Origin of the sequence: Vibrio rhodolitus, assembly GCF_003350325.1 — a bacterium.
Lineage (GTDB): Bacteria > Pseudomonadota > Gammaproteobacteria > Enterobacterales > Vibrionaceae > Vibrio > Vibrio rhodolitus.
The window spans coordinates 1-115,343 of the sequence record NZ_QLYZ01000014.1 but is presented as its reverse complement, the minus strand read 5'-3'; the positions used below and the strand labels follow the sequence as shown (position 1 = coordinate 115,343).

Here is a 115,343-nt window from a genome sequence, read left to right as displayed (position 1 = left end):
GTTATCAATCGATTAAGCAAGACTTGCAAACCAGTAAGTCTCAATTAGCCACAGCTCAAGCTGACTATGCGCTGCAGCTAAACACACTAAATCGCTATAAAAAGCAAAATCAGGTCGTAAATAACACGATTACTGATAGTGATATGGAAAAGCAAAGTACCACAGTCGTCAAAGCCAAACACTCTATCAGTACGATTGAATCACAAATTGCCACCAAACAAGTTGAAGTTGAAAAAGCCAAGCTTGCCATAAACAAAGCACAACTAGCTATTGAGACTAAACAGACGGAACTTGGTAAAGCCGAGCAGAATGTCGCCAAAGCACAATGGGACTTGGACAGTACAAAAGTTTACGCACCAGCCGATGGCTTTGTAACTAACTTCATCTTACGCGAGGGTCAAAGGGTTTCGCTTGCGCCTAGGCTACAAATGTACACCGATGAAAAGTATGTGTTGATGCGTGTAAACCACCAAGCAATGAGGAATATTAAGCCAGGACAAGCGGCTGAGTTCTCCTCATCCATATATCCGGGTAAGATTTTCTCTGCGCAAGTAGAGGGCATCGTTGAGGCAACTGGTGAGTCGCAAGGTAATCTGTTAGGTATCGACCAATCGGTTCGTGCAACGACTGGCAAAAACCTACAGAACAAGCATCACTTCGTTCGCCTAAAAATTGATGAGCCAGAGGGTTACGATATTCCAGTAGGTTCCGTTGGACTTGCATGGGTAAGCGCCGAAAAGCCAATTGGCTTCCTTGCTTTCTTAGACGTGATTCGCGGCATCATCATTAGAATGAAGTCACAGCTCTACTTCTTCTATTCAATCTAACAACAAGGCTTAATTTATATTTTATCAATAGCAAATTAAATCAAATCGCAAAATGCAATTGCATAATGCAAAGACAAAGTGGAATTGAAGCCGAAAAAGAGAGATTATGCGCATTTTGGCGTATGAAAAACATGGCACATAAAATGCTATATAAACATTGACCCTTATTAAGCCGAGGGTCACCTAGCCAACTGACGTTGTTAGTGAACCTAATTTGTTCACACTAAAATACAGCCAATCACACCGTTGTGATTGGCTTTTCTTTTTAAGACGTTTGTTAAGCAGGGGTCAAAGTGTACTTCTGTAGATGTTGCTGAATGAACTCTCGGTCTGCGACATAAAAATCATCTTGGGGGATCGAGTCTGGAGTAAGCCAACTAAACTCTTGCTGACGCTCCGCATCAATCGCTTTTGGCTCTGCCCCTTCACCTGCGCGAAGCACTACAAAATAAGTTCGCCCACCGAGTTCATTTTCTTTCGTAAAGGTTGCGGTATGGGCTAAGCCACGTAAACCTGTTTCTTCAGCTAGTTCACGGATCGCGGCATCAGTACCATTTTCTTCTAGCTCTACTCTGCCACCAGGAAATTCCGTCACCATCCCTTTGTTAGCGCGGTAGCGTTTTTGAACCAACACCTTGCCTTGCTTCACGACTACTGCCATCGCCAAATGTTTCACTGCTTTCTCCTTAATTTGATTTCAGTTTGGTAACCAACACTCTCCGCGTTGGTCAAACTACTTAACATGCGTATGGTAAATAAATATTTAAGTAAAAACTTATACTCAGCCGACAAAATACTAATCCGCTAGCAACAAAAACCAGCAAATAATTAATTTAACCAGAAAAATAAAAGATTAAAATCAACGAGTTATTTCGCCACTAAAATATAGTTATCTCCAATTGCTAATATTTCACAGAATGTATTTAAAACGTAAAGTCAGTTAGTTTTTTTGATATTTCGATTAACCTTCAAAGCACAAAAACAAATCAGACTGTAACTGAGCAATTCAATGCCTTCTTCAGAAATGTTCTTAACTTCTCGTAAGTAATTAGGTCCCATAACTTCACGCCAAAAGTCACCCATACCGTAGATTCGAGAAAATACTAGCAAGAGAATGACGCTCGCGACTAAAGGTTTAAAGTACGGTATCTCGATGATATGTGCCATTTCATTGAGCACTTTCCACCGCCCTCTCACAGCAAATAATACCGCGCTGACACTCACCAGCAGCGCTGGGTATAACCAAAACCCATGGTAAATTTGATCAAACCAATGGTCTAATTCACGAATTGTTATCGCACAGAAAAAACCTGAAATTAATATCGCGCCATGTTGAATGTTCGGATCTTTTTTCGACAAAATAAAAAACACAGTCGTCGTAATAAACAACAAAATAATCTGACTAATTTCAGTAACGGAGTACTCTCCAATATGACTAGAGAAATACATCGTATCTACTCTAATACATAGATTGACAAATAGAGAAATAAAAACCATTGCTCCAATAAGCCAAAGACAATTAACTAAAACCTCTTTTGTCTTGCGAGATACCGTCTCGTCACTCTCTATTTCTCGCCCGCGATTAGTCAACATTCCACTGCAACCTCTTACTTCCCACGCTAGAAAGCGCCACTCCATCAGATAAGCTTAGGCAAGCATTAAATTTAGGTGACACTTTTGCTGCACAGAAAGTTCGCTATTTGCGCTTGATCAAGCGATGAATGGAATATAAATGAAACAGTTAACTAATGTTTGACGACTAAGTACTTGTAATCTAAGCATCTAGATAATTGCTTAGCGCGTAGAAAATAAACAAAGTGACAATACAACTGCCGAGTAATCACAGCCCGTAGCTAATCGTCTACCAGCAAGGCGGTATCGTACTGATTGCTCGCTGTAGGTTCACGTCATCCGCTTGTATTAATACTTGGCGCTAACACTTAACGCCAATGTTGAAGACTATGGTTTGATGCGCTTTTGCCATTGATTAAAACTGAATTAACAAAAGCGCTGGGGATAGAGGGGATTGTCGGTGGTTATTTAGCTGTCACCGACAATAATCAACTAGGCTTATCGCATCGTCCGATTCAAAGCCTATCAAGCCAAGTTTGATAAACGTCAATCAGGCGCGTCAACTCAGCAATTAACCCTTGTGTATCTGGCTCCACCTGCTGCTCGTGTAGCGATTCCCATGTTTTAGCAAGCTCAGTGAGGGTATGAAGTTCCAATAGCGCTGCCGAACCTTTTAAGCGATGGACAACTGACTTTAACTCCTCACCTTGTTGGATGAGCTTGAGCTCCTGGGTTAGCGATTGGGAAATAACGGTCATCATCTCCAACTGTTCACTTGGTTGATGCTCTTCTAGCCACTTAAAGTCTTCGTTTTCAGCACTAGATTCAGACGTCGATGGCGTAACCTCTAGGCTTAGATAATTCGATAGCGTCTCGCCCAACTCCTCCAAGCTATAGGGCTTATACAACACGCTACACATACCAGCACTTTCAGCTTTTTCTACCACAATTTTAGAATCTTCTGCGGTACAACCTACGACCGATAAATGAGTCGAGATTGGATCCTGCCTTATTTTCCTTGTTAGCTCATAGCCATCAAGGTTTGGCATATGACAGTCGGTTATGACTAAGTTGAGCTTATCAATGTGTTCTTGGATGTATTGATATGCTTCAACCCCGTCATTTTTTATCACAGGCTGAATACCTAACTTAGCAAACTGCTTACTAAATAGTAGGCGGTTAATCGGATCATCATCGACGACGAGGACATGCCCAACAAACTGGCGGACCACCGGATCAACAAGCTGCTGATTATTCGATTTTTGCAACGCGTCTAGAATGAGATCTGGGTAGATATTTTTCCATCCGCCACTTACTTGAATCGCTTCGGTTTGCTCTTTGCTCTCAACGCCCCAAACCTTTAACCAAGCTGACACCTGCAGATCATCTGAATACGCACACATCTCTTCGATTTCAAATACCGAGCTCTGTGAGACTGGCAACGTCACTGTCATCGACGTCCCAACCCCCTCCGAACTTGTTACCTCTAATGTGCCTGACATCATATCTACGATACTTTTTACTATCGTCATACCAAGCCCAGTACCGCCGTATTTGCGCGTAATCGACACATCACCTTGCGCAAATGGAGTGAACAGATTAGATAGTTGATCTGGATTCATGCCACAGCCTGTATCACTCACCACTACCACTAATTGCGAGTTGTTGAGTTCGACTTTCACCCGCACTTCGCCATGATGGGTAAATTTGACCGCGTTACTCAACAAGTTATTGATAATTTGTGTAACACGGAGCCAGTCGAGTTTGGCCTTGACGTAAACAGTCGGAGTCCAATCTAGAACGAAGTTCAGATGTTTGACATCAGCATTAGACTCATAGGTACGCAGCAGAGGAGCAAGCTCTGAATACACATTGCCATTACGCACATCCAAGTGAAATTGATTCGCCTTAATTTTAGAAATATCCAAAATATCATTGACTAACAATCTTAGCCTTGTCGCAGACAATTGCGCATTGGTGAGTAATTCAACATTTTCTTCGCTTTCTACTTTAGTGCTCATTAGCTCCATCAAACCAATCATCGCCGCAATAGGCGTGCGAAGTTCATGGCTTACCGTCGCTAAAAACAAGTCCCTCGAATGAATCGCTCTAAGCGCCTTTTCGTTCGATGCTTTGAGTTCATCTTTTTGCTTCTCTAACGCTGTATAGTCATCGTAAACCATCATTTTGTAGCGACCATCGTCATGCATGCCACTAATTTGGTTTTCAATCACGCGTAGATAGCGACGCGAGAACTTACACTTACAAACGAGATGTTCCATATTGTCTTGCTTGTAAGTTTTGTTTTTAAGTAGACAGTGCCCTTTTTTAAAGCTCTTACACTCCATGCCATGCTGATTGAACGCTTTGTTAGACATAACCAGCGCACCATCTTCATCATAAATGGCAATCATGCTTGGCAAGCGATCAAGTAAGTCTCGCAGCCACTGCAGTCGCTCAGAATTTTCTTTTACTTGCTTATCGGCATTAAGCAGAGATTGTGACAGGCGATTCGCTCGGCGTTGGATGACAATCACAACAATCAAAAACAAAGACAGAATCGACAACGCGATAACCGCAATATTTGATTTGTCATAACCATATTGCGCCACTACTTGATGGTGCTTAAGTTGCAGCATTTCAATTTCATTGCTGCTTACCTGCTTAAGCACATCATTCATGATGCGTTGCAGTAGTGAGCTTTGTGAGCTTAGGGTAAATCCCATATCCACACTCAAACTTTTTACGGTAGGGGAAAGCACGACATTAAACGCGTCGTCATTGCTCCCATAGGCGTGGAAATCGACAACGTAAGAAGGGATATAGGCATAATCTATTTTCCCTTGTTTAATATCGATAAGGAGTTTGTCTAAGTCCTGATAGATGATAGGTAAAGTATCGAAAACTTGCTCCGCTTTGCGCATGACAATTCGATCTGACCGATCAAGGATTGCAACTCGATCATTGCCCGACTTGTTATTCGACTCCACCAATTTCCAATAAACTTGCCCAAATGATTTGGTGAAGACAAGGCTCGAATCCGTGTCTTCAGCATAGCCTGGCAGTAAATCAATCTCACCATTTTTAAGCATTTCCAACGGCGTCGCATCGCTTGGTGCAACATACTCGAAAACCACGCCGCTTTTACGCGATAGCATCGACATCAAATCATGGATGTAACCTACTCGCTCACCAGAACTTTCATAAGAGAACGGGCGCATATTCTTCTCAAAGCTGTAGCGAATCGTACTATGCCCATATTCAAGCTTAAGCGCTTTTAGCATCATTTCCTGACCCAATACGTCCACCAGAGAGCGTTGATTACGATTAAGTGATGCTTGAATGCTCTCTACATAATCAACAAGATCTTGGTGTAATTGAGGTCTATCTTTCGAGGTTAGAATTGATGCCGGATAGCTGGGTAGCGTATTAACGTACTCAAGATCGCCAACCCACTCACCGGGAGTGCGCACAGAAAGATACTGCTCGGCGGTGATCACATCCGTGTAAATCGCATCTATTTCACCACTAGCGATGGCTTGCATCATTACCCTATGGCTGTTGAACGATGCAATATTGGTTAAACCTCGCTCCTTCATTACGTAACAATAGAAGCTGCCACGTACACAGCCCCAGCTTAGTGAATTTTCATCTTTATCTCTTAGCTCAGCACGGTGTAACCAAATAACGCTACGGACATTAAAAATCGGTTTGCTGTAGCTAAAATAACTGGTCGCATCTTTCGTCTGGGCATAGCCCATTGCAAGATCAACATCGCCCTCTACGAGGGCTTTTAATAGGTCATTTCGATCGTGATAGAAGTGAATTTTCACCTCTTTGCCTTGTTCTTCAGCAAAGCGTTGGGCGATATCAAGAAAGGTGCTGTTCTCCTCGCCACCACGTTTCGAGGTCCAAAAATAGTTAAGGTGATCGTACTGTCTGCCAATCACCAACTCTTCGCGCCCAGAAAGGAGATCGCCTTCTTTGGCTGCTAGAGCAAGAGTTGAGAAAGTGAAAGTAGAGAGAAGAGTGACGAAGACGAGAACTGCCTGCATGATATATATCCGTATAGTGTACGCATATATAGTAACGTGTCACATCTGCAGTTCTCTAGTATCGATTAGGAAATGATTTTTATCGATTCGATAAAAACAAACTCATCACATGCCGATAGTAGGCTTAATTCAACAAGCTATCCTGATAAATCATCTTCTTACTCATACCACCGTCGACGACCAAGTTATGACCATTGATAAAATCATTCGCTGGTGCGGTTAGAAATAGGCAAGCATTGACGATATCTTGCGCGTGCCCAACTCTGCCTGATGGATGCTGCTTGTGATCGAATTCAGTTAAACAGTGGTAATCCTCAACCTGTATCCAACCTGGGCTAATAGCATTAACGGTAATCGGGGTATCAGATAACGAGATTGCCATCGATTGCGTCAATGAAACTAAACCACCTTTGGAGGCACCGTAAGCGTCCCACCCTGCTTCATTTTGATTCCAACGTGTAGAAGCGATATTAACGATGCGACCATATTTTTGACCTTCATTAAGGGCAATAAAATACTTGGCACAGGCAAAAGCCCCCTTCAAGTTAACATCGATAACGCGAGAAAATTCCTCAATGGTCATCTGCTGAAGTGGTTTGTTGAAGTTAGCTATCGCACCATTATTAATCAGCACATCAAGTTTGCCGTACTTACGTTTTATGTCTGCAAACACCAATTCAATCTGCGCTTCTTCACCTAAATCCACCTGATAAAAGTCAACGCCAGTGTTTTCACTGTAAGCAACGTCCAACACCACCACAGACGCACCTGACTCAAGATAGCCGTTTGCTAAGTGCTGACCAATGCCTCGACTTCCCCCAGTGACCACAACCACTTTACCTTGGTACATAGAATTAACTCTTTTATGAAAATCTGCTTAATTTTAGTGGTAAATCTGGTTGATAGATAGCACAAAGCCCGCAGATAAAGCCTTACGAGAACCTAAATTGCTTCAACAATAATGTAATTACTTTGTTTGTTAATAAGCAAAGGATGGGAGGAATATCCGCTTTATTTTATTTTTGAAAACGAAATAAAACCAAACGAGATTTCTGATTTTACACCGACAAATATCAGTAGTATTTTTAGGGTAAATCAATAATAACCTTCGCTAGCCGACTGGAATTCCGAGCTTTTTGCTGACCTCGGAAACACAAAGAGCCGCAAATATGCGGCTCTTTCTATATCAACTTATCGCTGTTTACGCTGTTGCTTTGTTTGATTTTTTAGCCTTTGGTCTTGGCTCATCCATCAAACCTTTGATCAGAGAAACTGATGCGACTAGCAATACGATAGTAAATGGCAGACCAGTCGTCACCGCCATTGCTTGAGCAGCAGCAAGACCACCACCAAGTAGCAGTGCGATAGCAACTAGACCTTCAAACGTACACCAGAACACACGCTGCGGTGTTGGCGCGTCCACTTTACCACCAGCTGCGATAGTATCAATTACTAGTGAGCCTGAGTCAGCTGAAGTGATGAAGAACACAACCACAAGGATAATACCGATAATTGAGGTAATTTCCGCAAGCGGCATAACATCAAGCATCGCAAACAACTTCAGTGGTAGATCTGCATTAAATACAGCTTGGTAACCATCATTGACGTATTGGCTGATAGCTGTACCACCAAAAGCCGTCATCCAAAGTACACACACTGTCGATGGGATCAAGATTACACACACGATGAACTCACGAACTGAACGACCACGAGATACACGCGCGATAAACATACCAACAAATGGTGACCATGAAATCCACCAAGCCCAGTAGAACGCAGTCCAACCTTGTGAGTAGTTCACATCTTCACGACCAAATGGCATTGAAAGTGCTGGAATGTTCGCTAAGTAAGCGCCAATGTTCTCAAAGAAACCGGTAAAGATTGCCAGAGTTGGACCAACAACAATCACGAACAGCAACAACAGTGCCGCTAGACCCATGTTGATCTCAGATAGACGTTTAACGCCGCTATCTAGACCAGCCACAACCGAGACCAAAGCAAGAGCTGTGATGATCACGATCAGTACGATCTGTGTTGTGTCCGTCATTGGCACGCCAAACAGGAAGTTTAGACCTGTCGCCGCTTGCGAAGCACCGTAACCAAGAGATGTCGCCAGACCGAACACTGTCGCCACTACCGCTAGAATATCAATAACGTGACCAACCCAGCCCCATACTCGTTCACCAAATAGTGGGTAGAAGATTGAGCGCATTGTTAGTGGTAAGCCTTTATTGAACGAGAAAATCGCCAAACCAAGCGCTAACAGAGCATAGATTGACCATGGGTGCAGTGCCCAGTGGTAAATCGTAGCCGCCATACCAAGTGCAGAAGCCGCATCAGTATCACCCACTGCGCCACCTAGAGGTGACCAGTCAGTACGCACACCGTTTTCAACGCTAACACCGTTTAACGCTGCGCTAAAATGTGACATTGGCTCTGATACACCAAAGAACACCAGACCGATACCCATACCAGCAGCAAACAACATCGCTAACCAACCAGCGTAGCTGTAGTCAGGTGTTGCTTCTGTACCACCAATGCGCACGCGACCAAGGGGAGTAACAATCAGAATTAAACAGACTAGAACAAAAATGTTACCTGCAGAGAGGAAGAACCAGTCTAAATTAGAAGTTAGCCATCCACGTAGACCAGCGAAAAACGGTTCAACGTGTTGTCTAAATGCAAGAGTGAATACCACAAACAGTACGATTGCCATACCAGAGATAGCAAATACACGGTTGTGAATATCTAAGCCAAAAGGACCTACTTTTAAAGCAACGTTATCTTGTCCGATTTGGTAATCGGTATCGATCGCGTTAACTTTTCCATCGGGACGTTGGATCCCGCCATTATTATCAGTGCTCACGAATTATCTCCTTAAAAACGTGACCATCTATAAAGTTTTATTATTCTTGTTATTGAGGAAAATGGCTCTTATCTGATCCAATCACTCAGAATTAATGAAACTAGATGTATATTAGTCATTTATAAGACGCAAAGATAATAAGCCTAAGCGTCGTATAATGCACTTTCTTTTTACCAAAAAATAACGATTTTCACTGCAAAATTGACGATAATGCTGCATCTTTACTCAAATGGTGCTGAATCTGTGCTTGTAATAACTCTGCCGTTGCAAGGGCATCGGTCAAGGCATGATGAGGCTGATACGCTGGAAGTCCATATCTTTCACGGGAATGCCCTAGCCTAACTGACCCCGGCTTTTTACGTTTAAACCAGTTTACCCAGCCTTTGCATTGTTCTCTTTGCACTGCCCATTCAATATCTAGCGTGTCCACCACCGGAAATTCGATGCCTTCACCAATGCAATTTAGCAGCGCATGGTTAAAGAACTGTCGCTCGATATTTTTGTAGTGGACCACAACGACTTTACCCGCTAAGGCATTTAATACCGGCAGTAAGATCTCTTCAAGTTGGGGAGCATTCTTCACATCTGAATCGGTAATGCCATGAATCACGACCGACTCTTCGTTTAAATCACGATTGGGGTTTACCACCCAATGTGCCGAGCCATTGCAATAAATACGCTCAAGTTTAAACGGCACTAAACCTATGGTTAGAATTGCATCTTCTTCGGCGTTTAGTCCTGTGGTCTCAAAATCGAGCGCGACAAATTCGACATCCTGCAAAGGTGTATCGCCAGTAAATGCCCCCTGAGAATAGAAATGCTTCAAACGCTCATCTTTCGCCGTTTGAGCTAGCTGCTCAAAGCGCTTCGACCAGTCTGGTGTTGCTGAAGTATCAATATGCATATGAACTCCTTGTTACTCGCTTGCCTGCTTGGTCATTATTTGGTGCTACTTCTTTGGTAACGGAACTTAATAAAGCTCTGCGCATTACTCAAAATTTGGAACGCAGCCTTTAAGTTACGGCGCTCAAAATCGGACATATGCTCTGGCTCAATATTGTTATCAGGCTCATCACCATTTTCAATATCCAAAGCCTGATGACGTATACGCACCATGTAAATCAATTCCATGGCATCTTTTAAGTCCATGCCGCGACCTTTAGGTAAGATCCCAGCGTTGTTTATATCATCCAAGCGTTCAAATGAGTTTTGTGCTCGTGAGCCAATTGCCAGAGCATGCACACGGATCAAATCCGCCATCGGCGCGGTGCCGCGACGCTTAAGGTTGATTGAGTTACGATGACCACCATCTTTTTCCATCACGAAGTCTTTAAAGAATCCTAGTGGCGGTGTGCGGCGAATGGCATTGTATGCCATCGCAGCAAGGAAGCGGTTATTGCGCTTAGCTCGGCGCACAATAAAGCTGCTTAGTTGCTCAGCCCACTTCACTCGTCCATAGACACCTAACAGATCGAAGAAAATTGAGCTGTTAAGCAGTCGCTCTGGGTTTGGGTTATCAATCCAGCTGGCAAAGCACTCTTCCCATTCAGCACGAGTTTTACGCCACTCTGGGTTAGTTGCCATAATATCGCCCGTGCAGTAGGTGTAACCGCAGGCCGCTAAACCATCACAGACAAACTTGGCAAATTGCTCAAAATACTCACCATGGACCTTTTGATCATAGCTGTTATCTAAGATCAGCGCGTTATCTTGGTCTGTGACAATCAATTGCTCATCACGAGCCATCGAGCCCATCGCCACCAAGCAGTAAGGAATTGGAGCGGGACCAAATTCGATTTCAGCCAGCTCAGCAAGGCGCTGCTTAAAGCTGCTGCCGATCACTGACATCGCGCGCCCCACCATATGCGCATTGGCATCTTCACTGACCATACGCACGAAACAGTCTTTAACCTGCCCGGCAACTTGAGCAAGATCTTCAACCGTAGTTTGTTGGAAGATTGAACTTACCAAAAGCAGGCTACTTTGCGATTCATAACGCACAATATCTGTCATGCCAATCACGCCAACTGGCTTTTTGTCTTTGAGGATCGGCAAGTGGTGAATGTTGTAACGAAGCATAGTCAACATGGCTTCAAACACATACGCGTTGTAGTCTAGCGAGACCACATCAGTGCTCATCACCTCGTCAACGGTGATATTGGTTTCGATCCCTTGCGCTATCACTCGAATACACAAGTCTCGATCGGTCAATATACCAAGCAGCTGGTCATCATCTTCTTCGGTGATCTCTTCTGCTGGGCGAACTATTAGCAATGCGGTGACATTCTCTTCAGCCATCAGGTTTGCCGCTTCTTGAATGGTTGCGGTCGCCTCTAATGTCACAGGCTCACGGTTTAAGATCTTACGCGCTTTCGCCGTGGTGAAATCATTGTCATCTTTGGTATTGGAAATTGCAGTACGTAAGCGAGCGCTATCTTCCAACTCCATATAATCAGCAAAGTGTTCTGACTCATCACACAGCTCATTAAACAGTCGCTCTGGAATGCAATACACTAAGGTATCCGCTATCGCTTTTACCGGCATACGGACCCGGTTGTTCATTAACAACCCCATTTGCCCAAACACACCACCAGCATCGATGCGGTTATACAACTCACCTTTACGGCGAAACACCTCAACTACCCCACTGCGCACCATGTAAAGATCTCGAATCGTGTCGCCAAAGTGAAGAATGTCGCTACCTTCTCGGTAGTATGCCACTTCAACGTTTAGCGCGAGTTCTCGTAAACGCTCTTCAGGGAGTTCATCGAAAGGAGGGTGTTGACTTATGAAATTGAGTACTTCTAATTGCTCAGCTTCCATTCTTTATATTCCATGATTTACCGATATTTTAGTGATAAATATCATCATGCTGCAGGCTAAGCAACTAGATTTTCGCCCATTAATCTTCCTCTACAATTCAAACAGCACTCAGCGATAGCCCTCAGATACCTCAAGACAAAAATATGCAACATTGCACTCTCTTGATTTGGCATCTACGTTTTACTACAACGGAAGCAAAAATGATGGATCAATCAATGCTGGATTTTCACAATATCAAAGCGATGCTCGATGGTGACGATGATGTTATGGTCGCCCTACTAAGTACTTATTTGGAAGACTACACCGATAGCGAAAAGAAAATTAGCGCCTTGAACGCCGCACAAGATTGGCATGAGCTATTTTTGTTTAGTCATAGCCTTAAAGGCACTCTGAAAATTATCGGTGAGGATAGCGTAACTCATACGCTAGAAAGAATTGAACATGCGACAAGACAGGGCATGGCTCCAGAGCAACAAGATCTAGACCAAGCCAGCAGCGAGCTCGCCTCGATTCAATCACAAGTACAGCACTACCTAGTCAGTGAAGCCATCTAAACTGTAACAACTCAATTGAGTTATATGGTCTATTTCGAGAATCATGCACTAGGAAGTGTTAACTGCCTCAAAGTGATACTTTTTGATAATAGCCGCTCATATTGATTCACGTAACACTCTCCGCCTTATTGTAAATAGTTGCATACAAGGAGGAAGACATGTGCACACGAATCTTCAATAACTTAAAAGCCGACTCGCCGATGACGGCGCGAAATATGGATTGGCTTTGGCCTGTTAATGCCTATTTCTATACGTTTCCGGCAGGGGCCAATTGTCGTGGAATGGATTTAGACTACGCGCGAGAAATTGGTATTAGTGAATCGCAAATATTTAACTGGCGGTCAAAATACTCCAGCATTTCAAGCTTAATGGGAGATAAATCTCAAGGCTTTGCGGCAGTAGATGGTCTCAATGATCAAGGGCTGGTCGCTAATGGCTTGTATGATGAAAGTGGCACATATACTGAGCCGACCCGTGAAGGGCAATATCTAAGCGCTAATCGTTGGGTTCAATTCGCCTTAGATTCGTTTAAAAACGTTAACGAAGCTGCTGAGTACTTTAGTAGCCAAGCAGTGAACATTGTTCCTCAGCCTTTACCAGATCCTTCCAATATGCCTTCGCTGCTTCATTTGACACTCTCAGACAGCAGTGGTGATTCTGCCATTATAGAAATACAAGAAGGCAATTTTGTCGTCTATCACGACCGTGATTTTCGTGTAGCGACCAATGAACCTGACTACGCAACACAACAAACATTACTCGCGTATTGGCGCTACATCTGGGGTCTAAACTCCAATGCATCAACAGAAAACCCAATCAGTTCAGCCCCAGGTGGAAATAGCCCAACACAAAGGTTTGAACGCGCCAGTTATTATTTATCATTTGCCGACAAAGCAACGTCTCACCATGAAGCGTTAACTCAAGCGCGCTCACTGGTGGCAAGTTGTGCGGTACCCGTTGGTTTTAATCCGTACCACGAAAATGAAGCTTCATATACCATTTGGGCAAATACTGCCGATCATATCGGTGGCAAATATTTCCTCACTAATACCACCTCAATGAACACGGTTTGGCTAAGCTTTGAAGAACCCATCACTACCTGCCAACACGTCTTTCTCCAGCAAGAAAAATGCGCGACGCCTGTACCCGGTGTCACTGCTGGTGATGTTTCATCGCTATTAAGAGAGTGCTCTAACCCATTTAGCTAATGAGCGATAGTCTTAAAGAGATGCAGGGAGACAATTTTCCCTGCATCACAGCTAACTTCTGACATATCACACTAGCGTGCTCTTTCAGCATGATTCTTATTCTGCATCTCATATCGACACCTCAAATCAGATCAACGTCACTTCGCAAAACACAGCGTTTCAAATTACTAATAAGCAAATAATTTAAATAGAAATTATTTGATGGGTGTAGTTGGTATGCAACATGCTAAACAGCTTTTATGCAGCAACTCGCACATGGCTTGGACTATGAACACATTCCCACTCAGTCGCATTCTATTTGTTTTGATAGGGCTAAGCCCTTTTTTAGTTCCACTGGTTTTCGTGATGCCGATATCCAGCCCTTTTACACTCTACTACATGCTAGTTAGCGCGAGTTTTATCCTGCTCTCAATGAGTTTCACTGGTTGGTTAAGTGCACTACTCAAAATCTTACTCTCACTGTCTTGTCTTGCCAGTATCTTGTCTTTGGTCATCTCAGGTGGCTTTCTCGCGACAGGCGCAATGCACTCAATTTTGCTGACCAACCCGGATGAAGTCACCGGCTATTTTCAGCTGATCGATTGGAGAATCCTCCTGCCTACTATGATGTTGACGCTTGGTGGGCTTTACTGCTTCTGGCATACGCACATTCCCCTAACCAACCTTACAAAAGCCATGGCTTCACTATTTTTGCTCGTACTTCTATGTGCACTACCAGTGTTTAAATGGATGTTTGATGCCGAAGAAAAGCGGCTAATTCAACAAGATAAAATGCACTTAATCTACCTCTACCAAGATGTGCCAGCTTACAACCTTTATAGAGTAGCTTCACTCACCTTTTATGAGCGTTTCAAAAGTCACATTCAATATGGCAATGAGCTGCCAAAACATGTTCAAATCGACATAGCCGACACCGAAAACCTACCCCAAAATATCGTTATTGTGATTGGTGAGTCATCTCGCCGCGACGCATACTCAATGTACGGCAATCCGATCGATGCCTCCCCACAACTGATGCTCCGTCATACAAGCCAGCCCAATACATTTAGCGTAATCGATGGTGTGTTTGCTCCTGCTCCCAATACCAGAGAGTCCGTGCCACGCTCGTTCTCCTTTGTGTCTACCGATGAGCGACTCTATCAAGGGCTTACCTATACAAACATCATCAATCTTGCCCGAACTATGGGCTATCAGACCTCATGGATTACCACCCAAGCCTTGTATACCCGCTGGGACTCGTTCACGGCTAAAGTTGCGACCTCTGCAGAGCGAGTCTTTCACAAAAGCGAGCATGGACAACCATGGCATGACCGTGATGCCGCTAACAAGGTCAGTGATGTGTTGAAACACAACCAACAACCACAATTTATCGTTTTGCACCTCTCTGGCGAGCACGCAGACTATGCTATTCGCAACGGCGAAACCGTACCCTCTCACCATCGTCAGGCAATCGTCCAACAAATTCCTAACAACGCGTTGCTATCCCAAGCTGAACTGTCTTATTTCAGCTCCGTTCACTTAACCGATACTATTTTGGACGGCTTAATCAGAGAAGTGTTTGCCGACGAGCAAGACAGCTTGTTTGTTTACTTTTCCGATCACGGCGAAGTGATTGGCAAAGGACATGGTCTACAACCAATCCAAATTGAGGATGAGCTCGCCATTCCTTACTTCGCCATTGGTCGACTGGCAAAAAACATGACCCGAGCAATCGACTGTTATCGCGACAATAAACATCACCTGTTTAATAACGCCCACTTTCCTGAGGTGCTGCTTACTACTTTAGGAATGAAGGTTGAACCACCTGAGCAGGTCAAACATTTCACCTATTACTCTATAAAAGGCGAGACACGTTCATTGCCAGATGATTTCTCGTTTAACTTTCACTATCAAAAGGAGCGACAATGCGAACAATAAAGCTTCTAATTGGTCTACTCTCGTTAGCAATGCTTGTGACCATACTCATTAGTGACAAGATGCGCCCGATACGTGTATTTGCCAGCTACTATGGTTGTAAAATCGCTGAAAAAGTCTCGATCGCGACACACTGCACCAACCTACCGGTGATTGCCATTCTTGAGCAAGGTAAACCCAATGCAGACATTTACGGCATCGAAGATCCTATTGCCTTGTCGCTGTTTTTTGAGCGCTACACATTGCCTGATCATGTCTACGCGCACAGAACTAACAGCCCAGCCCGAGCCAAGCTGTATGCTAACTATTATCAGGCATTCGAATTTGATGCGATTTGGGATAGTAATTTGAATACACTCGATATTTTCCACTATCCAGAACACAGCTCTATGCAGTTCTATTTCGACCAGTTACTTGCTCTTGTCCCCGCAAACAGCCGGTTATGGTTGGACTTAAAAAACTTAACACCAGACAACAAGCAGGCAATCGTCGAATACTTAAACCACCTTTTTCCCAAAGATCAGAGAAAGCGGTTGGTTATTGAGTCAAAAAACGGTGGCGAGCTTTCGGTTTTCAAACGGGCTGGCTACAAAACGTCATATTATCTACCCAGTGCCAATAAACTACCTGGCTGCGATGAGCACAGCTTAGTGCAACAGGTAATAGCAAACGTTAATCAATGGGACAATGACTACATATCATTTCCTTACACCCAGCAAAGCTTTGTGGATAAATGCTTGTTACCAAAAGTACGGGAAATTGAGCAACTCTCTTGGGGTGGATTGCCATTTGCCATTCCTAACGGAGCTTTAAGCCGCTACAGCGGTTATATTGTTGATCACTCGATAAACCTAGTTGGCTTAGAGTGAGTGTCGATTATCCTATTCAAAAAACCAAGATTACTGACTGAAATCATGGCGGTTTCAGTCAGTTTTACCGACCAGCTTTTAGTATTCAAGCTTAGCGTTTAAGCAGCCCTTTTCCATTTAAGTACGGAAGAATATGCGGACGTGATTCACCGGAAAGCTTACCTGTCACCTCTCCCGACCAAGAACTTTGTTTTTGGTTGTTAGAACGACTAGCGTAATAGTCCCTCATTGTCTGGTCGTATTCATCAATAGCACTACGATCAAGCGCCTGATAGCTGTTTTCATGCAGCACCACTTTTTGCGGCAAACGGGGTTTAACTTCCGGATTTTGATCAGGGTGTCCCAAACACAACCCAAATAACACTGCGGTGTGAGCAGGTAAATCCAACAGCTCATCAACTTGCTGAGCGTTATTACGTAGCCCGCCAATGTACACGCCGCCTAACCCCATTGACTCAGCGGCAATGAAACAGTTCTGCGCCATAATCCCGGCATCTATCGCGCCAATTAAAGCGAGCTCCGTATAATCGCTCTGCACATCTGGGTTAATTTCTGTATGACGTTGGTAATCGATACAGAACACCAAAAACTCTGCCGCATTGCTGACATGAGCTTGATTGCCCGCAAGCTCTGCAAGCTTGTCACGCTTGGCTTGATCAGTAACACGAATGATTGATACCACTTGCAGCAAACTGGACGAAGATGCTGCCAAGCCTGCGTTAATAATTGTATCTAAGGTATTCTTTTCGATAGGTTCGGCGGTAAATTTTCTTATCGAGCGGTGCGAGAGTATTGTCTCAATAGTCGAGTTCATTTTGGTTCATCCTTGTTTAATGCATTGTGTTATCTGAGCACAATTACCGCGCAAATTTAAGTGATAGATTCACAATTTAGCAAAATGCCAATAAACAAGGATGGTTGTCGTTATTCTACTAACTCAGCATATAGATATATGCTTCAACTATACCGCCTTCATCTAGATGAACTTGAGTCGCAACACGCTTGTACTCACTGCCCTCAAACTCATCCAGTTTATGCCAGTTCTGCGCAAGGTTGTCTGAGGTAAAAACAAAGCCTCTTACCTGCTCGCCTGAATCATTAAGCTCAATACCTGGGTAACCCATCTCTGAGCCCCAGCCTTGGTTTTTAAGAAAACCAAGCACATAACCTTCACGCCACTCGCCGCCTATCGCAGTCATCACATGCTCATTTGGGCGTCCCGGACCAAGAGTGCCATAGACAAATAACTTATCTAACATCGTACTTCCTTTAGGTTCGATTTTGATTTCGTTATTACACAGAAAAGTGTTAGCGTCTATATTCTCAAACAACAAATAGCCTTGTCACAACAACATGATTGAACAACTTCCTTCGATTCTGCAGTTTTTGCGCGATGCTGAGCAGTTAAAAGATACCCTGCGCACCGCTTGGACTTCTTCTGGTCGACAAGAAAGCACTGCAGAACACACATGGCGGCTATGCTTATTAGCAATGATCGTTGCAAAACACTACCCTCACCTAAACAACGAGAAAATACTTAAACTCTGCATTGTGCATGATCTGGCGGAAGCGATCGGTGGTGACATCTCTGCGGTTAATCAACATGCCAATTTGAATAAAAGCGCCATTGAATTAAGAGATTTTAAACAGCTAATTTCACCCCTGAGTCAGGAGGTACAAACCGATCTTTTAGCTCTATGGCTGGAATATGACGGTGCATTGACCGAAGAGGCGAGACTGGTTAAAGCACTTGATAAGTTAGAGACTATTTTGCAGCACACGCAGGGTGATAATCCTCAAGACTTCAACTACACATTCAACCTAAGCTATGGAAAAAATCAGACTGATTATGATGAGTTAACTCAGCAATTTCGATTATTGCTGGATGCAGAAACAAAAGCGCGAATGGAAAAGTCTTAAACGGCCAATAAAACAAAATCCCTTTTACTACAGTTAGAGCAAAAGGGATTTACTTTAGCGGCTTAATTAAGCGTTATGCGCTTAATTAGCGTCTTAGAAGTGGTAGTTCATACCAACTGACATGATGTATTCGTTCTTGTCGTAGAAGTCGATATTTGAATCTGTGCTACCGAAACCTGCGAACGATACTAGAGACCAGTCTTGCCAATCCATAAAGTTCTCGTATTCGTAAGCTGCGAATAGACTCATTTCGTCATCTTCACGTGTTGTGTTACCGAATACTGGATTTCCAGCATCGTAATCACGTGAGTTAAAGCCCGCGGTTAGCGCGAACTGGTGGCGGTTAAGCATCTTGAAGTAGCTTAGCTCTACACCGTAACCAGTAAATGAGTTCGCTTCGCCGTCTGCATCTGCGCTGATGTAAGTTAGACGCGGCTTAAGCATGGTATTTTGATCAACCATGTATTTGTAATCGGTTCTGAAGTAGAAAGCATCGGTATCACGGCGAAGTTTGTTCTGATCTTCAACAGATAATTTAGAACCAGATTGCTCACTGTCAACCTCTTTGGTTGCGTACGCCATATCTACCGAGAACTTAGAACCCATGATGTTTTCAAGCTTTAGGCGGTAAGCGTTGCCATCTTCATCAGTAGTGGTACGTTTACCGTCTTTCTTCTCTAAGAAAGGGTCAGCCCATACTTCACCAGACATAATGGTTGGTAGAATCGATGCATCGATGATCATGCCAGACGCTAGTTGGTATTTGTAACCCATTTCAAACGCCAGCGTACCAGTTGCGATATCTTCACGTGAAGTACCCATGTAGAACTGTTGGTTTAAAGCATCACCAAATGTGTAAGCTAGGTTACCAAGAGGCAGTAGTAGACCACCAGTCACCGCATCATTGTTTTGATCGAGACCGTCAAGCTGCTCATTGTCATCATTGGTGTTTAGGTTTGACTCGATTGAGTAAAAACCCGTGCTTAGTGAAACTTCACCAGAAAAGCCTGCTGTCTCAGCAAGTTGTGCCCACGCAGAACCACTTAATAGTGCTAGTGCCACTAGCGATAATTTAGTTTTCATAATTTCTCTTAATAAAAATACCACTGGATAGTCGGCGAGTGTTACAGCAGACCAACATGGCGATTTTATTGTTTTTACGAAATAAGTAAACCCCCGAGTTTACATTTTGAAGCAATTATTACGATCTTGATTAAAGACATCCGAGAGACAGCGTTGCATATCGTTGAATTTGCTAATATCCGCGATTAATTTAAAGTGATGAACAGCAATGTTTAAAAACTCGATCTCCACGATTCCGCATGCACCAGCTTCCATGGTTTAATTAGTTAACAATGTAGTCACTTAGTCAGCCATCACGGATTTCTCATGGATGTTGTTTTATCACAACTGCAGTTTTCGCTGTCGATTACCGGACCTATCTGCCTGATGTTGATTTTAGGAGTGGTGTTTAAACGCATTGGTCTGATAAATGAAAACTTCACCGAGGTTGGATCAAGGCTCGTTTTTCAAGTCACCTTACCGGCAATGCTATTCATTAGCATTGTGACGACTGAACACAACTTTCTCGCCGCCAGCCACTTTATTAACTACGGAATATTATCTTCTCTCGCCTTTTTTATTTTTACTGTGGTCGTGGTGAAAGTGCTTTTTAACACCTCCCCTGACCAAGGCGTGATTATACAAAGCGGCTTTCGCTCAAATACTGGGATAATCGGAATTGCTTATGTTGCTAACGCCTATGGCTCAGAGGGTGTTGCACTCGCCGCTTTGTATGTCGCCGCGATTACTTTTCTCTATAACGTGCAAGCAGTGATATGCCTTTCGCCCAAAGGAAGTGTGTCGGGAGCAAAGGCAGCAAAAATTATGGCTAACACCATACGTAAAAATCCACTGATCATCTCGATCGTGCTGGGGATGTTGTGTTATTTGCTCGCAGTGCCTGTCCCCAATGTCGTGATTGACGCGGGCAACTACCTCTCCAGAATGACGCTACCTTTAGCGCTGCTGTGTACTGGAGCCTCACTTAATCTAAGTGCACTTAGAGAAGAAAAATACGCCACATGGTTTGCTAGCGCTTATAAATTGGTTATCGCGCCAGTTCTCATTACCCTCGGTGCCTATCTATTTGGCTTTCGTGGTATTGAGTTAGGGATTTTATTTTTTATGAACGCCTCACCTGTCGCCGCGGCCAGTTATGTTATGGCCCGCTCTATGGGCGGTAACGCTACCTTGGCGGCAAACATTATTGCCTCCACTACCGTACTTTCAACATTCACCTGTACATTAGGGGTGCTGATTTTACTTTCTCTGGGTTTGATTGGTGCGTAAAAATATAGGTAAATAAACCGGCATTACGACAAAATTTAAAACTCTTACTTCAAATCCATCTAAATTGAATACTCACCATTTTTCTAGATAAAAAAATGCCAGATATAGATCTGGCACTTCAAAACTAAAAAATCTAAACATTCATATTTAAGGGTTAGAGACACAGGTTGCTAAGCTCGGGTAGTTCTGACTCACGGAGCGGAAATCACCATTGGTGAGCATGATTCCGTAATGGCTGCTGCCATTACCACTAGGAGTCGCCGTCATAAAATATTGGTTAACCGCCCAACCTCGTTTAGCAAACATATCACCGAATGCACCGTACAACTCCACTTGTAACTCGTCTAATGTTGCTAAACGCCAATTAGTTCGTCCGCCAATACTAAGGGTGTTGTACTTAGCACACAGTGTATTTGCATAAGTCAAGTAGAAGGTGTAGTAATCACCAGCAAAGCCGTAATCTGAGTCTTCTCTTATACGAAGAAAAGATTCGAAATCACTACCTCCAATGCTGTCTAGGTAAGGCACTGATGGTGAACTGGTAAACAACTTACCGCTACCTGTATCGAATATATCAATCACAGGTCCAGCTAAAGAAGTTATCGTCACAGTGGCATCATCACTAACGATCCCACTTTTTGAAGCAGTAATTATAACTTCACCCTCTGTTTCCCCTTCAACCAGACCCGTAGAGGATACTTTAGAAGTCGCTGTATCATAGACGACCGTCCATTCGACAGAATCACTAATATCTAACTCTGTTCCATCATCATACTTACCCGTCGCTTTTAACTGTAGCGAACCATGTTTCATTAATACAAATCCATCGTTGGGTGTGACTTCAATGTCAAATAGCACACCTTCTGATGTATCAAACGCACTCTCTGAAGAATTAAACGCACCTTCAGAATTACAACCGGCTAATAGCAATAACGACGGAAAAGTAATTACGGCTAACCATTTTGGGAATTTTATTTTCATATTGAGCTTCGTTATTCTTGATATTCAAATTGAGATAAATTGACTTCAACTAGGCAGTTTGAACTCGGTAATTTTGTTCACCAATACCTGATCATATTTTTCAGACAAAGCTAGGTTGCATGCTCCTGAGCCTGCGTTATTCGTGTTCCCCACAATAACTGCTCGAGATTGAGTAAGATGCATAAATGAATAATGAAACAGGTAAAAATAGAATAGGAAGTATTCTAAACATTCCGCTCATAATGAACTCCAAAAAAAAACGAAATCCATTTCGCGTTGCATTTAAGGTTTGAGTAAATGATTTGTGAATAGGCTTGCTGCAAAAAACAGTAAGCGTAGGTCAAGCATTTGCATCGGAAATTATGATTTGGGGTTTACCTACAAGTGTTGTCATGTAAAGCACAAATTAGTCTCTTTGCTTAAGCACGGACTATACAGACGAAAGTTTCAGACGGGAAAACAAGTTTTGTAGGACTTTTTTCTTCGTATTGTGACGTGAACAAAACCGATTAAATGGAGCTCAATTGGCAACGAGAGTTGGGTATACCGAAAGAGTCTGTGTAGCCACCAAACCAAGTAGGTAATCATGTAGTTAGTAGCACCATGAAGTCTGAGGGCTCCGAGCGGGATCATTACCCCGCTTCAATCCATTTTTTGCTTCTAAGAAAAAGTGCCCGATGCAACTCTGGCACTTCATAAAACGTTAAACTCTAAGCGCTCAACTTTAAGGATTTGAGACGCAGGATGCGTAGGTCGCGATGTTCGGAGGGGCGTCGACTCCGCCACCACTATAGAGAGGAACTTGCCAATAGCCAGTAGAACCATTAGGTGTCACCGACCAATAGGTGTAGTAGCTCGGCCAATCGCGTGCGACAGACATATGACCAAATGCGATGTATAGCTCCGTCCCTAACTCGTCGCTTGTCGCTAAACGCCAGTTCGTCCGTCCGCCGAGACTATGAGCGTTGTAGGTATCACACAGTGCATTTGCGTTAGTCCAGTCGAATAGGTAAAAAACACCAGCGGGGCCGTAATTTCCTCCCCCTTCAGTAAAAGTACCGTTTATAGCACTACCTCCAATGCTGTCTAGATAAGCCTTTGAAGGTGAATTAGTAAATAGTTTTCCTGAGCCTGTATCGAAAATATCAATCACAGGCCCCGCTAAATCGCTTACCGTTACTGTGACTTCTTCACTAGGAATGCCGTCTTTAGTGGCTACGACTTTGACGTCATCCAATGTCGTTCCTGCGGTTACTAAGCCAGTTGATGACAGTGTGGCGATGGACGAGTCACCAACAACGATTTCCCACTCAGAGCTATTACTGATATCTCCCTCTGTACCATCATCATATTTCCCGATTGCTGTTAGCTGTTGGATGTTGCGGTGAGCCAATAAAACAGGTGATGGTGATATAGCAATCTCAACTAGAGTTGCGCCCTCGTCAGGATTACTAATGCCATTCGAGTTAAACGCACCTTCAGAATTACAACCTGTTAGCAGCGTTATTAACGATAATGTTATTATTGTAAAGACAGACTTTATTTTTTTATTCATCGTAATACCACTTATTCTTGATACTGAAATTGTGAAAGGGAAACTTCCACTCGGCGGTTTTTAGCTCGCCCCTCGGCAGCGCGGTTATCCGCTGCAGGGCTTAGCTCCCCCTCTCCACGCCAATCAACCTGTGTTGAAGGTGCGCCCAATTGGATGATGCGAATCGATACGGCTTGCGCTCGCTTTTCAGATATCGCTTGGTTGTAAGCTTTAGACCCAGTTGAATCCGCATGACCAACAATCACCACTTCTGACTGAGGGTAACGTTTAAGCACAGAGGCGAACTCTGATAATGACTTTGTGGCATCAGAGTTAACTTCTGTTGAATCGCTGCTAAAAGCAACGCTCATTTTTTTAGATGGAAAGGTTAATGTCTGAGGTTGAGGCTCAACCACCACCACTTCCTGAATCGGCTCAACCGTGGCTTCGCTTAAACTTGCTTGAACGTTATCACCAAAGGAATAAGTTAGCCCTAGCATGAGTGCGTGACTATCATATTTCCCAGTTTCAGCGTTACCGATACCGTCAATGTATTGATAGCCCGCAGATAAGCTCAGTTTTGGGGTGAAGTCATAATTCACCCCAACCTCACCAAGTGGAGAAAAACCAGTCTCATCAAGTTGAGTTGATGAGACCAGTGTTTTCTCCATATCCCAATAAGCAGCTCCAAGTCGTCCGTATAAACTGAAATTGTCTTGTAGGTACCAATCGTAACGTACAGCGCTTTCAATCAACCATGTGTTAACGTTAATAGACGTTGAATCTGCTTTTAATTCACCGTGGTGTTGATAACCGACAGCCCAACTGAAGGTTGGCGAAAGTTGTAGTCCACCATAAACACCAACAACAGAGCCGCGTGGTTCTGAATGATTGTAAGCATCATCACTTACCCACTGATAACCACCTTTCGCGCCAATAAAAACTTGCAAATCATCAGATGCATGAGTGAATAATGAAACAGGTAAAAATAGAATTGGAAACGTTCTAAACACTAAGCTCATAATGAACTCCAAAAAAACGAAATCCATTTCGCGTTATATTTAAGGTTTGAGTAAATAATTTATGAATGGGCTTGCTGCAAATAACAGTAAGCCACTGTCAAGCACTTGCATCGAAAATTACAATATGGGGTTCACTTACAAGTGTTGTCATAGAAAGCCAAATTAGGCTCTTTGCTTGAGTGCGGACTATACAGACGAACTTTTCAGGAGGGAAAACAAGTTTTGTAGGATTTTTTTCTATCTGTTTTGGAGGGATGGAAACCGATGTAGATGAGTTCAACTTATCGACTACAGAGCGCGACCGCCTTCGTTGAAGGCGGTTGCAGCACTAACATTAGAAACTAAAAAGAGTCTTCTTCCGTGAGAAACTTTTCAGCATCTTGGATGACCAAATTGATCTGTTTCACCAACTCATCAGCAAGGTCTTTATTGCCAACATCTTGCTCTAGCTTAAGGCAAGCCTCTGCAATCGAAGGAAGTGACAACGACCCTGCCGATCCCTTAAGACGATGCGCAATTGTTTTTATTTGAGCGTGTTCTGAACCCAATTCAAGCAAGGCCTGTTCTAAAGAAGCTATGATTGCGTGCGTCATCTCGACTCGGTTTTCTTTTTTAAGATGAGAAAGCCAATCTGAACTTACGCTTTGGGTCACCAACTCGCTATCTTCTTCAGTAACCCAAGCTTCACCTTGTTGCTGAGCAAAATATAACGTGAGTGCATTATAAAGTTCTACCAACTCATAGGGCTTAAATACGATCGAATCAATGCCTAATGATTTGGCAGTCTCAAACGTCGCGATCGAGTTATCTGCCGTACACAAAATAACCGGCAACTCAGGAACAAATGCCTTAATATTTTTCGCAAGCTCAAACCCATTCATATCAGGCATATGTAGATCAGATATTACAGCGCCAAACTCTAAATTCTGCTCAGAAATACGTTCTAATGCTAAAGAAGAATCTGCGACAATTTCAGCCTCCAATCCTAACGTTTTCAGTTGGAGTTGAACCAAAAACCGGTTCACTGGGTCGTCATCAATAACAAGCACCTTACCGCTTAGCATGCTCATCTCGCTGATACAATGACAAACCTCGGTTGTTTCAAACTGCTGCGCCAGCAATTCCACGACAACGCTTGGATAAAAGTTACTCTCTTCGCGCTGATGTTCTGGTTTACTCAAGCGATAGCCAATCTGGTTTACATCCAGCCATCTTGCGATGTTATGATCTTCTATCTCATACTTGGCAAGCGTGTCAGTTGCTACAAACTCCGTCGTCTTTACAGGGATCACTACTGTTACATTTGTTCCAATATACTTCTCTGAGCTGACGGATATAGTTCCTCCCATCATCTCAACTAAGTTCTTAACGATGGACATTCCTAAGCCTGTTCCACCAAATTTTCTCGCTATCGTATTCTGAGCTTGGACAAACGGAGCAAAAATATTTTGCAGTTCTGCGGCGTCCATTCCGATGCCCTGGTCTTCGACTCGAATCAGTAAACTGTTTTCTTCTAAACGAATAAAACAAGAAACCGCACCATTTTCAGTGAATTTGATTGCGTTCGACAAGATATTTGAAATAACTTGAGAAACACGGAGTATGTCTACTTCAGCCTCAAAAAAGCGACTTGGTTTCCAGTCAAGGTAGAAACGAAGACCTTTGCGCTCCGCGAGCACATCGAAAGAGCGAATGATTGGGCTGATTTCTTTTGGCAAGTTAACCAGCTCTGGTGTAACACTGAGCTGCTTAGCTTCTAGCTTTGAAAAATCAAGTATGTCATCAACCAACAACTTGAGTTTGCTGGTAGACATCGATGCATTATGCAATATTTCTCTATTAAATTTGTCTTCTAGCCTTTCACCTAATAATTCCATTAAACCTAGAATGCCGGAAATTGGCGTTCTGAGCTCGTGACTAACCACAGCTAAAAAGTGTTGCTTCTGTTGTGCTAAGGACTCTGCATTTTGACGGGCTTGTTGTAGATAATTCTCTCTTTCTTTTACTTCAGTGACATCTGATAAAATGGTCATAAAAAACTCTTTTTTATCAACATAGTCTGTAATGGATTTATTCTCTACATGAAAATATCGACCAAATAATGGATGAGAAGAGTCTGTTACCTCGATGTTTTCCGAAAAACCTCCAGCCATGTTAAGTCTGCTATTATCAAAGAATACCTTCATACATTCGTTTTTTTGGCAATCACATGCATGGTAAAAATCGGAAAACTCCTTATTTGAAAGAAGTATTTCACCCTTAACATCGCGAATACAAATATAACTTGGGATGTTGTCGATAATATCATGAAGAAACTTCCTTTGCGCTTCAGACAATTGGACCTCATGCGCATGCCCGATTAACTTTTTCCTGGTTTTTGTTAAATAGGAAAAAACAAAAATTGCCAAAGGCAATAAAACCAACAAAATAAAATAGATAAACTTCTTTATTTCTTCTTTATCATAACCAATGTGATAATTAACCTTGTCATAATCTTTCCATATACTGTTAATCTCTCCGTAAGATAACAAAGAAAACGCAGACTCTAACATTTCTTGAAGTTGGTCATCACCCCGGCGGAGAAGCATTGGCGCCTTAGTATCTAAGTTAACGCTACTTCCTGTTTTGTGTACTTTAAAGTCTAAGTCTTTATAATCTCGAATAATCAAATCAACTAAGTATTTATTTAGATAAGCATGATTAATCACTCCCGACTTAAAATCAGATAGAATACTATCTACATCATCGTAGATCGTGTAACCAACAGCTCGAGTATCATTTTTTAAATTGCTAAACCTGTCTAGAACGCCAAATTTATCCACTCCATCACTTGATGTTTTTTCTATTAATGTATACCTCACATCAATGATGTCTTGAGTAAAACTAAACAGCTTTGTACTATAACTTTCCTTTTTTACGATTGGCACCACGTCAATGACACCATGTAGCAACATATCTGTGATATCTTGCTCGCCAGGAGGCACGTACTCAAACTCTAAAGGTGTTATTGCCTCAACGCGGTCGAAAAAATCATGAATAAACCCGACATAATTCCCCGTTTTCTCGTCAATATAGGAATATGGGAATACATCTTCGTCAATCGAGTATCTTATTACTAGTTCACTACTATCATTATCATACCAATCAGCATAAATATCTCGATTATTACTATGTTTGAAATAAAAATTATCGAACACATCAGATTTAGAGTAATGCTTAACCTCAAAAATAAAGTTATCAATCATTTTTTTGAGATCATAATTCTCTTTATTCATTAGCACTCTGGAATAAATGCTACCAAACCTTTCATCAAAATACATTTTTTGTTCATCATTACTATTAACCTTAAACTGATAAAGAAATGATGAATAAAACCCAATTAACGCATCCACATCATTAGAGTTTAGCTGTTCATGAAGTTCAGCACTGGTTGCTACTTGCCGAATCGAGTCGACTCCAATTTGTTCAAGTACAGTACAATGACTTGAGCCTTTGATACACGCCCATTTAAGATTGTCAACATTTTGAGCTTTCGCTTTTGCGGCATCATCGATCCAACCTACAATTTCATCTTTATAAATAGGGTTTGAGAACAGGAACTGATCTTTATTGTCTGCGGTCTTTATGTAACCTATCGCTAAATCAATTTTACCTAAAGCTACTGCCTCCTTGATTTCAGCTAAAGTATTGAAAGCAACATATTGAATGTCGACTTTCATTTGTTTTTCCATTAATGAGGCAATATCGTGAATGATGCCTTTAGGTAGCTTAGTGCTCCCCCCCCAGTATGGGTAAAGTGGTGAGCTGGTCACCCCTACTTTCAAGATAGGCTCTTGCACACTACCAGAGGAAGAACTGCCTTTCGCAGATGCCAGACCACTGAAAATCAAACAAAGAAAAATCGCAAATATTTTCTTAAACACAACAAACTCCAGCTCCACAAAATTCCATTTCATTCAACTATTCATATAGTTAAGTAAAGAATACATCAGATAATTTCCAAGCTATAGCAAAATTTATAGCTTGGATTTATTCAGGCGTTTTTTATTCAATTACTAAGTAAAAGTTACAAAATAGCATGCATATAATTGTTGACCATATAGAGTCAGGATAGCTAGACTCATACATGTCAGCAATGCCATTAAAGGTTGAATGTAACTCGTTGTTATTGAGCAAAAGTTACACACCCCAGACATTAGTAACCGAATCTATGAAAACATTAATAATCGAAGACGACTATCCTCAAGCTCTTTACTTAAAAATGCTATTGCAAGATCTGGGCTACAACGATATTACTATCACGAGTAACCTTGAGAGCATTCATAATGCAACCGCTTCAACTCAGTATGATCTTATTTTTACTGATATCAGAATGCCTGAAGCCGACGGCATCACGCTACTTTCAAAAAAGCTGACGCCAAATACCACTAGAGGTGTCGTAATCGTAAGTGTTGTTGACGACACAATTAAAGAACTAACTAAAGGTATGTGCCATCAACTTGGATACGAATATACAAGTATCCTGTCAAAACCGTTCGACTCGGAAAAGTTAAGCCTAGAAATAGACCTGTTTCTCTCACATCTAGCAGAGAGTAAGCAGACACAAGACGAGTTTAAGCCAGAAGCCGATGACGTCTTAAGTGCATTTCGAAGCCATTCAGTATTACCACTTTATCAACCACAATTTAGCTTCAATAAAGCTGAATTAGTAGGTGTCGAAGCGCTAGCTCGTTTGAACCATCCAGAACATGGGATGCTGGTTCCAAGTCAGTTTTTATCTATTCTCTCTGAACATAATCTCTTATTAGACCTCTACTATTTTATGTTGGAGCGAAGTACTCTTGACCTTGGTACCATACTTTCTCCCCCTCAGCTATCGCTCAACATCGATACCAATTTTTTAAATACAGAATTTTGTGAAAAAACGGTAGAAATATGCCAACAAAATGGATTTCCTCTAGAAAAGCTTACCTTAGAAATCACTGAACATAAGGCATTTCAGCCAACTCCAACGGTATTAGAAAATTTAGCTCGCCTGAACCTTTATGGCGTCAGTTTTTCAATCGATGACTTTGGTACCGGATACGCATCTCTTAACCAATTGATTGACTTGCCGATATCGGAACTCAAGATTGATCGTCGCTTTGTTTCCAATGTTGTTACCAATTATAAGCACCAACAACTTACCCTTGCCGCCTTGAGGCTCGCTCAAGCATTGGGTCTATCTTGCGTTGCAGAAGGGATAGAAGATCAACAAACATGGGAGTATCTCAAAGAGCTCGGCGTTGATATTTGTCAAGGTTTCTATACCGGTGCACCGATGAGTTTCCTTGAGTTGGCATCTTTACATCGAGCCGTTTCTGGTGAAGCCACTTCTTGGAGTAAAGAAGAACAATACGATACCGTTATTTTGTTCGACCAACTCCAACTACGAGGCAAAGCAATACAAAAACTCGTAGCGAAAGAGTTAAGCTCAAACCCCATTATACTGGCATCAAATCCAAGTTTGTTTATAGAATTACTCAATGAGGCATCAAACAGTTTTGTCGTGGTTGATGCCAAGTCATTCCAGTCTTTACCAGATAACATCCGTTCAGACATAAGCAACACCGTTAGAAAACGAAATGCCGTGCTATTAGTTGAACAAGGAGATCCTTCTGTCTCTGAACTTGTGATTCCAACCGTCTCAAGCACAGAAGATATTACGAGTACTTCGATCAACCTGGCTAAGTTTATTGATAGCCAACACAATAATAAAAAGAAAAGAAACCAGCCAAAACTGTCGCAAAGCGAACAAAAAATTGCTCAGCTACTATTGGCGGGTTTTACCAATAAACACATTTGTTATGAGCTTGATCTCAGTCCTAAAACGGTAAGCACTTTCAAAACGCGCATATTGCAGAAAATGGGGGTCAAATCCATCGTCGAGCTCGCTAGAGTACTTAACTTGTAGCATATATTGAATAGTTAAGCTTTTAAGACTCACCGCGACTACTAACAAAGATTCGTTGTCTAGGTGAGTCCAAAACAGGTTAAATAACGTTATCAAATTTGCTATTTGTTCCCAAGCTACTCATGGCTATGCAGCAAACAACATAGCTCTAGTCGGGTAGACTCTTTTATCACCATTAGCGTTGCCTAGGTTAATATTGATAAACCTGCTTAATTGTTGACCATTAAACGGCTTAGACAACATCTGATATGATTGAACATTATGGTTAATGATCGCGTTTTTGTTTTCCAAAAAGGAAGGTTCACTTCCTAAAACAAACAAGCTAACACTTGATTTTCGGTCTAACGCATTCATTACATCAAAAATAGTTTTCCGTTTTATTTTAGATTTACTATTTATAAGACGAGGTTTCTCATCTAAATCAAAAAATAGTGATACATTACCAAACTCATTTATCAAACTATCAATTTTTTGGTTGGTTAATTCTTTTATATCGTTAACCACCATAGCATGACTAAAGCCAAAGTGCTGTTTAATGCCATTTCTAATGTAATGTCTGATAGGTTCAAAATCGCTTATAATAATAGAAAACACTTAATACTAGACCTTTTATAAATAAATATAAATTAGTAAGCAACGTTATGATTTCGAACAATTGCTTAAAAAACTCTAATATCCATATATTTTCAGAGACTGCTCTTAATGCTAATGGCAGTGCTATTGCCGCATAATCTCTATGGCGAACGCTATATCGTCTCTTTATGATTTTCCGAATACGGTACTTTCCATCCATCACCTCTGTTGTACAAAGCCAAGTAGGCTTCGCCGCTTAGTCATCATCTTGTTCATTAATTTAGAAACGATGACAACTAAGAGGTGCTAATTTACTCAAGATGAACTATCAAAGAAACTCTGTTTTTGTAGGACTTTTTTCTTTACCTAATTTGCAACATATCACTATATCAATAATAAAAAATACTGTGACAATCTCGCCTTGCCGTACTTGGTATCAAAAAGATCATACTCTCTTGCTATGGCTCGAAACGAATCGTTCTATGTCATCCAGATCTCTTAATTCGCGCGGTAAATACTGCTCAGCGTATTGCTGGTAAACACCACTAGTTAGCAGTAATTCAAATATGTCTCTATCGACATGACCACTCTCTACCATCTTCGATAAAATAGTGATTGACTCACTAAGTGGCTTAGCTTTCTTGTAAGGCCTATCCGATGCCGTTAATGCCTCAAAAATGTCTGCGACAACTAGGATCCGTTCAGGTATTGAGAGCTCATTATGGTTTAATCCCCTTGGGTAACCTGTTCCCAATAGTGTCTCGTGGTGGGTTGTTGCGTAGCGTGGAACACGAGCCAACTCAGGTGGAAATGGAATGCTTTCCAACATTTTTATTCCACTGATCATATGCTCATTAATTTTAAACCGTTCTTCATTAGAAAGTGTTCCACGTCTTACAGATAGATTATACAGCTCGCCATGATTATAGAGTTTGTCAGGCACTTCCATGTTAATACCAAATTGCGCCACATCGCCAAAAGGTTGTTCGCGCTCTATGATATGTTCGGGTTTATCAGATAACAGCTTTTCCGTTGCAGGAGTTTGCTGCGGTTGATAACGCGTTTCTTCTAACGGTGATAACCCTAAACCAGCATCAAAATAACGAGTCCATTCTTTCTCTGCTAATTGCTTCAATCGAGTAACATCATCGTCAGACATAAACTCTCCGCCGACGTTCGCATTAGCGATAAAAGCAAACTCTTCCCTTAATGCAGCTAGATCACTTCGCAAATCACTCTCTAGGTCCACTTCTTTTTCCAAGCGTGACAGGAGGTAATCAATTTGCGCATCTCGCCACAATACTTCAAACCGCATTCTGACCTCATGGATACGGTTATAGTTCGTTTCGAGTTTACTGCCTTTATCAACCACATACTCTGGCGTCGCGATCTTGCCACAGTCATGTAACCAAGCCGCTACTCGAAACTCTCGTCGTTCATCATCATTTTCAAATTTGAAGTTTTTAAATGGTTCACTGTCAGATATTTCAGCTGCTTCAGCTAACATCAAAGCGATTTCAGGTACTCGATTACAGTGCCCGGCAGTATAAGGCGACTTTTCGTCAATCGCGCGTGCGATCAACTGTATCATCGCCTCAAAGAATAGGTTCTGCTGTTTCTCGAAATTTTCTAACGAGTGGCTGCCTCGCATCACCGATAGACCGAGTTGGTGGATTTCCTCAATACGACTATGGATGCGAGTAACCTTTGAATAATGGCGTTGATTAATGAGTCGAACTTGCTCTCTCAACTGATTTATCGGCTTTGAGATAGGGCGTGCGACTTGCCAAGCTATCGGCAACAAAAGTAACAGAACCAACAATGACGCACCGATTGAGTAGAGAGCAACCTCATTCACCCCTGCCATGATATACGATTTAGGAATCACCACGGCAAGATATCGCGAATCTAGCTCTCTTAGTTTGGCAACATAAAGATAGGTTTCTACCCCATTAATAGTCGTTAGTTGCACGTTGCTGCCATTCGAACGCTTCTTTCCTATATCAAGAATTTCTGGGTAAGGGATGAAAGTAAACGTCGACTGAGTTGCACCTTGTGCAAACCACTTCTCGCGCAATTCGCTACGATGTTCTTCAGAGATCGAATTAATCGCTAAATCGATTATTTGGACAATCTCCTTGTATTCTTCACTCACAGAGTAATAGAACTCTCTTGGCAAGAGCTCAGATTCTATCGGTACTATCTTTAATTCTTTACGAAACTTCTGTTGGACTTTACTCAGTAGCACTTGCTTCATATCTAGCACCGCTGAAATATTCCCGGCTTCAAGATCATCAATCGCCGAATGCAGTGAAGAATAAGAAATCAACGTCAAATTGGGAAATGCATCCAATAAGTTATCCTGAATACTCCAGCCTCGAAGAATTCCTATCTTTTGATTACTGATCGCATCAAGGCTAGAAAAATCATTATTATCCTGCTTGGTAAGCAGCGCAAAGTTACCTCGATAGAGAGGAACTCCTAGAACACCACTTTTCGAAAAGTCGCTAGGGTCAGAAATTGACTGCAATATATCGAGATTACCTCGAGAGAAATCGTTTACTAGTTCATCCCAAGAGCGCCCATTAACAAACTTAAACTTTAGACCTGTCATTTCTGAAATCATTTTGAACAGATCGATAGCAAATCCATTTGGTCGACCACCTACAGTATAATCCAAAGGTCCCCAGTCATTTTGGTTGGAGACTTTGAGCTCGGGCAACTGACTAACCAACGATTGCTGCTCTTCAGTAAGTTTTATCGGTGCTACTAGAGGAATACGGTCCTCAATATCTATCATTTTGTTCGTTGCGATTAACCGCCCATCCTCTTGATAAATAAACGACTCTGCCTCAGGACGTTTACTATTTTCCACAAAACGATTGGTTAATTGGGATTCCAAAGAAGACAGTAGAATATCCACACCAACAACTGTCTCGGTTCCTTCTACTTTTATAGAAAAAGTTTCACCGTTTACTTTCACGGTATTAAATAGGTAAGGAGCTGTCTCATAAACAGTCTCAAAGTTAGCATTTTCATACCAACTACGCTGTGTAGGCAGAAAATTACTAAATTCGGAATGAGTATCCGTCGGTTGAAATTTTTTATTGTAATAGGTTGACGTTTTTTGGCGCTCTTTTCCCTGTCCTTGGTGTTGGACAAGCAACCACTTGTCATTATTTTTTGCACCAACCCGCTCTCTTATCTGTTGCGAAGATAAGTTAATAAGTTGGAAAAATTCATCATCGGCTTTTGCAACGAAAATACTGTGAAGGTTTGGATCTCGAGCAAGAAGTTTCGAAAGTGGAACAATTATTCGCTCATCAGCCGAATCAATTCCAATGATAGAAACAAGCTGCGCGCCACTACGAGCCGCGTTCTCCGCTAAACTTTGTAAGTTACCAAGATAATCAGCAACACCAGTAGCAATTGTGTTGTAACGGTTGAGTGTATGCTCTAACTCTTTCTTGCTAGAAAAATAGTACTGTAACGAAATAGCCACCGCCGCGGTTATAACTGTGCAACACACAAACATAACACCCAACACAACGCGCAAAGAGATCCTTCTCCGAACAACCTTTTTCACAGCGATATATCCTTTACTTTAATTCCTTAACTAAGTTAAAGCTTAAGTCATTTCAAAGTCAAACAATTGTTTTAATTGTATTTACTGGCAAAACCGAGTAATCATCAAAGTAAAAAAACCATGAATTTTCAAACAAAAAAGAGCCGCAAAAAGCGACTCAGTTGCAATCTATTGTCGTGTCAACTAATTATTCATAGGCAATATGTTTGTCAAAGGAACAGAACCTGTATGGTAAAACACCTTTTACCACTCAACACTCGACCAATAACACGTCAACGATGTTTTTTATTTCCATGCTACGGTAAACGCTAAAACACCATCATAAGCACCAGCATCACACCCTTGAGTGTTGATTATTCTTGCATTGATGCCATTACGAAATGAGTGTAAATCGACTATTTCACCGCTATTCACTTGACCATTCTCGTTAGACACTTGCACCATTGCATCACAACTCGAACCACCGTGATTAGCAGACAGTTTTTTTATACGCTCAAAAGAAATGTTCGCAGTACCCGGTACGATTTGCACAGGGTTATTGTTTGCAGATACTGAAACTGGAATCACCTGACTCTCAGACTCAGCGCCTACTAACACCTCCCCCATATCCACATGTGATGGCAGAGTGACAAGAAGCGGGTACTTTTGTAATGTTATCTCGTAGGATAAACTATGTTCATAAATGCCCGTATCGCAACAACCGTCACTTGTTTTTACGGGATCAGTCATATGTAGGCGCTGTGTCACTGTATTTTGCACTCGAGTTTTTTTTCCGAACATATCCGATTCAATAAGTTCTCGAGACAAATAGATAATGTGGGCGCTCGATTTTCGAGTCCAAGCATAAGAACTAGACCACAATTTCAACCATGTCACCCCATCTCCTTCTTGCTGTTCGATGTTTGCGAGAGATTGTTGAGGCAAAAGCGGTCCAAAAGATTGCTTCGAAGATGAGGAGGCTTCTAAAACTGAACCGCTCCAGTACGGCTCCACTGGCATAGGTTGTTCAAGATAATACCAATGTGAATATGGTTTTTCAGTTGGGCTTCCGTTGGATGAATGTCCAGATACAAAGCCACACCTCGAATATAGGTTACCTGAATACAATTGACTAGTGCCCACATTGCAAGTTGAGTTTTGTACAGGAACCACAGTCGTTTTTAACTCAATCCCCTCATGATAACTGGAAACCTTCTTGAACGATGGGTGAGATAAGGTCGCTGTGTAATACCAAACGGAATCATCAGTCGATGTCCAAGACAGCGTATAGGCATTTACGCCAAATGTCACAGAGCCAATGAACAACGCAGCCATTATTATTACAATACTTCTGACAGTAGCGAAAACACTGTTCATACTATGTACTCCTATTTCGATTAGTTTTTGCATTAACTAAACAAACTATAATCATTAGATTTCTTTATTATCACGGGATGACTTTTCAACGCACAACAAAACATCGGCACGTTGACCAAACGATATTGACTGATGTTTCGAATTATATTCACCGTTACCCTGGCTAAACAAACGCTTTGGTTCTATGCCATAATTAATGAAGTAAGCCCTCACAGCATCAGCTCTTTGCTGTGATAGTACTTCATTGTATCTTTTATTTCCCACTGGGCTAGCATAGCCATAAATACGAGCAACTAAAGTATCATCTTTTCTGAGCTGTTCTGCATAATTTCGTAAAGATTCAGTCTCATTTATTTTTATCGAATCAAAAGAAAATGAGATAGATAATGTAGGTATGTCCACCATAGAAGGCTCTAATACTTCAATTTTTTCTTTTGGTTCATCATAAGGCATTACTGAATTCTTGTTGCCTGCTGGCTTACTAGAGCCGAATCGATAGTTGATATCGAAGATAACACCACTGTGACCTGCATCATCATTCATTGCGATAGAATCAATATATTGATATGAGATACCAAGTTGTAATGCTGGTTCTATAGTGTATTGAATGCCACCACCGAATACTGGAGAGAAACCATCAACATCATAGCCATTTTCTTTACCAAACCATCTCGACACACCGAATTTTAAATATGGTTCTAATTCTTGTGTAATAGGGTAAATAACTTTACCCAACAGTGCAACTTGGTCAACATTTAAATGCACCGATTTATCTTGCGAATAAAATTCACCCTCACCTAAATGTTGATAATTTATTTCAGTCGCAAAATAATTTGAGTAGCGATAGCCTAAATTAATCCCTCCGATAAGATTTTCATCTTCTTTATTTAAAGAGCCATCTTTATCAAATTTAAATTGACCATAACCAAATTGAAAACCTAGGTATACTTCTTCTTTAGTTGTATCCGCAAGTACTACGTCAGTTGAAATACAAAAAAAACAAAGAAAAGATATAGAACCTTTAAGAATGTTCACTATTTTTACCTTTTAAAAGTAAACTAAAGAAAAAATTACTGGTATTGAAAACTCTCCGACAACTGTGTTGCCTGACTCAATTTGAGTGCGTACTTTCAATTCACAAGTCCGATTGTTAACATTCTGAATCGATGAACAAAATGTCGTAGTATCATCGAAGCTAACATCTAGATCTGCCCCTGTGTTTGAGTCAGTCAGAGACAACCATGCATGATCATTACCATTCATGAGTTGGAGCTTTTGCAAGTTTGATGTGACTGTATTTGCTGAACTGGATACCGTTAACGATGTTATTACATCAGTCGTGTTCTCACAGTCGATATCAACGAGTAAGTCTGCATGTGTCTTAGCAGGTCCTTTCGTTAACTCGCCCAAAGCGTATGCTGGTGCAACGTTAACATTACAGGTAGGTAAGACATAGTTGATCCTAGTCGTCACATCAATAGAGACTGGTGTATTACTATGCCCTACAGCTGCATAAGAGATAGATGATATTATCAGCGCACTGACGATGACAATGAAACATATTAATTTAAAATACTTCATGGCTTATATTTTTGCCTTACACCATTATCTATTAATGGTGCGATATTAATTATTAATTACAACAAAAGACACTATCTCAGCTAGAATTAATATCTGTAACCATTAGAGATGCTTGTATAAATTTAACTACCACACTGTGCTATTAAATACCCAAATAACGTCTATTCTTTGTTCATAAATATTATGGATATTTCACTGTAAAGTTCAGCGTTGAAGTTACTTCACCAGGAGATGCTTCCGGGTTGGTGTCCATATAAAGTTTACATGTCGTTAAGTCATGTATAGGAACTGCTAACGTATCGAGTTGAACTGGCGTAGTTGTAATTTTTGTTAACACCGAACCATTGTCACAACCCAAATAGAAAAACTGCTGCATATTTCCTACAGATTCTGCATCTTGTGCACCACTGGTAATATTTTGCGCAAAAATAACTACCGGAGATGGAGCATCATGGAAACTATCATATTGGTTACCTTCCGAAGAAAACGTTATGCCAAAGGGTCTATCAATACGCTCCCTTTGGCCAATAACCGTACTACCAAAATCCACTAACGTTGGCAGGGATACCTCAAACGCTGGTTTGATAAAAGTTACGCTAAACATTACATTTACTGTAGAACCAGTTATTGTTGAAGCCTGAACCATCGATGTGAAAGTACAAGAAAATACAAGCAGAAAGAGCTTATATACGTATGTCATCATTTTGTTTTCACATATTGACATTGGTTTTCCTGCTTCTTGAGGTCACAACGATATTCTCGAAGCCCACCAAAATCATCGATTGCGTTAAAACTAACTGTGTTCGATGTCATCCCTTTTATTTCGACCGAAACCTGACTAAATGGCGCCATTTGATTAAAAGACTCATTTGCCAACTTTTCATCACCATTTATAGAAACCACAGCAAAGTAGTAAGGTGTCGGATTGTTAAACGTTACCATGTCTCTAGTCTTGGAGATGCGCATACTTTGTTCAGCTTGATCTCGCCCATCATTTAATGACGCAGGACGGTAGAATAGCTTCACTAAAGTCCGAGATGCCATAACCAATACGTTTTTACCAAGCGTATCTTTTGCCTTCGGTGGAATTTCCTGCAGATTAACCGAGAACAAACTCTCTCTATCTTGCGGTAACGCTTTTGTCTCTTCTCCCAATTGCGCAACCTGTACAGTTTGCGTTCCCTTGTCTGCTTTTAGAGTAAACACACCAGGAGAGACGGAAAAAGGGATTAAGCCATCATCAGAAAAATCCTCTATCCAAACCTGTGCCCCATATACAGTGTCAGCATGGTTAGTGACTGTTATCGGTATAGCTTTAGCATCACTCGTGTATACATAACGAGTCGCAGATAGTGTGAGTGCACTTTGAGCAGTAAAACTGGTCATTAATGCGCCAATAAGTAAAGCCATTGTCAGTTTATTATTCACAAATTACCTCATTAATTTTGCCCTGGTTGGCTGAAACAGCAGACAAATCAATTTTACAACCCATATAGCCATTGTTGAGATCAACAATCTTTACTGGTAAATCAGCAGAAAATGTTATCATGCTATTAGGCGCAATCGCTCCTGCATAAACACCGTTGCTCAAATACACCTCACCACTTTTTAATCTTTCACCATAACGATTTTTAACTCGCAGTGTGTACTTGTAAATCCTACGAGTATCAATATTGTGATAAACAATAGCATTCTCTGTAGAACTTAATTTATGCGTAGATGTATCAACACTCACATCCGAAGGAATGGTGTTAACATCAATAGCAATATTACTTTCTTCATACGGCTGAAGACTAACAACCGCTAGGCCTTCATTATTAGTTTCAATTCCGTTTACTTTGACATCCCCCACTCCATTGAGGTCAATTACCGCTATTGTATTATTACGCGTTCTGGATGCAATTAAACCCGTTGGTTTTGTCCATAGAACCGAACCACTCGCACCAGCAGATAAGGTAGAACTCCCTTCTGCATATGTAATACCACCATTCAATTGGGCAATATCATTATCGTAATTTAAGTTAGTACTCAAACCATAATCACCGACAGAAATAGAGTAACCTACGTCATCATTCAACTTTCCGCCTGCATTCGTTGTCATCGCAAAATCTGAATTATTACCACCAGAAAAACGAGTCGTTACTGTATGATAATTATCGCGGTAATTAAGAGGCAAACTAAAACTCAATGTTGCGTTAACATCTTCATACCCTTGATTATCAGAATACCCCAAAGAAAAAGTAGAACTTAACCTATTTGCAATAGTGGTGCTCAATGACACCGTAGCTCCATTACTGATTAATCCGCTATCCCAATAGGTTTGTTGCCACCCGACAAAACTAGTATTAAAATCTTCAAACTGCGATGATAAAACAGCTTGTATTCTATGCTTTGGACTTTGTCTGTCGGCACTGTTTTCATCAGGAGTAAAAGAAGAATATGAGACATAGTCTTGATTCTTATACTCGTAAGCAATTAACTGAATGTCGGTGTCTTCAGTTAATTTATTATCGTATCTTACTCCTAAAGTGACGCCCGCAAGGTTCTTACCGTCGTCATAAGCCGCAAATGACATCCCGCCATTTAAAGCCAACGTACCAAACTGTGCTAGAAATAGCGTACTTCCAACCCCAAAAGCTTGATATTTTTCATCAATGACAGCAGCTCCACCAAGAGTTACTGACTGAAATCCGTATTGAGCATCAGCAAACATAAACGTACGGTCTGAATCAAAAAGCCCTTCAATACCAGAACCATTAAAGCGCTTTCCCGCCGCTAAGCTGTATTCAAAATACCCATGACGAAGTAATGAAGGCAATATAACAACCGGATAAGTTTTGGTTTCAATTTTGCCATTTGCGTCTTTTATTTCAACTTCAATGTCGCCTGAACCATACACGGAAAATCCATCTATTTTAAATGGTCCTGGAGTTACAGTTTCGGTATAAATTAAGCGACCATTTTGACGAACTGTAATCTGTGATTTAGACGCTGCTACACCCGAAATGTCAGGAATAAAACTCGCGGTTTCACCGGACATCAATCTGTTCGAAGTCAGTCCAATTCCACCAAACGAAAAGCCATCGAGAAACTCACTCGTGCTATAACCCTTACCGACAACAAAATCTGCACCAATCGCTGTAATTGGATACTCTGCATATAGGTTAGAAAGGTTAGCTTCAGTTCCAGAATGATTCGACCACGAGCTATTCATATCTGAGTGAACTATCCAATCTTGTACATTCAACTGAGAGTTAAATGAACCAAACATATTTTGATTATCATCACTATCGAGATTTCCGTTAAGATTGTAATTCAGTTTAAAGCCATTAATTCCGCGGTCATGCTCTTTCTTCGCTGGAGTGCTATCGAGATAATATTGAGGAATTGTAATAGTCAATTCAGGCTTAGTAATATCAAAATCTACACTCGCAAACTCTAACTTATCTAAATCAAAACACTGCTCAGAACTTTTTATTTTACTTTTAGCTTCTTCTTTTAAATAAATACCATTTTCCAGGAAGAAGTCATACGTAAAGCAAAGCTTATCGCTCACTTCCTCCTGCTTAGTGATATTAAATTCTATGCGTCCTTTCGATATGCTATTCACCGTTAATAGCGGTAAATATCTACCTTCAACAATTCCAGTCGTTGAAAGTAACGCTTTAGGAGTTTGGTTTATCCCTTGTAGAAATGAGGTATCAAACTCTAACTGTTCTGCTCTTAAAAAATGTGGAACAGTCGCCAGCAGGAAAATAACAACCTTGAACACGCACTTCATTAATATACGCCTAATAAAAAACAGTACTATTTGTAAGCAATGGAATAAGTTGCAACGCTGGTATAAGTTCCTGGGGTCGTATCACCTACAAGCGAAGCATCAAATGTCATTCCATGCGTACTAATGTCCTCCGATGGAAAACTTACGCTTGGCGAAGGTCCAGTAATCAATTGTGCTGTGCCGCCAGTTGGTTTTGCCAAAATCGTTGCATATGCCCCTGTGGCTGTACCTGACGCATTGGTGAGACCATTGCTATCGAAGTTGGCTGCGGTCCATAGCATCGTTGCACCATTTTGTGCTGAGACACATGGACCACCATTTACCGGGTCAATAGACTGAATTTTAAACGTTACAGGAGCTCCCGTTTCACCAAGACCAACCGTCCCTAGATTGATTTGACGGCTTGGAGTTGCCACGCCACCAGTTAGAATTTCAGTGTCGCACGTTACGTTGGTAACCGTTCCAGAAAACGTTACAGAGCTCGTATTTGCTTGTGCATTAAAAGCAAAAAAACATGAAGTAAAAGTTATAGCTAAAACACTTTTTTTCATCTAAGTTTCTCATTAAAACATTTATTAATATGAAATTTCCAAATCAAGCAAGTTATATGACTAAATCTAATTTCGCACATCATATTTATCCCGCAGTGATTTTAACAGATTAACTAGTTAAATTTCGTAAATTACATTTACTGACGTCTAGATATAATTAATGATCAACCTACACTCAGAAAATAATAAATTAGTTAACTGCCGAAGAATCAAATAGCCTTTCTCTGTTGCGCTGAAATTTACTGTGATTAACGTATTTCTCAAACTCATTTTTTGTAGGATTTTTTTCCGCACAAGCACGAAGAAGAAATTAGGCAATGTTTCTCTATGATAGGTATGACACTCCAGCCTCGTTGTAGACACTTCCAACAATTTTCAAACAAAGCCCGCTATGCTCACTCTGCCAGGAAAGGAGGTGTCATGGAGCACGAGATATCCACAATCTGGTGGTCGATTGTCAGACTCAATATGATTCAAACAAGCCTTGGTAAAATAAGTAAAGCTACCAATTAAGGTGTGGGATTGTTACATGTCCCAAAAATACTCAGCTGGGCTGACGCCTTTCAGACGTTATTGATATCTGGTATCGCCACTATGGGCGAACGCTCGTGAACGGCGATGTGATTTATCAGAAATTTACGCTGATGGTTGAAGCTATGAACAACCCCATAGCCTCTTTGTTCACTGCCAAAATGTATGGTGAGTTTCGCAGCTTACGAATGGCTGGTCAGATTAACTTTGTTGATCATCGGTGGCAAAAAGGCGCTCCTAGCATATCTACCTTAAACTCCGAGTTAGCTCGGTTTAAAGCCGTCTTTAGCAAACTCAAAGAACTTGGTGAATGGGATTTACCCCACCCGCTCGAAGAGTTAAAACCATTTCGAGAAAGCGAACGGGAGATGGCATTTATCCCTAAAGAAAAGCTGCCTGAGCTCATTGAACTAGTCGCCCAACACAAGCGACAAGATATACTCAAGATCGTAAAAATATGCCTAGCTACAGGCGCTCGATGGAACGAAGCTGCTCAGCTACGTGGTAGTCAACTCAGCAAATACAAAATCACTTATACCAACACAAAAACAAAGAAAAATCGCAGTGTACCAATCTCTAACGCGCTTTATGATGAAATCTATAAGCCAGGCTCAGGTAAGCTGTTTGAAGAGTACTATACGCCGTTCTGCTATATCCTGAAGGAAAAGTTAGGTATCTATTTACCCAAAGGGCAAGCATCGCATGTACTTCGTCATACGTTCGCCAGTCACTTCATGATGAATGGTGGCAATATATTGGTACTAAGAGATGTTCTTGGTCATGCAGATATTTCCATGACGATGCGGTACGCACATTTCGCCCCTGATCACTTATCTGAAACGATAGAAAAGAACCCTCTAGCACTTCTTTAAATTTGCATAAAACCGAATAGAAATGCAATTCTCAGCATTTCCACTAAATAAAAGTGCCTCAAGTGTAGACACTTTGTAGACACTTCCCAAATTTCAGGCAAAAAAAGAGCCGCTAAAAGCGGCTCTCAATTATTCGGTTTTTACGAAAAGTGATCGAATCACTCTTTACCGTAAACGTTGTTCTCTTGCTCTTGTACGCGGATGAATGTTGTACGCTTCGTTAGCTCTTTAAGCTTTGCTGCGCCTACGTATGTACATGTTGAACGTACACCGCCAAGGATGTCTGAGATAGTGTCGTGCACAGTGCCACGGAATGGCAATAATACGGTTTTACCTTCAGCTGCGCGGTATTTTGCAACGCCGCCAGAGTGCTTCGCCATCGCTGATTGTGAAGACATGCCGTAGAACTTCATGAACTTCTTACCGTCTTGCTCAATCACTTCGCCGCCTGACTCTTCGTGACCTGCTAGCATACCGCCAAGCATTACGAAGTCTGCACCACCACCAAACGCTTTAGAAACATCACCAGCACAAGTACAGCCACCGTCACCGATGATCATGCCGCCTAGACCGTGCGCTGCGTCACCACACTCGATGATTGCAGAAAGCTGTGGGTAACCAACGCCAGTTTTAACGCGAGTTGTACATACCGAACCAGGACCGATACCTACTTTAACGATATCCGCACCCGCTAGGATTAGCTCTTCACACATGTCGCCCGTTACTACGTTACCAGCAGAGATAACTTTGTCAGGGAATGCTGCGCGTACTTTTTCTACGTACTCTACTAGATGCTCTGAGTAACCATTTGCGATATCAATACAGATGAAGATTAGCTCATCAGAAAGCGCCATGATGTCTTTTGTCTTTTGGAAGTCTGCGTCAGACGTACCAGTAGAAACCATCACGTTGTTTAGCTCAGTAGTATTCGCACCTTTCACGAACTCAGCCCAATCAGCCACTGTGTAGTGTTTGTGAACGGCTGTCATTACACCATGCTCAGCAAGGGCTTTAGCCATTGCGAAGCTACCCACTGAATCCATATTCGCAGCGATTACAGGTACACCAGACCATTGACGACCGCTGTGCTTGAATGTAAACTCGCGGGTTAAATTTACTTGAGAACGGCTTTTTAGAGTTGAACGCTTAGGGCGAAACAGTACATCTTTGAAACCCAACTTAAGTTCTTGTTCGATACGCATTGTGTAATTCCTTGATTCATATAGCTATGTGTCACAGCAGAGTGCGTTAGTAACAACGTTGGCAGACGTTATTACTGTTTCTCGGACACAAAAAAACCGGAGCGTTGGCAGACGCTCCGGTTTTCAGCATTATAGGTCGCGATTTCTTTATCGCAAGACTGATAATTCTATTTTTTTTGTGATACAGTTGGGCGAAATTTGCATATCCAGCACAGCTAACCCTCCCCTTTTATCTAACAAAATCTTTATCTTTCATTAGCTTATATCATTTGTCACGCACACCTTTGCGCAATGGTTTGCGTCAATAATACTCACTACTTCACCGCTTAGTTACAAAATAGTGATCTAAATCACACCAAGATCCCCATTTCTTGTCGCGATGAATGCAAAAATTTTTGCGAATTTTTATCTCATTTCGCTCAAAAAAGCGGCATTATCGGATCATCATCACCAATTAATTCAGTTCCGTCACTGACGAACAGTGATCATTGGCTGTAACACTCAACGCTTTTCGCAAGGTATTGACCACATCCATAGCACTCAAACCGACAATACCCTGCTGTTTAACGTTGAGATCCGCAGCATAACTGTGCAGCATTACCCCCATTCTCGCCGCTTCGCTTTGAGTAAAACCTTGCGCCAATAGCGCAACGATGATCCCAGTTAGCGCATCTCCCATGCCGCCTGTCGCCATCCCAGCATTACCAGCCGCGCAAACATATCGATGTTGACCATCATCAATAACCGTTCCTGCCCCTTTGAGAATCGCTACCCCACCATATTTTTTGCTGAGATCGCGAGCTGCTTGATAACGATTGTTTTCTACATCAACAACTGAGCAATTAAGTAGCCTTGCTGCTTCACCAGGATGGGGAGTGATAATACGATTGGCATCAACACTTGGCTTGGTGGTTGTAAGTAGATTGAGCGCATCGGCATCAAACACTTTTGGAAGCGAGCTGTGGCTAACAAGTTCAAATAGTTCTTCAGCATGGGCGCTTTGACCTAACCCCGGACCTAGTGCAACGGCGCTGCTCCATTGTAAACGCTCAATCAACCTTTGCGTTGACCATGGCGCAAACATCACTTCCGGGCTTGCCACCAACCCTGATGAAATATTCCGCTCGTCAGTCAAACAGGCTGTTAACCCCGCACCTGCTTTTAAGCACGCGCGCGAAGCGATCAAGATGGCACCGCCCATGCCATAGTCACCACCAACAACCAAAGCTTTCCCCAATGATCCTTTGTGGACACATGCCTCACGCTGATTTAGCTTGGCAATGATTGAGGGAAAATCCCAGTTCGCACTCGCGGTTTCAGTCTGCTCAAATTCTTGCTGCACACCTAATCCAGTAAATACAAGCTCTCCAACATAGTTTCTTGCCTGCCCTGTTACCAAACCTTGCTTAATACCGATAAAGGTGACAGTGACATTCGCCTTAATACAACAACCCAGCACCCTGCCCGTATCGCTACAGAGCCCTGAGGGCACATCGACAGCGACCACCTTTGCCGCTCTAGCATTGACATGTTCAATGATCTCAGCGGCTTCTCCTGACACGTCTCCTCGCAAGCCAGTGCCAAGCATGGCATCAACAATCACATCAACATCCTCCGCATTGCTAATGTGAGATAAAACTTGCCCACCAGCATCAATAAACGCCTCGTAGGCTTTGAGAGCATCGCCAATAAGTTTGCTTGGATCTTTTACCGCAACGACGTTGACTGTCACCTGTTGCTGCAATGCCAGTTTTGCTACCACATAGCCATCACCACCATTGTTACCGCCACCACACAGCACCAACAACTTCACTTGTTGTCCATAGCGCGCAATGACTTGCTCAAACACCGCTTCACCGGCTGAAAGCATCAATTGGTACATCTCGATGCCGGCGAGTTGAGCTGCGATGCGCTCACCAGTACGCACTTGTTGGGCGGTAAATAACGGCTTTGCTTGTGACATAACAATCCTTGTTGCAGTGAGTTAGATAGTAAAAAGGCTAGCATAAGCTAGCCTTTATCGTTTTGCGCTGAATCTCGTTAACTCGCTTAATCAAAGACTAGAGCGATTTTGACGCCAACGCCTCGGCGGTTGCATCTTGAACCGAAAGGAACAACGAGCGCACTTCGCCAGTTGGTGTGCGCATCGGGTTCAAGGTGATGTTCTGATACATAAAGTCTGCTTGCTGGGTCACCGGGCGAACGTTACGACACTTAAACAAGTAAGGACGCTGTTGCCAAGTTATAAAGCTGCGGCAACCAAGATCATATACCGGTTTGGTTTTTAACTTAAACCACTCAGCAGGGATCTCAGGGAATACTTCAAATAGCGATTTACCAATCGCATCATGAGCTTGGATGCCACTGTGATGCGTCATAAAACCATTCCACACTTGAACGTTATGGTCACGATCGAGCACAACTAAGCCAAGATCGACGTTCTGCACCATATCGACCATCCAATGAAATTGCTCAAACTCTGCAGGTAGGTGCAACATTACATATCCTCCATCAAGTAAGACAATTTATTGTCGAGTAAGGGCAGTGAGTCGTCGACAAACATAAACAGCAAGTCACAGCTGATTGAGGTGCCATCGATCTTATAGCTCACTTCAAACGTCATGGTCTTTCTAAACGAGCCAGACGTAGAGTTAATAACCGAATCAATGGAGATATGTTGACCAAGCAATACTGGTGAGCTTTGGAAAAAACGCACTTCAACTTGCTGTCCAAGCCCTTGCAAGAATGAACCAACCAAAATATTGGACACATCCATCAACAGTTCAAGCTCTTCCAGCTCCTCACTATCGGCTGGCACTTTCATGAGTTTTTTCAGATCCGTGACACTTGAGTCACTAAGCAATACCAAGGCTTCTCCGGCAATACCTTCGCCACTAAAACCTTGGCACACACCCGAAACTTGGCTGTTACTTGAAAGATCACGCAATGCCATATGCAGTTCACTGACTTCGAAGATATTCACATTCGGCAACGGCAGATGAACAAACACATCGAAGTGGCGTGCTAGTGCATCAGCTGCGCGACCTATCGCTACGTTCGCCACTTCCATATAAATATCACGGCGACGCAAAGATGGCGCCATGACTGGTTTAGCGGGTACGTAAGCTGCGGTCGGTTTATCGGCTGGATCGATAAGATCAGCCAACACTTGTTTCAATACTTGCTGGTCAATCGGTTTTTGAATGAACGCTTTAGCACCCAGTGCCATCACACGCTCTTTCGCCTTTGGCTGAATATCACCAGAGACCACCACAACATTAATATTAATGCCGCGTGTTTGAATTTGTTCTAACGTACCAAAGCCATCAAGTTCTGGCATGGTAAGATCGAGAAACATGATTTTGAATTCTTGTTTCTCAAGCTGTTCTAGAGCGTCTAGCCCGTGAACGGCGAAAGTTATGTCTGCGTTGAGCGATGCAGGCAACGAACGAGCCATCTGCTTACGTGCTAATGCTGAATCGTCACAGATTAAGACGGGGAAAGACATCGTAATACCCACTGCTATTTTGATTTAGTTATAAGCAAATTGTAACAGATACTTATAGACTCAGATACGGTTTAATCGGACAAATTAGCAACATTACTATCACTTTGCTGCCAGTCTCAATTGCACATCAACCAAACATTGATATGTAAAAAAGCCAGCACAAGTGCTGGCTCTTCATTAAAGCGTTACTGGCAACTAGTTGGCCATTTTGATCAGTGATTTACCCATTAACCACTCAAGCTCTTTGGCACTCTCATTGCCAAATTTAACTTCTACCGCTTTGTACAATCTTTCAATGCCATGCGCTGCAAACTCATGTGCACGATCCGCTGTTACGATGTGATGAAACAACAGACGTAAAATCGCTAAAAACTCGGCGTTATCGAGTGCTTTGATCCAGCTGTCTGAGAACGCTTGCAAGTCTTGTTCAAACTCCAAGTGCTCAATAAACATTTTAAAAATACGACCGTCAAGTGCGGCAGTAAAATCAGTTTTCTTTGGGAAGTGGTGGCTAATACCAGTGCGTGAAACACCAGTCTGCTGGCTTAAAGTCGTGTATGACATTTTGTCGTAACCAAGGTGTAGTAGTTGATCAACTACCGCATCCATGATCTTCTGTATCGTAATTTCAGTGTCTTCTTTACTACGCTTCGGCATGTCTCGGCTCTTCTATTTGTAAATCCATTTGACTCAACTAGAGTCATAAAAAAAGGATTCGGTACAACAATGTGTCGACTGTTTGGTCACGATTTCTACGCATGACCATTAATTATTTTTACAAAACCTATTTCTACGCAGAATTACTTAACCTTACTCTAACCTAATGAAGTGCTTGAGCTTTATTAGAAAACTCTCCTCGACAAAAAGAATGAGAATACAACTCGTTTACAATCAGCATAGAATGAATTGCGCCTTGGATAGTGTTACAAAACTAGAACACTTACAACTAAACGCACAGCGTTCTGACCTGATTATGACAATTATTTTTCGATCTATATGACCGAAGTCACACAAAGTTTGTTAAATGCAATACAAATATGAAATAAATTTTCTACACAACTAATTGCAAACTTAGATTGAGAGAACTCATTAGACCCGCTATTTCTATGGATAATACTCAAATATACCTATAAAATACCCGTAATTATTTGAAGAGGATATGGCTATGAGTATCGAACAAGAGCCTCAAGTATGCGAAGCATGTGGCTGCGCTGGCGAAATGGGCTTCATCATCAAAGAAGGTGATGATGTTGCTGAAGTAACGATTTTCGCTCAAGGCAAAGCTCTGCTTGAAACAGAACTAGCAAAATACGTTGAAATGGCGAAGCAAGTTTCAGCTAACGTTGAATTTGAAGCGGCAGATATCGCTGAAGATGCAACTGAGCTAACTGCTCGCTTTAAGTTTGAAGTAAGCGCTGAAAAGCTTATTTTTGAACTAAAGACTCGCTCTCTAGCGCGTTAATCTTTAAAGCGGGTTATTACCCGCTTTTCAACCTAACTGGTTGACCTACCAAAGCAGCTTGTGAATACTGTGCCTACAGATTCCATCTTCTAACTTGCTTATGCTGCGACCTCTCTCCATTCTATTGCTACTTATATCAAGCGCGCTTGCTGCGCAGCCGCTCGACAGCTTTCGCATCCTTAACCACCTTGATAATTACGGTAATCTCGATTTGCGTGGCAAGCCCTATACTGAGCTTCCTCCGGGCGTTGTTATTAACGGCAATCTCAACATGGCCAAAACGCAAATCAAAAGTCTGCCAGCAGGTACAACCATTGAAGGCAGCCTAAATGCCTCGAACAGCGCATTAGCCAAGTTAGGCAAAGGGGTGACAATTAAGGGCTACGCCAACTTACTGGGCTCACAAATTAAGCGCTGGCCAAATGGTATCAAGGTTGGTGGCTATCTTAATTTTACCGACACGCCACTGGAAAAACTGCCAAATAGAATGAAAGTAAACGGCGACCTCAGTGTGGTAAGAACACCACTTGAAGCGCTACCGGAAAATATCATCATTAAAGGCGACCTTTATCTCGGCGGTTCTAAAATCACCCAATTTCCAAATACGATGACGGTAAACGGCAATATCTTCTTAGGTGGTAACCGAATCACCAAATGGCCAGAAAACCTGACATTAGGTGGCGCTGTCGCCCCATAGCAAGTATGTGCGGCAAATAGATACAACAAAGGGCAGCTCAAGCTGCCCTTTACCTTTTGTCTTCTGAACCGAAATTCTAGCGATTACGAACAGGGTTCGCGTAGCTATCAATCAGGTATTGATGTGCCCCTTGAGGAAGCTCTGCAAGCTTACTTTCTAGCTTGCTTTTAACCTGCGCGTCCACTGAGTCATCACCTGCTGCCAGCAGGTTAATTGGGAACAGTTTGTAGTTTGCATGGATCTGGCGATCGATCTCAGCCGCCAACGCATCCGGCGTTTCAAACGCCTCTTCAATCACATTACCGAAGGCTACATGCACACGACCTTTGTCGCCGACAATACCTTGAATGATGCTTTCAATATCTTCAAACTCCCCCTTCTCATATTGTCCATGCACTGCTTTTTCAAACAGCTCACGCGCTTTCGCTACATCACACGGATCGTTCTCATAAGAGATAGCAACGGGTACAATTTTCAAAGACTGAATATAGGTTGGGAAATCGACTTTCTGACGACGACCTTCAACGTGGAACATCTTCAAGATAGCCGGATCAGTAAAGTCATTACCATCTTTGGCGCGACCTTCTTTTTGCGCGATCCAAATCGAATTGCCCGTCTCAAGCGAGTGTTTGATATAGCCTGAAAGTGTGCCTAGAGCTTTCATCATCTCGCGCGGCGCTTTGGCTGAACGCTTAACAATAAAGCTCTTGTTCAGGCGCATCAGCTCTGTCGCACAAGGCTTCTTCAATAGGTTGTCACCAATCGCGATACGTACAGTCTTATGCTCGTTTTGGTGCAGACCAAAGTTAACCAGCGCCGGGTCCATCGCGATATCACGGTGGTTAGACACAAACAAGTAAGCAGTTTGCTTGTCTAAATTCTCTAGCCCGCTGAATGTGACACCTTGAGTCGTGCTTGCTAAGGTTTGCTGCAAATACTTCTTCACTTCAAGCTGAATAGACTCGGTAGTATTCAGCTTCGACCATTTATACTTAAGGTAAACTTTCACCAGAGGCGTCATCAAAGCTTTAAACCAAGGCGCATGATTAGCAAAGCGATGTTGTAGAATCGCTGCGATGAACTCATCGTCTTGAATTAGGCGGTCAATTGCCGCTGGAATTTCGTCATCGTTGTAAGGACGAATTTCAATGTAAGGATCAATATTTGTAGTCATTTTAATTAACATCAGAGACAAATCGCGGTCATTCTACGCATAGAATTGCTTCTTGGCAGCTAACATACGCACATAATCAGTAAGGTCAGACCAGAATACCAACCGGATTAGCCGCAGATTGCGTTACCAATATGGCTTTTTTAGCTCAGACACGCTACTCTTAGCGCCCCAAAAAAACCGAGTTTTTCCATGCACTACTCTATCTCTCTTCAGACAACAGAATTTCGCTTTTTATCAATTACTTCTCGTAAAAAGCTGCTTAAACATTGCTTATTGCGTGTCGAAGAAGGATTAGCCTTAGTGAGATTGGGCAAACACGAATTTGCCGTCGAAGCAGGCAAACTGCTGTGGCTACCTTTTGATTGTCTAACCTCTATAAGTTACCTGCCACAAACCAAGGTATCAATGCTGGAAGTCTCAAGTCGAGTACAAACTAAACTGCCGACGCAAGCAGGTTTTGTTGTTCTGAATGAATTAGCCACTGCGCTATTCAATCGTCTGGCTCAAAGCGATGCGCCTCATGAACAAAAACAAGATTTGTATCGTGTGCTGTTAGCTGAGCTACCAACACTAAACCCAGTACTACAACAATCTAAGTTGGGTAAACGTATTGCGCAATGGTCACCAGAGCAGCCAAGCGATCTGGAAAAAGAGCTTCAGCTTGTCTTGAGAGTGCGTGAAGCGCGTCGCCGAGTACTCTCTGGCGGCAAACTAGAAACCGTAATCAACGATCTGTTTGCTGGCGATCACGTTTCGTTTAGCGCCTTGACTGAAAGTGTGTACGGCAAAACCTCTCTTAAGTAACGAGCGCGTCTTATCTGTTCAAGCATCTTGCTATTTTTTCTTTCGTTAACTCATGATGTTGGCAAGCTTATCGCGCTTTAGCGTGAGAACTCGCCAACAAATCAGCCCATCTGACTTACACTTAGTACTTACTCTCGCCCAGCGATAACGCTTGGTTTAAGTATCGAATTGCTAGCTCGGAGGCTGATGTTGAAAACTATACGAATTGATATTGTTTCTGACATAGTCTGCCCATGGTGCGTAATTGGCTACAAGCGACTGTGTAAGGCTCTGGATCTCGTCCAACCAGACATCTCAGCCGATATCTATTGGCACCCATTTGAGCTAAACCCTGCCATGCCCATACAGGGGCAAAACTTACGTGAGCATTTAGCCGAAAAATACGGCACCACGCCAAAAGCCAGTGAAATGGCTCGTGCAACCTTGACTCAACTTGGCAAAGACGTCGGTTTTGACTTTCATTTCACTGATAGCATGCGGATCTACAACACGCGCCAAGCCCATCAACTGCTGCTGTGGGCACAAAGCCAAAACCAACAGCCTGCCCTGCAAGCGGCTTTGTTTGACGCTTACTTTACGCAAAATCAAAATATTGCGGAGCCTAATAACCTGCTCAATATCGCCGCCAATATTGGATTAGAGCGCTCAATCGCCGAGACCGTCATTCAAGACAAAGACTGGGCGCAAGCCGTAGCGAAAACCGAACAGCAGTGGCTTGAAGCCGGTATTACCGCAGTGCCCGCAATTATCTTCGCGCACAAACACCTTGTATCAGGTGCGCAAAATATTGAGGTCTATGTGCAAGTGCTGCGCGAGCTTGCCGCCTCAATTGACTAACCACACAGTAAATGTTTTTGCATCGCCATCTCTCAATCGCTATGCTGCTGGCACAACTAACGAATATAAAAAGTCACCATGAATACACAAGCAACTTACCCAATTGGCACTCCTGGTCAAAAATGGACCGAGCAAGACCGCCATGCATGGCGCGAAAGCACGCAAGTAAAACGCCTTTACAGCGAAGAAGTTTTGCCAAAAATCGAAGCGTTGAAAGCACGCTTTAATGTCGAGCATTACGGCGCACTCTCTTACGATGCTAAGCGTTTCCCACTATTCTCAATCAAGAGCAATAACTGGGATGAGAGCAAACCAACGGTACTGATCTCAGGTGGTGTACATGGTTACGAAACCAGTGGTGTGCAAGGGGCTCTGCTGTTTGCAGACCAACATTTAGAAACTTACAGCCAGCACTTCAACATTGTGATTGCACCATGTGTCAGCCCTTGGGGTTACGAAACGATTAACCGTTGGAACCCACTGGCAATTGACCCGAACCGCTCGTTTTATGCCGATAGCCCTGCAGAAGAATCGGCGGCGCTACAATCACTGGTCGCGAGTATTGGTGATGTTTTGGTGCACTTCGATCTACACGAAACCACTGATACTGATGAGACCGAGTTTCGCCCTGCTCTGGCAGCACGTGATGGCGTTGAGTACGAAGAAGATATCATTCCTGATGGTTTTTACACCGTAGGTGACACAGAGAACCCGCAAGCAGAATTCCAAGCCGCTGTCATTGCATCAGTTGCCAAAGTGACTCACATTGCGCCAGCAGATAGTAAAGGGCAAATAATTGGCTCTGATGTGGTTCAAGAAGGTGTGATCCTTTACCCTATGGTTAAGCTCGGTCTATGCGGTGGTGTAAGCAACTGCCAATACCACACGACGACCGAAGTTTACCCAGACAGCCCGAAAGTCACCAATGAAGAGTGCAATCAAGCCCAAGTAGCTGCAATCATTGGTGGTCTGGATTACGTTCTAAGCAAGAGCTAATTCAAACCAACACCAGCACGAGCGCATTTAAGCGCTTCATTTACGAAAGAGCATGCCAAGCCATGCTCTTTTTGTTTTTGCTTTTCTAGTCAGCGATAAACCCCGTCTATTTGCGTAGCACATCACACTCTAACAGCATGAAAATGTTATAATTAAGTTGTTAATTGGCATTGTGAACCACGAGGTGATTTATGCTGAAAGACCGACTAGAGAAATTAAACGCTCTAAGAAAGCAGGCGATGAAGTCTGATAAGTTCCTCCGCTCTGCGAAAGAGCACGCGCAAGCGATTCAACAAACCACAGCACAACCCAAACCCATTAAACGGCGCAAGAAAAAGAAAGCCAAAACCAAACTCTCGGAACGCTACCAAGGCGTTGATTTTACGACTCAACCTTATGCGACATAATCGATGTTTGTAAATTCACTATAGCCGTCGAAGAACCGAAAAATATCTACCTTCGACGGCATACCTCGCCTAGCCCGTGCTCAACTCCAAGGATCTGAAGCAACAAACACCTATTTGATCTTGGGTGACCTTACATTCATGGACCAATCGCTGCTTAAGTTCCATTCTTGCTCTGCGCAAACGAGACTTCACCGCAGGTAAGCTTACTTGTTGTTTCTGTGCGTATTCGCTTTGCAGCATCCCGTTGAGATCACAGCTCTCGATGATATCGCGATCTTGATGATCCAACTGACTCAGCACTCTAGGTAAACACTTTTGCAACTGCACGACAGGAACAGTTGTCGGATTGCTTTCAGACCCATTATAGCTTGATGCCAACTCATCAATATCGGCTAACTCAATACGGCGTCTTAAAGTATCGATCAAATGATTCTTTGCCACTTTGAACAACCAAGATTTACCATCATTTAAAGTACAAAAGCGTTCACTGTGGCTCATGGCTTTGAGAAACACTTCTTGCATAATGTCTTCCGCCTCATGCTGATTGTGTGTTTGCTTAAATAGCCAATGATACAAGCTTCGCTCGGTGCGATTCCACGCCTCCATCAGACACTTCATTTGTTTGCCTCAATGATGAGCACCCTAGCATCGCTAAGGTACTTAATAACTCAATTTCAACCTACTACACTTTCAGCGAGTAATTGATGAACCAGATCAAGCGAAGGTACTGAGCCGCTATGTTTCACCATCCCATCAATTGCCACTCCCGGTGTACTCATCACCCCTGCTTGCATGATCAACTCTAAACTAGTTACTTTTTCGACGTTAATCGCTAAGCCTAGCTCTTGCGCAACCTCAGTAAACCGCTCGGCAGTTACCTTACAGTTCTTACAGCCCGAACCAAAAACTTGAACTGTTTTCATATATGACTCCTACAAAGTAATGTTTAGTACTAAAAATGGAAATAATTGAACAGCCAACCTGTAAGAGATATGGCAATAAATAAGTAGCTAGCAATCACAGCTAGAAATCGATACTGCATCACCTGCTTAAGGATCATGAACTCTGGAAGACTGACCGCTACAGCCCCCATACAAAATGCTAGTGTCGTTCCTAGCGGCATCCCCTTATCGAGTAAAGAGGCCATTACCGGCACAATACCTGACGCGTTGGTATAGATTGGAATTGCACTTAGTGTTGCCAGCGGCACTGTCCACCATTGACCATGTGCCAAATTTTGCTCAAACCAGTGGGCAGGAACATAACCATGAATAAAAGCCCCGATGCCGACACCAATTAATACCCACAGCCAAATACGTTTAAATATTGTCGTTGTTTCATTGAGTGCAAATTGGTGACGTTGTTTAACACTTAATTTAGAGGGTGATTGGATTAGGGTGCTGCTTAACTCCGCGTTATCTGCTTGTAAGTAGGCTTTTGCAAGAAAGGGCTGGAGCCAACGCTGGGCTTGAAGCGCGTCAACAATTACACCAGCGGCGATGCCAAGCAACATACCAATCGCTACGTACATAATGGTAAATCTAATGCCGAGTGCACTACCTAGCATAATCACTACCACTTCATTAATCAGTGGTGAAGTAATTAGAAATGAAATGGTCACGCCAATGGGAATTCGCGCTGAAACAAAGCCCATAAACAGGGGAATAGAACTGCAAGAACAAAACGGTGTGATGGCGCCAAACAGCGACCCCGCAACATAACCTACACCACGATGCTTACCCTGCAGATAGTCTCTCACTTTATCTACGCTTAGACTCGCCCTTAATGCCGAGATAACGTAAATCAACACCACCAGCAATACTAAAATTTTACTGGTATCTTCAATGAAAAAATAAACACCTTCAGCTAGCGCTGTGCCTGAATGCAAACCAAAAACTGAGTAGGTAAGCCAATTCGCTAATAGGGTAAAAACTTCCAACATTTGGATATCCTCAATACGATTTATCTCTATCACGGATGAAGTCGTCAAAGGATGCAGTTTTTTTCTATCTTAATTGGAGATATTGGACTCGGTGAAGTTATATAGGTGACAGCATTGGCAGATCTGACTACCTAGCATAAAGCTTAATAGTCGAGCGTGTCACTACACCTTCACACCTTACCCAGGTGTGAAGTTATATTACGCTTGCTCGTTTGGCTCATAAACACAAAGAGCAAGAGTGGAGGGATTACTGATGCTGGTTAAAGAAACGCTCAGCACTCGCGAACAAATTTTCAAAGTGTTTTTGCTGTTTAGCGTGCTCTTCCGTTCCAGCTTCCATGGTAGCCAATTCAGCTTGTGCTGCATGGTACTCAGCAACCATCTTAGTAAAGCGATCTTCATTTTCGCCTTTCCATGGTTTTTTCTTTGGGGCTCTTCTTGGCTTTCTCATAAATATTGTCCTCTTAAATCAAAGCTCGAAATGCTTGTTCTGCTCTCGTTCTAATGGAATGTCTTCTATTTTTCGTCTTACCTGATGAATGTTGATGGCTTTATCATCTTTCGCTTCACCAATCGTTTTCTTGGTTCTGGCTGCTGGGCTTTTTTGTTTCAAAACCTTTATTCCATTTTGCTTAAACAACAAATACTAATAAGACGAGCAGTTAAGATCGGGCTAATAATCTCCAATCAACACTCATCGTTTATTGCATTGTGTTCAGTGACTTTAGGGGTAGACCAGAAGTATCGTGACCATGAGCTGGCACGTTATCTTTGACATTGGTGAAGCTGCTTCGCGTTGTGCATAAGACGCGAGAAGAGGCTGCAGAAAAGCTGTCTACTGCTGATATCAAATTGAGGAGGTTAGAAACCTCCCACTAAACTAAATTAAAGTACAGTTACATTCGCCGCTTGTGGACCTTTGCCACCTTGCTCGATGTCGAAACTTACTTTTTGGCCTTCAGCAAGCGTTTTAAAACCGTCTGAAGTGATCGCTCTGAAGTGTACAAACACGTCCGCGCCACCGTTATCAGGTGTAATAAAACCAAAACCTTTCGTTTCGTTGAACCACTTAACTGTACCTGTTGTATTTGACATATATACCTCGACCTAAATTAAACAAACAGCCAAATCGAAGCTACTAAATCAGAAATGAAGAAAAAGTTATCGCAGGATAAGTATGACGAAATGAATCGAAAGGAAACTGAGAAGATCTTGACTAAATGTATCATTAATAGCTCGGTCATTTGAGCTCTTTTAACTATACACCTTGTAATCAGAATAGACAGTTATTTTTTAAATAGATTATTTTCTACATAAAAACAGATATATATGTGCTATTTTCACTTACTTTGCAATCATCGTCTGACCAAACTATCCTGTTTTGTGTCTTTTAACGAGCCCATCAATAATCAAAGCCACCTAACCGCTCTCGATTCTCTTCTACGAGTTGACTCAAGAAATTTGAAACCACTTGAACTCGTCGCGAATGTAATAAATCAGAATGAGTCACCAACCAAATCTGCTGATCGCAGCCAATATCACTTCTAACACACTGTAACCCTGACTCTTGGGCAATAAAGTGAGGCAGTATGCCAAGCCCCATCCCCGCGCGAACTGCACTCACTTGAGCAGACAAACTACTGGTCAGCAATTGGCAAGCACGCCCTCGCAGCGTACTCTCTATCCATTGCGCGGCGGGAAGGTGCTGATGGGTTTCCACCCAACCGACAAAGTTCTCCTCTGCCAAATTGGCACTAGATAGTTGGCAAGGGCGATTTTCTAAGTATGTTTTGGCGCCGTACACTCCAAAACCAAGCTGCCCTAAACGGCGAATCGTCACATTGCCCCGCTCAGGTCTCACCATTCTCAAAGCAATGTCAGCATCTCGCCGGTGTAGATTAATAGTCGCCACACCCGTGACAATTTCAATTGTGAGATTGGGATGTTGCTGCATAAGCTCAGACAACGCGGGAATAATTAAATGGTCAGCCAAACCTTGCGCGGTCGCGATGCGGACATGCCCAGAGACATCTTGATCACCCCTTTGCCCGATCTCACCTAACGCATAACCCGCTTGTTCTAAAGATTCGGCGAGCGGCACAAGTTGAGTGCCTTCATCGGTGAGTTTATAACCCTGCTGATCACGAGCGAACAAGCGTATACCGAGAGCCTCTTCCAAGCGCTCTAAACGGCGAGACACCGTTGCGATACCAACCCCAAGCACCTTCGCTGCTGCGCTTAATGTGCCTAGCCTCGCGATGGCGAGAAATACCTTAGCATCATCCCAATTGACTTGAGCTGTCGCACTAAGCTTTCCGAAATCGGAAATCAACCTACCACTTTTTGCCATACAAAATTCCATTTTTGAAAATTAGACTAATAAACGTACAACAAAAAAGCAGGGAATGACAATGGAAAAAAGAACGTTAGGACAAGGGCTTAATGTATCAGCGCTTGGGTTAGGCTGTATGGGAATGAGTGAATTTTACGGACCAAGAAATGACAGCGAATCACTGGCTGTGCTGCATCACGCGGCTGAGTTAGGGTGTAACTTTTACGACACAGCTGATACATATGGGCACCACCATAACGAAGAGTTAATCGGTAAGTTTTTAAACCAGTGCTCAATGGAGATCAAAATTGCCACCAAATGCGGCATCGTACGTCGTCCGGGCGAATATCAGAGACGTATCGACAACAGCCCTGATTATATCCGCCGTGCTTGCGAGCAATCCTTACGCCGATTAGGCGTCGAATGTATCGACTTATACTATATCCATCGCTTAGACCCCAATGCATCGATAGAAACCACAATGGCGACGCTAAGTGACTTGGTCAAGCACGGTAAAATTGCCCATATTGGTTTATCCGAAGTTAGTGCAGCTACCTTAAAGAAAGCGCATGCCGTTCACCCAATCAGCGCTGTACAAACGGAGTACTCACTGTGGACGCGAGATGTTGAAACAGAAATACTGCCTACCTGTCGTGAATTGGGCATTGGCTTTGTCCCCTACTCGCCACTTGGTCGCGGTTTTCTCACTGGGCGTTTTCAAACTGACGCTACCTTTGCCAATACCGATGCGCGTAAAGCGCTGCCACGTTTTAGTGCTAACAACCTCAACGCCAATCGCCCTTTATCACAAGCGGTGATCGATTTAGCCAAGCAGAAATCCTGTAGTCCGGCACAAATTGCGCTGGCTTGGCTTTTAGCTCAAGGGAAAGACATCGTGCCAATACCGGGAACCAAAAAGCTCACTCACCTAAAAGATAATTTAGCTGCCTGCGAGGTAAAGCTAACAGCTAGTGAACTTAGGCACATTCAGCAGGTGATTGATAATTTTTCCCCAGCAGGAGAGCGCTATACCATCGAAGGCATGAAAGGAGTCAACGTATGAGTTCGCAGCCACAAAACCACTGGCGCACATGGTTAGCTGTCGTAACACTGGGCATTGCATCATTTATTGTTGTTACCACCGAACTGGCGCCAATTGGCATGTTATCAGCGATTGCAAACGACATGGCTCAAGATCCCAGCACAACGGGGCTAGTCGTCACGCTTTACGCATGGTTAGCATCGGCTGCTGCGATCATTTCTGTCATGACCATCAGCCACCTACCACGTCGCCCACTTATGATTGGCTTAATGCTGCTATTGGGCTTATCCAACGCGCTCGCCGCGCTGACTGACCAATTTTCGCTTCTTCTCATAGCTAGGTTATTTGGCGCGATTGCACATGGCGCTTTTTGGGCAGTGATCGGGACTTTAGGGGCGCAGCTTGTACGCTCCAATAGCATAGGCAGAGCCACCGCGATTATCTTTGGCGGAGTTTCCGTTGCCAGCGTGCTTGGCGTTCCTCTGATGAACTGGGTGAGTAACCTCTATGGCTGGCGAGTCTCGTTCACATTATTAGCCATCCTTGCAGGTATCACAGCTGCAGCACTGGCATTGACCTTACCTCAAGTGCAAGGCGCAGCTCGTTTAACGGGGCGACAGTTTGCTAATGTGCTAACAAATCAGCAGTTGCGTGTTATCTATCTGATTGCAATTTTCGCTATCGTGGCGCATTTCGCGGCATTCACATTTGTTGAAGTACTGCTGAACTCTGAACTCAACATTCCCCACAATTGGGTGGCAGCGTGTTTACTGACCTTTGGTGCTGCGGGTTTACTGGGTAATTTCGTTTGCGGCGCATTAATTGATAAGCACCTAAAACTACTGCTTAGCTGCGCGTTAACTATTGTCTCTATTGGCTTGGCTTTGATAGGTGTGTCGAAAGTTACCGGACTCTTTATGAGCTTATTGGTTGTCGCTGGATGGGGATTTGGTATCGCTATTTTGTTTGTAGCCCTGCAAGCATGGATCATTCACACCGCCGGTAATGACGCACTGCCTGCCTCGGCGATTTACGCTGCCATTTTCAACGGTGCAATTGGTACAGGAGCCGTTGTTGGCTCAGGCATCCTCGAACAATGGGGAGTATCAACGCTCAACTTTAGTGCCTGCTTGATGATCTTGCTCAGTCTTATGCTGGTGCTATTTAATCGAGAACCATCGCAAGCTCAAGTAGCGATTGATTAGCCGAATAGAGAGAGTCTGACGATAGTTGAGCCGGATTCTATACTGAAGTCGGCTCGATTTTTCCCCTCGTTTGTACCCATGCTGGCGCTATCGCTGTTCGCCTTGACTGATACTCTGTCGATATTGAGTGGGGCTAATGCCAAAACGCTTGCGAAACAACTTACACAGGTAGCTGGTATCTTTAATGCCAACTTCATCGGCTAGCTGGCTTAGGCTATGGTTTGAATGGTTCAGGCGCCATTGAAGATGCTGCAAACGCATCTCTTGCCAATGATGATGCATGGACACGCCAAATGCTTGCTGAAAAAGACGGTCAAGTTGACGCCGACTGATGCCAATTAACGCCGCTATATGCTCTACACTGCTGCCTTGAGCTAAGTTTTCCTGCATCAATGCAATCGCTCGCTCAATATGACGATTTACATGCCGTCCTTGTTGGGAAGACTTTAATCGATGATGATTCGCTCGCGTTTCATCCACCAGCATATCAGCCAAGCCTTTTTCAGCCCACGCTTGCCCTAAATGACGCTGCAAAATCGCCACAGCAAGATCAACCGTTGCACTACCACCGGTGCAACTAATTACCTTGCCATCAAAGTGATAAAGCTGCTCTTCTCGCACCGTCACTTGAGGGTAGTCGGTACGAAACTCATTGTGATGTCGCCAGTGCACAACCACTTGATGTCCGTTAAGCAACCCAAGCTCCGCCAAGGTAAAACATGCGTTATCAACGCTGACAATCGGCACGCCCATTGCCATGCTTTTCTTTAGAAATGAACGATACAAATTCGCTTGTTGCTGTGACTCTTTTGCCGTGCGACTGCCAAACAGCACAACATAGTCAACACGGGTTAACTCGATCTCATCAGGAGTGGCTTCCACCATAATGGGAATGCCACTGCTTGAGCAAACTAAGCCAGATTGATGCGCCATGATTTGCCAAGAACAGCGATGCTGCTGGCTGTTGTCATCAAAGTCAGCCGAAAAGCGCAACTTGTCTAAAAAAGCGCCAAAAGGCAACATGTTGAAATTACTAAGCGGAATTAAAAGAAAACGAATACCTTTACCAGCCGTCATTCACGCCATCCATCTTGTCTAGATAGTCAGATTATACGTCCATATATTACCGCGCTCAATTGACTATCCATGCAATACTCGCCGCGTTAAACACATTGAGTAGTAGGTTTTATATGACGTTTGAAGTTTGGGCGCTATTTGCGGTTGCGGCACTGGGTCTTGCTTGTGTTCCCGGTCCTAATGCATTGTTGGCATTAAGTCATGGCGCTCAGTTTGGCTATAAGAAAACCATTTGGACCATCTCTGGCGGTATTTTTGGTTTCTTTGTACTGATATCCGTTTCGATGCTGGGCTTAGGTGCGGTGCTGGAAGCTCAGCCAAAGTTAATGGTTATTCTGCAGTGGCTAGGTGCAGCGTATCTTGCTTGGTTGGGATTTAAGTTATTCTCAGCGCCAGCGCTCAGTATTGAAGATACCACTCAAGCGGTTGCGCAAATGCGCCGAGATTTGTTTCGTCAGGGATGTTTTGCCGCGCTTTCCAATCCTAAAGTGTTACTCTTTTTTACCGCGTTTTTGGCACAGTTCATTGACCCAAATAAAGCCTTTTTACCGCAATTTGTCGTGATCGTGACGACCTTTCTCTGTATCGAGTTCTTGGTTGAATTTGGCGTTGCGCGCGTCGCCGACAAAGTGAAGTTCATCTTGGTCACTAAAGGACGACTATTTAACCGCTTCTGCGCAGGGATCTTTGTTACCCTAGCCGTTATGTCGGTATTAAATTCTGTTCCCTAATATTTAGGAAAAATGAGACATCGCTCTAGGTATAGGATATATCACACAAAAGATTCTCTTCTCCACTACGCTTTATTTGATGATCATTTAAATCTATTTAAGGAGAAAGCAGATGCCTTGTTCTAACACTCATACTCATCCAGAGCACGTACATGGTCCAGGTTGCGGACATACTGCAGTACATCACAATGGACACACTGACTACATTGTTGATGGTGTTTTACATCATCCACATGGCAATCACTGTGATGAGCATGTGTTAACGATAGATGGTCACAACCCTAATGAATGTAATAGCGCGCATTCTTGCGGAGAACATGTGCACGGTCCTGACTGCGGTCATGAAGCGATTCAACATGGCGATCATATCGACTATATCGTCAACGGTCGTTTGCATCATCAACATGGTGATCATTGCGATGATCATGGACCCGTCGAGATTGTATCTGGTTAAAGTGTACGATACGCATAATTAAGATTTAGCCCCTACATCTTCGGTGTGGGGGTTTCTCATGTTCGACTTAAAACACAGGCGATATTCCCGCGTCTTGACCATGAAACAGAACCAAGCCAATCACAATAAGCAATAATCCGCCAAAAAACTGCAAGTAATTACCAGCTAACTTCCAATGACTTGCACTATCACTGCTGTTCGCACTTAAATAACACCTAACAAAGTGCTTACCCGTTAGTGTCAGTAACGCGATGATTGATGTGGTAAAGGCCGTACCCGCCGCCATCACTAAGGCGCTGACAACCCCCATCCAATAAAGGCCAACAACATTAGCAAACAAAAGTACCATAATCGCACCGGTACATGGGCGAATACCAATTGTCGCGATAATACCGACATATTCACGCCATGTATCAGCCTCGTTTATCGTACTAGCGTCAACGACATGTTTATGCCCACATCCACATTGATCACTATGAATGTGCGAAGCGTCATTTGCATCACCAATCTTCAAATTTTGACGTTTCTGAACCATTGGCGACAATGCAATGCTCGAGGTTCGATACCCGTTTAGGGTGCTGGTTGGATTGCTCCCTTTAGTAGGACCTTCAGCTGGCTTGCTATCCCCTGATACCTGAGTCCCTATCGAAACCTTAGCGTCCATTGAAACCTTAGTCTCCATAGAAACAATGCGCACGATCTGCGGTTTTACGTATTGAGCCTGAGATAGAGCCTGTTGTGTCTGATGTTGGTGTTCTTGTGAACTCGGAATTCGCATCGCTCGGTAGAGTTGCTTAACCGCTTTGCAACAAATCACGCCACCGAGTAGAGCTACAAACGCATAACTCATGGAAACGAACAACATCGCCTGCTGATTAACCTCACGCATAGAAGCATGGAACCCCCACACCAAAACACTGACTAACACAATAGCGACCAAAGCCTGAAACAATGCTGAAATAACCGTCAGCATTAAGCTCATTTTCACCTTGGTAGGATGCGTTGCAAGATAAGTGGTCACTATCACTTTACCGTGACCTGGTCCTAGCGAATGAAGCATACCGTAGATAAAGCTAAAGCCGACCAAATAGCTTCCAACCGCTATGGGGTTACTTTGAGCATCATAGAGTAAATCAGCCAGTTGCGCGTTCACCTCCCGCTGCCACTGAATGCTCGCCACCACCATAGAGGGCCACATTACCCAAAGCTGATATAAACTGACTAGGACCAGCGCAGAAAAAAGCAATACTACAAGATGCTTTCGATTATAAGTCGTCACGTTTGTCATAAGTGAATACTCTAAATTATAAGTTGATTCATCGTGATAAAAATAGACGTCACCCGTTATCCCTTTGGCATCGCTGCACAATGTATTTCAACCGTTTGAGTGAACAACTGCCCAAGCGTATTATCGGGATCCGCATCTGGAGGCAGAGACATCGCATAGCTCATTTGCTCTGCGGTTGGATTAGGTTCAATTATCTTTAACTGGCACTGTCGTGCGAGATCTGTCGACAACACAACGTCGCTATTCGACTGCCAAGCCATATCCACATAATAACTCTGGTCAAATATCAGTAACTTCAAACTATCACGGGTGATCGCTTGGGGTTTAGCTAATGGCAAGTCAAAGCTCAATACAAGTTTTGCTCGATTACGTGTTAGCTTGCCATTTGTCGCAACCTTGTAGCGTATCGGTGTTTCTCCGTCGTAAAAATATGTGAAATAGTGTTCGTACATCATGTTTTTGAGTACTGAATCCGCAACACTCGCAAAGGTAGTTTGCTCATTTTCTGCTGAGGTATCCTCACCATCCAACATGTAGGCTGATGTCATCGCGTCAAAAGACCACTCCATGTGCAATCCCGTTATCACACCGTTTTCGCCCTGAATATATGTTTTTGTATCAATCCAAGAATGTGGGTGCGCATGAGCAAAAGGCGCGGCAAACACACAAGTCACGACTAGAGACTTAGCCATAAAATGCCTTTTAAAACGTTGCAGTGGAGAAGTAAACCTTGCGATTTCATTCAGGACGCAATTCAGTTGTAACATACTCATTTATAGTGTTGTTCTCGTTTCTGTCTGTGGTAGCTTTAGCGGTAACAGTGACATCCTATCAGCAACACAGAGTGCGACTCGTCATGGTTGCGCAAATTTACCTTTTTCATTTCTACAGCATGCAATTCATAAGTTGGTTTTCAAAGCGGTTATCGACACGGGGAGCAATAATCTCAATACGACTTTCGATACACTCATCAAGCTCTACTTCCGTCAGGCCATCAGGCGTTGAGTTATAACCATAGATCCCGCAATCAGTGATAAATACCGCTTTCATTCGTTCAACATCGAGTTCAACGAGCAACGGAAGGATCTTTTGCCGATCAAAAATCTTTTCCGATGAGAATCGCCAACCGATACTCTGAAAACCTTCTCCTTGATTTTCAGCTTTGACCACACCACTTTCTGGCATAGGCAACTCTGAAGCCAAAGGTTTACGGTGTTCATGATGATGGTGATGCGGCGGATTTGCGTCAATCATGGTACGACCTTCAAATTCAGTAAAATCAATCATGCCATGTTCAGAAAAAATGACTTTGGTCTGCGGTCGCCCTACTTGAGCAACATACTCAGCAAGTTTTTGCGCATCCCCTTCTTGGTAAAGGTCATGTTTATTGCCGACCACAGTGTCAGCTATCGCGATCTGCTGATTAAACGTGTCATGCTCGGTGTAACGAACATCCGACAACTTCCGAGCATCCACCAAGGTAATATTTTTCTGCAAGGTGAGAATTTGGCGATAATGATCCGTCGACAAAACTTGCAGCACTTCTTTGGGATGCCCCAAACCTGTCGGCTCAATCAGTAAGCGATCGGGTTTTGCCTCGGCAAGCAATAGGTTAAGGGCAATCTGCATAGGCAAACCCGCAGTACAGCACATACAACCACCCGGTACCTCCCGAATAAAAATTTGTTGTTCAGGTCTGTTTGAATCTTTGACGTGATCTGTTTTTTGTCCCGCAAGCAAACTGCCATCAACACCAATTTCACCAAATTCATTGACTAACACCGCCCAGCGCTCATGACTGGGTTTGTGCGCCATCAGATTGATAATCGCCGTGGTTTTTCCTACGCCGAGGAAGCCTGTAATTATATTGGTTGGCACTGCAAGGATCGGTGGTTGTTCAACGCTCATTGCTCTACTCCTTAACGCAAATAACTAAAAAGATGTCAGTAATTGATTGCTTTAATCAAAGACCGTCTTGCTTATTGACCACACTTATCACAGACACAATTTATCTCCAATTGCGGACTAACGACGGTAAAACCTTCTTGCCTAGCATGAGATTGCAGGCCCGTGATCGTCTCTGGGTCGACGATTTTTTCACTGATTTTGTTGCACTTAGAACAAATGAGAAATTGGGGGATACCTTGTTCATGCCCCTCAACAATGTGAGAGCAAACTATGTATTTGTTCGACATATTGAGCTTATGTACTAGGTGCACCTCCTCTAGAAATTCGAGAATACGGTACACAGACATAGCTTGAATAGTTTCGCCGAACTGCTGCTTACAATAGTCAACTAGCTCATAAGCAGATAGTGCTTGATTCGCGCCGATCAGAGCCCTTAAAACTAACTTACGCTGAGTGGTAAGTCGCTTGCCTTTGGCCTCGCAACGCTTCTCAACGTGTCCGATGATCGCTTCAAAGATTTGCATCTCGCTTACACCATATCAAGAGTGAGCAGCAAACGACGCTCATGCCTCTTAACTTCAGGCGAACGATGGACAATCGCGTTGTCTTCATTACCTTCCCAGCCACCGCCTTTAAGCAGAGCAATGTCACCTGCCGACATGCTTCTTATCGCCGCATCGTGTTTTTCCGCCAACGTGCTCCGCTCAACGTCGTCGCTGGCTAACCACTGGGTTGCTTGACCTAAATAGGTTGAAACTAGTCGACACGGCACCTGATCAACATGAAAATTAGGGCACATTGGCTTATCGAGCATCGTCAATCGCAATCCCACTTCCCTAACATCAAATAAACAACAGAACATATCGACAATCAAAGCAACGTCATGGGCCAAGAAGTCGGAACAAACGTGATCCCCAAGCTTATTGCTAATCACCTTAGCGGCATCATCTGGAGTCACTATGCTCACTATCGCAAGTTGCTCCTGCGACGACAGCATTGCCTGTATTTGACTGTTCACCTCCGCGGGTATCTCTCGCTGCCAAATCACAATATTGTGTTCAGGTTTATAAATATCACTCAAGACAGAAGCTTTATCGCTCGCCGCTATCGGTAGCGCCGCTGCTCTAGTTTCAATCAAATCCTTGTCAATACTCTGGTTAACACCCATAAGTCATATTCCTCCCGGCTAAGGTGATAGGCCTTGCATTACTGCCTATTAAATTTGTATCTTTTTGTTATATCGAATTTTAAGATGAGTCACGCACCCAACTTTCACTGACTGAGCGTTTTACTTTCCAAACCAAACTTGCCGCAATGAAAAGGATGGCGGCAATACACACCATGGTAGGTCCTGTTGGCGTATCCAAAACATACGACGCTCTCAAGCCAATAACACTCGAACTACTCCCAATAATCGCAGCAAGGATAACCATCATTTCAGGGGTGCGACTGAATGGTCGTGCCGTCGCGGCGGGAATAATTAACATCGCGACAATCAACAACACGCCGACGACTTTAATTGCGACTGCTACGACTAGAGCCAGCGCAATAGTCAAAATCATCTGTTCTCGCTCTGGGGAAAAACCGCTTGCTCGTGCGAGATCTTTGTTCAGTGTGGAGAGCAGCATCCCTGACCAGCGGACACTCACTAGCCCAATCACAACCAGTGCGCCCCCCCAAATCACCAGCAAGTCGGTTTTGCTCACCGCCAGAATATCGCCAAATAAGTACGCCATAAGGTCAATTCGAACGCCAGAGAGGAAGGATACCGCGACCAAACCTATAGCCAACGCAGAGTGCGCCATCACGCCAAGCAATGTATCCATGGCATACCCTCGCCCACTAAATGAGGAGACAGTAATGGCCATCAGCAATGCGACAAACAGGACTCCAGGGAAAATCGGCAAGGAAAGAGACAGTGACAATGCCACCCCTAACATAGAAGCGTGAGCAGTTGCATCACCAAAATACGCCATACGACGCCAAACAATAAAGCAGCCAAGTGGCGCAGCTGATAATGTGACGCCAACACCCGCTAATGCAGCACGCCAAAGAAAATCATCCAACATTTAAAGCACCTCGTGTTTGGGTATTTAAATGAGATTGATGCCGATAAACACCCAATACGTCTTCATCATCCAAGCCAAATAGGGATTTGTATTCCGGGGATTCACTGACTTTCTCAGGAACACCTTCACAGCAGACTTGTCCATTAATACAAATAACTCGGTCGGTTCTTCTCATCACTACATTGAGATCATGACTCACCATAATGACTGCGCAGCCAGTTTGATTACGGATAGCTTCAATCTGTTGATAGAAATTGGCCATCCCTCGATGATCAAGCCCCTGCGTTGCCTCATCCAACAGTAATAAAGTCGGTTCTTCTAGTAATGCTCTAGCTAATAGGACGCGTTGTAGTTGACCACCTGATAATGCGTTGAGTTGCTGCTTTTCAAGACCTGTCGCTCCCGCTCGCGCCAACGCGTTTTGGATTGCTTGCTTGGAACAACGAACAGGAAGATTCAGAAAACGCAGCACAGTCATCGGCAATGTTTCATCAATATGAAGTCGCTGAGGAACATAACCAATTTTTAATTCATTCGCGCGTTTGATTTGACCATCGCAAGGTGTAATGGCACCAATCAATGTTTTTAGTAATGTCGATTTTCCTGAACCATTGGGGCCTACGATAGTCACAATCTCACCTTGTCTTACGGTGAGATTGATATGGTCTAAAACCAAATGATTGCCAAATTTTACGGATAGTCCGTGAGATGAAATTAACATCGCCCTTCTCTTAATTGCAGCGCTATATCGGACAAATCTCAAAAATAGATCAGTTGCCAACTCTTTAATCGTAATGTTATGTTATAACATAACAACACAACTTACCACACCTCATGTTTATGCATGAAACAACACATAATTTAGGAGATAGAATGTTCAAAAGGACTCTAACTGGTGCAATTCTTAGCTTAGCAGCAAGCACTCAAGTTTATGCTCAGGCACCGAATGTCGCGGTAGATATCGCGCCACTACACTCGCTCGTTGCTCAAGTTATGGATGGTGTTGGTGAGCCTGACCTACTCATTCGCCCTGAAGCTTCACCTCATGAATATTCACTCAGACCGTCTGAAGCGAAAGCGTTGTCACAAGCTGACGTAGTATTCTGGATTGGTGAGGGCTTAACGCCTTGGTTGGAGAAGCCGCTGACAAATCTCGCGGGCTCGGCAACAAAAATTGAGATGATGGAAGTAAATGGTACAACACTGTATGACTTCCGTGAAGGCGCCACCTTTGAAGCTCACGAACATCATGAAGAACATCACGATGACAAAGAGCATGCACATCATAGTGATGAGCATAAGCAAGATTCGCACGCCAAGCATGATGACCACCACGATGAGCACAAAAACGAACATCATGAAAATGAAGCGCATGCTGAACACAATGGAGAACATGCTCACCATGGACATCATCACGAAGGTCACGACCCGCACGTTTGGTTAGACCCTAAAAATGCCCAAGTTTGGTTAGCCGAAATCGCTAATACGTTAGCCAAAGTAGATAGCGAGCACGCTGAAATCTATCAAAACAACGCAAAAACAGCAATCTCGAACTTAGAGCAATTGATTAACAATATTAACCAACAAGCACATCAGTTACATGGCGTTAAATTTATCGTTTTCCACGATGCATATCAGTACTTCGAGCAGCGTTTTGATTTATCAGCATCAGGAGCTATCTCTATTTCGGATGCCTCAGATCCAAGCCCTGCACGCATCAAAGAAATCCACGAAATAGTGAAAAATTTAAAAGTGACGTGTGTCTTTACTGAACCACAATTCAACCCAAATCTAGTCAATACTGTGTTTGAGAACTCAACTGTAGACACCATTGGAACAATGGATCCATTAGGAGCCAAGCTTGAAACAGGTAAAGAGCAATACAGTAAACTGATCACTGCAATGATCCAAAGTGTCGCACAGTGCAAACCCTAGACATGGGCTTTGCACGTTGACTCAATGTTAAGAATAGACTGTGCCAGGGATGAGCTCATGGCTCTCACTGGCACTAATTTGACAGTTCCGTTTATGACGAGCAACTGTAGTGAGACACGCCACCTTTCGCAAAGTACTCAAGCGGTCTTAATTGGTAGTACTTGTCATCCACTTGCGGGGCTTGCTCTTGATATGGGTTTGCTAACACCGCTTGCAGCTCATGGATTAGCGTAAAGTCGCCGCGTTCAGCTTGCTCATAGGCTGGCACAATCAACCACTCACGCCAGGTATATTTAGGGTTAACCTGCTTCATCTGACGTGACAATTCCTCTCGGCTTAAACTTGCGTTAAGCGAGCTATGCCAAGCCTTGAGCCATATATCCCATTCTTGTTCAAGCTCTGGTGTCAATGGCGAGTAAAAGCTTGCTGAGATGTCAGTCACCTTCTCCGGTATGTTTGAAAGTTCTCGGAAAAAGATGGTGTAATCGACATGACTTTTCATCATCAGTGCCAACCATTGATTAAATAACTCGGGACTTAAACGTTCTACGCCAAGTTTGTCTGCCCACATCCGGCTGGCTTTGGGTTTCATTACAGCAGAGAAACCATCAGCGATTTGCTCAAGCTGCGTCAAGGCTTCTGGGTAAGCTTGCAACAAAGGTTTTAATGCAGAGCAAAAACTTTCAAAGTTTTTCTCCGCCGCTAATGGCTGATTAAAGAAGGCAAAGTGACGCCCCCCGCCAGTCCAAGGCTGGAAGAACGGTTCAAAATACTCACAAAAACCAAATGGACCATAATCAAGAGTAAAGCCACCGACCGCACAGTTATCACTATTAAAGTTACCCTGACAGTAACCAACACGCAGCCAGTTTGCGACCAATGAGGTTAATCGCTCACGAAACTCCGATGCCAAAACGAGCAACTGCTCCGCAAAAGGAAGAGTGGCATCAACCTGATCTTTATATTCACGTTCAATAATGTAGCGAGCCAGCATCTCTAACTCTGACATAGCACCTGGATGCTCATTAACGCGAGCTCGACGAGCAAACAGCTCTAATTGCCCGACTCGCAGAAACGAAGGTGCAACACGCGTGCTTATCGCCACCGGATTAGACACCATAATATCTGGATTCTCCGATTGCGATCCATCACTGTACCAAGGACGATCAACGGTATCAGCTTGTGAAGCAAATAGACTCAATGAACGTGAGGTGGGAACCCCGAGTGCATGCATATGCTCTTGTGCGAGAAACTCTCTCACACTTGAGCGCAGTACCGCGCGACCATCTGCACCTCGACAATAGGGTGTAGGACCGCCGCCTTTAAGCTGCATCTCCCAGCGTTTGCCGTTTAGCACACCTTCAAAGACAGACATCGCACGACCGTCACCATAGCCATTACCAGTTTTAAATGGGCAGTTATCGATATACTCGTTACCAAAAATGGACAGCGCGTATCCTGTCGCCCACCCTGTTTTGCGCATCGGCTTGGGCACATCTTGCATATTCCCTGAGAATAACTGCGCAAAACCTTCACTTTGCGCCAAGCTGTCATCTAATCCTAACTCTTGGAAAAATGCATGGCTATGGCTGACATAAACCGGATCCGCAATAGGCGTTGGTTTTACCGGGACATAATGCCCTGAAAAGACTTGTCTTGAACGATAATCATCGCCGCTTTCCGTTGCCTCAGGATCGCTATTAAGAGTATCGAGCAAAGAATAGTCTGCCGCCTTAGCCAAATCACTGAGGGTAAAAATCGTTGCAGAGGCTTCTTTGTTTTGCGTGTTACTCATTGTCTCAATACTCCGTTTGTTTGTTCGAGTTTTATAATACGTATCCCAACAACAAAAGACAGCAACCATTTAGCCTTTAATTCAAACTGCTACTGAAAACTCACGCAGTGCCGCCATCGCCGCATTAGCTTTCTCTTTTTGTACAAAGATATGATCATGATAGTAGCCAGCAATCACATTAGCACTGATACCGTAAGACGCCAGTTTAGACGCAAACGCCGCCGTTAAGCCTACCGCTTCAAGACTTGAATGAACCGTCAAGGTAATCAAACGAAACACTGCGTCAAAGGCTAAGTTGGCATCTCGTGCTACGCTCTCTTCAAGCACTAAGGTTAGCCCTTCTTTTTCTCTAAATGTCGCGATGGGAGCCAAGTGCACATATTTATCCAATCCACCTGAAACAGTGCAGAAAACATAGTTTCCCTCGACCAGTTCCGGTGACATGGATTGCAGTAAGGTGTCTAAGTCTGAAATAGCTGCCATGATATTATCCTTCTATCTAAATGTTTGGCTACAAGACAGTATCGCTAACAACTAAACGAGTAAATTCATATTACTGATACTGGATAAGTCCCAATTGTTTGCATGTAATGGCTAACTGGCTTAAGCCATAATTAAGTATCGAGCAATCACCCAAACTGAAAGAGACAGCGTGACTAACGACGGAATTGCCTCTTTCCAAGTATCAAACCGCAAATGAAAATAAATTGCCCCTAACGACGTCAATGCAATCAAGCCGGCACCACAAACGCTTAAGTTGCTATTGCTGAGCAATATCCCCACCAGCATTGCTAAAGCACCCGATGCCTCAATGATCCCAACAGCAAACATCGCTGCGCGATTAAGTCCATAACGATGAAAAAATGCTAACTGAGGGTCAAAAACAACACGAAGCCAACCAAACACTTTGATAGAACTGGCGAACAAGAAAAACACAATTAATACACTTTGAGCAATCAACATGACTTTATCTCCTAATCGATACAGTGAGATTAAAGCATTCCAAAAATGGGTTAACTATCCTATTATTTTGCTTATAAGCATTCCAATTAGGAATACCATGGACAAACTACATTGCCTACAGCTTTTCATTCGTATCGCACAACTGGGCACCTTTACCGCTGCTGCCAATGAATTTAATACCACCCAAAGTGCCGTCAGCAAAAAAATTGCTTGGCTAGAGCAACAAGTTGGGCTGACGCTTTTTCATCGCCACGCACGCTCGATAGCTTTGACCGATAGCGGTCAACAATACTTAGCTTTGGCAACCAAACTAACCGAAGAGCTACGTGTTGGAGAGTCTCAATTAAGACAAGAGCAAACCTCTGTATCTGGGCGACTTAAACTGTCTGTGCCAAGCTCTTTTAGTGTCCAGTTGCTTGCCGAACCACTCAACGACTTTTTGCAATTACATCCCGACGTTTCTGTTGATGTGTCTGTCTCTGACAAAATGGTCGACCTACTGGACGATGATATTGATATTGCGATACGCGCAACTTACCTTAAAGACTCAGGGTTAAAAGCAAAGTGGCTGATGGATAACCAACTGGTCTATTTTGCGTCTCCTGACTACCTCGCTCAGCGCCCAACAATAGGCTCCGCCCACGACTTAAGCCAGCATCGGTGTTTAACCTACACACTCTCTAACCCTTCCAATATTTGGCGATTCAAGCAAAACGACGGAGAGTTAAAAGTCAAAGTTCACGAACATATCCGCAGTGATAATCCTGCTATGTTGGTCGAGATGGCGAAGCTTGGTCAAGGCATTGCCGCGATGCCGAAATGGATGATAGAAAAGGAACTTAGTTCCGGTCAGTTAACCGTGATACTTGAGCAATACCCGAGTTTTAAACTGCCTATGTATCTGGTTTACAAAGAAAGCGGACACCAACCTTTACGTATTCGCGCGTTTATTGATTTTCTTAGCGGCTATTTTGCTGATAGCCGCAGTCACGATTAGGATTTCGCTTTAACTCATTCTTTGCAATCTAGCTTAATCTCCCAACGTTGGACGGTACGGCTCTTCACGCACACCATGTGATAGCACCAGCTTAATCATAAAGATTGGTGCTAACCACTCAAGCCCAATTGGCGCGGGGATCAACGTGGCAAGTATGATAGACAGCATGACAACCAACAGGGCAATCGGACGATGTAAATACATTGGCATAAAGTGAATAACGATAATCGAGATCATCATTGCCGCATACCAGAAGAAAGCGTAAGACCATGCAATATCAAAACAAAGACGCCCAGCAAGTCAGCAATGACAACTTACTAGCGTTTGCCAACCAAATGTTCAAATCTGAACTGGCTAAAGTTGTTGGTGAGGAGAACGTAGAGCAAGCTTATGCGCTGCTTTTTGGCGGTTTAATGATGCGTTTGCTCGATGGTAATCAAACTGAGATTGCGAGTATCGTTAAGTGGATTCTTGCCATCTCAAATGCTAAATAAACCCACTAAAAAGCAAGTGGGTTTGCGCAGTGCATGACAAGTTCTTCACCGCGTTAAACATTCTTAAAAGGGATCAATGATTCATCAACAACAATGCCGGGTACTTCCCATGGATGGGCGACAAAAATTGCGTTCTCGATAATATTTTCAAGTAAGGCTCTATCTCTAGGAATACAGAACTCCATTCGCACAGCATCAACTATCATAGATTCATTAATGTTACCCACTGTCGTCTTTGCACCTGAAGTGGGAGTAAACTGCTCTTCCACATGATAAGTTGACCAAATTACTTGCTCATAGTTACCAATTTTTAAAGGTTCCACCGAACATACTGCCTGTTTGAGTTTCTCAATATGTTCTTTCGGCACAAAAACCGTCACCCGATATATTTCCATCCAAACCATATACATCATCCTTTGTGTTATTAATATCCGATCTCTATAACCAAACCACTGTATGGCTTTAGTATTAGAGCGTCAAACACACAACAAAGACTAATGCGCCCAAAGTTGCGAAGGTGATTAAACTATTGGTCATACTCATCAGTCGTTAGTCTGTTTAACGGTTAATATTTAATGGTTGCTTTAACGAATATGTAGAAAAATGCGCTATGGACAAAGAGAAAATAGATTTGAGCGAACCGCGAGTTGCGGTGATTGCCGCAACCTATCGTGACAATGAGTTATTGCTGGTACAACGTTCTAAAGAACCACAAAAATACGGCTGGGGTTACCCCGGTGGTTCAGTCAATGCAGGGGAATCTCTCCATGCTGCCGCTTGTCGTGAATTGTATGAAGAGACTCAAGTCCAAGCGGTAGCCGAGAAAACCTTCGAAGTGATTGAAGTTAATGAGTTTGACGCCACGGGCAAGCACCATCACTTTATTCTACTTGCCGTTTTATGCCGCTATATTTCGGGTGAGGCCATTGCCTCCGATGACGCTTTAGACTGCAAGTGGATGTCGTTCGAACAAATTCAAACAGAAAAAAATAACCTGATTGCCCATGTCGCGCGTATTGCCACGCTAGCTGCTGAGCTGTTAGATAATGAGTAATGTTCTAACTAAGGACACTTATTAACTCAACCGATAGGTATTTTGAGTTGGCATTTTCATGATAAATATCCGCCAAGTAGCCGGCTAGCTCATCTTCTTGCAACTCAGGAGGGATCACCACATCGTACACTCGAACCCGCATCGAGGTGGCGGACTCTAAAAATAGTAACCACTCACCCTCTTTGCGCTGCACAGACATTGGCTTACCAAATACGTTGAACTTAATCAGCATTGATTTGCGCTTCCTTGTTAGCCAATCAAACGGTTCTTATATTGCTCCGGCGTCATGCCTGAGTATTTCTTAAACATTGAAATAAACGGGCTGGCTTGGTTATAGCCGAGGGTAAACGCGACCTCTTTTACCGACTGCCCTTTTTGCAACAGTTCCATCGAGTAAAGGTAACGCACTCGCAAGCGCCATTCAGTAAAACTCATGCCTAGATCCGCTTGGCAATGGCGCGCTAAAGTACGCTCGGTAGTGTGAACCTTTTCCGCCCAATCAGACAAACTGGTGGTATCGGTTGGATCTTCTTCAACTGCCGCTAAAATCGGTGCTAAATACTTATTATCGGTGGATGGTAGAAAATGGTGCTGGGTATCGCGAGTCGCGAGTTGATCGAGCAACACTTTAACCAAGCGCTTATCCGCTTCGGTTTCTGCGACATTTATACGTCTAGCTCGAAAGTCATCAACAATTGCCGAAGCGATGGGTGTCACGCGAATAAGGCTGGTTTTATCAGGAAAACTACCAGTTAAATCAAGCGCGACGTTAAGTGAACAGTACGAAAGAGGTTTGCGGTTATAGCTCTTATGCATCACACCTGGTGGAACCCAAATCGCTAAGTGAGGCGGGGCTAAAAAACGGGTATCGCCGACTTCCATTTCAAGGATCCCACCGCTTATCAACTGAACTTGTCCCCAGGCATGGCTGTGCTCGCGCGTTTCAGTATTGGAAAGAAACGCCTCAAAATTCATAAACACATCAGATGGTGCTTTATCAATCGATAAGGATGGATGCAGGTGTTTTGCAGATTTTCTCAAACTTGTCTTCCTAGAGCGTATTATGTCTCATTAGAGATACATACAATTATATAGACCTGCGACACTAGCCGCCACTTTTTATACTGCGATGAAGTTCACATGATCTACCTACTGCCGTTACTTACTGTTTTCATTTGGGGCATGAATGCAATTGCCAGCAAAATGGCGGCAGCGATCATTGAGCCAAGTGCTATGAGCTTCTATCGTTGGTTATTTGCCATTGCCATCTTAACCCCATTCTGTCTACCAAAAGTGATTCGCTTATGGAGCGAGATTAAACCCAACCTTGCCAAGCTGGCTTGCTTAGGTTTACTAGGTATGGTGATTAACCAGTCATGCGGTTATTACGCGGCAGTGACGACGACCGCTTCTAATATGGCGCTGATCAGCTCATTAGTACCTCTCATGGCGATCTTCTTAAGTGTCCCATTGTTAGGAAAAGCGATTTCGTTTAATAGCATTGTCGGTGGTGTAATTTCGTTAATTGGCTTGGCGTATATGCTTGGCAAAGGCGATATGCTGTTTTTCCTATCGCAAAGCATCACTCAAGGTGACGCGCTAATGGTGGTTGCATCCCTCGCCTACGCACTGTACTGCGTTCTAATCAAACGCTGGAAGATGTACCTACCAAATACCATTTTGATTTATATGCAAGGCTTCTGCTCAATGGTGATGTTAGCGCCAATCTGGCTCACCAGCGACAATCTGCTGCCACCAGTTGATTCGATTCCAATCATCTTATTTGCGTCAATTGCAGCCTCGATTGCCGCGCCATATATGTGGATTAAATCAATTGATGCAATTGGTGCCGATAACAGTGCGATGTTTATGAACTTGCTGCCTATTGTTGCCGTTACGCTAGCCGCGACCACTTTGGGTGAGACTATTCATGTTTACCATCTGATTGGCGGTATTATGGTGATCAGCGGTGTTATTCTGGCGCAAATCAAGCGTAAGAAGAAAAACGATAATATTGAACCGCAAACGCCTGTTTTGAATAATGATTTGGTGCAATAACAGTATATCGTTATAAGGTGGGGCATGATGGATTTTAGTAAGCTGAATCGGTATGTCCCGCTTAAAAGTTATCCGATTTCTTTCCCTTTTCAGTTAGCGGTCCAATTACTCTTTGTCTTGCCAAAGAGTAATCAGAAAGTCGCTTTTGTACATTTAGCTTTGTCCGGTCGGTTTTAGGCGTTCCCGACGCCGAAAACCTAAAAATGCTGTCCTGCATTTTTACCTAGTTTTTTGTTATCTTAAGCTAAAGAATTTTGCCAGTTTCGAGTTCAAGCTTAATCTGAAACTCATCGACTTCGGAAAAACTAAGGTTGGGCAAATGGGAATTGAACGACCGTGTTATTTGAGAACTTTATCCAAAAATTCATTTACTATGGAAAATTAACCGTTCTTATTCTAGGCGTGAAGTTTATCGACTTCTTCAGTATTTTCTTTGTTTAGCTGACCTTCTGAGAAAAATATCATAGCTGCTTTTTTACGCAGCTCTTCGCTAGTTCAACAAACGTTGAATCACCTTTAGCGACAAACAACTACCACCTTAGCATTATTTAAACTCAGGAAAGTAGTTTCACGCTTTATAGTCACAATCTGCTCCAATCATTCTGGGTACTATAGAGAAAGAGAAATCATTTAAATTCCTGTCCGAGAATCCGGGGCAAATTTTATCGACGATCATACATCAAGTGCAATGGAATAATAAAATAGTCAACCCCAATAGGGTATGGATGAATCAGTTCTGTAAGCGAACCATTAAGTTTGAAAAAAATTTGCTGCCCAATAACTGTAATACAATTATTATTAGTATCAATGCTATTATGGTCATAATCGAAATGGCAGCTGTAAAACTAGATGTTCAGATTAACAATGTTTACCCTGAACTAGAGAATATTTTTGAATCTCGTATCTAGCTTAAAGAAGTAGAAACGTCGTTGGCTAAAAAAGGACATATTATATTGGAAATTGTACCTATCTTAGAAAAAACATTCGAAATATGGTATACGCTGTTATTGTATTCTTGCATACCGCTAGATTATGTATACGGAAACGCTACTCAATACCTATCTAATGTCTTAGGTGGCATCGGTGCAGCTCTTGTTGTGTTTGCAAGTTATAAACATGCAGATACTAAGTATGACACGACCATTAGACGAATATTTTCTTGGGCATCATTAGTGATGTTAATTGGTTTAGCTCTAGGCACTATGCAAAATGGCCCTATCGTAGCACTTGCTACTATATTGCTGGTGCCTGCCTTTATATTAACGTTTAGCTTAATGGTAATAGCCGGTGTGTGGCCGATTGCTATCCCATATGTTATATTTAAGGTCGGGATGCGATGGTTATTTGAGCTAATCACTTACAACTGGATCTCAATACTCACCTCTATCATTGTTGCTATTTCAGGTTTCTTGTACATACGAACAAACTTCGAAGAAGAACTCGGCATGGCATACAATATTCTAATGATCGGCGTTGGTATCTGGTTAGTAACCTCTTCCGTTAGCTACCGCGCTGATGTTGACCGACGAATTTTCAGCAAGAGAAACACGACAGTAACAGGCGCTTTTAAGAGTCGTGACCTATTGGAAAGTGAGGCTGAAGAAGAAATCGATCAGGAAATGTCACAGCGATGATACACCTAATTATTGTACTTGAGTCACACACCAACATAGAGATTCGGTTAGTATAGCAGCTCATTCAATTTGGCCTCCTTTTTGGAGGCTTTTTTTCGTTTGTCCATTTGAATTTAGGTTATAAGCACAGTTCTTATTCATCAGCACTACTAAGACAAAATTAGTTTGCCTATACCAGGAGCTTTTTGAATTAACTGAATTTCATCGGAATTCTAGGCAAAAATGCAGGACAGCATTTTTAGGTTTTCGGTGTCGGGAACACCTAAAACCGGCTGGTCAGCGCGTGATAAATTAAAGCGCCTTTCTGATTACTCTTTGGCAAGGCAAAGAGTAATTGGACCGCTTACCGAAACCGGAAAGAAATCCGAAAACTTCTATGCGGGACATACCAACTCAACAAGCTAATCCACACCTGAAAAATCAACAGCGAGATTCCGCCTTCACAACAATGACAATACACTCAACTAAGCAAAAATGCAGGATAGCATTTTTAGGTTTTCGGCGTCGGGAACGCCTAAAATCGGCTGGTCAGCGCGTGATAAATTAAAGCGCCTTTCTGATTACTCCTTGGCAAGACAAAGAGTAATTGGACCGCTTGCAGTAGACCCAAAGAAGCACCCAATACTTTAAGCGGGACATACTACTATGCTATATGCAAAAATATCGCATACAAAAAAGGCTGCTCAATCCCTTAAGCAGCCTTTTCTCTCGAAAACGAGTAACTGTTTCTAGCAAATATCCAAACTAGTATGCGATCTCAACATCCGTCTTAGGTACTGCGCAACATGCCAAGATTTCACCACCTGCTGCATCAATATGCTCGTAAGCTGGTACATCAGGGTGATTCACTTGCCCCTGCACTACCTTGACTCGGCACGCACCGCATAACCCTGCGCGGCAACTATTGGGAATATTAATCCCCGCCTCTTCTGCTTGCTCCAATAAAGAGCGCTGGTTGTCACCGGCAAAATTCTGGCTATTTACCGTAACACTGACTTCTTGCTTAACTTCGCTCGCCACTTTTGCTGCGGTAAAGGCTTCTTGGTGGTATTGAGATTCAGCTAAACCAGCTTGCATTAGCAATGTTTTTGCTTGCTGCATAAAACCATCCGGTCCACAAACATACACTTCACGCTGAGCTAAGCCCTTGACTTGTTTAAGGTGTAGCGCACTTAAACGCCCCTTTAAGCCGAACCAATTTAGCGGCGCTTGAGAAAGCGAAATCAACAGCGTTAAACCTTGATGTTCTCTGGCTAAGGTTTCTAACTCATCGCGGCAAGGAATATCTTCTTCTGCACGACATTGATGGTAAAACACCACGTCGTCCAGCTGATTGTTATCTGCCATAAAACGCAGCATTGAAAGCATCGGTGTAACACCACTACCTGCTGAAAGCAGCAATGTTGGTGTTTGGTGGTGTTCTTCGATATGGAATGCACCATCCGGTGTTTGGCACACTAACTCATCGCCCACTTGGAGATGATCGGCTAACCAATTAGAGACTCGACCATCAGCAATGCGTTTCACCGAAATTGCCAATTTATCTGGTCGAGATGGCGATGAAGACAAGGTATAGCGACGAGCGACTTTTTGCCCCTTAATTTCTACCTCAATCGGCAAATGTTGCCCCGGCTTATAAGGCAAGGTTGCCGAATTTTCTAACCAGAACGTCGTAAAATCTCGGGCAATATCTTCACGTTCAATACATTTAATTACGTGTTGTTTTGGTGAGTTATCCGGATAAAACTCTTTGTCCTTGTATTCCAATACCTCGATTTCATCACCAGCACGGATCATACCCTCATTTTTCGCCACTAGGTTTTGTCCGAAATACACACCGCCGAACTCATTCGCGCGAAACTCTGACAAGGTTTTCAACGGCTCTTTGCTTGGTCGAAACTCGCCGCGTTCGACGTCCACGGTAGTTAAAATGCAGCGCTCACAAGGTTTAACCGCTTCAAACTCAACTTCACCGATACGAATGCGCTTCCAGCTGTCTTCAACGAAAGGTTCTGTACTTGAAGCAACCAAGTTGGTACGGAACTGATCCATCGCATGATTTTCTTGGCTACGACGATTTAACTCATCAAGTGACCCTTGGCTTATTATCAACAGCGGGTAACCATCAGCGAAACTGACGCTATGCCCAAGCTTTTCACGCACACGTTGCGATTGCTCACCGGTATAGAGCAATTCAACACGCTTACCCAACACTTCGCTAAACCAATCGTCTGCTTCATCAAGCGTAGTAAACGCTTCAAAAGTATCGCTCCATACGGTGGCAGGTGTCGGCTGCATGTTAAAGTCCGCATAGCGAATCTTTAGTGGCGCTTGATTAGGCGCGGTAAAAATCAATCCATCTGGCGTTAATACCGAGCTCACTTTCACCATATGCGGATACTTGCGCGCGGTGACCATAGAGCCGTCAGCAAGTGCCAACATAAAGCGGCGATCAAACATCAGCCCCTGCTTTTCAACCCAAGCAGTAGAGAGAGAAACCCCACCGACAGATTTCACTGGATAGACGTTGATTTGAGAGAGTGTAGAGGCTGTCATTGCTATTCCTTCCAAGTATGTCTTGCCCATTATATTTGTTTTTTGAGCTCAGCTATCATAGTACGGAACCACCGCAAGAAAAAAGCAAACGTTTGGCTATTTGTTCAACAAACGGGCGCATGGAACAAAAAAGGGGGTGAAATCCTCATCGCTTTCCTCTATCATCCTGTCGCCTAAGCCTATACGTTTTGCATAGAAACAATTGCTTAGGCTCCAATCAGACAACTTACTCATGGTGGGAGCTAACATGACAACTATTACGATTACTCGTCCGGATGACTGGCACGTACACCTTCGCGATGGCGAAGTATTAAAGGATACCGTGCGAGACATTAGCCGCTACAACGGTCGCGCGCTAATCATGCCGAACACCATCCCACCGATTACCAATACTGAACTTGCCCTTGCCTACCGCGAACGCATTATGGCTGAAAAGCCAAGCGAGCAATTCGAGCCACTGATGGCACTTTACCTCACTGATAACACCACTCCTGATGAGATCCGCAAAGCGAAAGCATCTGGCAAAGTAGTGGCTGCTAAGCTTTACCCTGCTGGTGCAACAACCAACTCTGATTCAGGTGTAACGTCAGCGAAAAACATCTACCACGTTTTAGAAGCGATGGAAGAAGTGGGCATGTTGCTATTGGTGCACGGTGAAGTGACTCATCATGATGTTGACATCTTTGACCGTGAAAAGCAGTTCCTAGAAACCGTACTTGCACCAATCGTCAATGACTTCCCTAACCTAAAGATCGTTCTAGAGCACATCACCACTGCCGATGCAGCCAATTTTGTTGCTAACGCTAACGACAATGTCGCGGCAACTATCACGGCACATCACCTGATGTACAACCGCAACCACATGTTAGTTGGTGGCATTAAGCCTCATTTCTACTGCTTGCCAATCCTTAAGCGCAACACCCACCAGCAAGCGCTTGTGGCAGCAGCAACTAGCGGCAGCAAAAAGTTCTTCCTAGGTACTGACTCTGCGCCTCACGCGAAAGACAAAAAAGAAGCCGCTTGTGGCTGTGCAGGCTCTTACACGGCTCACGCAGCACTCGAGTTGTATGCAGAAGTGTTCGAGCAAGAAGGTAAGCTAGAGCACCTAGAAGCCTTTGCTAGCCACAATGGTCCTGATTTTTACGGTGTGCCGCGTAACACTGATACCGTGACACTCACCAAAGAGTCATGGGATGTACCAGCAAGCATGCCATTTGGCGCTGATATTGTGGTGCCAATCAAAGCGGGCGAGCAAGTGACTTGGACGGTTAAGTAAACTCTTATCTAAGCATCACGATCCCTCATTCCGATGAGGGATTTTTTTATCTCCCCCTGCCCAAAATAAGCGTTGCTAGTTACCACACTCTGATGTGATCTTAATGACGACAAGGATCGCGGTGAAACGTATAATCGCGCTCAAACGAAATTAGGATATTGAACCATGCGACAATTTTACGTTACCGAGGGCGATACCAGCTCGAAAAAGGAAAAGATTGCCTATCCTAAACTGGCGCTTTGCCCCAAGTGCGTTGGCAGCTATGTGGTGATCAGTGAAGGCGAGCGAACTTACCAAGAATGCGCCAAATGTGGCGCTGATGATTAAGTAAGCACCATTGCCCAGCAAATGCCAAAAAGGTTGAGTGAAGTTCCCTTCTCTCAACCTTTTTTGTCAATAAACCGAGCTCTCTTACTGCGCTTTAATTTCCGCTGCGGCTAATCGCTTCTTTGCCGTTATAAATCAGTCTTGTCGACCAAGGAATTGGGTTTCTTAGCGCATAGTGCGCCATACAACCGTTTTCCGCTTCATTAAGTAGATCTTTGATCTTCTCTTCTGGCTCTGGACTTTCAATGATGACATGCGTTTCCACAATATCGCACCCGCCATCAGTCATGTAGCCATGATCGCGCATGTGCCCTAGATTAGTTTTAAATACGATACGCTGCTCTAACTTGAGCGAGTCGACTTGGATTTTACGCGCATTGAGAATATCGGTCAGATGCGTCATTAAACAAAAGCCAATTCCGGCAGAAAAGAAAGCCAGTGGAGGTGGCGCCGTATCATTGCCAACTGGCGGCTGCTCATCACAGTAAAGCTTAACTGGGCTAAAGCCGGGAATATTTACCGAAACAACACCGGTTTTTTTCTGCATATCACCAGCTTCCGCGGTTAAATTCACCTCAAAGCGATAAGGTTCCGGATGACGCGCTTTTGCAAACTTTGATGATTGATATTGAGTAGGTTGTGGTTGCTCTGCACTTAATTCACCTACGTGGAAAAACTTTTCTGTTGCCATTCATTGTTCCTTGTTTATTCCTTGGGTATGAATAGATTTTATGCGAAAAGATGTGAATTTAGTCGTCAAAGTCGCCTTCAAATCCCGCTATTATGGTGACTTCATTCATTTGAGCATTAAATTTCGAAGGATTGCGTCATGCTAACCAAACAAGATAAAAAGATACTTTCTCAGCTACAGGAGAACGGGCGTAAATCGATTGTTGAGTTAGCCAAAGCGACCGATATGTCAGAATCCACCTGCTTAAGGCGCACTAAGCAATTGGAAGAGAGTGGCATAATAAAGAAGTATGGCGCGATGCTTGACGCAGAGAAGGCAGGCTTTGGTGTTACTGCATTTATTCAAGTCAGCATTGACCAACGCAACGAAGCCGCCTTTGATGAATTTAAAACAGCAGCGCGCGAGCACCCGTTAATTTTAGAATGTTACTCGCTGTCGGGTCCTTATGATCATCTGATGAAAGTGGTCGCTCGCACCAATAAAGAGCTGTCGCAATTTATCTTAAAAGAGCTGCGCAGCTTTCCTGAAGTAAGAGAAGCACAAACCCTATTTGTGTTAGATGAAGTCAAGCACACCAGTGCGTTACCCATCAATATGCCCGATTAACACGCACGTCGATTAGCATCTTATTAACTACGATTTACTCGCGCTTGATTCCGCAGCTTTTGCCACAGTCGCCCATCAATGGCAGATAGACCAAGCGCGATAAGCCCCATGCCAACTAAGTGGATAGGCTGTAAAGATTCATCAAGAAATATCACACCAAGTAGTATGGCGGAAACTGGCACCAATAACGTCACCAATAAAACATTGGTGGCACCAGCAAGCTCCAAAATCTTAAAGTAAAGCATATAAGCCAACGCGGTAGAGACCACTGCCAGACCAAAGATTGCCAGCCATGTATGCAAGCTAACATCGGCAAATAAACTCGGGCTTTCAACCACCAATGCAATCGGTAGTAATACTAAGCTAGACGCCGTCACCTGCCCTGCCGCCAGCATGATTAAGCTGATTTTCATCGCTTTAAATCGTCGACCATGCACACTAGCAAAAGCGTAGCTAGTGCTCGCCCCCAAAATAGCCAGCTGCGCAAGTAATGGGCTCTCGCCACCCAGCGCAGGCAAACCTATCATGGTCACCACGCCAATAAAGCCAATCACTACGCCTAATACTTTTAGTGGCGTCGGTTTTTCATCCGGTAAGAACAGCCCTGCCACTACCACGCCAAATATTGGTGTGGCGGCATTTAGAATCGAGGCTAATCCTGAAGCAATCTGGGTTTGCCCCCAGACGATGAGCAAAAATGGGATAACGTTGTTGAGTAGTCCCATACCCAAAAATGCAAACCACACACGGTAATCTTTAGGTGGGCGATGACCGGTTAGCAAAGCGATAACCCATAGCGTCAGCGCGGCTAAGCTAACTCGTAGCGTGACTATGATCAGCGGCGGTAATTCGCTAACGGCGACACCGACAAAGAAAAATGACCCACCCCATAAAACTGAAAGCAGGATCAATAGACCCCAAACCGTCGAGGTCATTTGATGTTTGATTAGTGATGTCATTAGGCATTCCGTCGCGTTCGAGATCAGTGATTGATACTAACTGGTCAGTATCTAAAAAGGCAAAGGCGAACCTCTCAGTTCGCCTTAGTAAATTCAAGTTAAGCGCACAGTTAAACTAAAGTTGCGCCTTTAAATGCGCCAATCGGTGCAATTTCATCCAACTGACGAAGCGTCTCCGCACTCAGTTTTACGTCTAGCGCTTTTAAGTTCTCATCAATACGTGAAATCTTACGGCTACCTGGGATTGGAATAATGTTATCGCCTTGCGCCACCAGCCAAGCCAGTGCAAGTTGCGCAGGGGTAATTGCGTATTCTTGGGCGATAGCTTTAATCGCCTCTAAACGCTCAAGGTTGCTAGTAAAGTTTTCCCCCTGCATTTTCGGATTGTTATTGCGAAAATCGTTTTCATCCAACTCTTGCACTTGACCGGTTAGAAAGCCCGCACCAAGAGGAGACCAACAAACTAGTGCCGCGCCAATCTGATTAATCGCAGGTAAAATTTCACTCTCAGCTTCACGACGAAACAGCGAGTACTCATACTGAACCGCACTGATGGGATGAATCGCATGTGCTCGTAAGATCTCGTCGGCAGTGACATTAGAAAGACCGATTGCTTTTACCTTACCCACTTTGACAGCCTCTGCCATCGCAGCAATGGTTTCTTCTAATGGTGTGTTTGGATCAAGATAATGCGCGTAAAGCAGATCTATCGAGTCAACACCTAAACGCTCAAGGCTTTGATCAATTGCGCGAGTTACATACTCTTTGGTGCCATTGATCGTAAGGGGAAAGCCCCAACCAGTATCCAATTGACTACCTGTTTGGTCTTCTTCAAACACGATACCAAACTTAGTCGCGATAAAAGCAGGTTGCTGGTTTTGAGGGTTGATTTGTTGCAGTGCTTGCTTGATCAAATCTTCATTATGCCCTGCACCATAAGCATCTGCGGTATCGATCATCATTCCTTGCTCGATCGCATACACTAGAGTTTGCACCGCTTGTGTATCATCACTTGCGCCGTAGTAGCCTTCTAGCCCCATAGCTCCGTAACCAATCTGTTTAACTGCTTGAAATACTTTATTTGTCATTGTGTTATCCCCGTTTCACGCATTTATTTGGCGGTGGCTTTCGCCAGCCGATGTATCAATTATAGAAGGGCGAATAAAAAGCAGTAGATATGCAAAACTTAAATGATTATTAGCTAAAAACTAATAATCGACACAACCAGAATCACAAAGTGATTTGATAACAAGGTGCTTTGTTTTGAGAAATAGAATATCGCGTGGGATGCCCTGAACGGAGAAGTTGTCTGCTAGTTTGGCAGCATTTGCTCGATCAATATCATCAACAAATGCTGCGGTATTAGCAAGCGGGTTAAAAATATCTAGCGACTCATCATCAAGCCAAAAAGATCTTTCGGATTTGCCATGCGCGGTACAATTTCGATCTGCTCGCCGATATTTAGCTCAGTTGCCAAATCATAGGTGTAACGCAGTACGGACAAGTCTTCTAGTGCAAAACCCACTGAGTCAAAGATAGTGATTTGATCTTTGCTGTCGCGACCTTTGGCTTTACCGGCTATGACTTCCCACAGCGGGTAAACTTGGTGCTCAACTGGCAATTGCTGAATATCGCCTTCAACACGGGTTTGTGGCTCATGCTCAACAAAGATTTTACCCGCGCGCAGCACATCAATATGTAGCTCGGTTTTGCCTGGGCAATCGCCACCGACACCGTTGATATGCATACCTGCTTCAACCATATCTGGCGTAAGAATAGTTGCGTAAACTTTGTCCGCCGTTACTGTTGTAACGATATCTGCACCTTGAACACACTCTTTGGCTGAGTCTGCCGCAACCACTTTAAGCTCAGGGTACGCCAGTAAGTGATTCGCCAATTTATCCATCGCTGCACGATCAATATCAAAGATACGCAATTCAGTAATGCCAAGCAGTTTATGAAAAGCGATCGATTGGAACTCGCTTTGCGCGCCGCAGCCAATCAAGCCCATCACTTTAGAATCCGGGCGTGCCAGCGCTTTCGCCGCCATTACCGAAGTAACCGCAGTGCGCAGACCGGTAGAAATGGTCATTTCACACAATAAACGTGGGTAGCCTGTGGCAACATCAGCCAAGGCGCCAAACGCCATAACGGTAGAGAGACCGTGCTTAGGGTTTGATGGGTGACCATTTACAAATTTAAACCCGTAGTTTTGCTGATCAGCCACTGGCATAAGTTCAATCACACCCACATCACTATGTGCTGCAGTGCGCGCAGATTTATCAAACTCCTCCCAGCGAGAAAAGTCCTGTTGCATGTACTCGAGTAAGCCGCCCATAAAGGTCTCACAACCTTGAACTTTTACTAATTTGGATAGTGCATCTACATCTAGAAATAATGTCATCTTAAGTCTCACTATTCCCTTTCTTACACCGATTGCTACCGAGTCATTTGTCTTAACAACCACTCGGTAACACGCTTGGTTAGAGAGGGAGATTTAATTGTATTTTTATGTGTTCAGGCTCATTCTAAGCCGAAGTTGAGCCAACAAAAAGACAGACTAATGCACAAATGTTTAAGAAAAATTAGCATTTTGATAGTTAAAAGTGGCATTATGCTAAAAACACTTTCTATTTGAGTTTCGCAATGAGCAACCTAGATGATATTGATCGCCAACTATTGGCACTACTGAGAAAAAATGCCCGCATGTCAGTGGTGAACCTCGCCAATAAGCTCAAAGTATCGCGGGCGACGGTGCAAAATCGCATCAACAAGTTAGAAAAAGAAGAAGTGATCCTCGGTTATACCGTCAAACTCAAACACGAGGCTGAAGTTGAAGCACACACAGTCAAGATCATTATGAGTATTTCGGTCGAAGCCAAAGATGAAGCGAATGTGCTCAAAGAGCTAGAAGCCTTCCATGAAGTGATTTCGGTTTATCACACCAATGGACACTGGGATTTAATAGCTGAAGTCCAAGCGGAAAATCTCTCGGTGCTTGGCGGATTATTAGTGCGCATTCGCTCAATCAAGGGCATTGTGCAAACTGAAACCAACTTATTGCTCGATCAGATTTTCTAGCAACCCATATAACCTTCGAGCTAAATCATCACCTTTATATACTGTCATCTTCCAGCCGCAAGAAAATGCGGCTTAAGATCAAGTTAGAGCCTTTCCCGATAAGCGCTGAACTTGTTTCACTCAAGCAATATTGGGTTAATAAAGCATTATTAAACCTTGGTATCCACCAATCTCAATTTGTGAAACGTAATCGCCAATATTGCCTTGGCTATCCACCACGCGCATTGGTTGCTCTAAGGTGATAGTAATAGGCTCGGCGGCATAATAATCTGCGTTGCGCCCAGAAAAATCAGTACGATAAAGGACTCGTCCCTTACTAAATTCGCGCGCGAGAACCATCTCCTCTGGCGCGCCAGTGACAACTTTGCGCTCAGACTGATAAGCAAAGTAAGTGTAAGTCGGTTTTAGTAAAGTCATGCCATTGGGTAAATCTGCATGCACAACTGAGGTAGAGGTTGAATCTCCGACGATGGTGTAGTCTGCTGGCGTTGGCATCTGGGTAGACATCATTAGAGGAATGGGATCATGACCTACGGGGATAGAATTAGCCGGCATACCGAGATCAATCGCTTGCAGTGCAGTAGGTTGATAGGCGATATTCTTCGCCACGCCAGCTTGCCAAAAGTTGCTTTCGCTGGTGTTGTCACTACCGTAGATAAAGCCATTATTCCACTGACTAAAGTAGCTATATTGAGGATGGTAATTAAGATAAAACGCAGCTAACGTCGAATACTGATCTTGCTGCCAGTTCTGTTGATTATTGCCAAAGTACTGTACCCGACCATAGCGAGTCGTGGCTTGAAAAATCACACTATTTCCCTGCTCTGCCAATGCCGAATTATCCCAAAATTTTGCAATGCCGGCATAGCCAGTAAAACCGGTTGATGGAAACAGGTAGTGCTCTCGCAAGTAGAGTGAACCCGCTTCAATAAGGTGATTTTGACCATTTCGCCCATAAAGGTTGGCAGTTCCAATGTTAAGACCAATCAACGCGTCACTTTCTCTCTCTGCCAAATGATTTAGAAAGGTCGAAAACTGCTGTTTGTAAAGCATGTCAGCTTCATCGCTATCAACCACTAACCCAAGTTCAGCAACACGACCGCCCGAGTACACGGTAAACTGGTTTGCCCCGATTAACTTATTAGTATCATCGTTATACGCACCATTAAGCCCTTGTTCCGCCCACTCTAATCGATAAAAGTCATGCATCGCATTAAGAAAGTCTGAACTGGCGATATTGGTCACCGCCCATGAGGAGTTCTGGCTCCACATACGACCAAATGGGATCACCCGCGATTCCCAGCGAAAACGTGCGGTAGCATTTTTGTTGCTGCGGTTTTTATATTCCGTCCAAGAGAGATAATTGTCTTGATTAAGGTCGGCAGACACATCAAAACCACGCACTTTACGCCACGTTTTGATTTCACTGCCGCTTGGCGTATGCGTCGGTGCATCTGTTAACTTAACTACCGGAAAGCTATTTTTAAGTTTGACTTCTTTTAGCCTTGGGCGAACATCTTGCTCACTACCTTGCCAAGTAATGCGCACAACATAAAGCCTTCCACCATCTCGGATAAAGGTTGAGCCAAAATACTGCCCGCCCCCATAACTTGCTCCGCTGCCATCATGAGTCGTGGCGCGTTGCCAGTCACTCGGCACTTGCCAAATGACATTTTGGTTTTTGGTCATATTGTTGGTTTTGTCTTTCTTGATGTCAAAGCGCGACCATTGAGTGACCTCACCACGAGCATCAACCGCTGAGGGATATTCGATAACAAACGAACCACCTTGAGCGAACTGACTGAACTTTAAGACAAGCCGATCAAACTGCTCGGCGTGATAGACGTACAGCGCACCGCCATTATGATGATTAGCAAAAACGTCTGCATCCCATGGTGGCTGTTGGTAGAGCCAGAATCCTGCATGATCACTGCTTGCGGTATAGCCGACAATCATCGGCTTGCGGTTGAGTATGGTTTTCTCGCCATGGGAAGGATCAACTTCTGCCAGTACAGTATCTTCTGCGAAATGTAGGAAAAAGTCTTCGTAGTTGATGCCATTTAATTCAGCATAATTGCGCAATTGGTTTTCAATGTAGCCGCTGTTTAGCTCTAACTTTTGGTTGTACATATAGCCAATGGCTTTAACCCGCTCGTTGTTGCTTTTGTCAGCGTAAGAGCCAAATACGATATCTGCATTGTCTAACTCCCACTCAATGACTTGCTCAGCGGTGAGCGCGTTACCTTGCAGGTCCACACTCGGTTGGTGCAAACCCGGCAAAACAATTGCCGAGCCTGCTAGAGCAAAATACGACGCAAAAAGAGAACACGCACCGTAAAGAAAACAACATAAGCTTTTGTTTTTCATTTCTTTCGACTCAATGCAAGCAACAAACTTCAAAATAACCATCAAACTGAGAATCAATTTGAGACTCAAAATACGAAGTTAAGTATCGAACACAGCGTTAGAGTGTTCAAGAAATGAGACAAAAATCACACATCAGCGTCCTAAGCCGAGCGTCGACTTAATGCAAAACGATCGAGTAATCCCCACCCTAACCAGAAGAAAACGGTAAGAGAAATCGCTGTGATAATTGCCGGTATTGGATTTTCCAGTGAGCTAATTGAGCCTGCATAAGCGGCAATAAAGCTGTAGGGCAAATTAACCGTGCACCACGCGAGCATAAACTTAGCAAACGACATACGGCTGATGCCAGACATGCAAGCTGTAACTTCAGGTAGGATTGGCATCGCTCTCGAGAGCAAAATCATCAAAACGCCATGACGATTGAATTTCTCACGAAGATCCTGACGCTGCTGTGCATCTTTTACCACAACGTTAACGATCTTATCGCCAAACAAATAGCTCAGAACATAGCCGCCTACACCCGCAAGCAAAGTGCCGCTAAATGCCGCCAAACCACCAACATAAACACCAGCAAAATACCCACCTAACATCATGATAGAAAGGGTGGGAACGGCGACAAACAAGTCGAGAAATAACAGTACAATGACCACCAGCGCCACTGTGGTAATACTCAGTGTGTTCGCTTGGGTTAACCAAACTTCAATCTGCTCTAAGGTCAACCAGCCCATTGCGTTGGCAAGAATAAAGGTTGAAGCAAAACACAGAGCCATAATGCCCATTAATTTGAATAAAGGTGCCATGGTTACTCCTTAAGGGTAAAGAATCGTAATTTCATGAGGAAATGGAGTGTCGACTGCATCTAAGCGAGCACTGGAAAAACTTGGCGCTTTAAAGGTTATTTTGGCGCCGTTAGAAAAACCTAAACCTTCTTTCGGTATCAGTCCTGTCCAGTTTTTACTGACTTTGCCATCTTCGTCTTCATCGTGAAGCACTTTGATAGCAAACTGCGTAGGAGCGTTATCGAACACAACGCTGAACTCTGAGCGATCAGAGTCATAACGATTGATTTGCAGTGCCTTATCATGAGCTTTGGGAAAACCCGCCTCAGCAAAAAGCATCACTAAAATTTTCCCCGGGCGGCTCGTGTCTACGCCATTTACCAGCACCTCTATTTGATGATTTGTCGCCTGTGCACTCATTGAAATTACTCCTAATATCCATGTGATAATTGTTAGCTTTGCCACCTGCTACGACCTCTTAAGAATTCGGCGCGCGACACCGGGCGCAAACATAAGAAGCGCACGCAAAATCCGTATCGCGCCAATATCAATATCCTTTTCGCTTTTCTCGATGCCTGTGATGATGGCTGTCGCTGCCGACTGAGCAGACATCTTGTTTTTGCCTCGTCCTGTGGTCATATCGGTATCGACTAGTGGTAAAAATGCTTGCTGCACTCGAATCGCCGAGTTTTCAAATTGATAGCGTAAGCTTTGTGAAAAGATATTAAGTGCGCCTTTACTGGCGCAATACACCGCAGATGACGTTTTCGGCACAAGACCAAGCGCCGAATTGACGTTGACGATTCGCGCTGGTGTAGAGTTACCGAGCGCGGGTAGCAAGCCATGAATCAATGCGCAAACAGAGGTAAAGTTGGTGTTTATCTCGCGCTCTACTGTGGCAAAGACGAAAGTGTCTTCATGAATCTGAGGCATAAACTGTACAGCCGCGTTGTTGATCAACACATCGACTTTCGGTAAATCCTTCGCCAGTGACTGAGCCACTTGATGAACATGTTTAACGTTTTCCAAATCGACTTGGTATGTGATGATCGTGGGATGCTGGTTTTTCAGCGCGAGCAGTTTGGTTTGATCTCTGCCTAATACAATCAACTGGTTGTCACGAGCAAGCTGCGCGACAAGCTGCCGCCCTACTCCTGACGTCCCGCCAGTCAGCACAATATGTTTGTTGTAAAGATCCATTCTGACTTCCTATTGCTTATTGTTGAAAGTCAGAATAACGAGCTTAACGCAACAAAACTTTAACAAAGGTTAAAGTCAAAAATGACGGGGTTACCGGTAATTGGTATTACTGGCGTTGATAGGCGTTTTGCACGCCTAGTTTGGCGCGAATGCGAGATAGAGAAACTTCCGTGATCCCCAAATACGAAGCAATGTGATAATTGGTGAGGGAGTGTGCAAGCTCGGGTGACTCAGACATAAACTGAATATATAACTCGGTCGGCGACAACAGTAGTAGATCGGCTTCTCGTGCTTCTTTTTTTAACGCCAGCGCGGTCACCATCGAGAAGAAGGCATTTTGCCAACCAAGGTGTGTCTCGCTAAGTCTCTTTAACGCTTTGGCTGGTATTTCGAAACACACGCCATCAGAGAGTGCTTCACAATGAAAACGCGCAGGAAGATTTCTGGCAAACGACGATAGGCAGGCAGAAATATCCCCTTGTAGCAAAAATGATTTATTGCGGCGAATACCTTCCGTTGTCAGGTAAAAATTGCACAAGGTGCCTTGGCATACAAAGCGCACTTTATCGACGATATCACCAGCAATAAACAGTGTCTCGCCTTTGGAAAACGCTTTGAGTGAGCCTTGTTCAACAAACACTTGCCACTCATCATCACTCATATGGAAAAGTTCCCGCATGTGCTGCTCAAAATCATCGAGATGGGTTTGTCTTTTCACTCGTCTTCCCTAACCATTAAACGTTGTTTTACTTACGTTAGTATGCCTACAGGCGATCTTAGTGTACCGGGATGGTATCGATTGATACTAAGTGGGTCGCATTTCTGCTGTTTGGCTGGGCTTAACCGGGCTTCCTTGCCTCTGATAAGTGGTCAAAAACGACGTGATTCATCGCGCGTTAATTATCTCGCGCAATCACTAGTGCAACAAATTAACCAGCAGCTCATTTTTCTTTTTCAGTGAGTAGCAACCACGGTAGACACGGCGAATTTCCGCCACTTGCTGCTTCGGAGTTTTCGCGTAATGTTTGTTGAGATAAATTGAAGAGTTGGGATAGCCCAACTCTAACGCTGCACGCTTGAACATACTTTCAATTTTGACGAAGTCACGCTGCTCAAACAGAGCAGTAAAATTCGCACAATTATTATTGCTCGCCCAAGCGGACTGAGCGAAGCAAGCGCCCAGCAATAGAACCTTAGCACCCCAGTTTAGAGGGAAAAGCTTACGCATTCTCTTGATTCTCCACCGCAAATTGCTTCATCTGTTTTACTAGCGATTTGATGTAATCATTTTTATCTTGGATCTGTTTTGCTGAAGCAAGGTTAATGTTGAGCTTGCCATGTAGATCTTCAATGCGTTGTGACAAATCAGTCGCCACCATTGTTTGGCTGTTAGCGGTCTCATGCACCACGGCATTGATAGACGCAAGCTTCAGCGTACTGGTGTTGATCACTTCAAACGCGTCGTTAAGCTGCTTAGAGAGTGCGAACGACTTTTTAATGATCGCTTGGTTCTGATTAATATGATCTCGCGCTTTAGCGCTGAATGTATTGAGTTTCTCGACTGCATCTTTGATCACTAAGGTATTGTTTTGCGTCTGCAGCGACAGTTTACGAACTTCACTCGCCACCACCGAGAAACCTTTGCCATGCTCACCTGCGCGCGCCGCCTCAATCGAAGCATTCAACGCCAGCAATGCCGTTTGGCTTGAGATCTGATTGATAGTGTCGACCACGCCGTTGATGTTATTCGAGTATTCAAACAGCTTGTTGAAAATCGGTGCCGAGTCGTTAATCGAGATTAAAACCTGCTGAGCAATCTGACTATCGTATTCCATTAATCTGCGACCGTTTTGCAGATTATTCAGCACAGATTCAGTAGCCTCACTCGCCGCTCCCGCTTCATTACTCACACTTTGTGATGTTGAAGATAACTCCACTGTCGAGGCAGAGATTTGCTCTAAATCGAGAAAGCACTCTTCGGTTTTTTCAACATTGCGCTTTAAAGCTTCATACGATGCTAAATATGAGCTGTGCAGCTCCATCAGAAAATTCGCAATGTCGTCGTTAACTTCTTTCTGTTTCAGTCTTGCTCGAATAAGCAAAGAGAATAGCGATATCGCGACTAGAGATAGCATTACCGCCAGCTGATGCACTGAGTTGGCATCCAGTTGTAATGCAATGTAATGTGTGGATATAGGTGCCACAAGCACCAAGCAAGCCAAAATGGCGACAATTTTTACGTTCACGTATTCATGACCTTGTATACATGGCGACTATGAAACGCGAGCCTGCACTTCTACCAAAAAACACTAAATAACAACATATCTAGCGCCTGCATCCGTACAAAAAACAAACAACCCTGTTAACCCCAAAACATGCCATTTGCAGGAAAAATCCTACCCCCCCGGCGTGTCGGTAAAATAAAACACAAACTCACAATCTTGTTATTTTCGCTTCGTTTCATCCTAAATTAGCCACGCTCTGTAGTGTCAATGCGCTTATCAGAGCAATTTGAGTCAATAACAGTGGGCTTTCTTGGTGAAATGAGCGATTTCTTCTTCACTTTCATCGCCAGAATACTCATCTTTTGAGAAATCGCGCCAACTTAGTGCTATCGTGACGACAAGCCATGATTGTTATCCACAATTTAACTTGGGCAAATAAACTGGCACCGCGCTTTGGATGCTGCCCTTTTTCACAAAGCAATATATACTCTCGAAGCAGTTAACTAATTAGGGCAACTTATGAGCGATTCATCACCTGTCAACGTTCCACGCGATCCAATGGAGCGCTTTAACATCTTTTTCAAAACATCAGCAGAGAGCAAAAAAATCTGGTTGCTGATTGATGAACACGGCAGTGTTCTGCTCAACACCGACGATGAAGAATGCGTTCCTGTCTGGCCAACTGAAGAGCATGCACTGCAATGGGCAACCGAAGAGTGGGAAGGTTTTACTGCTGAACCAATTTCTATCGCGAAGTGGAAAAGCCGCTGGACGCACGGGCTTGAGCAAGACGACTTATCCATTGTGGTATTCCCCGATGCTGAAGGCGAAGGTGTTATCCTCTACCCTGAAGAATTTGAATTTGAAATTGTAAAGCGCGAGCGCCGCTAGCAGACAGCGTGGTGCAATTTCTGTTTATAAAGCGGTGCCTAGTGCATCGCTTTTTCATTTAAACACCACAACAATGCTGGCTGTCAGGCTTTTGCTTTAGCATTGCCAGTAGCTTTGGTAGAATGCCGCCCTTTCGCAGTCAGCGCACTGCATTTTCTTTGAGATCCTCTAATGAAAGATAACCTAGCGATAATCGGATTAATTAACCCCAAAAGCCCAGAGAACGTGGGTGCGGTAATGAGAGCGGTAGGTTGTTATCAAGCGGATGAGGTGCTTTATACAGGAACGCGCTACGATCGCGCAGCCAAATTCACCACCGACACCAAAAGTGTTAGTGAGCACACACCACTGAGAGGGGTAAGCTCTATCCTTGAAGCTATTCCGCAAGACGTTAGCGTGGTCTGCGTAGAACTGGCATTAGGTGCGACCCCTCTACCTCACTTTAGCCACCCTGAGAAAGCCGTGTACATTTTTGGTCCTGAAGACGGTTCTATTCCACAAGAAGTTGCCGATCAAGCCGATCATGTGGTGTATGTACCAACCATTGGTTGTATGAACTTAGCGGCATCGGTAAACGTACTGCTTTATGACCGCTTAGCCAAATCAGAGGCGATGGTAACGGGCGATGAACTTATTCGTTCAAGCCGAGATAATCGTAACAAGCTAAAAGTAAAGTCGGCAGCTGAAGCGTAACTGAACGATAGCTCGCGCTCTAATCATTTTATAGCGCAATAAAAAAGGGACTCGCTAAATGCAAGTCCCTTTTTCCACATCAATATCTGTAAAGGTTTAGCCTAAGAAGGCTGGCAACATACCAAGCATAGATAGAATGTGGAAAACCGCGGTCAATACACCAAAGATGATAACTGCTACAATCATCCCGTTGCCGCCAGGAGCCATAAAGCCCTCTGCACCATCTTTACGCGCTCGAGACTTGTATGCCAACAACGCCGGAATGATACATGCCCACACTGTCGCAGCTGCACCTGCATAACCAATCGCAATAACAAAGCCGAATGGGAAAAGCAGAGACATGATCAGCGGTGGCAAGAAAGTCACTGCCCATGATTTAGTGCGACCTTGTTTGGTGTCGTCAAACTTGAACAAGTCGGCAATAAAGTCAAATACCCCAAGACCCACACCGATAAACGATGATAATAGTGCCGCCATTGAGAAGCTGTTGATTGCATTGGCTACTTTTTCTGACGCAATCACTGAACCTAGAGCTGACAGTAGTACGTCAACGTTACCGCCTTGCTCAATCACAGGACCAAACTTCGCACGTGGTAAGTTGCCGTAAATTGACAACATCCATAGTAAATACAAAGCTAACGCGATAATAGTGCCACCTAAAATGGCGTACTTAGCGCGGCGCTCTTCGCCATAATAAGCGCGCATTGATGATACAGAGTGGTGGTAACCAAATGATGTCAGCGCTACAGGTAGCATCGCCATAGCGTATGGCGCGTAACTGGATTGCTTGTTCACTGAGTCAAATAGCACCGACATGTCGATATTCAAGGCTAGACCTGACACACCGAACACGAAGCTCAGAATCATAAAGGCGATTAGAACAACTGAGATGCGATCCACCGCTCGTGTTGAGTGCCAAACAAACGTAGAGAAAATCAACACAAACAAGATAGACGCGAGTTGGCTACTGATGCCTAACATACCTTGCAGAATAAGGCCTGAAGACGTGATGTAGGCGTACAACAAGATACCGCCAACAAAATACACGGTAATGTTGTTAAGACCGTTAATTTTAGAACCAAGCATATCCTTGGTTACAGTGTTGAATGAAACTTTTAAATCGTAATGCTTGAATGCCTCTAGAAGCATCCAGCCAGAAATGGTCATTATCGCCATTGTTAGTGTAATCGCAATCACTGACCACGTTGTCCACGCACCAGCACCTGCACTTGGAAGCCCGAGCATGCCCGCACCTACACACACACTGGCGATAATACATGAGCCACCTAATAGTGAGGGAGTTCCTTTCATAGATATGTCTCTTTGTTATTGTTCACGTTATTGGATAAAACTGTCTCTTAAGCTAAATATTTGTTGTGTTTTGATGCCCAAGATAAAGCGTGCCCCTATTGGGGCACGCAAATGTGATTAAGCTTCAGCAAGTTCCTTCTTTGCTGGTGCCTCTGCCGCTTCTGGCTCAACTTCTTTTAGACGAGCTGTAAAGTGGCGCAGTACTGCTGGCTCGTAAGTGAAATCCAAACCTTTCACGTTGCTGGCGTTTTCTTTCACTTTCTCGAATGCTTCGATAACGAAATCCATGTGTGTTTGGGTGTAAGTTGCACGTGGAATCGTTAGACGTAGCAGCTCTGCTGGACATGGGTGTTGCTTACCTGTTGCAGGGTCGCGACCTAGTAGCATTGAACCGATCTCAACCGCACGGATACCCGCTACTTTGTAAAGCTCACAAGCTAGAGCGTGTGCTGGGAATTGATGCGCTGGAATATGTGGCAGTAGTTTACCTGCATCAACGAATGCCGCGTGACCACCAGCTTGCTGACAAACAACACCGATTGCTTCCAAACCATTTACCAAGTATTCGATTTGGTTGATACGGTAAGCAAGCCACTCTTGACGCATACCGTCACGTAGACCAACCGCTAGACGCTCCATTGCGCCGCCTTCTAGACCACCGTATGTTGGGAAGCCTTCTTGAACCACACAAAGAGTACGACACTCAGTGTACACATCCATGAATGATTCATCTTTGAAACAAAGTAGACCACCCATTTGTACCATGGCATCTTTCTTCGCTGACATCGCTAGACCATCAGCGTATTTGTAGGTTTCGTACGTGATTTGCTCAATTGTCCAATCTTTGTAGCCTTCTTCACGTTGCTGTACAAAGTAAGCGTTCTCTGCAAAGCGTGCTGAGTCCATAATCACTGGAATGCCGTATTTTTGCGCCATTTCGTATACTGCTTTCAAGTTAGCAATAGACACTGGCTGACCACCTGCTGAGTTACAAGTGATGGTACTTACGATGTAAGGTACGTTGTTTGGACCCGCTTCAAGAATCGCTGCTTCTAGCTTCTCTAAGTCAAAGTTACCTTTAAAGTCTGCTGTTACTGCAGTATCGAATGCTTCATCTGTGTACACGTTTTTCGCTACACAGCAGTTCACTTGCGTGTGACCTTGCGTGGTATCGAAGAAGTAGTTAGACAATGCAACCATCTTAGAACGATCTAGGCCGCGCTCTTTTTCTGCTTTCTTGATCAGTACCGGGATATAAATTTGCTCTGCACCACGACCTTGGTGAGTCGGAATAGTCAGGTCATAACCAAAGATTTCTTTCACTGCATTAGACAGTGCATAGTAGCTGCGGCTGCCGCTGTATGCTTCGTCACCACGCAGCATCGCTGCTTGCATTTCTTGAGTGATAGAGCCTGTGCCACTATCGGTTAGTAAATCGATAAACACATCTTCACTATCAAGCAGGAATGGGTTCATGCCCGCTTTTAGGATTGCTTCTTCACGGTACTCACGTGTGGTACGTTTTACTGGCTCAACAACGCGAATACGGAATGGTTCTGGTAGGTGTTTAAAGTTTTCCATGATAATACCTTTTATTTCTAAATTGTGCTTAAGCACTTTATTTTAAATATATTTACCCTCACCTTAATTTATTAAAGATGTAGGGCGTCAGACTAAATTTAAAAATTAAATTTAGTTATGAAGTTAGAGATTTAATTTAAATAACCAAAACAAAATCGAATAGAATGCCGAATACAATCAATTGGAGGAAATTGCATTTAGAGAAATTCAGATTTTGGATAGTTATACCATCAAGCTTGCAAAAGCCTGATGCGGCAAAGGCTGCCTAGATACGGTCGGAAGAAGGTAAGAATGATAGCGTATGGTCGCGGGTGTACCAAGCTAACGATGTTAGCCATATTTTGTATTGCATTTTGAGGTACATTGTCATCTTATGTTCCTTCTTTGAAAGCAATTAGTGGGTTGACGATTGCAGTATTCTACAGAGCGGCGGAATAATAAACTCAAATAAACGACAAATGTGATCTGCATAAAAAACCGTTCGAATTATGATTCAAAGATGTCGTAAGTATCACAATTGACTATATTTTAGTGATATTGCGCACTATTTAATTCAATCCTTATAATCCACCTACAAATAACTATAGCCCATTTAAATAAAATTATTAGTACCAAACAAAAGTAATCCAATCGTAACTTTTTATTTAGACTCTACTTATATTGAATTTCCTGATTTTTTTTACGATTATCTCTTGCAACTTAATCGGTATAAACTCACTTGCATATTAATGTGTACACTTCGCTTTCCGTGTCACAAACAGTTACATATTTACTATTTATTACTTTAAGTTCCGATCATTATGCAACAAAGCACTTTGGTTAAAACTGAGCTAACAACAAATTAGTTAATATAAGGGCTTGTATATAAAAGCGTAAAGCATCCAATGACTTATGTCACGGGGCTTAGCCCACTTCCATTGCAGCACTCACCCCACAACTCTATTAATATTTTTAACAGTGATAATAGATGTTATTTATCAAGGATACTTAAGTTATCGATTTCATTAAAAATTTATGGTTAAGAGTGATTTTTATTGTTGGTCGTTTTTTAACATCGTCAGTATTTTCTTACCGCACAATTACGTCTAAGCCGTCATTCCACATAGAAAGGAAAGCTTTGTCATAAGAACGGTGTTGATACCAATAAGATATAAAGGATGTACTACTCTATGAAGAAAAATGTTCCTAAATGGGTCACCACACTTTCACTACGATCGCTGCTGCTTCTCCCTCTTGCTCTCACTCTCGCTTTGTTTGCTGGCGTTCTAGTCTTGATGTACTCCAATTTGAATCACGTTCAAGAGCAATCGAATATTGTCACGCGCCAAGTTGAAAGTAGTGAAGCTGCCGCCAAACTTGACCAAAAATGGGCAAATGTCCGCATCCTAACGCGAGATATGCTCTATGGTGATGTCAATGTGATGAGCGACACGATGGAGAAAATAGAAGCCGAAGTTGCCGCTATCAATACCCTGATTGAAACTACGTTCCTAAATAATCCCCTCACCACAGATCAAGAGCGCATGGTGTTTGCGCGTATTTCTGAATCGATGACGGCGTACTTAGGCTTACTGCATCAATCAACCAAAACCTATCAGCAAATCTATGACCGTTGGTGGTTAGACACGCCACAAATGTGGAAACCATTATTCTATATGGTCAGTCAGGTAGAGGACTACTCGGTTGTCAACGATGACCTAGACACATTCACCTGGTCAGTAGAAGGTCAAAAACTGGTTAATAACCTCGACTACTTCTACTCTCGTTTGTCACAAATCATCTCAATGCGTGAACTGGTTGAAGTGGATTTAGTACGCATGTTCCACGATAACGCGTTGAAAACCATTAAACAGTTTAGCTATGTACCTGCAGTAGAAGAGTTTAATGACCTCACTTTCTCATCGTTTACTGAAACAATGAACTTCGCTATCGACTTGCTAGAGAAAGACGTCAGTGTTGAGCTACGCCGAATCGAGCACGCTGGAGATGTTCGCAGTGAGATCGAGAGCATCGTCAAACTCAATGCTGAGCAACGTCAACTTGCCATTCAAGCAAGCCATGACGCTGTTGATCAGTTAAGAACCATTCAAATTGCAGCATGGTTAATTGCCGCTCTTGTTGCAAGCGTAATGACGATCTATCTTGCTCATCATATTGTCGCAATCTTTAACCAGTTATCTGAATCACTCGGTGCGATGTCGAAAAAAGATCTCACAGTACATACCAAACTCACTGGTAAAAATGAGTTTTCTAAACTGGCAAAAGATATGGAAGCTTCAATGAAGACCATCTCTACTGTGATCAATGATGTGCGTGACCAAAGTAACGAAGTCTCCTCTTCGTCAACTGAGCTTGCCGCCGTGATGACAGAGGCTTCTGCAAATGCGCAAGAGCAAAACAGCCAAGTAGAGTTGATTGCAACCGCAGTGACTGAAATGTCGAGCTCATCAAGTGTAGTAGCGAAAACCGCAAAGCACACCGAATCGAAAGCCTCTTCTGCTCTGGAAGCCTGCTTTGATGGTCACGAAATTGTTGAGCAAAATAAAGAGAACGCTCAGGTTCTTACTAGCGAGCTAAATGAGACTGCCGAGGTGGTTGAAGAGCTTAAACAGCGCTGTCACCGCATTGGTGAAGTCGCCAGTGTGATCAACAGTATTTCTGAGCAAACCAACTTATTGGCACTCAATGCAGCGATTGAGGCGGCACGCGCAGGCGAATACGGTCGTGGTTTTGCGGTAGTTGCCGACGAAGTTCGCGCTCTAGCGGCAAAAACTCAGCAATCAACGGGGCGTATTCAGAACATTATCACTGAGCTGCAAACCAACTCAGATCTTGCTCAAGATCGCGTAGAGAGCTGCTTACAGCGTGTGGTTACGGTTCACCAATCTTCACAAGAAGCGGTTGAAAAGCTCTCCTCAATTCAAACCTCAGTTTCTGATATCACCAATAGCGCTTCTGAAATGTCGGTAGCGGCAGAGCAGCAAGCGCAAGCGGCTGAAGAGATCAGCTCTTCACTCAATGGCATTAAACACGTTATTGAGCAGAACTTAGTGGGCATTGGACAATCAAGCCAAGCATCTGCTTTCTTGTCTGAACTTGCTGAGACGCAAAGCCAAATGCTAAAAGAGTTTAAGCTGCAATAATTAAGCTCGCGATAAGCAAGCGCTTAGCCGCAAGTATCTTATAGAACAAAGGGTCGAAATATCGACCCTTTTACTTATCACTGGAGTAAGCACCAATCCTTATCACAAAGCAAAGCCTACCTTGCAAAGACTGAATGAGTCAGTTCTCGAAAATCAGATTGGGAAATGGCGCCTGTGGATACGCTCAGAAGTAGTAGCTTGCTGATAACGTGAAAGCACTGCTGCTTGTATAGCTATCGGCAACATACTTTATATTCGCACCGACACCCAATTCCGGCATCAGTTGATACTCCACTCCAACCGCGAGCATTAAACCCAGCTCACTGCTATTCGCCGTCGCTGTAAGGTTACCGCTTTGACCGCTCAAATCATATTGAGTGTACGTAACGCCACCTTTGAGTTTTAAATCCCAATCACGGTCGTTAGTCAACGAGAGGTTATAAACCGGAGCAAAATAAAACTGCTCAGCATCAAGAGTGGTTCGGTTTTGAGTAGTTGCCGTGCCCGTATATTGATTCTGCTGGTAGCCCGCTTCAAATGCCCAACTCTTATTAAGGACATAACCGCCATAGACACCCAGAAAAACATCATTTGAATCAGGGGTCACGACACGATTTTTAGCCGTATAAACTTTAATATCATGATCAGGCTGCGAGCGTCCCATTTCTAAGCCAAGGTACGGCGAAGCAGCGGCAGGGAACGAACAAGCAAGTAGAGAGAAAAGGCAAATTTTATTCATGTGATACACCCATTTAGCAAGCGGCGTATTGTATTGATGATCATATTGTTCGTTAACAACAATTTACTGCTTAAGTAGTAAGAATATTCTGACAAACCAAGCAGATAGACTGTTCCTTAAACAACACCCGCTCAATTTTTTGCTTTTGACAAAAACATTCCATCGTTAACCTGACAGTTCCACTTTCCTTTTAGATGGATTAAGCGTCTACTTATCAACAGGCTAGCAAGCTTTCCATATCGGTTTACAACAATCAAAAGCCAATTGATGGCTCATTTGGTGTTGTAATTATTTATGAGCCAGAATATATTATGAGCCATAACAGCATATGACCCACTTTAGTCGTTGAGGTATAACGATGACGCAGTATCTCTACACCCGCTTTTCGCCCAAGAATCAAGCCTATCAAGAGCAGGTTGCCGCGTTGCACGCTTTTGCACCTGATGCTAAACACATCGAAGACCAAGTTCGTGGATTTGTCCCTCCACTAGAGCGACCTGCATTTAAGCAGATGTTTGATGCCCTTCAAGATGGCGATACGGTTGTCGTCTGGTGGCTAACCGCATTTGGCAAAGACTTTAGCCAAGTTAACGCAACCGTTAGGCTGCTTTTAAGCCAAGGGGTGACACTGCAATTGATGTGTGAGCCCATTTGCTTTGAGCCAAATTCCCAACAAAGTGAAACCCTACTCAGTTTGCTGTTTGGCTATGAAAAAGTACAAACCATGCATCGCCTTTTTGCTGCCGAACAAGGGCGTCAAGCAATCAAAAATGATCCTCAGCTTTGGAATAAGAAATTCCGTGGTCGCCCTGCTGATCGCGCCAAGCACGAACAGATCGCAACCCTACTCTTAGAAGGACACACACTACAAAGTGTTGCCGAACAGTGTGATGTGAGCCTATCAACGGTGAAACGAGTTAAAGCCAAACTTAACCAAATTGATGATGAAGGCGGACTGAGACGCCGCGGACACATCCACCAGCGTGGTGGTGATGAATCGTGAATAAAGCTTTCGATATCAAAACCATACTGCTCGCCTGCCTGATCATTAGCGTTGGGCAATTGAGCATGGGATTAGTTTTTCCTTCTCTGCCTTGGATCGCTAAAGACTTCTCTATTTCACTCGACCAAGCGCAGTTGTTAGTAAGTATCTACTTACTTGGCTTTGGTCCATCGCAGTTTCTCTATGGTCCTATCTCTGATGCGCTTGGGCGTAAAGTAGTACTGTTAAGTGGTTTACTTATTGCCATGACTGGTCTGGTGATGATCATCTGCTTAAGTGACTCATTTACTGGCATGATTGCCGGACGTTTTCTGCAAGGACTCGGCACCGGCTGCTGCGCTGTGCTTGCTCGCGCCTCGACCCGCGATCGCTTTAATGGGCCAGATTTACCACTTGCGATGTCCTACATTGCCATGGCAGCCTCGATTACCCCACTATTTGCACCAGTTATTGGCGGTTTTATCAACTTCCATTTCGGCTGGAGCATGGTGTTCATTTCATTGCTTTGCTACGTATCACTGGCATGGGTGATTATCGCTTTTCGTTTTCAAGAGACCATTGCTCAGCGCTCAAAAGTACCTTCAGCGAAAAAGATGCTGCTGCAATACCGCGAGCTTATTACCTCACGTTATTTTATGAGCTTTGCCAGCATTGGTTGGCTTAACTTCGCCTTGATGATCACTACGGTTTCGGTAATGCCATTTATTATGCAGAACCAAATTGGCATGACATCTGACGAATACGCGATGTGGGCAATTATCCCTGCCCTTGGCATGCTTGCGGGTACCAGTATTTGTAATCGCATCCGCCCAATCATCGGCAGTAAAAAAATGCTGCTTTGGACGCCAGTATTGCACTTAAGCGCCGCAACTTGGCTGTTCTTCTGCCCTGTTGAGCCACTTTACTTGATGTTAGGGCAACTAATGATGATTCTAGGCAACGGTATTGCGATGCCAACTGCCCAAGCGATGGTGATGCAACCTTACAAAAAACACGCTGGCGCAGCGGCAGCCATGTCGGGCGGCGGTCAAATGGTGGTGTCATCTATTGTCAGTATGGTGTTGGTGCAATTAGGCTTAAGCCAAGCTTGGCACTTATCGCTGGTGATCGTGCTCTTCGCCACGATTACCTTAGCCAATATCTTGCGTGGTTTTAGTTGTCCTGAGCCGCAAGAAGCGTAACTCTATCAACTGATTAACCCGCTAATCCCAGCGGGTTAATTTTACACAAATCAAGTAAACCACTAAAAAATATAGAAATATTTCACACAATCAATACTAGAGCGAAGTCACAGACTCGTATTAAGATTTTGAAACATATTGAGAGATTTGTAATCATCAAGCGTTCCCATCAAGGATGTCGCTATGATTTCAGTCTCTCTTGTCGATGACCATATTATGGTTCGCTCAGGTTTTGCGCAGTTGTTGGCATGTGAGCCAGACATAAAAATCCACAGTGAATTTGATAACGCACATGAAGCCTATCGCGTGTTATCGGCATCCAATATTGACGTCGCGGTAATTGATATCTCAATGCCGGATGAAAGTGGTTTAGTTCTATTAGAGAAACTGCGCAAAAAACAGCCTGATCTCAAAGCGATTATTCTTAGCATTTATGATTCCGCTTCATTTGTGAGTAAAGCGATTGAGGTCGGCGCGTTTGGCTATTTATCAAAGCGCTGCGGACCTGAAGAGTTAGTCACCGCTATTCGCAAAGTTGCGTCAGGCGATCACTATTTATGTACCGACGCACTCATCAATCTGAGTAACGCCTCCTCTTCGCCTTCGGTACTTAAAGAACTGACTAAGCGCGAACGTGAAGTATTTGATCATTTAATTCAGGGACTCGATGTTAAAGAGGTCGGCAATAAACTCTCGATCAGCCACAAAACCATTCATGTTCATCGTGCCAATATTTTGAGTAAGCTAAATCTCACCAATAACGTTGATCTGATTCGCTTTGCCCTGCAGCACAAATTGCTGAGTGATGAAGTTGTATGAGCGAACTAGCGCGGCGGCAACATTTACCAAAACTGATTTTAACCCACGGTTTTAGTTACACTTTTGCCATTCTGGGTTATGTGATCTGTTGGTTCTGCTTATGGAATGTCAGCCTTTACCTTTCCCACGACATTCTGTTAGCAGGCTTATTACTGCCAACTGGCTTTAAACTCACCATTTATACCCTAACCACACGCAAGTTGTGGCCTTGGTTCACCATGGCTGAAATCCTACTGGTGTGGAGTTTAATTAAGCTCACTGGCGAGCCGCTTTACGGTTATCTACTGATTCTGTTTACCTGTTTTAACCACGCGATTGCGGTCGTTTTCCAAACCATTTGGCGACCGTTACAAATCTATTGGCAACGCCTGCTTGCCCTATGTGGGTTAGTCGTCACTTACGCACTGGCTTGCGCAATTGCTTTACTGCTGCTCACCAAACCCATTGGGCTTGGTGCACTTTATTCCTTCAAAGGCGGCATCGCGGCGCTTACAGGCGGCATCTTACTTGCTCCTTTTTTCTATCTGGTTTACGACTACCTATTACGCCAAGTATGGCAACCGCTCACGCCAACTTTAATTCATCAAGAAGTGTCGTTACGTGCTTCGGCATTAGTCTGGTGTCTACTCTTTTTCGCCATTGGTCTGTTTACTGAGCTCACCCTACTTGAGCAGATGAAACCATTGGCACTACTGATCTTCTTATTGCCTAACATCTTTATGGCTTATCGCTATGGCTGGCAAGGTGGCGTGCTTGCTAGCGTGATGAACAGTATTCTGCTTGCTACGGCGCGCCAAGTAACCGGGTCATTTGGTAGTGATTTAGAACTGCAAACTTTTATCTCAACTCAGGCTCTGATTGGCTTGGGGCTAGGTATTGCCATCAGCAGGCAGTACTTCCTCGCCCAGCAACTTCACCGAGCTAATAAAAAGTTGGAGCAAGAGCTGGCAAGCAAACAACAGTTAGCCAGACAATTGGTTCACGTAGAAGAAGACATTCGCAAATCGGTTGCCCGTGAGCTGCATGATGAAATCGGGCAAAACATTACTGCGATTCAAATTCAGTCGATGCTGACCAAACGGCTTGCTAAAGACGAACAGCAGATCAACATCGCCAATACCACTAATGAACTCGCTCTGCGAATTCACAATTCCACTCGGCAACTGCTTAAGCAGCTTCGTCCTCACGCACTCGATGAACTCGGGCTCGAGAGTGCCATTCGCCAACTGGCAGCAGAAATGCGCTTTGATGAACGCGGCATCGATTTCCGCCTCAATTTTGGCATCTTTGCCGACCGTCTCGATGACATTACTGCGGTAACCCTCTACCGCATCGTGCAAGAGCTACTGAATAACACCTGTAAGCACGCAGAGGCGACTCAAGTGCAACTGTCATTAGTACCAGGCGATCGCTTTAGTCTCGAACTGCGGGACAACGGCATTGGTCTGCCTGATAACTGGCGACTCAAAGGACAGGGCTTAAAAGGCATTGAAGAGCGAATTAGTGCGCTCGGTGGCACCATGAGCATCACTTCTAACTCATTGGGTAGCCGAATATTTGTTAACTTACCCACAAAACACAAAACACCTCCGCCAAACTAGGAAATTTTCCTAGTGATATATAAAACCGTCCAATTCATTTCAGTTATGGCTTGGTTACCATTCTTTCATGCCAAGGAGAGGAGCTCGTGTTAACAGCGAACAAAAACCTAAATCAGATTGACGAAACGTACCGTTACTGGCGGCTTCACTTGATGATGGTGATGTATGTTGGCTACGGCGTTTTCTACTTTACTCGCAAGAGCCTGAACTTTGCGATGCCAAGTATGATCACCGATTTAGGCTTAGACACGGCTGATATTGGTATTTTGGGAACGCTTTTTTACATCACTTATGGCGTGTCTAAATTTCTCTCTGGCATGGTAAGTGACCAGACCAAGCCTGCTTATTTTATGGGGCTTGGGCTGATCTTTACCGGCGTTATCAATATTGCTTTTGGTTTGAGCTCTTCCCTGTTTGCCTTCGCGGTGCTTTGGACATTGAACGCGTTGTTTCAGGGTTGGGGATGGCCACCGTGTGCCAAGTTGCTCACCAGTTGGTACTCACGTTCTGAACGGGGCTTTTGGTGGTCAATTTGGAACACTTGCCACAACTTAAGTGGCGCGATCATTCCAATCAGTATCGGTTTCGCCGCTGTCACTTGGGGCTGGCGCTTTGGCTTTATTCTTCCCGGCTCATTGGCAGTTTTAGTGGGGATAGTGCTTTGTTTTCGCTTGCGAGATAAGCCTAGTTCGATGGGGTTACCTACCGTTGGCGAATGGCGAGATGACCAACTGGAAAAAGTGCACGAGACGGAAGGTAAAGGGCTGCCATTTTGGCAAGTAGTAAAAACCTATGTACTGGGCAACAAATACATTTGGTTACTGTGCAGCTCTTACTTGCTGGTATATGTGGTACGCATTGCAATCAATGATTGGGGCAACCTCTACCTAACCCAACGCCACCAATACCAGTTGTTTAGCGCCAATGGCGTGGTCGCCATGTTTGAAATTGGAGGATTTCTTGGCTCGCTGTTTGGTGGCTGGGGTTCAGACAAATTCTTCCACGGTAATCGTGCACCAATGATTTTGTTGTTCGCACTGGGGATCTTTGTTTCTGTTGCCGCGTTATGGCTCACCCCACTAGATAATTTCATCATTTTGTCAGGCTGTTTTTTTGCGATTGGTTTCTTTGTCTTTGGTCCACAAATGATGATTGGTATGGCCGCGGCGGAGTGTTCACACAAAGATGCGGCTGGCACCGCGACAGGCTTTGTAGGTCTATTTGCCTACATTGGTGCTGCGCTAGCGGGTTACCCACTCGCACTCATAATTGACCAGTTTAACTGGGAAGGATTTTTCAGCGTAATTACGCTCTCGGCAGCACTAATTGGCTTGTTGATCCTTCCTTTTGTTAAAGCTCAGCAACGGGCAGGGATAGCCATAACCTAACTTAATAAATTCCCTCTCGTTGTTTTTATACCGCAAGGACTTACCAACCCTACAGTTGGATACAACAAGAGGAAATAACATGAAAGTTGGAACAAAACGCAGCTTACTCTCAGCCTGCATCCTTGGTGCGGCAATGGCAGCTCCGCAAGCCATGGCAGATGGTCGCTTGGTCGTTTACTGCAGTGCGACCAATGCTATGTGTGAAGCAGCAACCAAAGCTTTCTCTGAAAAATACGATGTAAAAACATCATTTGTCCGTAACGGTTCTGGCAGTACCTTGGCGAAAATCGACGCTGAGAAGAAGAACCCACGTGCAGACGTATGGTATGGCGGTACACTCGATCCTCAATCTCAAGGTGGTGAGATGGATCTGTTACACGCTTACAAATCTCCTCAACTTGAATTCATCATGGATGACTTCAAAGATCCAGCCAAACGCAAGGGCAACTACTCTTCGGCAGTTTACATGGGTATTCTTGGCTTTGGTGTCAATAAAGACCGCTTGGCAGAAAAGGGGCTTGAAATTCCACGCTGTTGGAGCGACCTAACCAAGCCAGAATACGCCGGTGAAATCCAAATCTCGGACCCACAAAGCTCTGGTACTGCTTATACTGCGCTCGCAACCTTTATCCAGCTATGGGATGAAGACAAAGCGTTTAACTACTTTAAAGATCTAGACAAAAACGTTTCTCAGTACACCAAATCTGGTGTTACCCCTTCTCGTAACGCAGCGCGTGGCGAAGTGGCTATCGGTATCGGCTTCTTACACGACTACTCTCTAGAGCAATCAAAAGGTGCACCACTTGAGCTGATCTCACCTTGTGAAGGTACCGGCTACGAAATTGGTGGTGTGAGTATCATCAAAGGTGCGCGTAACCTAGACAACGCACAGAAGTTCCTTGATTTTGTACTATCGAAAGAAGGTCAGGAAACTGCATGGAAAAAAGGTAAATCTTTCCAAATCTTAACCAATACAACCGCAGAACAGTCACCAAACGCTCTTGATCCAAACACGCTTGAGCTCATTGACTACGACATGGAGACATATGGTTCATCAGACGAACGTAAACGCTTGATCAACAAGTGGGTTAACGTCGTCAAGATGGGTCAATAATCCAACTGTGTGGGTGATGGTATTCGCCATCACCCTACTCGCTCATGAATCTAGGTATTTATTATGAACGAACTCACCGCGCACATTAGCCCTGAATCTACTAAGCGCGATCCAGTATTTTACTGGCTAGTGAGCTTAGTAGTAGCTTTCGTCCTTCTTCCTGTTTTCGCTCTCGACTATGGATTGCTCGACTCAACTTCCGATGAGTTTCGTGCTGCCATGGGTTGGAGCAGTTTAAATATTTCGTGGTTATGGTTCGCCCTACCTGCAGTCTTGTTGCTGCGCCCGATTCAAGCGCAAAACAAATACGCCAAACTTCGCCATCAATTTGATATTGGCTATTCGGCATTTTGTATGTTGTTTGTGGTCATCTCATCTTGGTACACCGGACAAGGGATGGGATATGCGACCATCGCCCTGTTTATCGTGCTTGGCGCAGTGATGACTCTCGCCTTCTCTCGCTTGGAATACCTTGGCGGTGATGTCTTTGTTATTGGCTCGCTGATTTCGATCATTTTGCTCATCACTGTCTTTATCATCTACCCTAGCTTCGCCATCTTCGTGCCAATGTTCGAAGATGACATGGGTAACTTTGTTGCCTGGCAGTTTGTCGATATTCTTAGCAGCTCTCACATCATCCGCATCATATTTAACTCGGTTGGTCTGGGTGTTGCGGTAGGTATTGGTGCGACCTTCTTTGGCTTGATTTTCGCTATTTACACCACACGTATTGCGGAACGCAGTGCATTCATTGCGCGTATTTTCTCAATTTTACCTATTGTTACCCCACCATTTGTGGTCGGTCTGGGTGTAACCTTGATGCTCGGTCGTTCCGGCTATATTACTGAACTGATGGTTGACTGGTTTGGCTTACAACAAACTAACTGGTTGTATGGCTTTACCGGGATTTGGCTGGCACAAGTGCTGGCGTTTGCTCCGATGTCATTTATGATCTTAGATGGCGCGATGAAATCATTGCATCCATCATTAGAAGAAGCGTCTTACACTCTGCGTGCCAACCGCTATCAGACTTTCTTCAAGATAGTGATGCCGCTGCTTAAACCGGCGTTAGCCAACAGCTTCTTGATTATTTTTGTTCAGTCACTGGCTGACTTTAGTAACCCATTAGTCCTTGGCGGCAGCTTTGACGTACTGGCGACACAAATCTACTTCTACATTGCCGGTGCGCAGCTCGACTATGCTTCAGCAAGTACGCTTGGCGCAGTTCTACTGTTGTTCTCATTAGCGATCTTCGTTGTTCAATACCTCTGGATTGGTAAACGCTCATACGTGACGATTTCGGGTAAGTCATACCGTGGTGACGTACAGCCATTGCCAACGACCTTAAAACACACCGTATCAGGTTTGCTCTACTTCTGGATGGCATTCAACATCCTACTTTACGGCAGCATCTTCTACGGCAGCTTCACCGTGAACTGGGGGGTGGATTACAGCTTAACGTTCGCTAACTACCTCAACCTATTCGGCAGTGGCTTTAGTGAAGGTGCATGGCCATCGCTTATCACTACCATGATTTACGCAGGCGTCGCCGCGCCACTGACCGCTTTCTTTGGTCTGCTTATCGCTTACATCGTGGTGCGTCAGCAGTTCCATGGTAAGAAGGTTATCGAATTTGCCACTATGCTTTGTTTTGCTGTCCCAGGTACGGTAGCAGGTGTGTCATACATCTTAGCGTTTAACGATGCGCCCATGTATCTAACTGGTACCGCTGCCATCGTGGTGATTTCAATGGTAATGCGTAACGTACCTGTCGGTATTCGTTCGGGGATTGCAGGGCTTGGTCAACTTGATAAAGCGCTGGATGAGGCCTCGCTCAGTCTGCGCGCCAACTCGCTCAAAACCATTACGCATATTCTATTACCGCTACTGCGCCCAGCGATTCTATCCACACTGGTGTTTAGCTTTGTGCGCGCGATGACGACCGTCAGTGCGATCATTTTCTTGGTGACCCCAGAAACTCGCGTCGCAACCTCATACATTCTTAACCGTGTTGAGGATGGTGAATACGGCATTGCCATCGCCTATGGCTCAATTCTGATTGTTGTCATGTTAGCCATTATTTTAATTTTTGATTTTCTTGTCGGTGAAGCGCGCGTCTCGCGTTCCAAAGCCAATAACCAAGAGTAGCAATTGGAGATATAACTCATGGAAAAAGAAAACTTTGTAGTCCTTAAAAATGTCTGCAAGCGCTTTGGGGATAAGACCGTTATCGGCGATTTAGACCTTGAGATTAAAAAAGGCGCACTCGTCACCCTATTAGGTCCTTCTGGTTGCGGTAAAACCACGGTATTGCGTTTGGTCGCGGGTCTTGAGAAACCAACCAGTGGACAGATTTTTATCGACGGTGAAGATGTCACTAACACTTCGATTCAACACCGCGATATCTGTATGGTGTTTCAGTCCTATGCCCTCTTCCCGCACATGTCACTGGCGGATAACGTCGGCTATGGTCTTAAAATGCTCGGGATGGAAAAAGCCGAGATCAAGCAACGCGTCAATGACGCACTAAAACTGGTCGATCTCGAAGGTTTTGGCGAACGCTACGTTGACCAAATCTCTGGTGGTCAGCAGCAGCGTGTCGCACTTGCACGTGCGCTGGTACTCAAACCGAAAGTACTACTGTTCGACGAACCGCTGAGTAACCTTGATGCTAACTTGCGCCGCAATATGCGTGAGACCATCCGTGAACTGCAACAGCGCTTTAATATCACCTCACTTTACGTGACTCATGACCAAGCGGAAGCGTTCGCAGTGTCTGATACGGTTATCGTAATGAAAGATGGTGACATCATGCAGCAAGGTACACCAACAGAGTTGTATCAACATCCTGCATCAATGTTTATGGCGAACTTCATGGGTGAAGCCAACATGTTTAGTGGTGAGTTCGATGGCGAATATATCGATATTCACGGCTATCGCTTGAAAGCCAACCAAGACAACGTAGCTAATATTGAAGCTGGTCACTACGAAATTGGTGTGCGACCTGAGGCGATCTTACTTACTGAAGACGGCGACGCTTGTCAGCAGTGCCAAGTGAGCAGCTTTGCGTATATGGGCTCGATGTACGAAGTGGTGGTGCAGTGGCAAGGGCATGAGTTGCTATTGCAACTTAACTCATCGCAATTCGATGCGAGCTACGCTGACCATGCCTATTTAACCATTAACCCTAACGGGGTGTTCTTACTTCCTAAAGCGCCAAAAGAGTAAGTTATTACGTTTTAACACCTTGCCATTGGTATAGCCGCTTACATCCAAATCCCTCTGTAAGCGGCCTTTTTATATCTGATTCAAAGCTCTCACAAGTTGTTACTTTTAAGTTATCAAACAGATGAGCGTAATGTCGCAAAACATAAGCCTTCCTAGCCACATGTATACAAAGTAAAGTATGATTGTTTTATAAAAGGAATGAATTTATTGAGAGTGAACGCCGCCTATGGCAAATCTAAAAAACTCCGTTGCGAAAAATATTAAAACCAAAATCGCCGGACAAACCCAAGACGACGTTGTTTATTGCCACATCTTTGACGCCATCCTTGAGCAACGTTTGCCACCAGCAACAAAACTCAACGAAGAAGCACTCGCGGAAATCTTTGGTGTCAGCCGTACCATTATTCGCCGAGCTTTATTCAGACTGTCCATGGAGCACGTGGTGAGTATTCGCCCGAATAAGGGAGCAATGGTTGCTGCGCCGACCAAAGATGAAGCGAAGCAGATCATTAAAGCGCGTGAAGTGCTTGAATTGGCGATCACTGAGTTAGCAGTGACTAACGCGACGCCAGCCAAACTCGCGGAATGTCGCCAATTGGTGAAAGAAGAAAATCAAGCCTTCCACAATGGCGACTATGGTAAAGGTTTACGTCTCTCGGGCGAATTCCATATTCAACTCGCTGAAATGGCAAACAATACGCCTCTGCTCGCTTTTCAACGCAGCTTAGTGTCGCAAACCTCACTACTGATTGCCCAATACGAGACAGGCAACCACGCCAACTGCTCGCAAGATGAACATACCAACTTACTTGATGCGATAGAAGCAGGTGACAGTGAGCACGCAGTGGCACTGATGCAAGAGCACATCAACCATATCCGCTCTAAATTGAATTTGGATAGCCACCTTGCCTCCAACGATTTACATGTTGTCTTTTCTGACATACTAAAAAGTCGTTAACCCGCAACAAGCACACCTCACTTCTAAGCCCAGCAGTGCGTTGGGCTTTTTTGTGTATTGAACTAATGAATTAACCCCATGTGTCTACTTTTATGGGGTCATACCATCCCGCATCCCGCATCCCGCATCCCACATCCCGCATTCCGCATCCTGCATCCCGCCTCACGCACACCGACTACTGCACCCCAGCCTAGTGTATACATCCAAAATCACCACGCGTATCCACATAGAACACTTACCACCACCTACTCAGTGATCCAACTGCTACTATCCGTACCAC

At 43.8% G+C, this 115,343-nt stretch carries 106 protein-coding genes and 2 pseudogenes (1 of these 108 running past the window's edge); 43 read left to right on the top strand and 65 right to left on the bottom strand.

Going from position 1 to position 115,343, the window contains the following annotated elements:
- Nucleotides 1-827, top strand: partial view of an HlyD family secretion protein gene (locus DPF93_RS14075; RefSeq protein ID WP_114766757.1) — the 3' portion only. It extends 397 nt beyond the left edge of the window; 827 of the gene's 1,224 nt are visible here — the last part of the coding sequence; its start codon lies off the left edge, out of view; the stop codon is at nt 825-827.
- Nucleotides 828-1,104: 277 nt separating this feature from the next.
- Here the strand turns inward: DPF93_RS14075 and DPF93_RS14070 are convergent, their stop codons facing one another.
- The 7 genes from DPF93_RS14070 to DPF93_RS14040 all read right to left on the bottom strand — a co-directional run bounded on the left by DPF93_RS14070 (nt 1,105) and on the right by DPF93_RS14040 (nt 12,143).
- Nucleotides 1,105-1,503, bottom strand: a complete 399-nt coding sequence (locus DPF93_RS14070) for an NUDIX hydrolase (RefSeq protein WP_114766756.1) — start codon at nt 1,501-1,503, stop codon at nt 1,105-1,107.
- Between the two features lie 260 nt (nt 1,504-1,763).
- Nucleotides 1,764-2,420, bottom strand: coding sequence for a hypothetical protein (locus DPF93_RS14065; RefSeq protein WP_114766755.1), 657 nt, complete (start codon nt 2,418-2,420; stop codon nt 1,764-1,766).
- A 494-nt stretch (nt 2,421-2,914) separates the two neighbouring features.
- Nucleotides 2,915-6,454 carry an ATP-binding protein gene (locus DPF93_RS14060; RefSeq protein ID WP_114766754.1) on the bottom strand — a complete coding sequence of 1,180 codons (3,540 nt, stop codon included), beginning with the start codon at nt 6,452-6,454 and terminating at the stop codon, nt 2,915-2,917.
- Between the two features lie 124 nt (nt 6,455-6,578).
- Nucleotides 6,579-7,304 (bottom strand): SDR family NAD(P)-dependent oxidoreductase, encoded by a 726-nt coding sequence (locus DPF93_RS14055; RefSeq protein WP_114766753.1) that lies wholly within the window; start codon nt 7,302-7,304, stop codon nt 6,579-6,581.
- Nucleotides 7,305-7,655: 351 nt separating this feature from the next.
- Nucleotides 7,656-9,320 carry a BCCT family transporter gene (locus tag DPF93_RS14050; RefSeq protein ID WP_114766752.1) on the bottom strand — a complete coding sequence of 555 codons (1,665 nt, stop codon included), beginning with the start codon at nt 9,318-9,320 and terminating at the stop codon, nt 7,656-7,658.
- 190 nt (nt 9,321-9,510) lie between these two features.
- A complete protein-coding gene (locus tag DPF93_RS14045) occupies nt 9,511-10,224 on the bottom strand; it encodes a 3'-5' exonuclease (RefSeq protein ID WP_114766751.1) in 714 nt (237 codons plus the stop codon).
- 35 nt (nt 10,225-10,259) lie between these two features.
- Nucleotides 10,260-12,143 (bottom strand): DUF294 nucleotidyltransferase-like domain-containing protein, encoded by a 1,884-nt coding sequence (locus tag DPF93_RS14040; RefSeq protein WP_114766750.1) that lies wholly within the window; start codon nt 12,141-12,143, stop codon nt 10,260-10,262.
- A gap of 200 nt (nt 12,144-12,343) precedes the next feature.
- On the opposite strand from DPF93_RS14040, the gene DPF93_RS14035 reads away from it, so the two are divergent.
- From DPF93_RS14035 to DPF93_RS14020, 4 genes are all read left to right on the top strand, one after another.
- Complete coding sequence (locus DPF93_RS14035) at nt 12,344-12,697, top strand: Hpt domain-containing protein (protein WP_164675369.1); 354 nt, start codon at nt 12,344-12,346, stop codon at nt 12,695-12,697.
- A gap of 158 nt (nt 12,698-12,855) precedes the next feature.
- Nucleotides 12,856-13,905, top strand: a complete 1,050-nt coding sequence (locus tag DPF93_RS14030) for a linear amide C-N hydrolase (RefSeq protein WP_114766748.1) — start codon at nt 12,856-12,858, stop codon at nt 13,903-13,905.
- Nucleotides 13,906-14,172: 267 nt separating this feature from the next.
- Nucleotides 14,173-15,822 carry a phosphoethanolamine transferase gene (locus DPF93_RS14025; RefSeq protein ID WP_114766774.1) on the top strand — a complete coding sequence of 550 codons (1,650 nt, stop codon included), beginning with the start codon at nt 14,173-14,175 and terminating at the stop codon, nt 15,820-15,822.
- On the top strand, nt 15,810-16,688 hold the full coding sequence (locus DPF93_RS14020) for a hypothetical protein (protein WP_114766747.1): 879 nt from the start codon (nt 15,810-15,812) through the stop codon (nt 16,686-16,688). Before DPF93_RS14025 ends, DPF93_RS14020 begins: the two co-directional genes overlap by 13 nt.
- A 91-nt stretch (nt 16,689-16,779) precedes the next feature.
- Here DPF93_RS14020 and nfsA read toward each other — a convergent pair whose 3' ends face one another.
- Together nfsA and DPF93_RS14010 are read right to left on the bottom strand one after the other, a co-directional pair.
- Complete coding sequence (gene nfsA / locus DPF93_RS14015) at nt 16,780-17,502, bottom strand: oxygen-insensitive NADPH nitroreductase (protein WP_114766746.1); 723 nt, start codon at nt 17,500-17,502, stop codon at nt 16,780-16,782.
- Between the two features lie 118 nt (nt 17,503-17,620).
- Nucleotides 17,621-17,947, bottom strand: coding sequence for a gamma-glutamylcyclotransferase family protein (locus DPF93_RS14010; protein WP_114766745.1), 327 nt, complete (start codon nt 17,945-17,947; stop codon nt 17,621-17,623).
- A gap of 94 nt (nt 17,948-18,041) precedes the next feature.
- Between DPF93_RS14010 and DPF93_RS14005 the strand changes: the two genes are divergently transcribed.
- Nucleotides 18,042-18,608, top strand: a complete 567-nt coding sequence (locus DPF93_RS14005; protein WP_114766744.1) for an HD domain-containing protein — start codon at nt 18,042-18,044, stop codon at nt 18,606-18,608.
- Nucleotides 18,609-18,701: 93 nt separating this feature from the next.
- On the opposite strand, the gene DPF93_RS14000 is transcribed toward DPF93_RS14005, so the two are convergent.
- Nucleotides 18,702-19,691 (bottom strand): DUF2860 domain-containing protein, encoded by a 990-nt coding sequence (locus DPF93_RS14000; RefSeq protein ID WP_114766743.1) that lies wholly within the window; start codon nt 19,689-19,691, stop codon nt 18,702-18,704.
- Between the two features lie 306 nt (nt 19,692-19,997).
- Between DPF93_RS14000 and DPF93_RS13995 the strand changes: the two genes are divergently transcribed.
- Nucleotides 19,998-20,960 (top strand): AEC family transporter, encoded by a 963-nt coding sequence (locus tag DPF93_RS13995; RefSeq protein ID WP_114766742.1) that lies wholly within the window; start codon nt 19,998-20,000, stop codon nt 20,958-20,960.
- Between the two features lie 147 nt (nt 20,961-21,107).
- On the opposite strand, the gene DPF93_RS13990 is transcribed toward DPF93_RS13995, so the two are convergent.
- From DPF93_RS13990 to DPF93_RS13975, 4 genes are all read right to left on the bottom strand, one after another.
- A complete protein-coding gene (locus DPF93_RS13990; protein ID WP_114766741.1) occupies nt 21,108-21,941 on the bottom strand; it encodes an Ig-like domain-containing protein in 834 nt (277 codons plus the stop codon).
- Nucleotides 21,942-22,665: 724 nt separating this feature from the next.
- Complete coding sequence (locus DPF93_RS13985; protein ID WP_114766740.1) at nt 22,666-23,496, bottom strand: DUF1566 domain-containing protein; 831 nt, start codon at nt 23,494-23,496, stop codon at nt 22,666-22,668.
- An 11-nt stretch (nt 23,497-23,507) separates the two neighbouring features.
- Nucleotides 23,508-24,497: an OmpA family protein gene (locus DPF93_RS13980; protein ID WP_114766739.1), complete on the bottom strand. Its 990-nt coding sequence runs from the start codon at nt 24,495-24,497 to the stop codon at nt 23,508-23,510.
- Between the two features lie 341 nt (nt 24,498-24,838).
- The gene (locus tag DPF93_RS13975; RefSeq protein WP_114766738.1) at nt 24,839-28,453 is read right to left on the bottom strand and encodes an ATP-binding protein; all 3,615 of its coding nucleotides are present in this window, start codon (nt 28,451-28,453) and stop codon (nt 24,839-24,841) included.
- A 254-nt stretch (nt 28,454-28,707) separates the two neighbouring features.
- On the opposite strand from DPF93_RS13975, the gene DPF93_RS13970 reads away from it, so the two are divergent.
- Complete coding sequence (locus tag DPF93_RS13970; RefSeq protein ID WP_164675368.1) at nt 28,708-30,450, top strand: EAL domain-containing protein; 1,743 nt, start codon at nt 28,708-28,710, stop codon at nt 30,448-30,450.
- A gap of 126 nt (nt 30,451-30,576) precedes the next feature.
- Here DPF93_RS13970 and DPF93_RS13965 read toward each other — a convergent pair whose 3' ends face one another.
- The 4 genes from DPF93_RS13965 to DPF93_RS13950 all read right to left on the bottom strand — a co-directional run bounded on the left by DPF93_RS13965 (nt 30,577) and on the right by DPF93_RS13950 (nt 37,000).
- On the bottom strand, nt 30,577-31,044 hold the full coding sequence (locus DPF93_RS13965) for a hypothetical protein (protein WP_114766736.1): 468 nt from the start codon (nt 31,042-31,044) through the stop codon (nt 30,577-30,579).
- Nucleotides 31,045-31,468: 424 nt separating this feature from the next.
- Nucleotides 31,469-34,609, bottom strand: coding sequence for an HD domain-containing phosphohydrolase (locus tag DPF93_RS13960; RefSeq protein WP_114766735.1), 3,141 nt, complete (start codon nt 34,607-34,609; stop codon nt 31,469-31,471).
- Between the two features lie 285 nt (nt 34,610-34,894).
- Entirely contained in the window at nt 34,895-35,965 is a 1,071-nt protein-coding gene (locus DPF93_RS13955; protein ID WP_123777547.1) for a hypothetical protein, read from the bottom strand.
- Between the two features lie 54 nt (nt 35,966-36,019).
- Complete coding sequence (locus tag DPF93_RS13950; RefSeq protein WP_114766733.1) at nt 36,020-37,000, bottom strand: outer membrane beta-barrel protein; 981 nt, start codon at nt 36,998-37,000, stop codon at nt 36,020-36,022.
- Between the two features lie 226 nt (nt 37,001-37,226).
- Here DPF93_RS13950 and DPF93_RS21200 point away from each other — a divergent pair, with 226 nt between their 5' ends.
- On the top strand, nt 37,227-37,421 hold the full coding sequence (locus tag DPF93_RS21200; protein WP_123777545.1) for a hypothetical protein: 195 nt from the start codon (nt 37,227-37,229) through the stop codon (nt 37,419-37,421).
- 306 nt (nt 37,422-37,727) lie between these two features.
- On the opposite strand, the gene DPF93_RS13940 is transcribed toward DPF93_RS21200, so the two are convergent.
- Genes DPF93_RS13940 through DPF93_RS13925 form a run of 4 tightly spaced genes read right to left on the bottom strand, consistent with a single transcriptional unit; the run spans nt 37,728 to nt 41,878 of the window.
- On the bottom strand, nt 37,728-38,249 hold the full coding sequence (locus DPF93_RS13940) for a hypothetical protein (protein WP_123777543.1): 522 nt from the start codon (nt 38,247-38,249) through the stop codon (nt 37,728-37,730).
- Complete coding sequence (locus tag DPF93_RS13935) at nt 38,246-38,974, bottom strand: fimbrial biogenesis chaperone (protein ID WP_114766730.1); 729 nt, start codon at nt 38,972-38,974, stop codon at nt 38,246-38,248. The genes DPF93_RS13940 and DPF93_RS13935 overlap by 4 nt, the downstream gene beginning before the upstream one ends.
- Nucleotides 38,967-41,327, bottom strand: coding sequence for a fimbria/pilus outer membrane usher protein (locus DPF93_RS13930; RefSeq protein WP_114766729.1), 2,361 nt, complete (start codon nt 41,325-41,327; stop codon nt 38,967-38,969). Before DPF93_RS13930 ends, DPF93_RS13935 begins: the two co-directional genes overlap by 8 nt.
- Nucleotides 41,328-41,353: 26 nt before the next feature.
- Entirely contained in the window at nt 41,354-41,878 is a 525-nt protein-coding gene (locus tag DPF93_RS13925; RefSeq protein ID WP_114766728.1) for a fimbrial protein, read from the bottom strand.
- 557 nt (nt 41,879-42,435) lie between these two features.
- Here DPF93_RS13925 and DPF93_RS13920 point away from each other — a divergent pair.
- Nucleotides 42,436-43,281: pseudogene (locus DPF93_RS13920) on the top strand (phage integrase); the annotation flags it as partial.
- Between the two features lie 158 nt (nt 43,282-43,439).
- Here DPF93_RS13920 and DPF93_RS13915 read toward each other — a convergent pair.
- The 5 genes from DPF93_RS13915 to DPF93_RS13895 form a co-directional block, all read right to left on the bottom strand.
- On the bottom strand, nt 43,440-44,483 hold the full coding sequence (locus tag DPF93_RS13915; protein ID WP_114766727.1) for a GMP reductase: 1,044 nt from the start codon (nt 44,481-44,483) through the stop codon (nt 43,440-43,442).
- A gap of 454 nt (nt 44,484-44,937) precedes the next feature.
- Nucleotides 44,938-46,446 (bottom strand): NAD(P)H-hydrate dehydratase, encoded by a 1,509-nt coding sequence (locus DPF93_RS13910; RefSeq protein WP_114766726.1) that lies wholly within the window; start codon nt 46,444-46,446, stop codon nt 44,938-44,940.
- Between the two features lie 97 nt (nt 46,447-46,543).
- Complete coding sequence (locus DPF93_RS13905; protein WP_114766725.1) at nt 46,544-46,981, bottom strand: PAS domain-containing protein; 438 nt, start codon at nt 46,979-46,981, stop codon at nt 46,544-46,546.
- Nucleotides 46,981-47,991 carry a response regulator gene (locus tag DPF93_RS13900; RefSeq protein ID WP_114766724.1) on the bottom strand — a complete coding sequence of 337 codons (1,011 nt, stop codon included), beginning with the start codon at nt 47,989-47,991 and terminating at the stop codon, nt 46,981-46,983. Before DPF93_RS13900 ends, DPF93_RS13905 begins: the two co-directional genes overlap by 1 nt.
- A gap of 195 nt (nt 47,992-48,186) precedes the next feature.
- On the bottom strand, nt 48,187-48,648 hold the full coding sequence (locus DPF93_RS13895; protein ID WP_114766723.1) for a TetR/AcrR family transcriptional regulator: 462 nt from the start codon (nt 48,646-48,648) through the stop codon (nt 48,187-48,189).
- A 508-nt stretch (nt 48,649-49,156) separates the two neighbouring features.
- Between DPF93_RS13895 and DPF93_RS13890 the strand changes: the two genes are divergently transcribed.
- The gene (locus DPF93_RS13890; protein WP_114766722.1) at nt 49,157-49,453 is read left to right on the top strand and encodes a YfcZ/YiiS family protein; all 297 of its coding nucleotides are present in this window, start codon (nt 49,157-49,159) and stop codon (nt 49,451-49,453) included.
- A 100-nt stretch (nt 49,454-49,553) separates the two neighbouring features.
- The gene (locus DPF93_RS13885; protein WP_114766721.1) at nt 49,554-50,150 is read left to right on the top strand and encodes a hypothetical protein; all 597 of its coding nucleotides are present in this window, start codon (nt 49,554-49,556) and stop codon (nt 50,148-50,150) included.
- 76 nt (nt 50,151-50,226) lie between these two features.
- Here the strand turns inward: DPF93_RS13885 and DPF93_RS13880 are convergent, their stop codons facing one another.
- A complete protein-coding gene (locus DPF93_RS13880) occupies nt 50,227-51,324 on the bottom strand; it encodes a 1-acyl-sn-glycerol-3-phosphate acyltransferase (protein WP_114766773.1) in 1,098 nt (365 codons plus the stop codon).
- Nucleotides 51,325-51,513: 189 nt separating this feature from the next.
- On the opposite strand from DPF93_RS13880, the gene DPF93_RS13875 reads away from it, so the two are divergent.
- The 4 genes from DPF93_RS13875 to DPF93_RS13860 all read left to right on the top strand — a co-directional run bounded on the left by DPF93_RS13875 (nt 51,514) and on the right by DPF93_RS13860 (nt 54,368).
- Complete coding sequence (locus tag DPF93_RS13875) at nt 51,514-52,128, top strand: AraC family transcriptional regulator (protein WP_114766720.1); 615 nt, start codon at nt 51,514-51,516, stop codon at nt 52,126-52,128.
- Between the two features lie 189 nt (nt 52,129-52,317).
- Nucleotides 52,318-52,965, top strand: a complete 648-nt coding sequence (locus DPF93_RS13870) for a DsbA family oxidoreductase (protein WP_114766772.1) — start codon at nt 52,318-52,320, stop codon at nt 52,963-52,965.
- A 78-nt stretch (nt 52,966-53,043) separates the two neighbouring features.
- Nucleotides 53,044-53,961 (top strand): M14 family metallopeptidase, encoded by a 918-nt coding sequence (locus DPF93_RS13865; protein ID WP_114766719.1) that lies wholly within the window; start codon nt 53,044-53,046, stop codon nt 53,959-53,961.
- 191 nt (nt 53,962-54,152) lie between these two features.
- Entirely contained in the window at nt 54,153-54,368 is a 216-nt protein-coding gene (locus DPF93_RS13860; RefSeq protein ID WP_114766718.1) for a hypothetical protein, read from the top strand.
- Between the two features lie 69 nt (nt 54,369-54,437).
- Here DPF93_RS13860 and DPF93_RS13855 read toward each other — a convergent pair whose 3' ends face one another.
- From DPF93_RS13855 to DPF93_RS13830, 7 genes are all read right to left on the bottom strand, one after another.
- The gene (locus DPF93_RS13855; protein ID WP_114766717.1) at nt 54,438-54,974 is read right to left on the bottom strand and encodes a sigma-70 family RNA polymerase sigma factor; all 537 of its coding nucleotides are present in this window, start codon (nt 54,972-54,974) and stop codon (nt 54,438-54,440) included.
- Nucleotides 54,975-55,042: 68 nt separating this feature from the next.
- A complete protein-coding gene (locus DPF93_RS13850) occupies nt 55,043-55,291 on the bottom strand; it encodes a thioredoxin family protein (RefSeq protein ID WP_114766716.1) in 249 nt (82 codons plus the stop codon).
- A gap of 29 nt (nt 55,292-55,320) precedes the next feature.
- Nucleotides 55,321-56,310: a permease gene (locus tag DPF93_RS13845; protein WP_114766715.1), complete on the bottom strand. Its 990-nt coding sequence runs from the start codon at nt 56,308-56,310 to the stop codon at nt 55,321-55,323.
- 247 nt (nt 56,311-56,557) lie between these two features.
- Nucleotides 56,558-56,761 carry a hypothetical protein gene (locus DPF93_RS13840; RefSeq protein WP_114766714.1) on the bottom strand — a complete coding sequence of 68 codons (204 nt, stop codon included), beginning with the start codon at nt 56,759-56,761 and terminating at the stop codon, nt 56,558-56,560.
- Between the two features lie 18 nt (nt 56,762-56,779).
- Nucleotides 56,780-56,923 (bottom strand): hypothetical protein, encoded by a 144-nt coding sequence (locus DPF93_RS21335; protein WP_164675367.1) that lies wholly within the window; start codon nt 56,921-56,923, stop codon nt 56,780-56,782.
- A 272-nt stretch (nt 56,924-57,195) separates the two neighbouring features.
- Nucleotides 57,196-57,405: a transcription antiterminator/RNA stability regulator CspE gene (gene cspE / locus DPF93_RS13835; protein ID WP_114766713.1), complete on the bottom strand. Its 210-nt coding sequence runs from the start codon at nt 57,403-57,405 to the stop codon at nt 57,196-57,198.
- Between the two features lie 307 nt (nt 57,406-57,712).
- Nucleotides 57,713-58,660 (bottom strand): LysR family transcriptional regulator, encoded by a 948-nt coding sequence (locus tag DPF93_RS13830; protein ID WP_208638794.1) that lies wholly within the window; start codon nt 58,658-58,660, stop codon nt 57,713-57,715.
- Nucleotides 58,661-58,721: 61 nt separating this feature from the next.
- Between DPF93_RS13830 and DPF93_RS13825 the strand changes: the two genes are divergently transcribed.
- Together DPF93_RS13825 and DPF93_RS13820 are read left to right on the top strand one after the other, a co-directional pair.
- Complete coding sequence (locus DPF93_RS13825; RefSeq protein ID WP_114766711.1) at nt 58,722-59,705, top strand: aldo/keto reductase; 984 nt, start codon at nt 58,722-58,724, stop codon at nt 59,703-59,705.
- Nucleotides 59,702-60,889: an MFS transporter gene (locus DPF93_RS13820; RefSeq protein ID WP_114766710.1), complete on the top strand. Its 1,188-nt coding sequence runs from the start codon at nt 59,702-59,704 to the stop codon at nt 60,887-60,889. Before DPF93_RS13825 ends, DPF93_RS13820 begins: the two co-directional genes overlap by 4 nt.
- 87 nt (nt 60,890-60,976) lie before the next feature.
- Here the strand turns inward: DPF93_RS13820 and DPF93_RS13815 are convergent, their stop codons facing one another.
- Nucleotides 60,977-61,966 carry a GlxA family transcriptional regulator gene (locus tag DPF93_RS13815; protein WP_114766709.1) on the bottom strand — a complete coding sequence of 330 codons (990 nt, stop codon included), beginning with the start codon at nt 61,964-61,966 and terminating at the stop codon, nt 60,977-60,979.
- Nucleotides 61,967-62,079: 113 nt separating this feature from the next.
- Between DPF93_RS13815 and DPF93_RS13810 the strand changes: the two genes are divergently transcribed.
- Both DPF93_RS13810 and DPF93_RS13805 read left to right on the top strand, forming a co-directional pair.
- Nucleotides 62,080-62,697 (top strand): LysE family translocator, encoded by a 618-nt coding sequence (locus DPF93_RS13810; protein ID WP_114766708.1) that lies wholly within the window; start codon nt 62,080-62,082, stop codon nt 62,695-62,697.
- A gap of 112 nt (nt 62,698-62,809) precedes the next feature.
- The gene (locus tag DPF93_RS13805) at nt 62,810-63,151 is read left to right on the top strand and encodes a hypothetical protein (RefSeq protein WP_114766707.1); all 342 of its coding nucleotides are present in this window, start codon (nt 62,810-62,812) and stop codon (nt 63,149-63,151) included.
- Between the two features lie 67 nt (nt 63,152-63,218).
- On the opposite strand, the gene DPF93_RS13800 is transcribed toward DPF93_RS13805, so the two are convergent.
- From DPF93_RS13800 to DPF93_RS13770, 7 genes are all read right to left on the bottom strand, one after another.
- The gene (locus tag DPF93_RS13800; RefSeq protein WP_114766706.1) at nt 63,219-64,439 is read right to left on the bottom strand and encodes a nickel/cobalt transporter; all 1,221 of its coding nucleotides are present in this window, start codon (nt 64,437-64,439) and stop codon (nt 63,219-63,221) included.
- 56 nt (nt 64,440-64,495) lie between these two features.
- Nucleotides 64,496-65,131: a DUF1007 family protein gene (locus tag DPF93_RS13795; protein WP_244204729.1), complete on the bottom strand. Its 636-nt coding sequence runs from the start codon at nt 65,129-65,131 to the stop codon at nt 64,496-64,498.
- Nucleotides 65,132-65,324: 193 nt separating this feature from the next.
- Nucleotides 65,325-66,347, bottom strand: a complete 1,023-nt coding sequence (locus DPF93_RS13790) for a CobW family GTP-binding protein (protein WP_114766704.1) — start codon at nt 66,345-66,347, stop codon at nt 65,325-65,327.
- Nucleotides 66,348-66,418: 71 nt separating this feature from the next.
- Complete coding sequence (locus DPF93_RS13785) at nt 66,419-66,871, bottom strand: Fur family transcriptional regulator (RefSeq protein WP_114766703.1); 453 nt, start codon at nt 66,869-66,871, stop codon at nt 66,419-66,421.
- 5 nt (nt 66,872-66,876) lie between these two features.
- The gene (locus DPF93_RS13780; protein WP_114766702.1) at nt 66,877-67,515 is read right to left on the bottom strand and encodes a DUF1826 domain-containing protein; all 639 of its coding nucleotides are present in this window, start codon (nt 67,513-67,515) and stop codon (nt 66,877-66,879) included.
- 79 nt (nt 67,516-67,594) lie between these two features.
- Entirely contained in the window at nt 67,595-68,416 is an 822-nt protein-coding gene (locus tag DPF93_RS13775) for a metal ABC transporter permease (RefSeq protein WP_114766701.1), read from the bottom strand.
- Nucleotides 68,406-69,137: an ATP-binding cassette domain-containing protein gene (locus tag DPF93_RS13770; RefSeq protein WP_114766700.1), complete on the bottom strand. Its 732-nt coding sequence runs from the start codon at nt 69,135-69,137 to the stop codon at nt 68,406-68,408. Before DPF93_RS13770 ends, DPF93_RS13775 begins: the two co-directional genes overlap by 11 nt.
- 152 nt (nt 69,138-69,289) lie before the next feature.
- Between DPF93_RS13770 and DPF93_RS13765 the strand changes: the two genes are divergently transcribed.
- Nucleotides 69,290-70,351, top strand: coding sequence for a zinc ABC transporter substrate-binding protein (locus tag DPF93_RS13765; RefSeq protein ID WP_114766699.1), 1,062 nt, complete (start codon nt 69,290-69,292; stop codon nt 70,349-70,351).
- 91 nt (nt 70,352-70,442) lie between these two features.
- Here the strand turns inward: DPF93_RS13765 and DPF93_RS13760 are convergent, their stop codons facing one another.
- From DPF93_RS13760 to DPF93_RS13750, 3 genes are all read right to left on the bottom strand, one after another.
- Nucleotides 70,443-72,146, bottom strand: coding sequence for a protein adenylyltransferase SelO (locus DPF93_RS13760; RefSeq protein WP_114766698.1), 1,704 nt, complete (start codon nt 72,144-72,146; stop codon nt 70,443-70,445).
- Nucleotides 72,147-72,227: 81 nt separating this feature from the next.
- A complete protein-coding gene (locus tag DPF93_RS13755) occupies nt 72,228-72,629 on the bottom strand; it encodes an ACT domain-containing protein (RefSeq protein ID WP_114766697.1) in 402 nt (133 codons plus the stop codon).
- Nucleotides 72,630-72,749: 120 nt separating this feature from the next.
- Nucleotides 72,750-73,109: a DoxX family protein gene (locus DPF93_RS13750; RefSeq protein WP_114766696.1), complete on the bottom strand. Its 360-nt coding sequence runs from the start codon at nt 73,107-73,109 to the stop codon at nt 72,750-72,752.
- 97 nt (nt 73,110-73,206) lie between these two features.
- Between DPF93_RS13750 and DPF93_RS13745 the strand changes: the two genes are divergently transcribed.
- Entirely contained in the window at nt 73,207-74,106 is a 900-nt protein-coding gene (locus tag DPF93_RS13745; RefSeq protein ID WP_114766695.1) for a LysR family transcriptional regulator, read from the top strand.
- Nucleotides 74,107-74,139: 33 nt separating this feature from the next.
- On the opposite strand, the pseudogene DPF93_RS13740 reads toward DPF93_RS13745, so the two are convergent.
- Nucleotides 74,140-74,394, bottom strand: a pseudogene (locus DPF93_RS13740) (hypothetical protein); the annotation flags it as partial.
- On the opposite strand from DPF93_RS13740, the gene DPF93_RS13735 reads away from it, so the two are divergent.
- On the top strand, nt 74,376-74,600 hold the full coding sequence (locus DPF93_RS13735; protein WP_114766694.1) for a hypothetical protein: 225 nt from the start codon (nt 74,376-74,378) through the stop codon (nt 74,598-74,600). The pseudogene DPF93_RS13740 and the gene DPF93_RS13735 overlap by 19 nt on opposite strands.
- Nucleotides 74,601-74,653: 53 nt before the next feature.
- Here the strand turns inward: DPF93_RS13735 and DPF93_RS13730 are convergent, their stop codons facing one another.
- The gene (locus DPF93_RS13730; protein WP_114766693.1) at nt 74,654-75,004 is read right to left on the bottom strand and encodes a YqfO family protein; all 351 of its coding nucleotides are present in this window, start codon (nt 75,002-75,004) and stop codon (nt 74,654-74,656) included.
- A 227-nt stretch (nt 75,005-75,231) separates the two neighbouring features.
- Between DPF93_RS13730 and DPF93_RS13725 the strand changes: the two genes are divergently transcribed.
- On the top strand, nt 75,232-75,654 hold the full coding sequence (locus DPF93_RS13725) for an NUDIX hydrolase (protein WP_208638793.1): 423 nt from the start codon (nt 75,232-75,234) through the stop codon (nt 75,652-75,654).
- A gap of 4 nt (nt 75,655-75,658) precedes the next feature.
- On the opposite strand, the gene DPF93_RS13720 is transcribed toward DPF93_RS13725, so the two are convergent.
- Both DPF93_RS13720 and DPF93_RS13715 read right to left on the bottom strand, forming a co-directional pair.
- Nucleotides 75,659-75,886 (bottom strand): DUF7661 family protein, encoded by a 228-nt coding sequence (locus tag DPF93_RS13720; protein ID WP_114766691.1) that lies wholly within the window; start codon nt 75,884-75,886, stop codon nt 75,659-75,661.
- A gap of 17 nt (nt 75,887-75,903) precedes the next feature.
- Entirely contained in the window at nt 75,904-76,695 is a 792-nt protein-coding gene (locus DPF93_RS13715) for an AraC family transcriptional regulator (protein WP_114766690.1), read from the bottom strand.
- A 99-nt stretch (nt 76,696-76,794) separates the two neighbouring features.
- On the opposite strand from DPF93_RS13715, the gene DPF93_RS13710 reads away from it, so the two are divergent.
- Nucleotides 76,795-77,712, top strand: coding sequence for a DMT family transporter (locus DPF93_RS13710; protein WP_114766689.1), 918 nt, complete (start codon nt 76,795-76,797; stop codon nt 77,710-77,712).
- A gap of 929 nt (nt 77,713-78,641) precedes the next feature.
- A complete protein-coding gene (locus DPF93_RS13700; RefSeq protein WP_114766687.1) occupies nt 78,642-79,346 on the top strand; it encodes a hypothetical protein in 705 nt (234 codons plus the stop codon).
- Between the two features lie 744 nt (nt 79,347-80,090).
- Here DPF93_RS13700 and DPF93_RS13695 read toward each other — a convergent pair.
- A complete protein-coding gene (locus DPF93_RS13695; protein ID WP_114766686.1) occupies nt 80,091-81,902 on the bottom strand; it encodes a hybrid-cluster NAD(P)-dependent oxidoreductase in 1,812 nt (603 codons plus the stop codon).
- Nucleotides 81,903-82,149: 247 nt separating this feature from the next.
- Between DPF93_RS13695 and pyrC the strand changes: the two genes are divergently transcribed.
- The gene (gene pyrC / locus DPF93_RS13690) at nt 82,150-83,178 is read left to right on the top strand and encodes a dihydroorotase (protein WP_114766685.1); all 1,029 of its coding nucleotides are present in this window, start codon (nt 82,150-82,152) and stop codon (nt 83,176-83,178) included.
- Between the two features lie 165 nt (nt 83,179-83,343).
- On the top strand, nt 83,344-83,505 hold the full coding sequence (locus DPF93_RS13685; RefSeq protein ID WP_114766684.1) for a hypothetical protein: 162 nt from the start codon (nt 83,344-83,346) through the stop codon (nt 83,503-83,505).
- A 94-nt stretch (nt 83,506-83,599) separates the two neighbouring features.
- Here DPF93_RS13685 and DPF93_RS13680 read toward each other — a convergent pair whose 3' ends face one another.
- Nucleotides 83,600-84,196, bottom strand: a complete 597-nt coding sequence (locus DPF93_RS13680) for an OsmC family protein (RefSeq protein ID WP_114766683.1) — start codon at nt 84,194-84,196, stop codon at nt 83,600-83,602.
- Between the two features lie 138 nt (nt 84,197-84,334).
- Here DPF93_RS13680 and DPF93_RS13675 point away from each other — a divergent pair, with 138 nt between their 5' ends.
- Nucleotides 84,335-84,802 (top strand): Lrp/AsnC family transcriptional regulator, encoded by a 468-nt coding sequence (locus tag DPF93_RS13675; RefSeq protein WP_114766682.1) that lies wholly within the window; start codon nt 84,335-84,337, stop codon nt 84,800-84,802.
- Between the two features lie 23 nt (nt 84,803-84,825).
- Here DPF93_RS13675 and DPF93_RS13670 read toward each other — a convergent pair whose 3' ends face one another.
- From DPF93_RS13670 to DPF93_RS13660, 3 genes are all read right to left on the bottom strand, one after another.
- Nucleotides 84,826-85,761, bottom strand: a complete 936-nt coding sequence (locus DPF93_RS13670; RefSeq protein ID WP_114766681.1) for a DMT family transporter — start codon at nt 85,759-85,761, stop codon at nt 84,826-84,828.
- A 110-nt stretch (nt 85,762-85,871) separates the two neighbouring features.
- Nucleotides 85,872-86,849 carry an aldo/keto reductase gene (locus DPF93_RS13665; RefSeq protein WP_114766680.1) on the bottom strand — a complete coding sequence of 326 codons (978 nt, stop codon included), beginning with the start codon at nt 86,847-86,849 and terminating at the stop codon, nt 85,872-85,874.
- Between the two features lie 296 nt (nt 86,850-87,145).
- Nucleotides 87,146-88,165, bottom strand: a complete 1,020-nt coding sequence (locus DPF93_RS13660; RefSeq protein ID WP_114766679.1) for an ornithine cyclodeaminase — start codon at nt 88,163-88,165, stop codon at nt 87,146-87,148.
- Nucleotides 88,166-88,407: 242 nt separating this feature from the next.
- Here DPF93_RS13660 and DPF93_RS13655 point away from each other — a divergent pair, with 242 nt between their 5' ends.
- A complete protein-coding gene (locus tag DPF93_RS13655; protein WP_075648397.1) occupies nt 88,408-88,842 on the top strand; it encodes an Lrp/AsnC family transcriptional regulator in 435 nt (144 codons plus the stop codon).
- A gap of 135 nt (nt 88,843-88,977) precedes the next feature.
- On the opposite strand, the gene DPF93_RS13650 is transcribed toward DPF93_RS13655, so the two are convergent.
- The 7 genes from DPF93_RS13650 to DPF93_RS13620 form a co-directional block, all read right to left on the bottom strand.
- Nucleotides 88,978-91,209, bottom strand: a complete 2,232-nt coding sequence (locus DPF93_RS13650; RefSeq protein ID WP_114766771.1) for a hypothetical protein — start codon at nt 91,207-91,209, stop codon at nt 88,978-88,980.
- 140 nt (nt 91,210-91,349) lie between these two features.
- Nucleotides 91,350-92,009 (bottom strand): TVP38/TMEM64 family protein, encoded by a 660-nt coding sequence (locus DPF93_RS13645; RefSeq protein ID WP_114766678.1) that lies wholly within the window; start codon nt 92,007-92,009, stop codon nt 91,350-91,352.
- A 9-nt stretch (nt 92,010-92,018) separates the two neighbouring features.
- The gene (locus tag DPF93_RS13640) at nt 92,019-92,453 is read right to left on the bottom strand and encodes a DUF2141 domain-containing protein (RefSeq protein ID WP_244204728.1); all 435 of its coding nucleotides are present in this window, start codon (nt 92,451-92,453) and stop codon (nt 92,019-92,021) included.
- A 3-nt stretch (nt 92,454-92,456) separates the two neighbouring features.
- On the bottom strand, nt 92,457-93,188 hold the full coding sequence (locus DPF93_RS13635; RefSeq protein ID WP_114766676.1) for an SDR family oxidoreductase: 732 nt from the start codon (nt 93,186-93,188) through the stop codon (nt 92,457-92,459).
- Between the two features lie 106 nt (nt 93,189-93,294).
- The gene (locus DPF93_RS13630; RefSeq protein ID WP_244204727.1) at nt 93,295-93,906 is read right to left on the bottom strand and encodes a Crp/Fnr family transcriptional regulator; all 612 of its coding nucleotides are present in this window, start codon (nt 93,904-93,906) and stop codon (nt 93,295-93,297) included.
- A 198-nt stretch (nt 93,907-94,104) separates the two neighbouring features.
- Nucleotides 94,105-94,416 (bottom strand): hypothetical protein, encoded by a 312-nt coding sequence (locus DPF93_RS13625; protein ID WP_208638792.1) that lies wholly within the window; start codon nt 94,414-94,416, stop codon nt 94,105-94,107.
- Complete coding sequence (locus tag DPF93_RS13620; RefSeq protein ID WP_114766675.1) at nt 94,409-95,434, bottom strand: methyl-accepting chemotaxis protein; 1,026 nt, start codon at nt 95,432-95,434, stop codon at nt 94,409-94,411. Before DPF93_RS13620 ends, DPF93_RS13625 begins: the two co-directional genes overlap by 8 nt.
- A gap of 498 nt (nt 95,435-95,932) precedes the next feature.
- Between DPF93_RS13620 and DPF93_RS13615 the strand changes: the two genes are divergently transcribed.
- Nucleotides 95,933-96,304 carry a DUF2750 domain-containing protein gene (locus DPF93_RS13615; protein WP_114766674.1) on the top strand — a complete coding sequence of 124 codons (372 nt, stop codon included), beginning with the start codon at nt 95,933-95,935 and terminating at the stop codon, nt 96,302-96,304.
- A 171-nt stretch (nt 96,305-96,475) separates the two neighbouring features.
- A complete protein-coding gene (locus tag DPF93_RS13610) occupies nt 96,476-96,997 on the top strand; it encodes an RNA methyltransferase (protein WP_114766673.1) in 522 nt (173 codons plus the stop codon).
- A gap of 96 nt (nt 96,998-97,093) precedes the next feature.
- On the opposite strand, the gene DPF93_RS13605 is transcribed toward DPF93_RS13610, so the two are convergent.
- Both DPF93_RS13605 and tnaA read right to left on the bottom strand, forming a co-directional pair.
- On the bottom strand, nt 97,094-98,308 hold the full coding sequence (locus DPF93_RS13605) for an aromatic amino acid transporter (protein WP_114766672.1): 1,215 nt from the start codon (nt 98,306-98,308) through the stop codon (nt 97,094-97,096).
- Nucleotides 98,309-98,425: 117 nt separating this feature from the next.
- The gene (gene tnaA, locus DPF93_RS13600) at nt 98,426-99,889 is read right to left on the bottom strand and encodes a tryptophanase (RefSeq protein WP_114766671.1); all 1,464 of its coding nucleotides are present in this window, start codon (nt 99,887-99,889) and stop codon (nt 98,426-98,428) included.
- 1,169 nt (nt 99,890-101,058) lie between these two features.
- On the opposite strand from tnaA, the gene DPF93_RS13595 reads away from it, so the two are divergent.
- The gene (locus DPF93_RS13595) at nt 101,059-103,032 is read left to right on the top strand and encodes a methyl-accepting chemotaxis protein (RefSeq protein ID WP_164675366.1); all 1,974 of its coding nucleotides are present in this window, start codon (nt 101,059-101,061) and stop codon (nt 103,030-103,032) included.
- Between the two features lie 184 nt (nt 103,033-103,216).
- Here the strand turns inward: DPF93_RS13595 and DPF93_RS13590 are convergent, their stop codons facing one another.
- Nucleotides 103,217-103,771, bottom strand: coding sequence for an AcfA family outer membrane beta-barrel protein (locus DPF93_RS13590; protein WP_114766669.1), 555 nt, complete (start codon nt 103,769-103,771; stop codon nt 103,217-103,219).
- 358 nt (nt 103,772-104,129) lie between these two features.
- On the opposite strand from DPF93_RS13590, the gene DPF93_RS13585 reads away from it, so the two are divergent.
- The 10 genes from DPF93_RS13585 to DPF93_RS21375 all read left to right on the top strand — a co-directional run.
- Nucleotides 104,130-104,774: a recombinase family protein gene (locus DPF93_RS13585; RefSeq protein ID WP_114766668.1), complete on the top strand. Its 645-nt coding sequence runs from the start codon at nt 104,130-104,132 to the stop codon at nt 104,772-104,774.
- Nucleotides 104,771-105,955, top strand: coding sequence for a multidrug effflux MFS transporter (locus DPF93_RS13580; protein ID WP_114766667.1), 1,185 nt, complete (start codon nt 104,771-104,773; stop codon nt 105,953-105,955). The genes DPF93_RS13585 and DPF93_RS13580 overlap by 4 nt, the downstream gene beginning before the upstream one ends.
- A 183-nt stretch (nt 105,956-106,138) precedes the next feature.
- Nucleotides 106,139-106,774 carry a response regulator gene (locus DPF93_RS13575; protein WP_114766666.1) on the top strand — a complete coding sequence of 212 codons (636 nt, stop codon included), beginning with the start codon at nt 106,139-106,141 and terminating at the stop codon, nt 106,772-106,774.
- On the top strand, nt 106,771-108,375 hold the full coding sequence (gene uhpB, locus DPF93_RS13570; protein WP_114766665.1) for a signal transduction histidine-protein kinase/phosphatase UhpB: 1,605 nt from the start codon (nt 106,771-106,773) through the stop codon (nt 108,373-108,375). Before DPF93_RS13575 ends, uhpB begins: the two co-directional genes overlap by 4 nt.
- An 86-nt stretch (nt 108,376-108,461) precedes the next feature.
- Nucleotides 108,462-109,763 carry an MFS transporter family glucose-6-phosphate receptor UhpC gene (gene uhpC, locus DPF93_RS13565; protein WP_208638791.1) on the top strand — a complete coding sequence of 434 codons (1,302 nt, stop codon included), beginning with the start codon at nt 108,462-108,464 and terminating at the stop codon, nt 109,761-109,763.
- A 79-nt stretch (nt 109,764-109,842) separates the two neighbouring features.
- Entirely contained in the window at nt 109,843-110,877 is a 1,035-nt protein-coding gene (locus tag DPF93_RS13560; RefSeq protein WP_075648385.1) for an ABC transporter substrate-binding protein, read from the top strand.
- A gap of 63 nt (nt 110,878-110,940) precedes the next feature.
- Nucleotides 110,941-113,025 carry an ABC transporter permease gene (locus tag DPF93_RS13555; protein WP_114766664.1) on the top strand — a complete coding sequence of 695 codons (2,085 nt, stop codon included), beginning with the start codon at nt 110,941-110,943 and terminating at the stop codon, nt 113,023-113,025.
- A gap of 18 nt (nt 113,026-113,043) precedes the next feature.
- Nucleotides 113,044-114,105, top strand: a complete 1,062-nt coding sequence (gene fbpC / locus DPF93_RS13550; RefSeq protein WP_075648389.1) for a ferric ABC transporter ATP-binding protein — start codon at nt 113,044-113,046, stop codon at nt 114,103-114,105.
- A 226-nt stretch (nt 114,106-114,331) separates the two neighbouring features.
- Complete coding sequence (locus tag DPF93_RS13545) at nt 114,332-115,063, top strand: GntR family transcriptional regulator (RefSeq protein WP_114766663.1); 732 nt, start codon at nt 114,332-114,334, stop codon at nt 115,061-115,063.
- A 78-nt stretch (nt 115,064-115,141) separates the two neighbouring features.
- Nucleotides 115,142-115,343, top strand: a 202-nt coding sequence (locus tag DPF93_RS21375) for a hypothetical protein (protein WP_208638790.1), incomplete at its 3' end; no start/stop codon positions are given.

Excerpts from the sequence above, each read along its gene's own strand:
- DPF93_RS14045 (WP_114766751.1), bottom strand. The coding sequence starts at position 10,224 with ATGCATATTGATACTTCAGCAACACCAGACTGGTCGAAGCGCTTTGAG.
- DPF93_RS14025 (WP_114766774.1), top strand. The coding sequence starts at position 14,173 with ATGAACACATTCCCACTCAGTCGCATTCTATTTGTTTTGATAGGGCTA.
- DPF93_RS13755 (WP_114766697.1), bottom strand. The coding sequence starts at position 72,629 with ATGGCAGCTATTTCAGACTTAGACACCTTACTGCAATCCATGTCACCG.
- DPF93_RS13875 (WP_114766720.1), top strand. The coding sequence starts at position 51,514 with ATGCACTACTCTATCTCTCTTCAGACAACAGAATTTCGCTTTTTATCA.
- DPF93_RS13560 (WP_075648385.1), top strand. The coding sequence starts at position 109,843 with ATGAAAGTTGGAACAAAACGCAGCTTACTCTCAGCCTGCATCCTTGGT.
- DPF93_RS13905 (WP_114766725.1), bottom strand. The coding sequence starts at position 46,981 with ATGTTGCACCTACCTGCAGAGTTTGAGCAATTTCATTGGATGGTCGAT.
- DPF93_RS13595 (WP_164675366.1), top strand. The coding sequence starts at position 101,059 with ATGAAGAAAAATGTTCCTAAATGGGTCACCACACTTTCACTACGATCG.
- DPF93_RS13825 (WP_114766711.1), top strand. The coding sequence starts at position 58,722 with ATGGAAAAAAGAACGTTAGGACAAGGGCTTAATGTATCAGCGCTTGGG.
- DPF93_RS21200 (WP_123777545.1), top strand. The coding sequence starts at position 37,227 with ATGAGTTGGAGCTTTTGCAAGTTTGATGTGACTGTATTTGCTGAACTG.
- DPF93_RS14000 (WP_114766743.1), bottom strand. The coding sequence starts at position 19,691 with ATGAAAACTAAATTATCGCTAGTGGCACTAGCACTATTAAGTGGTTCT.
- DPF93_RS13995 (WP_114766742.1), top strand. The coding sequence starts at position 19,998 with ATGGATGTTGTTTTATCACAACTGCAGTTTTCGCTGTCGATTACCGGA.
- DPF93_RS13730 (WP_114766693.1), bottom strand. The coding sequence starts at position 75,004 with ATGGTTTGGATGGAAATATATCGGGTGACGGTTTTTGTGCCGAAAGAA.
- DPF93_RS13610 (WP_114766673.1), top strand. The coding sequence starts at position 96,476 with ATGAAAGATAACCTAGCGATAATCGGATTAATTAACCCCAAAAGCCCA.
- DPF93_RS13685 (WP_114766684.1), top strand. The coding sequence starts at position 83,344 with ATGCGACAATTTTACGTTACCGAGGGCGATACCAGCTCGAAAAAGGAA.
- DPF93_RS14010 (WP_114766745.1), bottom strand. The coding sequence starts at position 17,947 with ATGTTAGATAAGTTATTTGTCTATGGCACTCTTGGTCCGGGACGCCCA.
- DPF93_RS13645 (WP_114766678.1), bottom strand. The coding sequence starts at position 92,009 with ATGGCACCTTTATTCAAATTAATGGGCATTATGGCTCTGTGTTTTGCT.
- DPF93_RS13895 (WP_114766723.1), bottom strand. The coding sequence starts at position 48,648 with ATGCCGAAGCGTAGTAAAGAAGACACTGAAATTACGATACAGAAGATC.
- DPF93_RS13695 (WP_114766686.1), bottom strand. The coding sequence starts at position 81,902 with ATGACAGCCTCTACACTCTCTCAAATCAACGTCTATCCAGTGAAATCT.
- DPF93_RS13930 (WP_114766729.1), bottom strand. The coding sequence starts at position 41,327 with ATGAAGTGCGTGTTCAAGGTTGTTATTTTCCTGCTGGCGACTGTTCCA.
- DPF93_RS13820 (WP_114766710.1), top strand. The coding sequence starts at position 59,702 with ATGAGTTCGCAGCCACAAAACCACTGGCGCACATGGTTAGCTGTCGTA.
- DPF93_RS13545 (WP_114766663.1), top strand. The coding sequence starts at position 114,332 with ATGGCAAATCTAAAAAACTCCGTTGCGAAAAATATTAAAACCAAAATC.
- cspE (WP_114766713.1), bottom strand. The coding sequence starts at position 57,405 with ATGTCAAATACAACAGGTACAGTTAAGTGGTTCAACGAAACGAAAGGT.
- nfsA (WP_114766746.1), bottom strand. The coding sequence starts at position 17,502 with ATGAACTCGACTATTGAGACAATACTCTCGCACCGCTCGATAAGAAAA.
- pyrC (WP_114766685.1), top strand. The coding sequence starts at position 82,150 with ATGACAACTATTACGATTACTCGTCCGGATGACTGGCACGTACACCTT.
- DPF93_RS14060 (WP_114766754.1), bottom strand. The coding sequence starts at position 6,454 with ATGCAGGCAGTTCTCGTCTTCGTCACTCTTCTCTCTACTTTCACTTTC.
- DPF93_RS13980 (WP_114766739.1), bottom strand. The coding sequence starts at position 24,497 with ATGAGCTTAGTGTTTAGAACGTTTCCAATTCTATTTTTACCTGTTTCA.
- DPF93_RS13880 (WP_114766773.1), bottom strand. The coding sequence starts at position 51,324 with ATGACTACAAATATTGATCCTTACATTGAAATTCGTCCTTACAACGAT.
- DPF93_RS13830 (WP_208638794.1), bottom strand. The coding sequence starts at position 58,660 with ATGGCAAAAAGTGGTAGGTTGATTTCCGATTTCGGAAAGCTTAGTGCG.
- uhpB (WP_114766665.1), top strand. The coding sequence starts at position 106,771 with ATGAGCGAACTAGCGCGGCGGCAACATTTACCAAAACTGATTTTAACC.
- DPF93_RS13575 (WP_114766666.1), top strand. The coding sequence starts at position 106,139 with ATGATTTCAGTCTCTCTTGTCGATGACCATATTATGGTTCGCTCAGGT.
- DPF93_RS14005 (WP_114766744.1), top strand. The coding sequence starts at position 18,042 with ATGATTGAACAACTTCCTTCGATTCTGCAGTTTTTGCGCGATGCTGAG.
- DPF93_RS13780 (WP_114766702.1), bottom strand. The coding sequence starts at position 67,515 with ATGGGTGTTAACCAGAGTATTGACAAGGATTTGATTGAAACTAGAGCA.
- DPF93_RS13855 (WP_114766717.1), bottom strand. The coding sequence starts at position 54,974 with ATGGAGGCGTGGAATCGCACCGAGCGAAGCTTGTATCATTGGCTATTT.
- DPF93_RS13775 (WP_114766701.1), bottom strand. The coding sequence starts at position 68,416 with ATGTTGGATGATTTTCTTTGGCGTGCTGCATTAGCGGGTGTTGGCGTC.
- DPF93_RS13735 (WP_114766694.1), top strand. The coding sequence starts at position 74,376 with ATGCAATATCAAAACAAAGACGCCCAGCAAGTCAGCAATGACAACTTA.
- DPF93_RS13900 (WP_114766724.1), bottom strand. The coding sequence starts at position 47,991 with ATGTCTTTCCCCGTCTTAATCTGTGACGATTCAGCATTAGCACGTAAG.
- DPF93_RS13885 (WP_114766721.1), top strand. The coding sequence starts at position 49,554 with ATGCTGCGACCTCTCTCCATTCTATTGCTACTTATATCAAGCGCGCTT.
- DPF93_RS13710 (WP_114766689.1), top strand. The coding sequence starts at position 76,795 with ATGATCTACCTACTGCCGTTACTTACTGTTTTCATTTGGGGCATGAAT.
- DPF93_RS13840 (WP_114766714.1), bottom strand. The coding sequence starts at position 56,761 with ATGAGAAAGCCAAGAAGAGCCCCAAAGAAAAAACCATGGAAAGGCGAA.
- DPF93_RS13605 (WP_114766672.1), bottom strand. The coding sequence starts at position 98,308 with ATGAAAGGAACTCCCTCACTATTAGGTGGCTCATGTATTATCGCCAGT.
- DPF93_RS13660 (WP_114766679.1), bottom strand. The coding sequence starts at position 88,165 with ATGACATTATTTCTAGATGTAGATGCACTATCCAAATTAGTAAAAGTT.
- DPF93_RS13665 (WP_114766680.1), bottom strand. The coding sequence starts at position 86,849 with ATGACAAATAAAGTATTTCAAGCAGTTAAACAGATTGGTTACGGAGCT.
- DPF93_RS13985 (WP_114766740.1), bottom strand. The coding sequence starts at position 23,496 with ATGAATAAAAAAATAAAGTCTGTCTTTACAATAATAACATTATCGTTA.
- DPF93_RS13720 (WP_114766691.1), bottom strand. The coding sequence starts at position 75,886 with ATGCTGATTAAGTTCAACGTATTTGGTAAGCCAATGTCTGTGCAGCGC.
- DPF93_RS13795 (WP_244204729.1), bottom strand. The coding sequence starts at position 65,131 with ATGGCTAAGTCTCTAGTCGTGACTTGTGTGTTTGCCGCGCCTTTTGCT.
- DPF93_RS13615 (WP_114766674.1), top strand. The coding sequence starts at position 95,933 with ATGAGCGATTCATCACCTGTCAACGTTCCACGCGATCCAATGGAGCGC.
- DPF93_RS13765 (WP_114766699.1), top strand. The coding sequence starts at position 69,290 with ATGTTCAAAAGGACTCTAACTGGTGCAATTCTTAGCTTAGCAGCAAGC.
- DPF93_RS13800 (WP_114766706.1), bottom strand. The coding sequence starts at position 64,439 with ATGACAAACGTGACGACTTATAATCGAAAGCATCTTGTAGTATTGCTT.
- fbpC (WP_075648389.1), top strand. The coding sequence starts at position 113,044 with ATGGAAAAAGAAAACTTTGTAGTCCTTAAAAATGTCTGCAAGCGCTTT.
- DPF93_RS13990 (WP_114766741.1), bottom strand. The coding sequence starts at position 21,941 with ATGAAAATAAAATTCCCAAAATGGTTAGCCGTAATTACTTTTCCGTCG.
- DPF93_RS13585 (WP_114766668.1), top strand. The coding sequence starts at position 104,130 with ATGACGCAGTATCTCTACACCCGCTTTTCGCCCAAGAATCAAGCCTAT.
- DPF93_RS13925 (WP_114766728.1), bottom strand. The coding sequence starts at position 41,878 with ATGAAAAAAAGTGTTTTAGCTATAACTTTTACTTCATGTTTTTTTGCT.
- DPF93_RS13750 (WP_114766696.1), bottom strand. The coding sequence starts at position 73,109 with ATGTTGATTGCTCAAAGTGTATTAATTGTGTTTTTCTTGTTCGCCAGT.
- DPF93_RS13785 (WP_114766703.1), bottom strand. The coding sequence starts at position 66,871 with ATGCAAATCTTTGAAGCGATCATCGGACACGTTGAGAAGCGTTGCGAG.
- DPF93_RS13845 (WP_114766715.1), bottom strand. The coding sequence starts at position 56,310 with ATGTTGGAAGTTTTTACCCTATTAGCGAATTGGCTTACCTACTCAGTT.
- DPF93_RS13680 (WP_114766683.1), bottom strand. The coding sequence starts at position 84,196 with ATGGCAACAGAAAAGTTTTTCCACGTAGGTGAATTAAGTGCAGAGCAA.
- DPF93_RS13770 (WP_114766700.1), bottom strand. The coding sequence starts at position 69,137 with ATGTTAATTTCATCTCACGGACTATCCGTAAAATTTGGCAATCATTTG.
- DPF93_RS13745 (WP_114766695.1), top strand. The coding sequence starts at position 73,207 with ATGGACAAACTACATTGCCTACAGCTTTTCATTCGTATCGCACAACTG.
- DPF93_RS13970 (WP_164675368.1), top strand. The coding sequence starts at position 28,708 with ATGAAAACATTAATAATCGAAGACGACTATCCTCAAGCTCTTTACTTA.
- DPF93_RS13865 (WP_114766719.1), top strand. The coding sequence starts at position 53,044 with ATGAATACACAAGCAACTTACCCAATTGGCACTCCTGGTCAAAAATGG.
- DPF93_RS14055 (WP_114766753.1), bottom strand. The coding sequence starts at position 7,304 with ATGTACCAAGGTAAAGTGGTTGTGGTCACTGGGGGAAGTCGAGGCATT.
- DPF93_RS13910 (WP_114766726.1), bottom strand. The coding sequence starts at position 46,446 with ATGTCACAAGCAAAGCCGTTATTTACCGCCCAACAAGTGCGTACTGGT.
- DPF93_RS13590 (WP_114766669.1), bottom strand. The coding sequence starts at position 103,771 with ATGAATAAAATTTGCCTTTTCTCTCTACTTGCTTGTTCGTTCCCTGCC.
- DPF93_RS13670 (WP_114766681.1), bottom strand. The coding sequence starts at position 85,761 with ATGACATCACTAATCAAACATCAAATGACCTCGACGGTTTGGGGTCTA.
- DPF93_RS14035 (WP_164675369.1), top strand. The coding sequence starts at position 12,344 with ATGATGGATCAATCAATGCTGGATTTTCACAATATCAAAGCGATGCTC.
- DPF93_RS13655 (WP_075648397.1), top strand. The coding sequence starts at position 88,408 with ATGAGCAACCTAGATGATATTGATCGCCAACTATTGGCACTACTGAGA.
- DPF93_RS13815 (WP_114766709.1), bottom strand. The coding sequence starts at position 61,966 with ATGACGGCTGGTAAAGGTATTCGTTTTCTTTTAATTCCGCTTAGTAAT.
- DPF93_RS13635 (WP_114766676.1), bottom strand. The coding sequence starts at position 93,188 with ATGGATCTTTACAACAAACATATTGTGCTGACTGGCGGGACGTCAGGA.
- DPF93_RS13675 (WP_114766682.1), top strand. The coding sequence starts at position 84,335 with ATGCTAACCAAACAAGATAAAAAGATACTTTCTCAGCTACAGGAGAAC.
- DPF93_RS13625 (WP_208638792.1), bottom strand. The coding sequence starts at position 94,416 with ATGCGTAAGCTTTTCCCTCTAAACTGGGGTGCTAAGGTTCTATTGCTG.
- DPF93_RS14030 (WP_114766748.1), top strand. The coding sequence starts at position 12,856 with ATGTGCACACGAATCTTCAATAACTTAAAAGCCGACTCGCCGATGACG.
- DPF93_RS13760 (WP_114766698.1), bottom strand. The coding sequence starts at position 72,146 with ATGAGTAACACGCAAAACAAAGAAGCCTCTGCAACGATTTTTACCCTC.
- DPF93_RS13805 (WP_114766707.1), top strand. The coding sequence starts at position 62,810 with ATGCCTTGTTCTAACACTCATACTCATCCAGAGCACGTACATGGTCCA.
- DPF93_RS13915 (WP_114766727.1), bottom strand. The coding sequence starts at position 44,483 with ATGCGTATCGAACAAGAACTTAAGTTGGGTTTCAAAGATGTACTGTTT.
- DPF93_RS13810 (WP_114766708.1), top strand. The coding sequence starts at position 62,080 with ATGACGTTTGAAGTTTGGGCGCTATTTGCGGTTGCGGCACTGGGTCTT.
- DPF93_RS13955 (WP_123777547.1), bottom strand. The coding sequence starts at position 35,965 with ATGAACAGTGTTTTCGCTACTGTCAGAAGTATTGTAATAATAATGGCT.
- DPF93_RS14040 (WP_114766750.1), bottom strand. The coding sequence starts at position 12,143 with ATGGAAGCTGAGCAATTAGAAGTACTCAATTTCATAAGTCAACACCCT.
- DPF93_RS13650 (WP_114766771.1), bottom strand. The coding sequence starts at position 91,209 with ATGAAAAACAAAAGCTTATGTTGTTTTCTTTACGGTGCGTGTTCTCTT.
- DPF93_RS13890 (WP_114766722.1), top strand. The coding sequence starts at position 49,157 with ATGAGTATCGAACAAGAGCCTCAAGTATGCGAAGCATGTGGCTGCGCT.
- DPF93_RS14065 (WP_114766755.1), bottom strand. The coding sequence starts at position 2,420 with ATGTTGACTAATCGCGGGCGAGAAATAGAGAGTGACGAGACGGTATCT.
- DPF93_RS13940 (WP_123777543.1), bottom strand. The coding sequence starts at position 38,249 with ATGATGACATACGTATATAAGCTCTTTCTGCTTGTATTTTCTTGTACT.
- DPF93_RS14020 (WP_114766747.1), top strand. The coding sequence starts at position 15,810 with ATGCGAACAATAAAGCTTCTAATTGGTCTACTCTCGTTAGCAATGCTT.
- DPF93_RS13790 (WP_114766704.1), bottom strand. The coding sequence starts at position 66,347 with ATGAGCGTTGAACAACCACCGATCCTTGCAGTGCCAACCAATATAATT.
- DPF93_RS13850 (WP_114766716.1), bottom strand. The coding sequence starts at position 55,291 with ATGAAAACAGTTCAAGTTTTTGGTTCGGGCTGTAAGAACTGTAAGGTA.
- DPF93_RS13555 (WP_114766664.1), top strand. The coding sequence starts at position 110,941 with ATGAACGAACTCACCGCGCACATTAGCCCTGAATCTACTAAGCGCGAT.
- DPF93_RS13975 (WP_114766738.1), bottom strand. The coding sequence starts at position 28,453 with ATGAAATGGAATTTTGTGGAGCTGGAGTTTGTTGTGTTTAAGAAAATA.
- DPF93_RS13860 (WP_114766718.1), top strand. The coding sequence starts at position 54,153 with ATGCTGAAAGACCGACTAGAGAAATTAAACGCTCTAAGAAAGCAGGCG.
- tnaA (WP_114766671.1), bottom strand. The coding sequence starts at position 99,889 with ATGGAAAACTTTAAACACCTACCAGAACCATTCCGTATTCGCGTTGTT.